Here is a 114,285-nt window from a genome sequence, read left to right on the forward strand (position 1 = left end):
TCCCTTCGGTCTTGCGTTTCCGACTATATCAGATCCTTTCGGCGTCTGTTTACCAGTCAGAGGGGGTTGTCTTCCCGGCCGTTGGGCCGTTCCGACGTCTCAAACCTTAGCGGATCCTTCCCGGTGAGCGCTAATCGGGCTTCCCGGCTCCCATTCGAATTCAATTCGGGCACGCCGAATTCAATCCCGCTGGGAGAGATCTTGCTGGTGGTGTGAGGTTCTGCCGCTGCTGCGGCTGAGGTGCTGCCCGAGAACCGTTACGGCTCCGTGGCAACCCGAAGAACCTTACGGATACACCAGGGGCGTGTCAAGCACCCCCTGTCAAGATCTTTTACTCCAGGTCGGCGAGGCGTCCGCCCGCGTCCGGCTGGGCGTGCTCCACCCGGCGCAGGAGCCGGGTGAGGACCTCGCCCAGAGCCGTGCGCTCGTCCGCCGAGAGGTCCTGGAGCAGGTCCTCCTCGAAGACCGTCGCCAGGCGCATGGCCTCCAGCCACTTCTCGCGGCCGTCGGTCGTCAGCTCGACGATGACCCGGACCCGGTTCGCCTCGTCCCGTTCCCGGGTCACCAGTCCCTCGGTGACCATGCGGTCGATCCGGTGGGTCATCGCGGCCGGCGTCAGGCCGAGGCGCTTGGCGAGGTCGCTGGGGCCCATCCGGTAGGGGGCGCCGGACAGGACGAGTGCCTTGAGGACCTCCCAGTCGGCATTGCTGATGCCGAGGGCGGCGGTCTGGCGGCCGTACGCGACGTTCATGCGGCGGTTGAGCCGGGACAGGGCCGACACGATCTTCTCGACCTGGGGGTCGAGGTCCTGGAACTCGCGCTGGTAGGCGGCGATCTGCTCTTCGAGGGTCGGCTCCGTGACCCCGGGGGTGTCGGCCATGCGCGCAGTATCCCACGGGGCCTCTTTGCTTTGAAGTCCTTCGGTATGTAGTCTTTAGCTTCGAACTTTAGCTTTGAAGTCTTCACACCTAATTAGTGGAAGAGGTGAACGTGACCAGGGACATGGGCGCAGCGATGCGCCGGATCCACGTGGGCAACGCACTCAGCGCGTTCGGGCTCGGCTTCACCGTCCCCTACCTGTACGTCTACGTGGCGCAGGTGCGGGGGCTCGGTGCCATGACGGCGGGGCTCGTGCTCGCCGTCTTCGCCGTGGCCGCGTTGATCGTGCTGCCGTTCGCCGGTCGGGCGATCGTGCGGCGCGGCCCGCTTCCGGTGCTCGTCGCCTCCCTGGTCACCGCCGCGCTGGGCGCGCTGAGCCTGGGGCTGGCCGGCAGCGCCGTCACCGTGCTGGCGGCCGCGGGCGCGCTCGGGGCGGGACAGGCCGTCATGCAGCCGGCGCTGGCGACGATGATCGTGGACTGCTCGCCGTCGGAGACGCGGTCGCGGGCGTTCGCCACGCAGTTCTTCCTGCAGAACCTCGGGCTCGGCGTCGGCGGGCTCATCGGCGGGCACCTCGTCGACACCACGCGCGTGTCCTCCTTCACGCTGCTGTTCGCGATCGAGGCGGCGATGTTCCTGCTGCTTGTCGTGGTGATGGCGACGGTGCGGATGCCGCACGTGCCGCGGGTCGAGGACGCGCCGCGTTCCGCGCGGGGCGGCTGGAGGCAGCTCCTGGGCAACCGGGCCATGGTGCAGCTCTCCGTGCTGGGCTTCGTGCTGTTCTTCGCCTGCTACGGCCAGTTCGAGTCGGGGCTGAGCGCGTACGGCGTGGAGGCCGCGGGGATCTCGACGTCCGCGCTGGGCACGGCGCTGGCGGCGAACACGCTGATGATCGTCGTGGCGCAGTTCGCCGTGCTGCGGTTCGTGGAGCGCCGGCGGCGGTCACGGGTGATCGCCGCGGTGGGGCTGATCTGGGCCGTGGCCTGGGTCGCCGCCGGGTACGCCGGTCTGGGGCACGGCAGCCAGGAGATGGCGACGGCCGCCTTCGTGTCGACGTACGCGCTGTTCGGGCTGGGTGAGGCGATGCTGTCGCCGACCGTCGCGCCGCTGGTCGCGGATCTCGCGCCCACGGGGCTCGCCGGGCAGTACAACTCGGCGTTCGCGCTGGTCAAGCAGCTGGCGCTGGCGATCGGTCCGGCGGTCGGCGGGCCCATGGGGGCGTCGCTGCACGCGCCGTACGTGGTGACGTTCCTGCTGTTCTCGCTGGGCATCACGGCGCTGGCGCTGCGGCTCGGGGCGCACCTGACGCCCGCGCAGGACCAGCCGTGGGTGCGCAACCGGGTGGTGGCCCGCGGCGGTACGGCGGCGACGTCGGTGTCCGCCGAGGCCTGACCCCGCGCGCGTGCCCCGGCGCTCACCCCTGGGGCAGGGCGAACTCGCACCACACGGCCTTGCCGCCGCCCGGGGTGCGTCTGCTCCCCCAGTTCGAGGCGATCGTGGCGACGATCGCGATGCCGCGGCCGGACTCGTCACCGGGTTCGGCGCGGCGGCGCCTGGGCAGGTGGTCGTCCCCGTCCGTGACCTCGACGATCAGGCGGCGGTCGGTGCGGCGCAGGCGCAGCCGCATGGGCGGGGTGCCGTGCTGGAGGGAGTTGGCGACGAGCTCGCTGGCCGCGAGGACGCCCAGGTCGTGCAGGTCGGCCGGGAAGCGCCAACTGGTGAGGACGCCGGAGGCGAAGGCACGCGCGCGGGGGGCCGCCTCGATGCCGCCGAGGAGCTCCAGCGCGGCGTTGCGGAACAGCTCGCCGTCGCTGCCCGTGCGGTGCGGGTGCTGGAGGACCAGGACGGCGACGTCGTCGTCGTGGTCGGCGGTCACGCCCGCCGAGCGGACCAGGCGGTCGCAGACCACCTGGGGGGTGCCGGTGGCTCCGGACAGGGCGCGTTCCAGGGCGGCGATGCCCTCGTCCAGGTCTTCGTTCCTGCGTTCGACGAGGCCGTCGGTGTAGAGGACGGCCGTGGCGCCCGGGCCGAGGGCGATCGAGCCGGAGGCGTGCATCCAGCCGCCGGTGCCGAGGGGCGGTCCGGTGGGTTCGTCGGCGCGCTGGACGGTGCCGTTCTCGTCGCGCACCAGGATCGGCAGGTGGCCCGCGGAGGCGTACACCAGCCGGCCCTCGTTCGGGTCGTGGATGGCGTACACGCACGTGGCGATCTGGTTGGCGTCGATCTCGGTGGCGAGGCCGTCGAGGAGCTGGAGCACCTCGTGCGGGGGCAGGTCGAGGCGGGCGTAGGCGCGCACGGCGGTGCGGAGCTGGCCCATGACGGCGGCGGCGCGCACGCCGCGGCCCATGACGTCGCCGATGACGAGGGCGGTGCGGCCGCCGCCGAGGGTGATCACGTCGTACCAGTCGCCGCCGACCGCGGCCTCGGTGCCGCCGGGCTGGTAGGTGGCGGCGATGCGCAGGTCGTCCGGCTGTTCGAGCTCCTGGGGGAGCAGGGAGCGCTGGAGGGTGACGGCCGTCTCGCGCTGGCGGCGCTCGCTCGCGCGCAGGCGCTCGGCGGCCTCGGCGTGGTCGGTGACATCGGTGGCGAACACCAGAACGGCGCTGTCGCCGCCGTCGGCGACGGGCGTGCAGGTGAACGTGTAGGAGCGGCCGTCGGGGGCCTTGCGGGACTTCAGGGTGCGGGGCTTGCCGCTGCGCAGGGCCTGGTCGAGCAGGGGCAGCAGGCCGAGGTCGCGCAGTTCGGGCAGGGCCTCGGCGGCGGGGGCGCCGGGCGGGCGCGGGCCGAAGGCGGCCGCGTAGGCGTCGTTGACGTAGGCGAGGCGGTGGTCGGCGCCGTGCGTCAGGGCGACGAGGGCCGGGACGCGGTCGAGGACCTCACGGACCGGCAGGTCGTCGACGGCCGGGGCGGGGGGCGTGTCGTCGGCGAGGTGCTCGGCGCGGGCCGCCGGTACCGAGGTGTCGCTCCGCCGGTCCGTCGGGAGGGTGACCGCGTGCTCGGCCCGCGCGGCGGCGCGGCGCTGCGTTCCGGGGAGCCGGGCGCTCCAGCGCGTGAAGTTCACGAATCCTTGCCTCGTGTAGTCGTCGTCGGCCGGCTCCTGGCCCGGCCTGGGCTCCGGGCCGCGCGGCGGGGGCCGCACATTGTCGCAGCACCTGTCGCAGCACCCGGGAAATGCAGCACTTGGAACAGCCTCGTGGGTCGCGGGGCGGGCGGTGGCCCGCCGGGCTCGGGGAGCAGTCTGGCAGGGTGGCCGTCCGGGCCGACAATCGTCGGACGCCGGAGCGGCCGGTGGAGTTCCTGGATCCGGACAGGACTACCCCAACGGGTCGTCGTCGCCTTCCTGGTGGCGCGGGTCCTGGGCCCGGTTCCCGTCGGCGGGGTCCGTCCGGTCGCCGGAAGGCTTTCCACCGGCAGCCAGTTCGAACTCCGCGCGCGGATGTTCGAGCGAGCCGAGGGAGACGATCTCCCGCTTGAAGAGTCCGGAGAGGGTCCACTCGGCGAGCACGCGCGCCTTGCGGTTGAAGGTGGGCACGCGGCTGAGGTGGTAGGCGCGGTGCATGAACCACGCCGGGTAGCCCTTGAGCCTGCGGCCGTACACGTGTGCGACGCCCTTGTGCAGGCCGAGGGAGGCGACCGAGCCGACGTACGCGTGCGCGTACGTCTCCAGGGGCTCGCCGCGCAGGGAGTGCGCGATGTTGTCGGCGAGCAGGCCGGCCTGGCGGACGGCGTGCTGGGCGTTGGGCGCCGTCTCCTGCCCGGGCCCGGCGGTGACGTCCGGGACGGCGGCGGCGTCACCGGCCGCCCACGCGTGCGTGACGCCCTCGACGGCCAGTTGCGGCGTGCACTTCAGGCGGCCGCGGGCGGTCAGCGGCAGGTCGGTCGCGGCGAGCAGGGGGTGCGGTTTGACGCCCGCGGTCCACACGACCGTACGGGTCGGGAAGCGGGAGCCGTCGCTGAGGACGGCGACGCGGTCGGCGCAGGACTCCAGCCGGGTCTCCAGGCGGACGTCGATGTTGCGGCGGCGCAGCTCGCTGACCGTGTAGCGGCCCATGTCCTCGCCGACCTCCGGCAGGATCCGGCCGGACGCCTCCACGAGGATCCACTTCATGTCCTCGGGCTTGACGTTGTGGTAGTAGCGCGTGGTGTAGCGGGCCATGTCCTCCAGCTCGCCGAGCGCTTCCACGCCCGCGAAGCCGCCGCCGACGAAGACGAAGGTGAGGGCCGCGTCGCGGATCGCCGGGTCGCGGGTGGAGGAGGCGATGTCCATCTGCTCGATGACGTGGTTGCGCAGGCCGATGGCCTCCTCGACGGTCCGGAAGCCGATGGCGTACTCGGCGAGGCCGGGGACGGGCAGCGTGCGCGAGACCGAACCGGGCGCGAGGACGAGCTCGTCGTACGGCAGCTCCCGCGGGCCGGTGCCCTCCTCCTCGGTCGCCGGGGTGGCGAGGGTGGCGGTGCGCTTGGCGTGGTCGACGGCGGTGATCTCGCCGATGAGCACCCGGCAGTGCGGCAGGACGCGGCGCAGCGGCACGACCACGTGCCGCGGGGAGATGGCGCCGGCGGCCGCCTCGGGCAGGAACGGCTGGTAGGTCATGTACGGGTCGGGCGTGACGACCGTGATCTCGGCCTCGCCGCGCCCCAGCTCGTGTTTCAGCTTCCGCTGGAGCCGCAGGGCCGTGTACATCCCGACGTAGCCGCCGCCGACAACGAGAATGCGCGCACGTTCCTTCACCATCCCATGACGCACCCGTCTCCGGAGTTTGTCCACAGCCCCGGCAAATTGTGTGACCGCGGGCCGGCTCCGGCGCGGGCCGGCCGGATCGCCGGCCCGCCCGATCGGTGCGCAGGTCAGGCGGTGCGCACCGGAGTGCGGCAAGGGATGCATTCGGGGCGTATACGACGCGTGCTCCGATCGGGGGGCGCTCCGTGCGGAACCTCCCCCTTCTGAATTGACGCCCTCTCAACTATGTTCGTCTCCACGGGGTGTAGGGGGCGTACCACGATCCGCGACGGGCGGGCCACGGCACGAGCCCGGTCCACGCGCCCCCAGCTTTCAGGCGGGGAGTCTCCGGGGGGAGACGTCATCACCGGGGGATACGCATGCACATTCAGGACTCTCATTGGTCAACGGCGTCGTCGGCGTCCGCCCTCGCACCCGGCGGGACGCTGAGCGCGGCCGTGGGCGGCGGACGGGAGGTGTCGCGGACGACACCGCTGCGCGTGGACGCGCAGCGGAATCTGGAGCACGTGCTGCGCGCGGCGCGTGAGGTGTTCGGCGAACTGGGTTACGGCGCGCCGATGGAGGACGTGGCGCGCCGCGCGCGGGTGGGTGTCGGCACGGTGTACCGGCGCTTCCCGAGCAAGGACGTGCTGGTGCGGCGGATAGCCGAGGAGGAGACCTCGCGGCTGACCGACCAGGCCCGCGCGGCGCTCGGCCAGGAGGACGAGCCGTGGTCGGCCCTGTCACGCTTCCTGCGCACGTCGGTGGCGTCCGGCGCCGGGCGGCTGCTGCCGCCGCAGGTGCTGCGCGTCGGCGTCGCGGAGGAGGACACGGCGGCCGACGAGGCGCGCGTGCCGCACCAGCGGACCCAGCCCGGCGGCGGCGAACTGCGCCTGCTCGCCGAGCCGGGCGTGCCGGTCGTGGCGAGCACGTCGGCCGTGGCGGACGACGACGCGGGAGCGGCCGCGCTGCTCGAGGTCGTGGGCCAGCTCGTGGATCGGGCGCGCGCGGCGGGCGAGCTGAGGCCGGACGTGTCGGTGTCGGACGTCCTGCTGGTGATCGCGACGGCAGCGCCCTCGCTGCCGGACGCGGCGCAGCAGGCGGCGGCCTCGGCGCGGCTGCTGGACATCCTGCTGGAGGGGCTGCGCTCACGGCCGTCCGCGTGAGCGAGACGGACACGGTGTCGCCGTGGCCGGGCGGCGGACGCGGGTGCCTGTGCGGCGCCCCGGCCGCCGCCCGGCCCGTGCGGGACACTCGCCGCATCTCGGATTGACGGGGGCAACTGCTGCCCGGCAGACGGCAGTTGAACCTTCCCCGTTCGGGTGAGGAGCAGTACAGGGATGTGACAAGTCCGCCCGGACGAGTGGATGGACCGGACGACGGGGCTCTGCCCGAAGGGGCGTATGGCACTCTGACCCGGTGGTCAGGACCGGCAGGGCAGGCGGCGGGGGCGTTGCGCGATGAGCGGTGACGGGCGGGACGAGTCCCTCGGTGACGGCGACGCGGACACCGGCCACCGACCGCCCCAGGTGCCGGGCCGGGGCGGCCGTCCGACCGCGTCCCACGAAGGTGTCCCCGCGCAGGGAGGCACCCCGGTCGCCGGAGCCCCCGACCACAGCGTGCCGGCGCAGCGGGAGTGGCGCGGGCGGCACGGGGACGACGTCCCGCCCTCGCCGTACGGCGGACCACAGCACGAGGGACCACAGCACGACGGACCACGGCACGGGGGGCCACCGCACGACGCGCCGCCGTCCGACGCCGAGCTGATCGACCGCATGCGCTCCGGCGACGACACCGCCTACGAGGAGCTGTACCGCCGCCACGCCCACGCCGTGCGCCGCTACGCCCGCACCTGCTGCCGGGACGGCCACACCGCCGACGACCTCACCGCCGAGGTGTTCGCCCGCATGCTCCAGGCCGTGCGCGGCGGCTCCGGGCCCGAACACGCCGTCCGCGCCTACCTGCTCACGTCCGTCCGGCGCGTCGCCGCCCACTGGACCCGGACCGCCAAGCGGGAACACCTGGTCGACGACTTCGCGGTGTTCGCCGCGCAAGCCTCTTGCTCCTCGGAGGTCGCCGACGACGACACCCTGGAACTGGGCGCCGACGTGCGCGCGATGCACGAGGCCGAGCAGTCGATGGCCATGCGGGCCTTTCGGTCGCTGCCCGAGCGCTGGCAGGCCGTGCTGTGGCACACCGAGGTCGAGGACGAGTCGCCGAGCGAGGTCGCCGTGCTGTTCGGCCTCGACGCCAATGGCACGCGCGTGCTGGCCAGCCGCGCCCGCGAGGGCCTGAAGCAGGCCTACCTCCAGGCCCACGTCAGCACCACCCTCACCAGCGACGAGGAGTGCGCCCGCTACGCCGACCAGCTCGGGACCTACGCCCGCCGCCGGCTCCGCGTCCGCGCCGAACGGGGCCTGCGCAAGCACCTGGAGGAGTGCGCCCGGTGCCGGCTGGCGGCCGCGCAGATCGAGGAGGTCGCCGGCAGCATCCCCGCGGTGGTGCCGGTCGCGGTCATCGGCTGGTTCGGTGCCGCCGGGTACGCCAAGGCCCTGGGGCTCGTCGCGGGCGGCGCCGGTGCCGGAGCGGCGGGTGCCGCGGGGGCCGCCGCGGCGGGCGGTGGTTCCTCCGGTGGGGGCGCGGGCGGCGCGGCTTCCGAGGGGCTGGGCGCGCCGGTGAAGGCCGGGATCGCCGCCGGTGTGGTCGCCGTGGCGGCCGCGGTGGTGGCCCTCGCCCTGGTCGGCCACGACACGTCACCGCCGCAGCGGCCCGAGGCCGAGCCGCGCGCCTCCGCCCCCGCGGTGGCCCCGGCCCCGACCGCGCCGGCCCCCACGCCACCCGGCGAGCAGACGGGGCCGGTGACCGCCCCCACGCCCGGGCGCACCCCGACGCCCGCCCCGGCCGTCACACCGGACGGGAGGACCAGCCCGCGCCCGGCTCCCCCGCCCGCGCGGACGCCCGGCTCCACGCCGACACCGACCCCGACCCCGAGTCCTACGGCCACCCCCACGCCCACCCCCACGCCGCCTCCCCCGCCGCCCCCGGTCCCGGCCCGCTACCGGCTCGACGAGCTGGCCTTCGACGTGGTCGGCGACGGCACCGGCCCCGAGATCCGGCTCGCCGGCAGCAGCTGGGTGTGGCAGCGCTCCGGCCTATCCATCGCCGAGCGGCACTACGCGCGCGGGGCGACCGTCCACGGCGACTCCTCCGTCACCGTCGACCTCAACCGGTCCTGCTCCTCCTACGACGCGATGGTCGGTGTGGACGACCTGACGCTGAAGCTCGGCCACGTCTACTTCTCCGTCTACGCCGACGGCGTACGGCTGTGGCGCTCCGGCCGGATCAAGGGCGGTGACCCGGCGGTGCCCGTCCACGTGGACCTCACCGGCCGCCGGACGGTACGCCTCGTCGTCGAACCGCACACCCCCTTCGACACCGTCGCGCTCGCGGACTGGGCCGACTCGGCGTTCAGCTGCTCCTGACCCGGTGGTCGCAGGTGTGGTGCCCGGCCGCCTCCTCCAGCAGGCGCAGGGTGTCCGGCGGGGTGAGGGTCGCGCCGCGGGCGCGCTCGGCCGCGTAGCTCCGCTCGCCCAGGCCCTCGCGGGCGGTCCGGGCCGTACGCTCGGCGCGGGCGCCCTCCGGCCGGGGGCGCGGGTGGGCGCCGCGCAGCCGGTCGGCGGCCGCCGACAGCCGGGCCGCGCGTGCCAGGTCGCCCACGTCGGCCAGGAGCTCCGCCGCGGTGTCCACGACCGCCGCGGTGACCGCCTCCGAGCAGTGGTCGGCCACCGCGCGGCGCAGGGTCCCGGCGAGGATCGGCAGGCCCCGGGCGGGTCCCGACTCGGCGGCGGTGACCTGCGCGTCGACCAGGTTCAGCGCCACCAGGAACTGCGGGGGCGGCGTGCCCTCGCCGCACACCCGGCGGACCTCGGTGCACAGCTCCCGCGCGCGGGCGGTGTCCTCCTCGTCGAGCGCGATGGAGGCCCGCAGCAGCAGGACGAACGCCCGGGCGTCGGCCACGCCGTAGCGGTCGGCGGACTCGCTCGCCTCGTCGAGCGCTGTGCGCGCGGCTGCCAGGTCGCCCGCGCGGTAGGCGATCTCTGCGAGCCGGGCGAGCAGGAACGGCGTCTCGGTGTAGGCGCCGACCTCGTACGCGAGCCGCAGGGCTTCGCGGTACTCGCTCTCCGCCTCGGCGGACCGGCCGCGTGCCATGGCCGCCTCGCCGACGGCGCTGGACACCTGGGCGCGCACCCAGCGGTCGCCGACCCGGCGGGCGAGGTCGCGCAGCTCGGCCAGGTCCTCGTCCACGCCGAGCAGGCCGCCCGGTGAGTCGACCACCATGTGCGTGCGGAACATCAGGGCGCAGGCCAGCTCCCACTCCCCGCCGTGCGCGCGGCAGTTGGCGACCGCCCGGTCGAGAATTCCCAGCACTTCCACGCGGGCGACGTCGGTGGTGCCGCCGTGCTCGAAGAGCGTGATGGGCCAGACCAGTCCGGGCATGCGGGCCGCGTCGGGGCCGCCCCGCTCGAAGCGGGCGCGCAGCAGGCCGGCGAAGAGCTGCCGGCGCGGCTCGCGCGTCATGCGCTCGTCCCCCGCCTCGGAGAGCAGGAACACGTGCAGCATCCGCAGGTTCATCCGCTGGGCGTGGCGCGGGTGGCCCTCCTCGTCGTCCGCGTGGGCGAGATAGGCGTCCACGGGGTCGACCCGGGCCATGAGCGCGGGCAGCTCGGCCGGCACGCGGGACCCGGGCGCCGGTCCGGACGACGGATCCCCACCCGGGCCCTCGTGGGCGCCGAGAACGTCGAGGGCGGCGCCCAGGCGCAGGGTGCGGTCGACCCAGTCGGCGCCCTCGTGGCGGTAGTTGCGCAGCCACCAGAACCAGCCCATCGCCAGGCAGAGCGCGCCGGCCTCCTCCTCGGCGCCCGCCGCCAGGGCGCGGTCGATCGCCACCCGGATGTTGTCGAGTTCCGCCTCCAGGCGGGCGATCCACGGGAGTTGCTCGGCGGAGCGCAGCAGGGGGTCGGCCCGCTCGGCGAGCGACCGTGCCCAGGCCCGGTGGCGGCGCTCGGCCTCCGTGCGCAGTGCGGGGACCTCGGCGGCGCGCTCGTCGGCGTACTCGTGGATGGTCTCCAGCATCCGGTAGCGCATGCCGCCGTCGCGCGCGTCGGGGGCGGCGACGACGAGGGACTTGTCGACGAGCGCCCCGACCAGCTCGGCGACCGGGCCCGAGCAGACCGCCTCGGCGGCCTCCAGGTCCCAGCCGCCGGCGAACACCGACAGCTCGCGCAGCACGGTCCGCTCGGCCTCGTCGAGCAGGTCCCAGGACCAGTCGACGACCGCGCGCAGGGTCTGCTGGCGGGGCAGGACCGTGCGGCTGCCGGAGGTGAGCAGGCGGAAGCGGTCGTCGAGGCGGTCGGCGATCTGGCGGGGGGTGAGCAGCCGCAGGCGGGCCGCCGCCAGCTCGATGGCGAGCGGCAGCCCGTCCAGGCGGCGGCAGATCTCGGCCACCGCGCCCTCGTCCCGGAGCACGTCGGCCGCGTCGGGACGGACGGCGGCCGCGCGCTCCCGGAAGAGGCGGTGCGCCGGGCCGGGGAGGAGGGGCTCGACCGGGCGGACCGACTCGCCTGGGACACCCAGGGGTTCACGGCTGGTGGCGAGGATCGTCAGGCCCGGGCAGCGGGTCAGCAGGGTCTCGGCGAGGGTGGCGGCCGCGCCGATGACGTGTTCGCAGTTGTCAAGGATCAGCAGTTCGCTGCGCGGGGCGCAATACTCGACGAGCAGGGCGACCGGGTCGTCCTGCGGGGTCGCCAGCTCGGAGGCCAGCAGCACGGTCTCGCGCAGACCGAGGGCACTGACCACCGCGCCCGGCACCGCCTCCGGCCGGTCGAGCGGCGCCAGCTCGACCAGCCACGCCTGCGGGAGCCCGGCGGCGGCTTCCTCGGCGAGACGGGTCTTCCCCGAACCGCCCGGTCCGGTGAGCGTGACCAGGCGGGCCCTGTGCAGTTCGGAACGAATCGCCGCGATCTCCGGTTCCCGGCCCACGAAAGAGGTAAGGCGCGGACGGAGGTTGCCGGTGCGGACCGGGTGCCGGGGGGCGGGCGCCGGGCCGGGGGCGGGGTCGAGGGGGGCAGCGGGGTCCAGGAAGGGAGCAGGCGCTGGTGCGGGGGCGGGCGCCCGCTCGCCGGTGCCCGCCCTGGGGCCGGTGGCCGCGCCCCCGTCGGCACGGGCCGCCTGCTGGAGCAGCTCCGCGTGCAGCGCCCGGAGCTCGCGTCCCGGGTCGGCGCCCAGTCCGTCGGCCAGGGCCCGGCGGGCGGTCTCGTAGGCGGCGAGGGCGTCGGCGCCCCGGCCCGTGTCGCGCAGGGCGCGGATGAGCAGGGCGTGCAGCGGCTCGTCGTACGGGTGGGCGGCGGTCAGCTCCGTCAGGCGCGGTACGGCCTCCTGGGCGCGGCCGAGGAGGAGGTCGGCCTCGGCGCGGGCCCGGGTCGCCTCCAGCCGCAGGGCGTCCGGGCGGGCGGCCGGGGTGCGGTCGGGGAGGTCGGCGAGGGCGGGGCCCCGCCACAGGGCGAGGGCGTCGTCGAGGGCGCGGGCGGCGGTGCGGGGGTCGCCGTGCCGCAGGGCGCGCGTGCCGTCGTGGACGAGGCGCTCGAAGACGAACAGGTCGACGTCGTCCTCGGTCGCGGTGAGGCGGTAGCCGCCGGGCTCGGAGGTGACGCCGTCCTTGCCGACGGTACGGCGCAGTCGGCCGACGAGGGCCTGGAGGGCGGCGTGGGCGTCCTGCGGCGGGGCGTCGGTCCAGATGTCGTCGATCAGGTCCTCGGGCGGGACGGTACGGCCGGGGCGCAGGGCGAGGGCCGCGAGCAGGGCGCGGAGGCGGGCGCCGGGGATGGACAGGGCTGTGCCCTGGTCGTCCGCTGTCTGGGTGACGCCCAGGATCCTGTACCGCACGGCCCCATTCTCCCCGCGCCCGCCACTCGCAGCACGGCATTTCGAACTCACGTTCAGTCACGCCGACCGGCAGCACCGGGGCACCGTGCAAGAAAGCCCCGCGCTCACCTGCCTGAGGGCCGCGGGGAACTGCGCAACACCCCCCACACACCCGCACCCGCACCCGCACCCGCACCCGCACCCGGCGACGAACGAGCCACCCCCACCCCGCGCCCCGCCCCCGCTCACCCCCCGGAGGACAACGCACTGCGCAGGGGCGCGATCCCCGCCGGGACCGCCCGCGCCCGGGCCGGTGTGCCCGTCCAGCAGGTGCCCCGGCGGGAGAGCAGCCGGCGGAGCCACAGTTCGAGGGAGACGAGGTCGGCCAGGCCGTCGAGCGGCAGGGGCTCGCCCGCCGCCGCGCTGCGCACCGCCGTGCGGACGACGCGCGCCTCGACCAGGCCCGCCTCCGCGAGCAGCGGCGTGTCGAAGAGCCCGAGGAGGGAGTCGGCCGCCACGCGCAGCCCCGCGCGCGCGGCCGCGGTGGCCGTGCTCTGCGAGGGCGCGCCCCAGCCGGGCGGGAGGTCGGCCACCCCGGCACCCTTGAGGACGGTGCGCAGGATGGCGGCCCGGGCGCCGGGCTGGACGCGCAGGGTCTCCGGCAGGGCCCGGCACGCGCGCACGACCTGGTTGTCGAGGAACGGCGTGTGCAGGCGCTGGAAGCGGATCTCGGCGGCCTGTTCCAGCACGCGCAGGTCGCCCGCGGCACGGGCGAGGGCCGCACGCGCGCGGTGGTCACCGGGCCGCTCGCCGGGGCCGCCCCCGGAGCGGGTCGCCGCGCTCTCCAGGCGAACCGATACTTCGGCCAGGGCCTCGCCCGTCAGCCAGCGTGCGGCCGGCCCGGGACTGCCCCAGGCCAGCGCCGCGAGCGAGGCGCCGACGGCGCTGCCGAAGTCGTCGAAGCGCCGGTCGCGCAGCCGCTCGGCGAGGCTCTCCACGCCCGTGCGGTACGGCGTGCGGGCCAGGCGGCGGGCGGCGCCGTACACGCGCGCGGGGACGAACACCGAGCCGTCCGCCTTGGTCAGCGCGGCGACCGGACGCACCAGGTGGCGGCGCTTGCGGTCCATCAGCAGGTCGGCGAGGCGGGCCGGGTGGGCGTCGAGGACCTGGCGGGCGCCGTAGCCGGTGAAGTGGTCGGCGCTGCCGGCGGCGAGCCGCGCACGGTGGCGGGCGGTGGTCACCAGGCTGGGGCCGGGTTCGTCGGTGAGCGGGCCGTCGAGGTCGGCGTAGGGGAGGGTGTCCTCGGCGCCGGCCACGACGACGTGGTGCAGCCGCGGGTTGGCCGCGAGGGCGCCGGCGCGTTCGAGCTCTGCTTCCTGGCCGCCCACGGCGAGGTCGTTGAAGGTGACCGCCAGGAGGCGCTCGCCGGCGCCCGTGCCGTGGCCGAGGACCGTGCCGGGCATGCCGGGCAGGCCCGCCGCGAGCAGGGCCAGGGTGCCGGAGGCCGGGCCGCCGGACAGGTCGGCGCCGATGCCCGGCACGGGCATGCCCCGCGCGGCCCTGCGCTCGGCCGGTCCCATGCCGGGCACCGGGCCGGGGTCGATGTCGGCGCCGGGGACGTGGCGCGGCGCGGACAGACGCGCGCGTACCGCCTCCACGAGCGCGTCGCGCACGCCGTCGACCGCGCGGTCGGGGTCGACGGGGGCCGCCGCCACGGCGATGGAGGCGACCGGCTCGTACCCGGCGATCTCGCGCGCCCCGGCGCGCAGGATCAGCGCGTGCCCCGGCGGGATGCGCCGCACGCCGTCGTAGGGGGTGGAGTCCAGCAGGGCGGCCGGCACGTCGGGGGCGGCCAGCAGCGCGGCGAGGTGGCCGTAGTCGAGGTTGGCCTCGACGAGGTCGGCCAGCGGCAGGGCGGCCGTGGCGTAGGCCGTGCCGCCCGCCCAGGGGGTGTGGAAGACCGGCCGGGCGCCGGCCAGGTCGCCGCAGACGGTGATCCGGCGGCCGACCTGCACGACGGCGGTGTAACTGCCGGGCCAGGCCGTCAGGTGGCGCAGGGCGCCCCCGCGCGCGGCGAGCAGGCCCACGCGCAGTTGTTCGTCGGAGGCGCCGCACATGCCGAGGACGGCGATCCGGGTGCGCTCGTCGGCGCGCACCACGCGCACCTCGTCGGGGCGCCAGTCGCCGACCGCCCACAGCGGATCGGGGTCGCCCCACAGGAGGTGGGAGCCGACGGGGTGCATGGTCTCGCCGTCGGGGCCGACCGCGCCGCCGCGTTCACCGTGTCCGGCGTACGCGTCGGGGCCGCCGTAGGTGTCGTACCCGCCGAAAGTGCCGTGTTTGCCGCGGCCGTCGGCGGTACTGCTCCACCCCACCAACCACCGCATCGACGCCTCCACGGACTGTGGACAACCAGTGCACCGTACGAACGGTTCACCATGCTGCCACGAAGAACGCGCCGCAGAGCGAAGGCGGGACGGCTTGTGATCCGGGGAACGCACGGGCGCACGGGCGCTCGCTCCGGCTCGGGCGCCCGCGTGCGATCCCGTCACTGCGATGCGAATGCGCCCCCGCTGCGCTCCCCCAAAACGCCCCGTGCGCCCTCGATTTCCGTGGTGGGAGCCGTGATGCACCGGCGGACACGGGGGCGATTTTCGGCCAAATCCCTTGCGCGCAAAGGATGTTGGAACAGCTTCGCACACGCTCCGTGCACACCGGCGCCGTGTCCTCGGCGCGTCGGCCCGGGAGACGGGCAGCGCCTCCCGGACCGCTCCGCCGCCCGCGGGGATGAAGGCGGCGGTGTCCCCCAGCCCACTGGATCCAGTACAGCGGGCCGACCCACGCACGGCCATGGAACCGCTCCCGGGATGGCCGGAGAAGAGCGCACGCACGGGCGCACGGCCACACGCCAGGAGCACGCCGCAACGGTGCGTACGGAACGCCGCCCTCACGTACGGGCCACAATCCCGCCATCCGGAAGAATGCCCCTTAACGCTTGGGATGCGGCGAACTACGCTGGGTTTACGAATGCCGCGTGGTTATGCCATCGCGGCAGCCGTCTGTGTCGAGGGGTGGCGCAATGTCCAGGGAGCAACGCGGGCCGAACGAAAAGCTCGGCGCCGTTCTCGCCCTCGCGGGAATCAGCAACGCCGGACTGGCGCGACGCGTCAACGACTTAGGGGCGCAACGTGGGTTGACGCTCCGCTACGACAAGACGTCGGTGGCGCGCTGGGTGTCGAAGGGCATGGTGCCGCAGGGAGCGGCGCCGCACCTCATCGCGGCCGCGATCGGCCAGAAGCTCGGCCGCCCGGTGCCGCTGCACGAGATCGGGCTCGCGGACGCCGATCCCGCGCCCGAGGTGGGCCTCGCCTTCCCCCGGGACGTCGGCCAGGCCGTGCGGTCGGCGACCGAGCTGTACCGGCTGGACCTCGCCGGCCGCCGCGCCGGCACCGGAGGCATCTGGCAGTCGCTGGCGGGCTCGTTCGCGGTCAGCGCCTACGCCACGCCCGCCTCGCGCTGGCTGATAACCCCGGCCGACAGCTCGGTCGCGCGCGAGGCGTACTCCTCGGAGAGCTCCGGCGCACCGCTCAAAGTCGGCCACAGCGACGTGCGGAAGCTGCGGGAGGCAGCCGAGGACGCCAGGCGCTGGGACTCCAAGTACGGGGGCGGCGACTGGCGTTCGTCCATGGTGCCGGAGTGCCTGCGGGTGGAGGCGGCGCCCCTGCTGCTCGGCTCCTACTCCGACGAGGTCGGCCGCGCCCTGTTCGGGGCGAGCGCCGAACTGACCCGGCTGGCCGGGTGGATGGCCTTCGACACCGGCCAGCAGGAGGCCGCGCAGCGGTACTACATCCAGGCGCTGCGGCTCGCCCGCGCCGCGGCCGACGTCCCCCTCGGGGGGTACGTCCTGGCGTCCATGTCCCTCCAGGCGACCTACCGCGGCTTCGGGGACGAGGGCGTCGACCTGGCGCAGGCCGCCCTGGAGCGCAACCGGGGCCTGGCCACGGCGCGCACGATGAGCTTCTTCCGGCTCGTCGAGGCGCGCGCCCACGCGCGTGCGGGGGACGCCCATGCGGCGGGCGCCGCGCTCAAGGCCGCCGAGGGATGGCTGGAACGCGCCCGGGAGGGCGACAACGACCCGTCCTGGCTCGGCTTCTACTCCTACGACCGCTTCGCCGCCGACGCCGCCGAGTGCTACCGCGACCTGAAGGCACCGCGCCAGGTCCGGCGGTTCACCGAGCAGGCCCTGTCGCAGCCGACGGAGGAGTTCGTCCGCTCGCACGGGCTGCGGCTGGTCGTCTCGGCGGTGGCCGAACTGGAGTCCGGCAACCTCGACGCGGCCTGCGAGCAGGGCGTGCGGGCCGTGGAGGTGGCCGGGCGGATCTCCTCCGCGCGCACCACCGAGTACGTCAAGGACCTCCTGCACCGGCTGGAGCCCTACGGCGACGAGCCGCGGGTCGTGGAGCTGCGGGAGCGCGCCCGGCCGCTGCTGGCCCCGGCGTAGGCCCGCCGGCGGAAGCACCACCGGCGGCCCCCGCCTCAGCACCGCCGCCCGCGCCCCGCCAGGAACACCGCTCCCCCCGCGTTTGAAGCCGCTGTCAGTGGCGCAGTGCACTATCGGGAGCGGGAGGTGGTGCCTGGTGGGAGCCGGGACGGCATACGACGGTGACGTGCTGGTCGTGGGCGGGGGGATCGTCGGGCTGTCGACGGCGTACGCGATCACGCGGGCCGCGCCGGGGACACGCGTGACCGTGCTGGAGAAGGAGCCCGCGCCGGCCCGTCACCAGACGGGGCGCAACAGCGGGGTCATCCACAGCGGGATCTACTACCGTCCGGGATCGCTGAAGGCGCGGTACGCGGTGCGGGGCGCCGCCGAGATGATCAAGTTCTGCGCGGAGTACGACCTCCCGCACGCCGTCACCGGCAAGCTGATCGTCGCCACCGAGCGCGACGAGCTGCCCCGGCTGCACGCGCTCGTGCAGCGAGGCCGGGAGAACGGCATCCCGGTGCAGGAGCTGAGCGGCGCGCAGATCGCGGAGCACGAGCCCGAGGTGCGCGGCCTCGCCGCGATCCACGTGCGGACGACCGGCATCTGCGACTACGGGGCCGTCGCGCGGCAGCTCGCGGAGGCGTCCGGGGCGGAGATCCGCTACGGCGCGGAGGTCGTCCAGGTCGACCGGCGGGCCGGGCTCGGCGTGGCCGTGCGCACCGCGCGCGGGGACGTGGTGCGCGCGCGGGTGCTGGTGAACTGCGCCGGGCTCTACTGCGACCGGATCGCCGAGCTGACCGGGGACGAGCCCGAGGTGCGCATCGTGCCGTTCCGCGGGGAGTACTACGAGCTGGCGCGGACCGAGCTGGTGCGGGGCCTGGTGTACCCGGTGCCCGACCCGGCGTTCCCGTTCCTCGGCGTGCACCTCACGCGCGGGATCGACGGGGGCGTGCACGTCGGTCCGAACGCGGTGCCGGCGCTCGCCCGCGAGGGGTACGGGTGGGGGGTCGTCCGGCCGGGGGAGGTCGCCCGGACGGTGGCGTGGCCCGGGGCCTGGCGGATGGGCCGACGGCACTGGCGGTACGGGCTCGGGGAGCTGCGCAGGTCGGTGTCCAAGGGGGCGTTCGTGGCGGCGGTGCGCAGGATGCTGCCCGCGGTGGAGGAGGAGGACCTGGTGCGGGCCGGCGCGGGCGTGCGGGCGCAGGCGGTGCTGCGGGACGGCGGGCTGGTGGACGACTTCCTGATCCGGGAGGGCGACCGGGCGGTGCACGTGCTGAACGCGCCGTCCCCCGCCGCGACGGCGTCCCTGCCGATCGGCCGCGAGGTGGCCCGGCGGGCCCTGGCCGTGCTGGAGTCCGCGTGACGCAGGCTTGCGCGTGACGCAGGCTTGGGCGGGGCCGGTGACGGTGGGCCGCGTCCCCGGTCCGCCGCCCCGTAAAATCGGTTCCACTGTGTCTGACTCGCTGAACTCCCCCGAAGCCCCCCGGACCGCCGCCGACGAGCGGTGGCACCGCCCCGGTGTGTCCGTGCGGCACACGCGGCCCAAGGGGGAGCCGCGCTTCCCCGACGGGCCGCAGGCGGACCCCGCCGGGTCGCACTTCGAGCGGCGCATCCGGAGCTTCCAGCCGCGGCGCAGCCGGGTCACGGCCGGGCAGGCCGACGCCCTGCAGCGGCTGTGGCCCAAGTGGGGGCTGGACATCGACGGGCAGCGGGTGCTCGACCTGGCCGAGCTGTTCGGCGACGAGCGCCCGGTCGTGCTGGAGATCGGGTTCGGCATGGGCGAGGCCACCGCGCAGATGGCCGCCGCCGACCCGGACACCAACATCCTCGCCGTCGACGTGCACACCCCGGGCCAGGGCAACCTGCTGGCACTCGCCGAGCGCGGCGGCCTGACCAACGTCCGGGTCGCCAACGGCGACGCGATCATCCTGCTGCGCGAGATGCTCGTCCCCGATGCGCTCGACGGGCTGCGCGTCTACTTCCCGGACCCCTGGCCGAAGAAGCGCCACCACAAGCGCAGACTCATCCAGCCCGAGTTCCTCTCGCTCGCCGCGACGCGCCTGCGGCCCGGGGCGGTCCTGCACTGCGCGACCGACTGGGAGCCGTACGCCGAGCAGATGCTCGAGGTGCTCGACGCCCACCCGGACTTCGAGAACACCCAGCCCGACGGCGGGTTCGCGCCCCGGCCCGGCTTCCGTCCGCTGACCCGCTTCGAGGGCCAGGGGCTGGACAAGGGCCACGTGGTGAACGATCTGCTGTTCCGCCGCGTACAGCACCGCTGACCGCCCACCCCGCCGCCGTACCACCCCGCACCCGTCAAGGCACCGCCCGTTCCGCGCCCGTGGAGGCACCGTCGCGGGCGGCGCCGTCCCTCGTTAGGGTCGATGCCGTGGCCATCAGTCCCCCGTACCCGCCGTACCCGACCCCGCCCGACGGCCCCGCCGGGGGCGGGGCGCTGCGGCACGCGCACTGGTGGCAGCGCACCTGGGTGCGGTACGGCGCGCTCATCACCCTGCTGACCCTGTCCGGGCTGGTGATCCTCGCGCTGGTGCGCCAACAGACCGGCACCGAGGGCTTCCTGGTGGGCCTGGGGCTGGCCGTCCTGCCCGTGCCGCTGCTCATCGCCGCGTTCCGGTGGCTGGACCGGGTGGAGCCGGGCCCCTGGCGGAACCTGGTGTTCGCGTTCGCCTGGGGCGCCTGCGCGGCCGCGCTCATCGCCATCGTCGCCAACAGCTTCGCCACGAAGTGGATCGCGACGGCGACCGCCGACCCCTCCGGTGCGGACACCCTGGGCGCGACCGTCATAGCGCCGGTGGTCGAGGAGTCCGCCAAGGCCGCCGCCGTCCTGCTCGTCTTCCTCTTCCGCAGACGGGACTTCACCGGGATCGTCGACGGCGTCGTCATAGCCGGGGTGACCGCGACCGGGTTCGCGTTCACCGAGAACATCCTCTACCTCGGCACGGCCTTCGGGACCGACCAGCTCACCGGCGACCGCGGCATCCCCTCCGTCACCGCCGCGACCTTCTTCGTGCGCGTCGTCATGTCCCCGTTCGCGCACCCCCTGTTCACCGTCCTCACCGGCATCGGCTTCGGCATCGCCGCGCTCTCCGGCGAACGCCAGCACGTGCGGCGCGTCCTGCTGCCGCTCGCCGGGCTGCTGCTCGCCATGGGCATGCACTCCTTCTGGAACGGCTCCTCCACCTTCGGGGAGTTCGGCTTCTTCGCGGTCTACGGCGCCTTCATGGTGCCCACGTTCGCCGTGCTGACCTGGCTCGTCGTGTGGACGCGCCAGCGCGAGCTGCACACCGTGCGCGAGGAACTGCCCGCCTACGCCGTCGCCGGGTGGCTGTCCCCGGCCGAGCCGTACGCGCTCGGCTCGATGCGGGCACGGCGGCTCGCGCGCACCGTCGCCAAGAACCACGGGGGCAGGCCCGCCGCCCGGGCCGTCGCCGAGTACGAGGCCTATGCCACCTCCCTGGCGTTCCTGCGGCACCGGGGGCGGCTGGGCCGGGCCGGCAGCGACTTCGTCGTACGCGAGGGCGAGCTGCTGAACGAGCTGTGGCGCCGGCGCGAGACCGCGCGTCCGGCGCTGGAGCACGCGGGCCGGGTGGCCGCCCCCATGCCGGTCCCCGTGGCGGCCTGGCCCGGACCCGGCTTCGGGTACGCACAGGGCCCGGGACAGGGCTACGGATACGCGCAGCCGCCGGGACACCACCACGCCCCGGCGCAGGGGTACGGGTACCCGGCGGCCCCGCACCCCGCGTACAACCCGTACCGGACGTGACGCCGGCACCGGCGCACGCCCCTACGCCGACGCCTCCGTCAGCGCGTCCAGTTCCTCGCCCGTGAGGTCCAGCTCCGCCAGCGCCAGCAGGTCCGGGAGCTGGTCGGTCGTCCGGGCCGAGGCGAGGGGGGCGGCGACCGTGGGCTGGGCGGCGAGCCAGGCCAGGGCGACCGTGGCGACCGGCACCCCGTGGGCGGCGGCGGTCTCGTCGAGCGCCGTGAGGACGCGGCGGCCCCGCTCGGTGTCCAGGTGCTTGCCGGCCCCCGCGGCCCGGGCGCTGTCCACCGTGGTGCCCGGGCGGTACTTGCCGGTCAGGAAGCCGGAGGCCAAGGCGTAGTAGGGGACGGCGGCCAGGCCCTCGCGCTCGGCCAGGTCGCGCAGCGCGCCCTCGTAGGTGTCGCGGGAGACCAGGTTGTAGTGCGGCTGGAGGGCGACGTACCGGGCCAGGCCCTCCCGGTCGGAGAAGGCCAGGGAGGCGCTCAGCCGCTCGGGGGAGATGTTGGACGCGGCGATCTGGCGGACCTTGCCCGCCTTCACCAGCTCGTCGAGCGCGCCGATGATCTCCTCCACCGGCACCTCGGGCTTGTCGAAGTGGGTGTAGTACAGGTCGATGCGGTCGGTGCCCAGGCGGCGCAGGGAGGCGTCGGCGGCGGCCTTGATGTTCGCCGCGGTCAGGCCCTGGTAGTCGGGGTGCTGGCTGACCTTGGTGGCGATGACGACGTCGTCGCGGTTGCCGCGCGACGCGAGCCACTTGCCGATGATCGTCTCGGACTCGCCGCCGCTGTTGCCGTCGACCCAGGCCGAGTAGGAGTCGGCGGTGTCGAGGAAGTTGCCGCCGGCCGCGGTGTAGGCGTCGAGGACGGCGAAGGAGGCGGCCTCGTCGGCCGTCCAGCCGAAGACGTTGCCCCCGAGGGCGAGCGGGAAGACCTCGAGGTCGGAGGAACCGAGCTTGCGCAGAGCAGTCATGCCCTGTTCCAACGACCGGCCCCGGGACGGTCATCCCGCCCGCCCGCAAACTTCACGTAAACCGGAGCGGCCGCCGCCGGTTCGCGCGGTGCCGTGCATGGGGCGGCCGGTCCCGGGAACCCGTTCCTCGGCCGGCCGCCCGGTCAGGGACGGATCAGGGGGGTCGGGTCAGGGAGTCAGGCCCTTGTCGCGCAGCCACGCCATCGGGTCGATCCCGGTGGCCGCGCCGCCGGGGTGGACCTCGAGGTGCAGGTGCGGCCCGGTGACGTTGCCGGTGGCGCCGACGCGCCCGATGACGTCGCCGGTGCCGACCTTCTGGCCGACGCTGACGCTGATCGAGGACTGGTGGCAGAACCAGAGCTCGGTGCCGTCGTCGAGGGTGAGGATCGTGCGGTAGCCGTAGGAGCCGGCCCAGCCCGCCTCGGTGATCGTGCCGCCGTGCACGGCCTTGATGAGGGTGCCGGTGGGCGCGGCGAAGTCGAGGCCGGTGTGGTAGCCGGAGGACCACATCGAGCCGGCCTGGCCGAACGTCGAGGTGATCGTGTACGAGGAGGTCGGCAGCGTGTACTGCTTGGCCAGTGCGGCCAGGCGCGCGGCCTCGGCCACCTCGGCCGCCTGCTCCTCGGCCTTCTTCTTCGCGGCGGCGGCCTTCGCCTGGGCCTCCTGTTCGGCCTGGGCGGCGGCGTCGGCCTCCGCCTTGGCCGCGGCGGCCTCGACGGCGGCGAGCGCCTTGGTGTCGACCTGGGTCTGCTGTGACTCGGCCTGCGCCATGATCCGGTTGCGCAGGGCCTCACCGGCGTCGGCGGTGCCCCGGGCGGTGTCGTCCGCGGTGGTGCCGAAGGTGCTCAGCGCCGCGGGGGCGGCTTCCTGCGGGGCGTCGTGGTCGGAGATCAGCGAGCCGACGGAGGGCAGGTCGGGCAGCGAGATGGAGACCGGCGGCTTGCCGGTGTTGGCGCTGGCCATGCCGCCCGCGCCGACGGCGGCGATGACGCCGACGCCGAGGACGGTGGAGCTGCGGGCGAGTCCGCCGCGCTGCTTGGCGACGCGGTGCCGGCCGCGTACCGGACGGAGGGAGTCCGCGGTGGGGTTCCACTCCTCCCAGGGGCCCTCGTCGATGTGCTGGCCGCCGTAGGCGAACGTCTCGGAGGGACGCTGGCCCGGCAGGGAGGGGGCTTCTGGGGCAGGCCGGTTGGACGCCACGCGGGCGCGCTCCTTTCCTTCCGTCGCCTACCGGGTTAGCTGACGGGTTCGGAGCGGGAAGGTCTCCTACGCGCGTATACCGGCCGCTGGTCGGCGGCGGCTTCCGCGTGATTCACCCCAAGGTGGTGGTTCCCCGGTTCCCTCGCGGGATTCGGCGCGTGCGCACGGAGCCGCCTCTGGTGACGGCTGGGACGACCGCGCTGCGTTATCGAACGTTAATAGACATGGAGCCGGCTTTCCAAGCTGTTCCGCTTGATCGACAACATTTTTGACCAGGACTTTCCTGCCACGACCGGGGAAAAACGGGCGAGTTGGCGGGACGTCAGGGAAGCCAGGGGAATGAATCAGCAGTCACCGGGCGTTTGATGGTGACTCAGTTGTTATGCACAGGGCGGTCGCCCGCTCACGCAGAGTGAACGGGCGGGAAGGCGCGAAAACACCGAGGGCCGGAACCCTTTCGGATTCCGGCCCTCGGCCTTCAGTAGCGGGGACAGGATTTGAACCTGCGACCTCTGGGTTATGAGCCCAGCGAGCTACCGAGCTGCTCCACCCCGCGTCGGTGACTCCACTGTACGCCATGTGCGGGACCAAAAGCGAAACGGTTGTCCAGGGCGCCCCGGGCGGGCAGCGCGCTCAGCCCAGGAGGTGCCGGTTCGGCGCCTTGGCCCGCTCCTCGTACCCGGGCAGCACGACGACGTCGGCGCCGTGCGCCGCCAGCAGCCCGTTGCCGTCCGCCGCCTCCACGAACGTGTCCGGCTCGCGCCAGGCCGTGACCACCCGGCGCACCCCCGCGTCGAGGATCAGGCGTGCGCAGGGTGCCGGGCGGGAGGCGCGGCGGGCGCACGGCTCCAGGCTGCTGTAGACGGTCGCGCCGGCCAGGCGCGGGTCGGCGGGGTCGACCTTGGCCAGGGCGGCCTCCTCGGCGTGCACCACGGGGTCGCCGGCCTCGCGGGAGTGGCCGCGGGCCAGTTCGGTGCCGTCAGCGGCGACGACCACCGCGCCGACGCTGAACGCGGTGCCCGAGGGCGGGCACCGGTCGGCCAGGTCGCAGGCGAGGGCCAGCCAGCGGCGGTCGGCGGCGGAGGGGAGCGGGCCGGCGCCGGGGGCGGTGGGCTCGTAGCGCATGAGGACGACGTCCTCGATCCGCCGCGTCTCCAGCAGCCGCAGCCGTCCGCCCTGGTAGGCGCCGGGGCCGAAGAGGCGGGGGGCGTCCGGGTCGCCGACGAACAGGGGCGCGAGGACGAGCTGGAGTTCGTCGGCGAGGCCCTGCTGGAGGAGCTGGGTGTGGATCGTGCCGCCGCCCTCGACCATGAGCCGGCGCACGCCCCGTACGTCGTGCAGGTGTTCCAGCGCGCGGCGCCAGTCGAGGCCGGGCCCGAGGGCGGCGACGTCGGCGGCGATCCCGGCGGCGCGGGCGCGCTCGGCGCCCCGGTCGGTGGTCAGCAGGAGCTTGTCGCCGCCCGTGTGCCAGAACTGCGCGGCGGGGTCGAGGTCGCCGGAGGCGCTGACCGTGACCTTGAGCGGGTAGGCGGGCCGGCCGGCGGCGACCCGGGCGGCGCGGCGCCCGGCGGAGTTGACCAGCAGGCGCGGGTTGTCGGCGCGCAGGGTGCCGGCGCCGATGAGGATGGCGTCGACGGACGCGCGCACCTCGTCGACGCGGTCGAAGTCGGCCGGGCTGGACAGCAGCAGCCGCTCCGGGCCGGTGTCGTCGAGGAAGCCGTCGAGGGAGACGGCGGCCGACAGCAGGACGTACGGGTACGGCATGGGGGCGCGCTCTCTCGTGGGACCGGCGGGACGGGCGGGGCGGTGAGACGGGCGGGGCGGCTGGGGCCGGGACACTTTCCGGACGGGACGACGACGATCTTGGTTCAAGTTTGAAGCAAACCTACACTGGCGGCATGACGACCCGCTGGCTGACCTCCGACGAGCAGCGCGCCTGGCGTGCCTACATGGCCGCCACCCTCCTGCTGGAGGACACGCTCGACCGCCAGCTCCAGCAGGACGCCGGCATGCCGCACCTGTACTACTCCATCCTCGCCAATCTCTCCGAGGCGCCTCAACGGCGGCTGCGGATGACCGACCTCGCCGAGCGGTCGAAGATCACCCGCAGCCGGCTCACCTACGCGGTGGCCCGGCTGGAGAAGGACGGCCTGGTGCGGCGCGAGCAGTGCCCGTCGGACCGGCGCGGCAGCGTGGCCGCCCTCACGGACGAGGGCGTGGCGGTGCTGGAGCGCACGGCGCCGGGCCACGTCGAGACGGTCCGCGCGTCCCTGTTCGACCGGCTCAGCCCCGAGCAGGTGGGGCAGCTCGAGGAGATCTGCGCGCGGATCGCGGGCGGGCTGGTGGGCGGCGCGCAGGACGGCGGCGGCCCGGAGGACGTGCCCTGGAAGCGGCGCTCGACGCCGTGCCCGTGAGGTCGGCGGGACGATGTCCGTGAGGCCGGCGGGGCGGACCGGAACCCCGTTGCTTCAAACTTCAAGCACAGGTAGGGTCGGCTCCGAGAATCTGCTTCAAATCTGAAGCAGCAGGAGGGCGGTGCGCCGCCCAGGACCCGGAGAACCGCATGCCCGCTGACCTCACCGCCGCCACGCCGCGCGCCCGCGTCCGGGTCCCGCTGCGCTTCCACGACGGGTACGCCGTCGACGCCGACCTCGTCACCTTCGACGGCCTCGTCGACGGCCGGGAGCACATCGCCGTCGTCCTCGGCGACCCGGCTCCCGGCACCACGCCCCTGGTCCGGCTGCACTCCGAGTGCCTGACCGGGGACGTCTTCGGCTCGGCCCGCTGCGACTGCGGCCCGCAACTGCGCGAGGCCGTCGAGCGCATCGCCGAGCGCGGCGGCGTACTGCTCTACCTCCGCCAGGAGGGCCGGGGCATCGGCCTCTACAACAAACTCGACGCCTACGCCCTCCAGGACCAGGGCCTGGACACCTACGAGGCGAACGCCGCCCTCGGCCTGCCCGAGGACGCCCGCGACTACACGGCCGCCGCCCAGATGCTGCGCGCCCTCGACGTCACCCGCGTGGACCTGCTCTCCCACAACCCCGACAAGGCGGAGCAACTGCGCGCGCTGGGCATCGACGTCCACGACCGCGTCCCGACCGGCGTCTTCACCACCCCGCACAACGTCCGCTACCTGCGCGCCAAGGTCCTGCAGACCAGCCACACGCTGCCGCTCGGCGACCTGACGGAACTGCACGCGGGCTGACCCGCCGGGCGTAGGGACCCCGGCAGCCGGGGAGACACCCGGGCGTGACGAACCCGCCTCCCCCGGAGCAGAACCCGGCCGCGCCGGCGACCCGCCGCAGCTACGACGCCGTCGCCGAGCCCTACGCCGCCGACATCGGCAGCGAACTCCCCGGCAAGCCCCTCGACCGCGCCCTGCTGGACGCCTTCGCGGAAGTCACCCGGCACGGCCCGGTGGCCGACGTCGGCTGCGGCCCGGGACAGGCGACGGCCCACCTCGCCGGCCGGGGCGTGGCGGTCACGGGCCTGGACCTCTCCCCCGGGATGTGCGCCGTGGCCCGCCGCGGCACCGGGCTGCCCTTCGCCGTGGCCGACATGACCGCCCTGCCGCTGCGCTCCGGCAGCCTCACGGGCCTGCTGTGCTGGTACGCGCTCATCCACCTCGACGCACCCGGACGGGCCGCCGCCTACGCCGAGTTCGCCCGCGTCCTGCGCCCCGGCGGGCACGCCCTGCTGGCCTTCCACACCAGCACCGCCGACACCCGCCCCGGCGAGTCGGCCCACTTCACCGACTGGTGGGGCCGGCCGGTGGACCTCACCTTCCACTTCCTGGACCCGGCCACGGAGACGACGTCCCTCACCGCCGCGGACCTCACGGTCACGGCCCACCTCGACCGGGCCCCGTACCCCGGGGTCGAACACCCGAGCAGACGCTCGTACCTGCTGGTGCGGCGGGGTGGGGAGGCGTAGCGGGGACGGGTCCGTCCGGACCCCGGGGAACAACGAGCCCCGGCCCAGGAAGACCTGGGCCGGGGCTGTGTCGTAGGCCGTGTGGGACTCGAACCCACAACCAATGGATTAAAAGTCCACTGCTCTGCCAATTGAGCTAACGGCCCGGGCGATGTTGCCTCCCCGAGCATAGCCGGAGCGGGCCCGGTGTCCGATCGGGTATCGGGACACGGGCGGGGCGGACGTGTCGTGGCGCCGGCCGCGGTCGGGGAGGCGGCGGGCGTCAGGGGTCGGCGGGTTCCGGGGCCGCGGCGGCGCGGCGGGACGCCTCGCGGGCGCGGGTGCGTTCGTGGTCGGGGTCCAGGAACCAGTGGCGGGCCGAGGCCAGCCACCAGGCCGCCGCGAAGCCGAGGACGACCAGGACGGCCACCGGGGCGTAGTTGAACGTCTCCCAGGTGACCGGGGAGACCTGCGGCAGCATGAACAGCACGGTGATGACGCCGACCCAGACCACCGCGACCACGCCGATCACCTGCGACCAGCGGCCCAGGTGCCACGGGCCGCGCGCGAAGGCCGCGCCCTTGCGCACGCGCAGCAGGGTGGGGATGACGTAGGCGACGTACAGGCCGATGACCGCGATCGAGGTCACCGCGGCGTAGGCGGTGTAGTTGATCAGGTACGGCAGGCCCAGCGCGAGGGCGGCGATCGCGGCCAGCCAGACCGCGGCGACCGGGGTGCGGGTGCGCGGGCTGACGGTGTGCCACACATGGGAGAAGGGCAGCGCGCCGTCCCGCGAGAAGGCGTAGATCATACGGCTGTTGGCCGTCACCGACGCCATGCCGCAGAAGAGCTGGGCGCCGATCACCACGAGCAGGAGGAGCTTGCCCGCGGTGGCGCCGAGCGCGTCGAGCAGGATCTGGGCCGGGGGCGCGCCGGTCGGGGAGTCCAGGGCGCCGTCGTAGGACTGGATGGCGAAGGTGAAGCCGAGCAGCAGGACGAAGCCGGCGATCCAGGAGGTCCAGATGGACCGCACGATGCCCTTCGGGCCGGCCGTGGCCGCGTCGTGGGTCTCCTCCGTCATGTGGGCGGAGGCGTCGTAGCCGGTGAAGGTGTACTGGGCCATCAGCAGGCCCAGCAGGACGACGTAGAAGCCGCTGCCCCAGCCGGTGTTGTTGACGAACTCGCCGAACACGAACGACGCCGGGCGGTGGTGGTCCGGCGAGAAGGTGAGCGCGCCGACGATCACCGCCACGCCGAGGACGTGCCACCAGACGCTGATGCTGTTGAGCAGGGCGACGATGCGCACGCCGAAGGTGTTCAGCAGGCCGTGCAGGACGAGGATCGCCGCGAACAGCAGGACCGTGCGGCCGGGGGTGACCTCGAAGCCGAACTGGAGGTTCAGGTAGGCGCCCAGGAAGGAGGCGGCGCCGAAGTCGATGCCCGCGGTCACCGCGACCTGGCCCAGCACGTTGAACCAGCCCGTGAACCAGGCCCAGGCCGCCGCCGAGCGGGGCGGCGCCAGCCGGTGGGCCCAGAAGTACAGGCCGGCCGACGTCGGGTACGCCGAGCAGATCTCGGCCATGGACAGCCCGACGAAGAGGGTCATCAGCCCGACGGCCACCCAGCCCCAGGTGATCACGGCGGGGCCGCCGGTGTTCAGGCCGAACGCGTACAGCGTCAGGCAGCCCGACAGCACGGAGATGATCGTGAAGGACACCGCGTAGTTGGAGAACGCCGACATGCGTCGGGCGAGCGTCTGCGTGTAACCGAGCTGGGCCAGCCGTTCTTCGTCCGACAGCCCACTCCCTCTGGCGTCATCTGTCATGCCCCCAGCGATTCCCTCGCCGGGGGCATGACATGCGTCACAGGGGAAGCAGAAAGGCTCCCGTGGTGACTAGAAGAGGCCCTTGTACTTCTGCCATCCGGTGCCGACCTTCACGCGCGGTCCGAAGGTCCCGGTCCCGGTGCCGTTCTGCCGGTACAGGGTGCCCGCCGTGTCGCGGGCGACGAGGTCCGCCTTGCCGTCCCCCGTGATGTCACCGGGTCCGACGACGGCGTTGTAGCTGCCGCCCCAGCCGGCGAAGAGCCTCACCCGCGCGGAGAACGTGCCGTTGCCCCGGCCCAGGTACCGGTACAGGTTGTCGGCGGTGTCCTGCGCGAGCAGGTCGCCGACGCCGTCGCCGTTGAGATCACCGGCACCGATGATCTTCTTGTAGGACTTCCAGGTGTCGTAGAGCTTCACGGGCGCCGCGAAGCCCGGCCGGCCCGTGCCCTGGTAGAGGTAGACCCGGCCCGTGGAGGGGTTGCGGGCGATCAGGTCGGGGCGGCCGTCCTTCGTCACGTCCCCCGGCGAGGTCAGCACGTCGAACTGGTTGAACCCCTTGGACGCGACGGTCCAGTGCGGCGACCTCGGCGTCACGGCAGCGCCGCAGCCGGGCGCGTACAGCCGCAGTTCCCCGCTGGTCAGCCGCACCAGCACGTCGGCGCAGCGGTCACCGTTCAGGTCGCCGAAGGGCACCGCCCTGATGCCGCTCGGCCAGCCGCTGCCGCTGACCTGGCCGGAGAAGGTGCCCCGGCCGGTGCCCTGCTGGAAGGTCAGGGTGCCCGTGCTCGGCATGGTCAGCAGGTCGCCCACGCCGTCCGGCTCGGCGCCCGGGCCGACGTGGTCGCGGAACACGGCGCTGCCGTCGACCATGCGGACGGTGCCCCGCACCTGCAGGGGGGCGCCGACGCCGTCCGCGGGCGTGACGGTCAGCGTCCAGTCGTAGGTGCCGTTGGGCAGGGGGGAGACCGTGCTGCCGGGGCCCAGGGGGTTCCAGCCCACGTTCAGCACCCCGCTCACGGCGCCGCCGTCCGTGCCTCCGACGTGCTTGCCGGTGGCCCCGCTGCGCACGTCCAGCGTCCACCCCGAGGCCGGCTTCGACAGCAGCACCGAGGTGAGGGTGTGCGTGCCGGGGGCCGTCCGGGTCACGCTCTGCGCGGGCCCCAACTGGCGCAGCGGCTGCTGCGCGACGCCCGAGGGCACCAGGTGGACCTGCTCGCGGTCGTCGACGTAGGCGAGGTTCGCCCCGGACTCGTCCACCGTCCAGCGCACGCCGCGCTGCGAGACGCCGGTGTCGGGCAGGTCCCCGACGACCCGGCCGGCGGGGGCGCCGTCGGCCACGGTGGTGAGGACCAGCTTCCCGGCCTGCTTGTCGTGCGTGACGACGTACCCGTCGCCCAGCTCGGCCTCGCCCGCGGGGACGGGGACGGACGTGCGCGCCGTCCGGTCGTAGACGCCGGCCTGTCCGTCGCAGGTCCAGTAGATCCAACGGCCCAGCGCCTGCAGGTCGGTGGGCGTGCAGCCGGCGCCGGTGCCGACGGTCTCGGTGGTCTTCCCGGCCGTCAGGTCGTACGCGGTGACCTGGCCCGGCGTCGGGCCCGGCGTCCAGAGGGTGTCGCCGGACAGCGCGGCCGGGCCCGGGGCGCGGGTGAGCGCCGCGGTGCCGGTGCCGCCGATGCGGAAGACGTCCTGCTCGGAGGCGGCCGTGTAGATCAGGTACTGACCCGAGACGTCGGTGAGGCGGCCGCCCCGCGGGAGGTCCCCGCGCACCCAGGTGTCGCTGTCCCCCGGCCCGTCGACCACGATCGAGTCCGCGCTCGCCCCGTGGTCCACCCGGGCGACCCGCCCGTCGCCGGTGCCGTGGAACACGGCGCAGCCCGGGTCGGAGTCCGGGCAGGCGTTCGCGGTGAACGAGTAGCGGGTGGAGGGGCCGAAGGCCGGCGTGCCGGTGGGCGCGACGGTCCGCTGGGACAGGCGCCGCACGTCGGAGCGCAGGTAGTCCCCGACCACCAGTTTCCCGCCGGTGAGGGACAGGCCCTGGATCTTCAGGGGCGGCTTGGGCAGGGCCTTCACCCGGGTGACGACCGGAGTGCCGTCCGGGCCGGCCTGGATGCGCTGGACGCCCCAGCCGTCGGGGTTCGCGGAGGTGCGGCCCACGGCGACGGCGGTGCCGTCGGAGAGGCCGTCGAAACCGACGTACGAACCGGTCAGGAGGGTCCGCTCGGGCCCCCCGGAGAGGGGCTTGGCCACGATCTTCAGATCGCCCGACTGGCGCACGATCCAGTCGCCGACCGTGGTGAGGTACCCGGGCGAGCCGCCGGCCCCGTCCGGGACGACCTCGGTGGGAGCGGCCGACAGGTCGGTGCGGTCGTAGACCAGCGCGGTCGGCTCGCCGGAGCCGTACAGGAGCACGTGGCGGTCGGTGATCTTCGCCCGGCCGTACAGCTTCGAGGTCGCCGTCCAGGTGCGCACCCGGCCCGTCCGGCGGTCGACCAGGACCCACGGGTAGTCGCCGCCGCCACCCGGCCGGCCCGCGTTGAAGAGGAGGTCGTCGGTGTCGCCGCCGAAGACCTGGCCGAGGAGGTACCCGTCCGGCACCCCGGTCACCGGCACGTCCCGGGTGGTTCCGTCGGGGTCCGGGAAGAGCAGGTGCATGTCGCGCAGGACGCGGGTCCCGTTCGGGTCCGTCACCTCGCGGTAGGAGACCACCAGGTCGTCGTAGGCGCCGAGCAGGGTCTGGCCCGCGGGGACGCGGACCGTGCGCGTGGTGCCGTCGACGGCGTTCCACAGGTCGACCCGGCCGTCCGGGTAGCGGTACGCCACGGCGTCCCCGCCCGTCATGAGGGCGGGGTTGGCCCCGGCCGGACGGGTCGGCTTCGTCGTCGCGGCGTCCGCGTACCGCATCCAGACGAGTCCGTCGTCCGTGCGCAGGAACACGCCCTGCCTCCCCGCGCCCTCCCGCCCGAGGAGCGATCCCGTGTCCCACAGGGAGACGGCGGGGTGGGTGCTGCTCAGTGCCGCCGGCACCACCGTCTCCTGAGGTGTGTCCGCCGCGGCCGGCGCGGCCGGGAGCAGCGGGATCAGCGCGGCGGTGAGCAGAGCGCAGGCCGCGGTCGCGCGCAGGCGTGCGGACGTGTGACGAGCCAAGAAGGACCCTCCCCGGGAAGCCGAGACGGGACGTGCACCGCGTCCGGGTGCCCGGCCCCCCGGCCGTCGCATCCGTCTCAGAAGTGGGCCGATCTTACCCGGATACGGCTGAGCGCCGTGCCCCCGGTCGGGGGCACGGCGCTCAGCCGGTGGTCGGATCAGCCGTTGCGCTTCCAGCGCGGCTTGTCCTCGCGGCGGCCGAAGGAGCCGCCGCCGCGGTGGTCGTCACGGCGGCCGTAGGGGCGGTCGTGACCCGGACGGTCGTGGCCGCCGGCGCGATAGCCCGGGCGGTCGTCGCGGCGGTCGCGGTTGAACGGGCGGTCGCTGCCCCGGTGACCGGTGCGCTCGTCGCGGCGGAAGCCGCCCCGGTCGTCACGGCGCTCGAAGGAACGGCCGCCGCGGTCGCGGTCGAAGGAGCGGGCGCCCCGGTCGTCACGACGCTCGTCCCGGCGGAAACCGCCACGGTCGTCCCGGCGGTCGTCGCGGCGCTCGAAGGAACGGCCGCCGCGGTCGCCGCCGTCCCGGCGGTCGTAGCCGCGCTCACCGCGGTCGCGGTCGAAGGAGCGGGCGCCCCGGTCGTCACGACGGTCGTCCCGGCGGAAGCCGCCACGGTCGTCCCGGCGGTCGTCCCGGCGGTCGTCGCGGCGCTCGAACGAACGGCCGCCGCGGTCACGGTCGAAGGACCGGCCGCCCCGGTCGTCACGACGCTCGTCCCGGCGGAAGCCGCCACGGTCGTCACGACGGTCGTCGCGGCGGAAGCCGCCCCGGTCGTCACGGCGCTCGTACGACGTCGTCGGCGCCGGACGCTCCTCGCGCTCGGGCCGGTCGGACCGCTCGGCGTCCCGCGCGGTCGGCTGCTCCGGGAGGGAGACCTCCGGCGCGGCGCTCTCGACGGCCGCCGCGGCCTGGGCCTCGGCCACCGCCGCCTCGGGGTCCTCGCCCCGCTCGCGGGCGACCCGGGCCACCAGCCGGTCGGCCTCCTCGCGCAGCTCGGCGGCACGCCGCTGGGCGCGCTCGAGCTGCTTGGTGAGGTGGGCGACCTCGCGCTCGGCCTGCTGCGCGGCGTTGCCCGCCGACTCGGCCTGGACCTCGGTCATGGAACGGGCGCCGGTGATCTCGGCGACCTCCGGGTCGAAGGCGGCGCCGCCCTGGATGATGTGGCGGCCCGCGTCGACGCCGGCGTCCTCCATCAGGCGGAAGATCTGGCGCCGCTGGTGCGGCAGCGAGAGGGAGACGACCGTGCCGGTGCGGCCGGCGCGGGCGGTGCGGCCGGCGCGGTGCAGGTAGTCCTTGTGGTCGCCGGCCGGGTCGACGTTCAGCACCAGGTCGATGCCGTCGACGTGGATGCCGCGGGCGGCGACGTCGGTGGCGACCAGGACGTTGACGTAGCCGTCCTTGAAGTCGGCCAGGGTCCGGGTGCGGGCGCCCTGGGTCATGCCGCCGTGCAGCGCGTCGGCCTTCACGCCCGACTCGCGGAGCTGCTCGGCGACGCGGTCGGCGCCGAGCTGGGTGCGGACGAAGATGATCGTGCGGCCCTTGCGGGAGGCGATCGCGGAGGTGACCGGCGCCTTGTCCTTGGGCTTCACGATGAGGATGTGGTGGGACATCGTCGTGACGGCGCCCTGGGCCGCGTCCACCTCGTGGTGGACCGGGTCCTTCAGGTAGCGGTCGACGAGGGTCTTGATCTCGTTCTCCATGGTCGCGGAGAACAGCATCCGCTGGCCGCCCGCCGGGACCTGGTCGAGCAGCTCCGTCACCTCGGGCAGGAAGCCCAGGTCGGACATCTGGTCGGCCTCGTCGAGGACGGCGATCCGCACGTCCTCCAGGGAGCAGGCGCCGCGGTTGATGATGTCGCGCAGCCGGCCCGGGGTGGCGACGAGGATGTCGACGCCGCGCTCGAGGGCGTAGATCTGGTTGCCCATCGACGTACCGCCGCAGACGACCTTCATCTTCAGGCCGAGGACGTCGCCGTAGGGCTGGAGCGCGTCGGCCACCTGCATGGCCAGCTCGCGGGTCGGGGTGAGGATGACCGCGCGCGGGCGGTGCTTCTCGGTGCGGCCGCCGGCGAGCTGGGCCAGCGTCGGCAGGCCGAAGGAGAGGGTCTTGCCGGAGCCGGTGCGGCCACGGCCGAGGATGTCCTTGCCGGCCAGGGCGTCCGGGATGGTCGCGGCCTGGATCGGGAAGGGGACCGTCACACCGTTCTGCGCGAGCTTGCGCACGACGCCCTCGGGGAGACCGAGGTCGGCGAAGGTGACCTCGGGGGTCTCCTCGGCGCCGGTCTCCTCGACCTCGACCTCGACGGCCTCGACGGCCTCGGGCACGACGGAGTGATCAGTGCTGGAAATGGACATGCGAATGCGAAACCTTCCGGAGTCTCGTCGGCACGCGCCCGTCAACTCCGTGTTCGCATCACGACCGCCTCAATGCGGTCCGCCACGGCAAGGGAGAGTACGCGCCACACGGCGCGCTCTGCGGTGGCGCCGGGCAAATGGGATCAAACGATCTACCACCATACGCACCCTGCCCCCCGGAACGCAAACCGCCTCCGTCACGCCCGTTCTGCACGGGACACCCCCCACCTGCGCCGGAACGCCGGCCGCCCGTTCCGGCGTGAGCAGCGACACAGCGGCGACAGAGCGGTGACAGAGCGAGGGCCCCGGTTCCGCACGCCCCGGCTCACACCGGCGCCCCCGCCTCCGGTGCCGGCAGCCGCTCGGCCAGTTGGGGGCGCGGGTCCTCGTGGGCCGACGAGGACGGTTCGGCGACCGTCGGTTCGGGCGAGGGCGACGCGGGCGGCTCCGGGGGCGGCGGGTCGGAGGGGCTGGGGCGCGGCGGGGCCGGCTGGTCGCCGCTCGGGCTGGGCGCCCCGGGCCCGGCGGGCCCCTTGCCGCCCCCGCCCCGGCCGGGCTCCTCCCGCGCCGTGGGCGGGGCGCTCGCACCGGAGGTCGGGGAGGCGGTGGGCGAACCGGACGCGTCGTCCTCGCCCTCGCCCTTCCCGTGGCCGCCCTTGCCGTCGCCGTGCCCGCCGGCGTGCCCGAGCCGGCCGCCGCCGCCCCCGCGCGCACCGCCCGGCGCCCCGTCGCCCGGCTGTCCGGCCGACTGCGACGGCTTGGCCTGGCTGCCCTCCCCGTCACCCACGCTCATGCAGCCGGCGGCCGCGGCGACGGCCAGGACCGTGGCGGCCAGGCGGACGGGTACGTACAAGGGGCGCACGGGAGCCACCTCCGATGGGGGACGGGAGTCAACCTGCCCAACTCCCGCCGCCCATAAGAGGACACGCTCCCCGCGGGCGACTACCCGTAGCCGAGGGCGTGCAGCCGCGCGTCGTCGATGCCGAAGTGGTGGGCGATCTCGTGCACCACGGTGACCTCGGTCTCCTCGACGACCTCCTCCCGGGTCGCGCACATCCGCAGGGTGGGACCCCGGTAGACGGTGATCCGGTCGGGCAGCACGCCCGCGTACCACTCCCCGCGGTCGGTGAGCGGAGTCCCCTCGTACAGCCCGAGCAGCTCCGGGTCGTCGGCCGGTGGCTCGTCCTCGACGAACACCGCGACGTTGTCCATCAGCCGCGTCAGCTCCGGCGGGATACGGTCCAGCGCCTCGGCGACCAGTTCCTCGAACTCCTCGCGCGTCATCTCCAGCACAGGGCCATTGTCGGGCACGCGGGCGCGTGGGCGCCGGGCAAGGACGCGACCGGCGGCCCGGGCCGACGTCCGCATGCCCGCCCGCGCACTTGGGCATACGGGACCAATGGTCAGCGTCCGCACCCCCGGAAGGCGAAAGCCGAAGCCGCCCGTCCTCGCACTCGCCCCGCGCCCGCACCCCTGGCGCCGCGCCCTCGGCCTCGTCACCGTCGTCCTCGCCGGGGCCTGGCTCGGGCTGCTGGTCGTGGGGAACGTCCGGGCGCAGGTCGGCCCGATGAACACCACGATGACCCTGCGCCCCTCGCTGAGCGGCGGGACGAAGATCAACGTCTCGCCGCTGGGCGCGCTGCACCTGGACAGTCATGTCGCGCCGGTCCGCCTGGACGTGAACGTCGACCAGCTCGACCCGGCCCGCGCGCAGGCCCTGGTGGACCACCCGGAACGGCTGTCCGGCCTCCAGGACGAGGTGGCGCGGGACGTCGAGCACGGCACGCTCGACCTGGCGGTGCGCTCCTGCGTGGCAGTGGTGGCGGGCGCCACGGCCCTCGGCCTCGCCGTCTACCGCCGCCCGGGCCGCGCCGCGGCGGCCGGCGGACTGGCCCTGGCGCTGCTGGCGGCCTCGGGCGGCACGGCGTACGCCACGTGGAACCCGAAGTCGGTGCTGGAGCCGCGCTTCTCGGGCCTGCTCTCGTCCGCCCCGTCGCTCGTGGGCAACGCCCGCAGCATCGTCACGGAGTTCGACGTCTACCAGAAGGAACTGGCCCGCCTGGTGACGAACGTGACCAAGCTCTACGACGTCACCTCCACGCTGCCCGCCTACCAGCCGGACCCGACGACCGTCCGCGTCCTGCACGTGTCCGACATCCACCTCAACCCGGCGAGCTGGAAGATCATCGCCTCGCTGGTGGAGCAGTACAAGGTGGACGTGATCGTCGACTCCGGCGACACGATGGACCACGGAACGGCGGCGGAGAACGGCTTCCTCGACCCGGTCGCCAACCTGGGGGCGCCGTACGTGTGGGTCCGGGGCAACCACGACTCGGTGCTCACCCAGCGCTACCTGGAGGGCGTGCGCGGCGTGCACGTCCTGGACCGGGGGCGGGCCGTGACCGTCGCCGGGCTGCGCTTCGCGGGCATCGGCGACCCCCAGTACACGCCGGACCGCTCCACGGTGCCGGGCGGCGGGGACGCCGAGGAGCGGGCCGGCGCGGAGCTCGCGGCGGCGCTGCGGGCGCAGCGGGCGGCGGGGACGCCGGTGGACGTGGCGATCGCGCACGAGCCCAGCGCGGCGCGGGGCGTGGACGGCGAGGTGCCGCTGGTGCTGGCCGGCCATCTGCACCACGAGCAGACCGAGGTCCTGGAGAAGGGCACGCGGCTGCGGGTCGAGGGGTCCACCGGCGGCAGCGGGCTGCGGGCCGTCGAGGGCAAGTACCCCGACCCGATCGAGGCGTCGATCCTCTATCTCGACCGGGACACCCGGCGGCTGCAGGCGTGGGACGAGATCAAGCTGGGCGGCCTGGGCCTGACGACGGCCGAGGTCAGCCGCCACCTGCCGAAGGAGAACCAGCCGGGGGCCGCCCCGACGCCGACGGACCCGGCGACCGCGAGCCCCACGACCACGACCGCGACCCCCACGACCACGACGCCGACCGGCCCGGCGACCGCCCCGTAAACCGTTTTGGCGATACCTCCCGCCATCCCATATGCTTCTCACGTCCCCGACGCGCTGAGAAGCGCCCAGGCGGGCCGATAGCCCTCATCGTCTAGCGGCCTAGGACGCCGCCCTTTCAAGGCGGTAGCACGGGTTCGAATCCCGTTGGGGGCACGCAGTACGGTGTGCGACACTTGAGCGCGTTCGTCGCACACAACAGCTTGGTCCTGTGGAGCAGTTTGGAGTGCTCGCCACCCTGTCAAGGTGGAGGCCGCGGGTTCAAATCCCGTCAGGACCGCTGAGATCTCGCAAGAGGTCTCGTGGCTGGGTAGCTCAGTTGGTACGAGCGATCGCCTGAAAAGCGATAGGTCGCCGGTTCGACCCCGGCCCCAGCCACAGTGGAGAGGCCCCCGCCGGGATTCCGGCGGGGGTCTCTCGCCGTCCCGGAGCAAAAGCGTTCGCGCGAAATTTCCGCGGGATGAGATCCTGGATCGCGTATGTCTACGCACCCCGCCCCCGCCCTCGGCGCCCTCGCCCCCCGTCTGGCCGAGCTGTCCCTGCGTGACGCGCACCGGCTCGGGCGCAGGCTCGAGGGCGCGCGCAAGATCCGCAAGCCGGAGGCCCGCGCGGCCGTACTGGCCGAGATCGAGGCCGAGGTGGGCAAGGCCGAGGAGCGGATGGCCGGCCGGCGCGCGCGCGTGCCCGCGGTCACCTATCCCGAGCAGTTGCCCGTCTCCCAGAAGAAGGACGACATCGCGGCGGCGATCCGCGACCACCAGGTCGTCATCGTCGCCGGTGAGACCGGCTCCGGCAAGACCACGCAGATCCCGAAGATCTGCCTGGAGCTGGGCCGGGGCGTGCGCGGCATGATCGGGCACACCCAGCCCCGCCGCATCGCCGCCCGCACCGTCGCCGAGCGCGTGGCCGAGGAGCTGCGCACCCCCCTCGGCCAGGCCGTCGGCTGGAAGGTGCGGTTCACCGACCAGGTCGACCCGGACGCCACGTTCGTCAAGCTGATGACCGACGGCATCCTGCTCGCCGAGATCCAGACCGACCGCGAGCTGCGCGCCTACGACACGATCATCATCGACGAGGCCCACGAGCGGTCCCTCAACATCGACTTCCTGCTCGGGTACCTGGCGCAGCTCCTGCCGAAGCGGCCGGACCTGAAGGTCGTCATCACCTCGGCGACGATCGACCCCGAGCGCTTCTCGCGGCACTTCGGCGACGCCCCGATCATCGAGGTCAGCGGACGGACGTACCCGGTCGAGGTGCGCTACCGGCCGCTCCTGGAGGAGGTCGGCGACGACGCGGACGAGGCCGCGGACGCCGACCGCGACCAGATCACCGCGATCATCGACGCGGTCGAGGAGCTGCGCGGCGAGGGCCAGGGCGACATCCTGGTGTTCCTCTCCGGCGAGCGGGAGATCCGCGACACGGCGGACGCGCTGGAGAAACGGAAGTTCCCGTTCACCGAGGTGCTCCCGCTCTACGCCCGCCTCTCGCACGCCGAGCAGCACCGGGTCTTCCAGCCCCACACCGGCCGCAGGATCGTTCTGGCGACCAACGTGGCGGAGACCTCGCTGACCGTCCCGGGCATCAAGTACGTCATCGACCCCGGCTTCGCCCGCATCTCCCGCTACAGCCACCGCACCAAGGTCCAGCGGCTGCCCATCGAGCCGGTCTCGCAGGCCAGCGCCAACCAGCGCAAGGGCCGCTGCGGCCGTACGTCCGACGGCATCTGCATCCGGCTGTACAGCGAGGAGGACTTCCTCGCCCGGCCGGAGTTCACCGACGCCGAGATCCTGCGCACCAACCTCGCCTCCGTCATCCTGCAGATGACCGCCGCCGGCCTCGGCGACATCGAGAAGTTCCCCTTCATCGACCCGCCGGACCACCGCAACATCCGCGACGGCGTGCAGCTCCTGCAGGAGCTGGGCGCGCTGGAACCCGACCAGAAGGACCCCCGCAAGCGGCTCACGCAGACCGGCCGCAAGCTCGCCCAGCTTCCCGTCGACCCGCGGCTGGCCCGGATGGTCCTGGAGGCCGACCGCAACGGCTGTGCCCGCGAGGTCATGGTGATAGCCGCCGCGCTGTCCATCCAGGACCCGCGCGAGCGCCCGGCCGACAAGCAGGCCCAGGCCGACCAGCAGCACGCCCGCTTCAAGGACGAGACCAGCGACTTCCTCGCCTACCTCAACCTCTGGCGGTACGTCAGGGAGCAGCAGCGCGAGCGGGGCTCCAGCTCCTTCCGCCGGATGTGCAAGCAGGAGTACCTGAACTTCCTGCGCATCCGCGAATGGCAGGACATCTACACCCAGCTCCGCACGGTCGCCAAGCAGATGGGCATCCACCTCAACGACCAGGACGCCGAACCGGACCGCGTCCACGTCTCGCTGCTGGCCGGCCTGCTGTCCCACATCGGGATGAAGGACGTCAAGGACGGCAACAAGAACGAGTACCTGGGCGCCCGCAACGCCAAGTTCGCGATCTTCCCGGGCTCGGCGCTGTTCCGGAAGCAGCCGCGCTTCGTGATGTCGGCCGAACTGGTGGAGACCTCCCGCCTGTGGGCCCGCGTCAACGCGAGGATCGAGCCGGACTGGGTCGAGCCGCTCGCGGAACACCTGCTGAAGCGGACGTACAGCGAACCGCACTGGGAGAAGGACCAGGCGGCCGTGATGGCGTACGAGAAGGTCACGCTGTACGGCGTGCCGATCGTCGCCCAGCGGAAGGTGAACTACGGCCGGATCGACCCGGAGGCCAGCCGGGAGCTGTTCATCCGCAACGCGCTCGTGGAGGGCGACTGGCGCACGCACCACAAGTTCTTCGCCGACAACCGCCGGCTCCTCAGCGAGGTCGAGGAGCTGGAGCACCGGGCGCGGCGCCGGGACATCGTGGTCGACGACGAGACGCTGTTCGACTTCTACGACCAGCGGGTGCCCGACCACGTGGTCTCCGGCGCCCACTTCGACTCCTGGTGGAAGCGCAAGCGGCAGGAGCAGCCCGACTTCCTCGACTTCGAGCGGGAGATGCTCATCCGGGAGTCGGCGGAGGCGGTCACCAAGGCCGACTACCCGGACACCTGGCGCCAGGGCGAGCTGAAGTTCCGGGTGACGTACCAGTTCGAGCCGGGTGCGGACGCGGACGGCGTGACCGTCCACATCCCGCTCCAGGTGCTCAACCAGGTCACCGACGAGGGCTTCGACTGGCAGATCCCGGGCCTGCGCGAGGAGGTGGTGACGGAGCTGATCCGTTCCCTGCCCAAGCCGGTCCGGCGCCACTACGTGCCCGCGCCCAACTACGCCAAGGCGTTCCTGGAGCGGGCGACGCCGCTGCAGGAGCCGCTGACGGTGACCATGGCGCGCGAGCTGAAGCGCATGGTCGGGGTGCCGTTCGAGGCCGAGGACTTCGACTGGTCGAAGGTCCCCGACCACCTGAAGATCACGTTCCGGATCGTCGACGAGCGGCGCCGCAAGCTCGCCGAGGACAAGGACCTGGAGGCGCTGAGGCTCCAGCTCAAGCCCCGGGCGCGCAAGGCCCTGTCGCAGGCCGCGGCGGCCACCGCGGAGCGCCGGGGCGGTGAGTCGCTGGAGCGTACGGGCCTGACCGACTGGACGATCGGCACGCTCACCCGGGTCTTCGAGACCCGCCGGGCCGGCCAGCCGGTCAAGGCGTACCCGGCGCTGGTCGACGACGGCGACACCGTCTCCGTACGGCTCTTCGACACCGAGGCCGAGCAGGCCGAGGCGATGTGGCAGGGCACCCGCCGGCTGATCGTGCGCAACATCCCGGTCAACCCGGCGAAGTTCGCGTCCGAGAAGCTGACGAACGCCCAGAAGCTCGCGCTGTCGTCGAATCCGCATGGTTCGATCCAGGCGCTGTTCGACGACTGCGCCCTGGCCGCGGCGGACAAGCTGATCGCCGACTTCGGCGGGCCGGCGTGGGACGAGGAGTCCTACCGCAAGCTGTACGACAAGGTGCGCGCGGAGATCGTCGACACGACGGTCCGCACGGTGGGCCAGGTGCAGCAGGTGCTGGCCGCCTGGCAGGCGTGCGAGCGGCGGCTGAAGGCGGTTCGCAGCCCCGCGCTGCTGGCGAACCTCCAGGACGTGCGCAAGCAGTTGGACGCCCTGGTGAAGCCCGGCTTCGTGACCTGGGCGGGGCTGCGGCGGCTGCCGGACCTGATGCGCTACCTGGTGGCCGCGGACCGGCGGCTGCAGCAGATGCCGACCAGCGTGCAGCGGGACACCACGCGCATGGAGAAGGTCCACGAGATGCAGGACGAGTTCGCCTGGCTGCTGGAGCAGATGCCGGCCGGACGGCCCGTCCCGCAGCAGGTCCTGGAGATCCGCTGGATGATCGAGGAGCTGCGGGTCAGCTACTTCGCCCACGCGCTGGGCACGGCGTACCCCATCTCCGACAAGCGGATCGTGAAGGCGATCGACGCCGCCGCTCCGTGATCACGCCCGTACGGGGGGTGAGTTCGACCAGCGGGCTCACCCTCCTGTACAGTCCTTCTCGCAGCGCAACGCACGAACAGCGCAGCGAAACCAGGTCCTGTGGAGCAGTTTGGAGTGCTCGCCACCCTGTCAAGGTGGAGGCCGCGGGTTCAAATCCCGTCAGGACCGCAGCAGTGAAGGCCCGGACCACCACGGTCCGGGCCTTTCGCGTGTCCCGGCGCCACCTCGCCACCCTGCGGGGCGGAGGCCGCGCCCGCGGCGGTAGCCGCCGTGGACGCAGCACATCTGTCAGGACCGCAGTGTGAAAGAGAGCCCGGATCTTCGGATCCGGGCTCTTTGCGTTGCCCGTCGCCCTCTTGACGGTCCGTCGTTCGCTCGGTACCCCGGAAGCAGGGGAGGTGGCGCGCATGGCGGCATCGGGTAGGCACGAGACGCGGGCGTTGCTCCGGGCGCACCTGTCGGCCGCGTCCTCCTACGGGCACGCGACCCGGCACTGTCCCGTCTGCCTCCGTCTGCTGCGGCTGGCCCTGGAGGGCGCCCCAGCGGCCGTACAGGCGCCCGGGGAGCCGGCCGAGGAGGAGACGCCCTCGCCCGCCTGATCCGGGACGGCGTCAACTCCCGTGCGGCCGTGGGGGACTGGGGCAGGTATTCCCCTTAACCCACCCGAACCAGCGGCAACAAGGCCCCTGGCATGTGACGGGAGTCACCGCATGAATTTCCGGAGCGGTGGTTCTTACCCCGCTCCTACAACGGGTCGATTTAATATGTGCAATTGCACTCTCCCCGGAGGCGGCGCACAGCCGACCCGACAGGGCTCCCCAGAGTCCCACAAGGGCACTCACAGATCCCCCGCCCCTCCGGTTCGGCGCACAAAAAAGATCGCGCTGGACCCGGCGGAGTCCAGCGCGATCTACGACGCACCCTGTCTTGCGTGCCTCACCGATGTGTTCGGCGTGGGCGAGGGGCCTGTTGGGGCAGGCACCCGCGTCGCTCGGAGCCAGGGTTCGGGCGCGACGGCCGATTGGGGGACCAGCCGTTCTGCCCGGTATTCAGTTGTTCAGGCCTCGCTGCGCTGCTGCGGGATGCCCGCCAGCAGAGCGCGGACCTCAGCCTCGCGGTAACGGCGGTGTCCGCCGAGCGTACGGATCGACGTGAGCTTGCCGGCCTTCGCCCACCGCGTGACCGTCTTCGGGTCGACGCGGAACATCGTGGCGACCTCAGCCGGGGTCAGCAGCGGCTCGGCATCAGGGGTGCGAGCGGTCATGAGCGGCCTCCTCGGGAGAACCGAACCTTCTCGGTTCTTTCCTCTAAATTCTGCACCTTGACCCGCGTTGCCCGAAATGGCGGACGCGAGTCGAGTCGGTTATAGGACGAACGGCTTGTCCTCGGCACTACAACTACACCATCTGTCCAGCCGCGTCGGCCAAACCGATGGAATTGCCCCCCCAGGCGTTCATCACCGACGGAAGCCGATGGACCATGCCATAGCGGACAGTCACGCCACTGTGACGATCAGTCACAGGGCGATCAGGAGGCACCAGACCCCCCAAAGCGTGCAATGCTGAGACAGAGCCCTCCCCGGACTCCTTGTCCTATTTTGGCATGAGGAGTGGCAAGGGACGCAAGGGCCTTGTACGTGCGTTCTGTCACCCTTGACGCTTACGTCCGGATCGGGACCTACGTCCCGTCAACTTCCGGAAGTGCGATGACCGTACGCGCTGGAGGACCGTTCAAGCCGTGACGCAGGTCACCTGAACCCGGGTCAGTTCGCGGACCGCCGCTCCCGCACCGCCCGCCAGCGCTCCACCAGCCGCGCGTACGCCTCCCCGGCCCGCTCCCCGTCGCCCCGGCGCAGCGCCTCGATGCCCTCGGCGACGTCGGCGGCCGAGTGGTCGGCCTCCAGGTGGCGTGCGGGGAGCGTGTGCACCAGGCCGCCGTAGTCGAGTTCGACCACCGAGCGCGGGTGGAACTCCTCCAGCCAGCGCCCCACGTCCAGCAGGCCGTCGACGAGCGGCCCCTCGTCCATCGTGTCCCGCAGGGTGCGCAGCCCCCGGGCCACCCGGCGGCGCGCCTGCACCATCGGGGTGCGGTAGCGCAGCAGCGGGGGCACGTCCGCCGTCCCCCGGTCGTAGCGCCGCTCCTCGTCGGAGACGAGCACGAACCAGTTGATCGGCACCTGCCAAGTCGCCGTACGGATCCACGGCCGGGCGTCCGGGTTGCGGGCCAGCCAGCGCTCGTAGTCCTGCGCGGCCTGCCGGCGCACCACCGGCGGCAGGACGGCGTCCCGGACCGTCGGCGGCAGTTCCTCGTCCAGGTCGTCCAGCGCCTGCCAGCCGCGCAGCCGGGTGCGCCACGGGCACACGCACAGCACGCCGTCGGCCTCCATCACGAACGCGTCGCCGCTCTCGTGCACCGGCACCGCCACCGGCGGGGTGGGCACCAGGTCGGCCAGCGAGCGGCGCAGCTCGTCCTGGTACGAGGGCCGGTCCGGGCGCCGGGCGTAGCGCTCCCAGTGGGCGCGCTCGGGCTCGGGGAAGGCGGCCAGCGGCTCGTACACGCGCAGGTACGCGGCGTACGGGACGATCACCGAGGACACCTTGGGCACGCCTGCTCCCTCCCCCTCCGGCCGACCGGGAAACCTGGCGGACCCGCCCTCGGACGGGCCGCAAAACCATGCGAATCGTCGCACGGCCGTACCACCCGGGGACGTGATCCACGGCACTGCGCGTCCGCCGGCCCCTCCAGGCTCTACGCTCGTCCCACAGGCCCCGGCGCCCTGCCGCACGCGCCACAAGCGCGCGGGGAGGGTCCGCGCGGAGCCCCGACCCCAACCGTCGCTAGTTACCCAGGAGTCACCACCGTGACCGACGTATCCGACGGCGTCCTGCACACCCTGTTCCACTCGGACCAGGGCGGTCATGAGCAAGTCGTGCTCTGCCAGGACCGCGCCAGCGGCCTCAAGGCCGTCATCGCCCTCCACTCCACCGCGCTGGGCCCCGCCCTGGGCGGGACGCGCTTCTACCCGTACGCCACCGAGGAGGAGGCCGTCGCCGACGCCCTCAACCTCGCGCGCGGGATGTCGTACAAGAACGCCATGGCCGGACTGGACCACGGCGGCGGCAAGGCCGTGATCATCGGTGACCCCGAGCGGGACAAGACGGAGGAGCTGCTGCTCGCCTACGGGCGGTTCGTGGCCTCCCTCGGCGGCCGCTACGTGACCGCCTGCGACGTCGGCACCTACGTCGCCGACATGGACGTCGTGGCGCGCGAGTGCCGGTGGACGACGGGCCGCTCCCCCGAGAACGGCGGCGCCGGCGACTCCTCGGTGCTCACCGCGTTCGGCGTCTACCAGGGCATGCGGGCCTCCGCACAGCACCTGTGGGGCGACCCCACGCTGCGCGGCCGGCGGGTCGGCATCGCGGGCGTGGGCAAGGTCGGTCACCACCTGGTGGAGCACCTGCGGGCCGAGGGCGCCGAGGTCCTGATCACCGACGTGCGCGAGGAGGCCGTGGGCCGCATCCTCGCCGCGCACCCCGAGGGCGTCACGGCCGTCGCCGACACCGCGACCCTGATCCGCGCCGAGGGCCTGGACTTCTACGCCCCGTGCGCGCTCGGCGGTGCCCTGAACGACGACACCGTGCCGGCGCTGACCGCCAAGGCGGTGTGCGGCGCCGCGAACAACCAGCTCGCCCACCCGGGCGTGGAGAAGGACCTCGCCGACCGCGGGATCCTCTACGCGCCGGACTACGTGGTGAACGCCGGCGGTGTCATCCAGGTCGCCGACGAGCTGCACAGCTTCGACTTCGAGCGGTGCAAGGCCAAGGCGGCGAAGATCTTCGACACCACGCTGGCGATCTTCGCACGTGCGAAGGAGGACGGCATTCCGCCGGCCGCGGCGGCCGACCGGATCGCCGAGCAGCGCATCCACGAGGCCGCCCAGCGGCGCGGATGGTGAGGGTCCTGTAACTATTCGGGCACGTCTTCAGGGGCCCCGGACGGGACTTCGGGCGGTACCGCCGGGCGGGATGTTGGAGAGAACTCTCACTCTTCCCGGCGGGTCGCCCGCCGATAAGTGGTTAAAATCGCCACTGACCAGCGAGGACGGGGCACCTCGAGGGTCCTGCGCACACGCCCTTCCTACGGGCGACGTACCGTATGGGTGCGGGCTCAGGTACCGTGGAAGCCCTACAGACGGTCCCTCCGCGGAGAGACCGTTCTAGATCATGAACGCGTGTCAAGACTCTGGGGCCGTCGAGCCCCGTCGTTGAGGGGGTCGAGCCATGGGGCGCGGCCGGGCCAAGGCCAAGCAAGCGAAGGTCGCCCGCCAGCTGAAGTACAACAGCGGCGGGACGGACCTCTCACGCCTGGCCGAAGAGCTGGGCGCATCGACGTCGAACACGTCGCCGAACGGCGACCGGTTCGAGGACGATGAGCACGACGACGACCTGTACGCCCGGTACGCCGAGCTGTACGAGGACGGCGAGGACGACGACGAGGACTCCTCCCAGCACCGTCGCGGCGCGTAGTGCCGACAACGGCCTAGCCGTTGCGTCACCCGGTCCGGAGCCGAGGGCCCCGGGCCGGGTTTCGTGCTGCCCCGGGGGGCCTACGCGTAGTCGCCGACCAGTTCCGCGCCGGTCGTCCTCTCGCCCCGCTCGGTGATCTCGCCGGCCACCCACGCCTCGACCCCGCGGTCGGCCAGCGTGGCCAGGGCCACGTCCGTCGACTCCTCGGGCACGATCGCGATCATGCCGACGCCCATGTTGAGCGTCTTCTCCAGCTCCAGCCGCTCGACCCGGCCCGTCCGGCCGACCAGGTCGAAGACCGGCGCCGGTGTCCACGTGGAGCGGTCGACCACCGCGTGCAGCCCGTCCGGGATCACCCGGGCCAGGTTCGCCGCGAGACCGCCGCCCGTGACGTGGCTGTAGGCGTGCACGTCCGCGGTGCGGGTCAGCGCCAGGCAGTCCAGCGAGTAGATCCTGGTCGGCTCCAGCAGCTCCTCGCCGAGGGTGCGGCCGAGCTCGTCGATCCGCGCGTCCAGGGACAGGCCGCCCTCGTTCAGCAGCACGTGCCGCACCAGGGAGTACCCGTTCGAGTGAAGCCCGGAGGACGCCATGGCGATCACCGTGTCGCCCGTACGGATGCGATCCGCGCCGAGCAGCCGGTCGGCCTCCACGACGCCCGTACCGGCCCCGGCGACGTCGAAGTCGTCCTCGCCCAGCAGACCGGGGTGCTCGGCCGTCTCACCGCCGACCAGGGCGCACCCGGCCAGCACGCAGCCCTCGGCGATGCCCTTGACGATGGCGGCCACCCGCTCGGGGTGGACCTTGCCGACGCAGATGTAGTCGGTCATGAACAGCGGCTCGGCGCCGCACACCACGATGTCGTCCATGACCATGGCGACCAGGTCGTGGCCGATGGTGTCGTAGACGCCGAGCTGCCGGGCGATGTCCACCTTGGTGCCCACGCCGTCGGTGGCGGAGGCCAGCAGGGGGCGCTCGTAGTGCTTGAGGGCGGAGGCGTCGAAGAGGCCGGCGAACCCGCCGAGGCCGCCGAGGACCTCGGGGCGCTGGGTCTTCTTCACCCACTCCTTCATCAGTTCCACGGCGCGGTCGCCCGCTTCGATGTCGACGCCCGCCGCTGCGTAGCTGGCACCAGTTGTCTCAGACATGACTGTGAGAGCTTTCGTGTCGTACTGCAGGGTGTTACGGGCGGCGGATCGCGTCGGCCGCGGCCGTGGCCGCGGGGCCGGCCGCCAGCTCGGTCTCCAGGAGCTGCTTGCCGAGCAGCTCGGGGTCCGGGAGCTCCATCGGGTACTCGCCGTCGAAGCAGGCGCGGCAGAGGTTCGGCTTGGCGATGGTGGTCGCCTCGATCATGCCGTCGATGGAGATGTACGCCAGCGAGTCGGCGCCCAGCGAGGTGCCGATCTCCTCGATCGTCATGCCGTTGGCGATGAGCTCGGCGCGGGTGGCGAAGTCGATGCCGAAGAAGCAGGGCCACTTCACGGGCGGCGAGGAGATCCGGATGTGGACCTCGGCGGCGCCCGCCTCGCGGAGCATGCGCACCAGGGCCCGCTGGGTGTTGCCGCGCACGATCGAGTCGTCCACGACCACCAGGCGCTTGCCCTTGATGACTTCCTTCAGCGGGTTCAGCTTCAGACGGATGCCGAGCTGGCGGATCGTCTGGGAGGGCTGGATGAAGGTGCGGCCGACGTAGGCGTTCTTCACCAGGCCCGCGCCGAAGGGGATGCCGGAGGCCTCCGCGTAGCCGATGGCGGCCGGGGTGCCGGATTCCGGGGTCGCTATGACCAGGTCGGCCTCGACCGGGGCCTCGGCGGCCAGCTTGCGGCCCATCTCCACGCGGGAGAGGTACACGTTGCGGCCGGCGATGTCGGTGTCCGGGCGGGCCAGGTACACGTACTCGAAGACACAGCCCTTGGGCTTCGCGTCCGCGAACCGGGAGGTGCGCAGGCCGTTCTCGTCGATGGCGACGAACTCGCCCGGCTCGATCTCCCGGACGTAGGAGGCGCCGCAGATGTCCAGGGCGGCGGACTCGGAGGCCACCACCCAGCCGCGCTCCAGCCGGCCGAGGACCAGCGGGCGGATGCCCTGCGGGTCGCGGGCGGCGTACAGGGTGTGCTCGTCCATGAAGACGAGGGAGAACGCGCCCCGGACCTTCGGCAGGACCGTGTGGGCGGCCTCCTCGATGGTCAGCGGCTTGCCGTCCTCGTCCGTCTGGGCCGCGAGGAGCGCGGTGAGCAGATCGGTGTCGTTGGTGGCCGCCACCCGGGTGGAGCGGCCGTTGGTGTCCTTCGGCAGGTCCGCGACCATCTCGGCGAGCTGCGCCGTGTTGACGAGGTTGCCGTTGTGGCCGAGCGCGATCGAACCGTGCGCGGTGGCGCGGAACGTCGGCTGGGCGTTCTCCCACACGGAGGCACCGGTGGTCGAGTAGCGGGCGTGACCGACCGCGATGTGACCCTGGAGCGAACCGAGCGAGGTCTCGTCGAAGACCTGGGAGACGAGGCCCATGTCCTTGAAGACGAGGATCTGGGAGCCGTTGCTGACCGCGATTCCCGCGGATTCCTGGCCCCGATGCTGGAGGGCGTAGAGCCCGAAGTACGTGAGCTTGGCGACCTCTTCGCCGGGAGCCCAGACACCGAAGACGCCGCAGGCGTCCTGGGGGCCCTTCTCACCGGGGAGCAGATCGTGATTGAGGAGACCGTCACCACGTGGCACGTTGTCGAGTGTAGGCGAGGTCCCGCGCTGGGCCGAATCGGTGATGACCGGCAGCAAAGGATCTTCGCGGGGTTTCCCCAGGTCACCGCGGTGGTGTCGGTGCCGGGGGCCCGTTCCGGCCCGTTTCGCGAGTGAGGCGTCGCACACCGCACGGCCTGCGGGGCTCAGGACAGCAGCGGCAGCAGCGCGCTGAGGTCGGCCCGCTCGCCGCTCGCCGCGACCTTGGCCTCGGACACGGCGTCCGCCCAGGTCAGACGGCCGGTGGCGAGGCGGATCCAGGTCAGCGGATCGGTCTCGACGACGTTCGGCGGGGTGCCCCGGGTGTGCCGGGGACCCGCCACGCACTGCACCACGGCGTACGGCGGCACGCGCACCTCCGTCGCCCCGCCGGGCGCCTTCGCGGCGAGCGCGTCCGCCAGCAGCCGGGTGCAGGCGGCCAGCGCCTGGCGGTCGTGGGGCACGTCCAGACCCGGGACGGCGGCGTTCAGGTCGTCGGTGTGCACGACCAGCTCGACGGTGCGGGTGACGAGGTAGTCGTCCAGCGCCATCGCGCCGGTGCGGGCCGCCAGCAGCCGGGTGCCCGGGGTGTCCGCGAGCGTGGTGCGGAAGCGGTCCTCGGTACGGGCGTAGAGGGCGTCGAGGTCGGGGTTCTCCGCGGCGAGGCGCCGGGTGCCGTCGGAGATGTCGGCGGCGCGGCCGGCGGTGGCGGAGGGCCACTGCACGAGGGTCAGCTCGGCCCTGGCCGGCTCCGCCCGCTCGGCATTGCGGCTGACGGTCTCCACGGCCATCGTCACGTGCGCCGCGAGGTCCCGCACGGTCCAGTCCCCGAGCCGGGTGGGCAGCGCCAGTTGCTCGGGCGTGAGCCCCCGGACGGCCTGCCGCAGGTGCCCGAACTGCGCGAGCACGGCGGCACGGGTCTTGGCGGGGTCGTAGGCGCGGGGGCGCTTCTTGGCGGGGGGCATGGGGTGAGCTTAGGACGCGCCCGCGGAGCCGCCGGGCCGTCCCCGGTCACCGGGGCGGGCGGCACGCGCGGGGGCCCCGCCCGTGGATCACGGACGGGGCCCCTCGCCGGCTACGGAACGCCGGTCACGCCAGCAGCGACGGGATCGTGCTCTCGTGGGCCTCGCGGAGTTCGTCCAGGGTGAGGGTGAACTCGCCCTGGATCTCCACCGTGTCGCCGTCGACCACGCCGATGCGGGTGGCCGGGAGGCCGCGGGCGCCGCACATGTCGTTGAAGCGGACCTCCTCCGAGCGCGGGACCGCGACGATCGCGCGGCCGGCCGACTCCGAGAAGAGGAAGGTGAACGCGTCCAGACCGTCCGGGACGATCAGGCGCGCGCCCTTGCCGCCCAGCAGCGCCGACTCCACGACCGCCTGCACCAGGCCGCCGTCGGACAGGTCGTGCGCCGAGTCGATCATGCCGTCGCGGGAGGCGGAGATCAGGATCTCCGCCAGCAGGCGCTCGCGCTCCAGGTCGACCCGCGGAGGCAGACCGCCGAGGTGGTCGTGGACCACCTGGGACCAGGCCGAGCCGCCGAACTCCTCTCGGGTGTCCCCGAGGAGGTAGATGAGCTGGCCCTCCTCCTGGAAGGCGACCGGGGTGCGGCGGGCCACGTCGTCGATCACGCCGAGCACGGCGACGACCGGGGTCGGGTGGATGGCCGCCTCGCCCGTCTGGTTGTAGAGCGAGACGTTGCCGCCGGTCACCGGGGTGCCGAGCTGCAGGCAGCCGTCCGCCAGACCGCGCACGGCCTCCGCGAACTGCCACATGACGGCCGGGTCCTCGGGCGAGCCGAAGTTCAGGCAGTCGGACACCGCGAGGGGCTTGGCACCGGTCGTGGCGACGTTGCGGTAGGCCTCGGCCAGCGCCAACTGGGCGCCCGTGTACGGGTCCAGCTTGGCGTAGCGGCCGTTGCCGTCGGTGGCGATGGCGACGCCCAGGCCGGACTCCTCGTCGACGCGGATCATGCCGGAGTCCTCCGGCTGCGCCAGCACCGTGTTGCCCTGCACGAAGTGGTCGTACTGCGAGGTGATCCACTTCTTCGACGCCTGGTTCGGCGACGCCACCAGCTTCAGGACCTGGTCCTTCAGCTCCTCGGACGTGGCCGGGCGGGGCAGCTTGCCGGCGTCGTCGGCCTGGAGGGCGTCCTGCCAGTCCGGGCGGGCGTAGGGACGCTCGTAGACCGGGCCGTCGTGCGCGACCGTGCGCGGGTCGACATCGACGATCTTCCCGCCGTGCCAGAAGATCTCCAGACGGTCACCGTCGGTGACCTCACCGATCACGGTGGCGATGACGTCCCACTTGTCGCAGATCTCCAGGAACCGCTCGACCTTGTCGGGCTCCACGACCGCGCACATGCGTTCCTGCGACTCGCTCATGAGGATCTCCTCGGGCGAGAGCGTGGAGTCGCGCAGCGGTACGTCGTCCAGGGTCACGCGCATGCCGCCGGAGCCGTTGGACGCCAACTCGCTGGTGGCGCAGGACAGTCCGGCCGCGCCGAGGTCCTGGATGCCGACCACGAGCTTCTCGGCGAACGCCTCCAGGGTGCACTCGATGAGCAGCTTCTCCTGGAACGGGTCGCCGACCTGGACCGCCGGCCGCTTGGAGGGCTTGGCGTCGTCGAAGGTCTCGGAGGCCAGGATCGACGCACCGCCGATGCCGTCGCCGCCGGTGCGGGCGCCGTACAGGATGACCTTGTTGCCCGCGCCGGACGCCTTGGCGAGGTGGATGTCCTCGTGCCGCATCACGCCGATGGCACCGGCGTTGACCAGCGGGTTGCCCTGGTAGCAGGCGTCGAAGACGACCTCGCCGCCGATGTTGGGCAGGCCCAGGCAGTTGCCGTAGCCGCCGATGCCGGCGACCACGCCGGGCAGGACGCGCTTGGTGTCGGGGTGGTCGGCCGCGCCGAAGCGCAGCGGGTCCACGACCGCGACCGGGCGGGCGCCCATCGCGATGATGTCGCGCACGATGCCGCCGACACCCGTGGCCGCGCCCTGGTAGGGCTCCACGTACGACGGGTGGTTGTGCGACTCGACCTTGAAGGTGACGGCGTAGCCCTGGCCGACGTCGACGACGCCGGCGTTCTCGCCGATGCCCACGAGCAGCGCGTCGCTCTGCGGCGCCTTCTCGCCGAACTGGCGGAGGTGGACCTTGGAGGACTTGTACGAGCAGTGCTCGGACCACATCACCGAGTACATGGCGAGTTCGGCGCCGGTCGGGCGGCGGCCGAGGATCTCCACCACCCGCTCGTACTCGTCCTTCTTCAGGCCGAGTTCGGCCCAGGGCAGCTCGACGTCGGGGGTCGCGGCCGCGTGCTCGACCGTGTCCAGAGGCGTCCTGCTCATGCGGTGACCAGCTTCTTGAGGATCGAGGTGAAGAAGGGCAGGCCGTCGGTACGGCCCGTACCGATCAGCGACTCGACGGCGTGCTCGGGGTGCGGCATCAGGCCGACGACGTTCCCGGCCTCGTTGGTGATGCCGGCGATGTCCCGCAGCGAGCCGTTCGGGTTGTAGTGCTCATCAGCGACTCCGTCGCGGGCGACGTAGCGGAAGGCCACTCGGCCCTCGGCCTCCAGCTGGTCCAGCGTGTAGTCGTCGGCGACGTACCGGCCGTCCATGTTCTTCAGCGGGATGTGGATCTCCTGGCCGGCGCTGTAGTCCGTGGTCCAGGCGGTCTCCGCGTTCTCCACCCGCAGCTTCTGGTCGCGGCAGATGAAGTGGAGGTGGTCGTTGCCGAGCATCGCGCCCGGGAGGAGGTGGGCCTCGGTGAGGATCTGGAAGCCGTTGCAGATGCCGAGCACCGGCAGGCCGGCCTTCGCCTGGTCGATCAGGGGTTCCATCACCGGCGAGAAGCGGGCGATGGCGCCGGCCCGCAGGTAGTCGCCGTAGGAGAAACCGCCGCACAGGACGACGGCGTCGACCTGCTTGAGGTCCTTGTCCTTGTGCCAGAGGGCGACGGGCTCGGCCCCGGCGATACGGATCGCACGCTGCGTGTCCCGGTCGTCCAGACTGCCCGGGAAAGTGACGACGCCAATACGAGCGGTCACTTCGCCGCCTCCGCGACTTCCGCGGCCTCTTCCACCTTGACGGTGAAGTCCTCGATCACGGTGTTGGCGAGGAAGGATTCCGCAAGATCGTGGATGCGGGCGAGCGCGGCCTCGTCGACCGGCCCGTCAACTTCCAGTTCGAAACGCTTTCCCTGACGTACGTCCGAGATCCCCTCGAAACCCAGGCGCGGCAGCGCACGCTGGACCGCCTGGCCCTGGGGGTCGAGGATCTCCGGCTTGAGCATGACGTCGACTACGACGCGTGCCACTGGCACTCCCGGTGTGTGGTGCTGAGCAGGTTCCTTCAGACTACCCGCACAAAATTTCTACGCGGGTAGAGTTGTAGGAAGCTACGTGAGGGGCGTCACGACGCCCCCGGGTCCAGGTGTGCCGGGGAAAAGTTACGGGAAAGATCCCCGATCGCCTCGCGACAGGTATTGCGCTCGGACACGCCAAGAGATTTAGTCGGGCTTCACAATGCATTGCCGGGCACTGTACAAATGAATTGGCAATAGCCGATACTCGGCACGTCATCGCCGGATGAGCTGTATCGACGTGCCGTACGAAGGGACCGATATTCGTGGCGCAGAAGGTCGTGGTCACTCTCTTTGACGACATCGACGGCTCGGAAGCGGCGGAAACGATCGCCTTCGGACTCGACGGCAAGTCGTACGAGATCGACCTGAATGAAGCCAATGCCGGGAAGCTGCGCAAGGCGCTCGCCCCCTACGTGGAGGCCGGCCGCAAGCGGGCCAGGTCCGGCAAGGCGTACCAGCAGACGGAGGTCGCCCCCGACCCCGCAGCCGTCCGGGCCTGGGCGCAGGCCAACAAGATGGACGTCCCGGCCCGCGGCCGGATCCCCAAGAAGGTGTACGAGGCCTTCGCCGCGGCCCAGTAGGGGCGCGGGGCACACCCGTTCGGGAACGGCGGCCGCGCCGCCCACCGGACGGTGCCGCGCGCCGCCCCGGGACCCGCCCGACGGGCCCCGGGGGCAACCGACTTGCGCTACCCCCCACACGATCGGCTAATGTCTGGAGCACGCCGCCGGGCAGGGCCGAAAAGCCCAGCTCACACAGGCCGCGCGGGTGTAGTTCAGTAGCAGAACATCCCCCTTCCAGGGGGAAGGCGCAGTGTGCAATTCCTGTCACCCGCTCCGCACCGCCGTCCGGACCACTGCCGTGGATCGGGTAGGCTGGTGCCGCACCGATCGGTGAGAGCCGGTCGGGGGCAATGCGGACGTAGCTCAGTTGGTAGAGCGCAACCTTGCCAAGGTTGAGGTCGCGAGTTCGAGCCTCGTCGTCCGCTCGGGAACGAGACCCCGGTCCATCGGACCGGGGTCTTTTTCGTGCGCCCGCTTCCTGCGTCCGCCCGCCGTGTCTGACATTTGTCACGCGGACTCGTGACACCGCGCACTGCTCCCCTCCCGGAACCGCCCGGAGGCTGGTCCCATGAACACCGACGAACACGAACACGTGATTGAGGTCACCGGCCTCCGGCGTGTGTACGGGGGCGGGTTCGAGGCGGTCCGCGGCATCGACTTCCACGTCGGCCGGGGCGAGGTCTTCGCGCTGCTCGGCACCAACGGCGCGGGGAAGACCTCCACGGTCGAAGTGCTGGAGGGCCTCGCCCCGCCCAGCGGCGGCCGGGTCCGGGTCCTCGGCCACGACCCGCACGCCGAGCGGGCGCTGGTACGGCCGCGGACCGGGGTGATGCTTCAGGAGGGCGGCTTCCCCTCCGAACTGACCGTCGCCGAGACCGCGCGGATGTGGGCCGGCTGCGTCAGCGGCGCCCGGCCCGTGCCCGAGGCCCTCGGGCTGGTCGGCCTCGACGCCAAGGCCGGGGTGCGCGTGAAGCAGCTCTCCGGGGGTGAACGGCGCCGGCTCGACCTGGCGCTCGCCCTGCTCGGCGACCCCGAGGTGCTGTTCCTCGACGAGCCCACGACCGGGCTCGACGCCGAGGGCCGCCGGGCCACCTGGGACCTGGTCCGGGCCCTGCGCGACGCCGGTACGACCGTGCTGCTCACCACGCACTACCTGGAGGAGGCGGAGGGCCTGGCCGACCGGCTGGCCATCCTGCACCAGGGGCGCGTCGCGGCCGCCGGGACACCGGCCGAGGTCACCGCGGCCCAGCCGTCCCGTATCTCCTTCGAGCTGCCCGAGGGGTACTTCGTCGGCGACCTGCCCCCGCTCTCCGCACTCGGCGTGAGCGGACACGAGGTCCGCGGGCGGCTCGTACGGCTGCGCACCCATGAGCTGCAGCGGACGGCCACCGCGGTGCTGGTGTGGGCCGAACGGGCCAGGGTGGAGCTGCGCGCGCTGGACGTGCGGCCGGCCTCGCTGGAGGAGGCGTTCCTGGGGATCGCGCGGGAGGCGTCGGGGGCGGGGGGTTCCGGGGCGGCCGGCCTGGGATCGGAGTCGGCTCCGGGGTCGGGGTCGGAGAGGGCTGAGGAGCGGGTCGTATGAGCAACGGTGTGGATGTGGGTGTGGGGGCGCGAGGCGTGGGGCGCGGGCCGGTGGCCACGCCCGCGCGGCGGATGGCCGCCCTCGCGCGGGCCGAACTGACGTTGCTCGGGCGCAGCAGGAGCACGCTCCTCTCCGCCGTGCTCGTGCCGCTGGCGCTGCCGCTCGCGTTGCGCTCGGCCGTCTCGCAGATGGACCTCGACGACGTCGGACTCAGCGTCGGGCTGGTGATGCTGCCCGCCTCGATCGGCTTCTCGCTGCTGTTCGGGGTCTACGGCGCGCTGGTCGGCATCTGCACCGCACGGCGCGAGGAACTGGTGCTGAAGCGGCTGCGCACCGGGGAGCCGCGGGACGCCGAGATCCTCGCCGGGGCGTCGCTGCCGGTCGTGGTCACCGCTCTGGTGCAGTCGCTGGTGCTGGCGGCGGCCTGCACGGTCGTGCTGGACGTGCCCGCGCCGGAGGCACCGCACCTGGCCGTCCTCGGGCTGCTGCTGGGCCTGGTGCTGTGCGCGGCACTCGGGGCGGTGACCGCCGCGGTGACCCGGACCGTGGAGAGCGCGCAGGTCACGACGCTGCCGCTGGTGCTCCTGTCGATGACGCTGTCCGGGGTGACCGTCCCGCTGGAGCTGCTCCCCGACCGGCTCGCCTCGGTCTGCGCGCTGCTGCCGCTGTCCCCGGTGATCACCCTGGTCCGCGGCGGCTGGACCGGCGACCTGTCCGCGTACGAGGCGCTGGGGGCCGTCGCGACGGCGCTGGCCTGGATCGTCCTCGCGGTGTTTGCTGTACGGCGGTGGTTCCGCTGGGAGCCCCGGCGCTGACCACGGGGGAGGGCGAGGGACGTATGCGCGGGCCGCGGGGCTGGTGGCGGGGCAAGACCACGCCGCAGAAGGTGGAGACGTACACCCGGCTGTCGTTCCACACGTTCGGGGTGGTCGAGGTGCTGGCGGTCGGGCTGCCGCTGCTCGGCGAGCTGGGCCACGCGCTGGGCGGCTGGCTGCTGACGCTGGTCGCCGCGCACGCCGCGCTCTGCATGGTGACCGCGTCACGGGCGCTGGACTGGACCCGGGGCCGGCGTCCGCGGCCGGTGCGGCTGCTGTGGGTGATGGCCTGCGTCACCCTGGCCGTCGCCGTGATCGCCCTGGTCGTGTCCGAACGCGGGCCGGACCGGGAGAGCGCCGACACCGCCGCCGGCAGTGTCTTCGGCGTGGTGCTGGTCTTCGGCGCCGGGGTCGTCGCGCTGGGGATGCGCAACCGCCGCCGGGTGCTCGCGGTCGTGGGCGGCTTCGCGGCGGGCTCCGGCGCCGTGGCGCTCCCGCTGGGCATGTCGGCGCCGGCCGCGCTGGTGACCTCGCTGATCGTGCTGGTGGCCGCCGGGTTCCTCGCGTTCACGTCCGTGTTCTCGGTGTGGCTCCTCGACGCCGTCTACGCGCTCGACGAGGCCCGCGAGACCCGGGCGCGGCTGGCGGTCGCCGAGGAACGGCTGCGGTTCGGGCGGGACCTGCACGACGTGATGGGACGCAACCTCGCGGTGATCGCCCTGAAGAGCGAGCTGGCCGTCCAACTGGCCCGGCGGGGGCGGCCGGAGGCGGTGGAGCAGATGGTCGAGGTCCAGCGGATCGCGCGGGAGTCGCAGCGGGAGGTGCGGGACGTGGTGCGCGGGTACCGGGAGGCGGACCTCGCCGTCGAACTGACCGGCGCCCGCGGGGTGTTGGCGGCCGCCGGGATCGCCTGCGCGGTCGACGGCGACCCCGAGGGGCTGCCCGCCGAGGTGCAGTCGGCACTGGCGTGGGTGGTCCGGGAGGCGACCACGAACGTGCTGCGGCACGGTGACGCCGGGCGGTGCTCGGTCCGGCTGACGACGACACGGGAGCGCGTGGTGCTGGCGGTGGAGAACGACGGGGCCCGACCCGCCGCGGACGGGGGCGGCTCGGGGCTCGCCGGGCTGCGGGAGCGGCTGCGGGCGGTGGACGGGACGCTGGAGGCCGGGCCCGTGGGGGAGGGCGTGTTCCGCGTGGTGGCCGAGGTGCCGTTGGGGGCGCCGGGACCGCTTCCCGGCACCGCGTCGGGGGCGGGGCGCCCCGGGATGCCGGCGGAGGCCGAGGACGCCGGGGTGCGCCCGGGGCGTGATGCCTTCGTGCGGTTCGTGAAGGGGGAGGCGTCGTGACCGTGCGGGTGCTGCTCGCCGACGACGAGCACCTCATCCGGGGCGCGCTGGCCGCGCTGCTCGCGCTGGAGGACGACCTCGCCGTCGTCGCCGAGGCCGCCGACGGGCCCGAGGCGCTGGCGATGGCCCGCGCCCACGCACCGGACGTCGCCGTACTGGACCTGCAGATGCCCGGCGCCGACGGTGTGAAGGTCGCCACATCGCTGCGCACCGAACTGCCCGGCTGCCGGGTCCTGATCGTCACCAGCCACGGCCGCCCCGGCCACCTGAAGCGGGCGCTCGCGGCCGGAGTGCGGGGGTTCGTCCCGAAGACGGTGAGCGCCCGGCGGCTCGCGGAGATCATCCGCACGGTGCACGCCGGGAACCGTTACGTCGACCCCGAGTTGGCCGCCGATGCCATCGCCGCAGGCGACTCCCCGCTGACCTCGCGCGAGGCCGAGGTGCTCGAACTGGCCGCGGACGGCGCGCCCGTCACGGAGATCGCCGAGCGGGCGGCGCTGTCCCCGGGGACGGTGCGCAACTACCTCTCGTCGGCCGTCTCCAAGCTCGGGGCGGACAACCGTCACGCGGCGGTGCGTCTCGCCCGTGAGCGGGGTTGGGTATAGTTACCTCCGCGCCACGGCGCATGCGGACGTAGCTCAGTTGGTAGAGCGCAACCTTGCCAAGGTTGAGGTCGCGAGTTCGAGCCTCGTCGTCCGCTCGTCACCGAAGGCCCCGGTTCACCGAACCGGGGCCTTCGTCGTACGGCCGCGCGTCGCGCCGTGGTGCCGTCAGCTCCAGCTCGTGCCGGTCAGCCGCTCGTACGCCTCGACGTACTTGGCGCGGGTCGCGTCCACGACGTGCTGCGGCAGCGCGGGCGGCGGCTGCTCGCTCGCACGGTCCCAGCCGGACTCCGGCGAGGTCAGCCAGTCGCGCACGAACTGCTTGTCGAACGACGGCTGCGCGCGGCCCGGCTCCCACTGGTCGGCCGGCCAGAAGCGGGAGGAGTCGGGGGTGAGCACCTCGTCGGCGATGACCAGCGTGTCCCCGTCGAAGCCGAACTCGAACTTGGTGTCGGCCAGGATGATCCCCCGGTCCCGGGCGATGTCCCGGGCGCGGCCGTAGACGGCGAGGGTCGCCTGGCGGAGCTGGGCGGCGGTCTCGGCGCCGACCTGGCGGGCGACCTCCTCGTAGGAGACGTTCTCGTCGTGGTCGCCGACCGCGGCCTTGGTCGCCGGGGTGAAGATCGGGCCGGGCAGCTCGCTGCCGTCGACCAGGCCCTCGGGGAGCGCCAGACCGCAGACGGTGCGGCTCTCGTCGTACTCGGCGAGCCCCGAGCCGGTGAGGTAGCCGCGGGCCACGCACTCCACGGGGACCATCGTCAGGGACTTGCAGACCAGCGTGCGGCCGGCCCAGTCGGCGGGGGCGCCGGCCGGGACGTCGGTGCTGATCACGTGGTGCGGGACCAGGTCGGCTAGCCGGTCGAACCACCACAGGGAGAGCTGCGTGAGGATCCGGCCCTTGTCCGGGATCTCGGTGGGCAGCACCCAGTCGTACGCGGACGTACGGTCGCTGGCGACCATCACGAGGTCGCCCGCCTCGTTCTGGTACAGCTCGCGCACCTTGCCGGTGTGGAGGTGCACCAGGCCCGGAACCTCGATCGGCTCGGGCTTTTCTACGAATCCGGACACGGTTCCTCCCCGTGGTTCTGGCCAATGGCTCGATTGTCCCGTATCGGGGAGGGGCGGCGGACGGCGGGGCGAGCGAGGGGCCCGGTGCGGCCCGGCCCGCGGGTGCGGCCGGGCGCCGGGTCGGTCGGGTCAGTCGCGTTTGCAGATGCGGTCCAGGAGGTTGGCCGTGGCGCGCTGGATGCGGGTGTCGGTGTGGCCGGGGCGGTCCAGGGCCGGGGACCAGGCGAAGGTGCCGGACGCGAACACCAGGGCGCCGGAGGGGGCCCGGTACAGCGACGTCTCCTGGTGGCGCAGGACACCCTCGGTGTCGGTGTACGGGGAGTGCGCGAGCAGGATGCGCTCCTCGTGCTCCGGCAGCGGGGTGCGCGGGAAGTACCGGTCGGCCTCGCCCGCGACCAGGCCCGGGATCTCGTCGCCCTCGTGCGCACCGGTGGCCTCCCACAGCCAGTGGCCGGCGTTGCGGACGATCATCGGGTGCGGCTCGGGCACCCGGCCCGCGTACTGGATGCCGAGGAGCTGCTGCTCCGGGCGGTCCACCTCGCGCCACAGCACCGGCCTGCCGGGGCCCTTGCGCTTGCGGCAGGTCAGCAGCCGGCTCGGCACGCCGGACGGGGACGGCCCCAGCTCGACCTGCCAGTACAGGGTGTTGGCGGAGAGGAACACCAGCGAGGTGCCGCTGTCGCGGGCCCGCTCGACCGTGCGGCGCATCGGGACGGACCAGTACTCGTCGTGGCCGGGGAACACCAGGCCCCGGTAGCGGGTCGGGTCCACCAGGCCGGCGTGCAGGTCGCGGGCGTCGGCGTAGGCGAGGTCGTAGCCGTACCGTTCCGCCCAGCGGATCACGTCGTAGGCGTGGCCGACGTGCAGGGGCAGGCCGGCGCCCGCGTACGGGCGGTCGAAGGAGACCGTGGTCGCGGCGTCGGCCTCACCGAGGAGCCGGCCGTCCTCGTCCCAGGCGTGGTAGAGGCTGGCGCCCGTGCGGCCGTCCTCCGGGTAGAGGTTGTACGCCTGCCAGGTGATGTCCGGCAGCAGCAGGAGCAGGTCCGCGCGGCGGTCGTCGCGGACGGTGAACGGCACGTGCGAGCGGTAGCCGTCCGCGGTGGTGAGGACGGCGACGTACGCGCCGACGTTCCAGTACGACGGGATCTGCAGCCGCCACGACAGCCACCAGTGGTGGCAGGACACCGTCCGGTCGGCGGTGAGCGGCGGCGGCTGGACGATGCCGGACAGCCGGGGGCTGGTGGTGATCTTGGCCGCTCCGACGCCGTCGTAGTGGCCGATGCGGTAGACGTCGACGCTGAACTCCTGCGGCGGGTCGACCGTCACGTGGAAGTCCACGGCCTCGCCCGGGGCGACCGCGCCGGTGGAGGTGAAGCCCTTGATCTGGCGGTGCACGTCGTCGGCGGAGCGGGGGCCGGCCGTGCGGGGCGCCGGGATCCTCGGGACGCCGGCGGCCGGCAGGTGGGCCTGCCCGTCCACGTACCAGGGGACGACCTGGCCGGTGTCGTCGAAGTACGTCACGTTGCCGCGCAGCCAGGGGACGGGGCCCTGGCCGAAGGGGTCCGTCACGGCGTGGGCCAGCGCTCCCGACTCCCATCGGCGGATCTGCTCCGGTCCCATGTCCTTCCCCTCCCTCTTGCCCCCGGGTCGTGGACGCGTGCGGTCGCTCGGTCGTGCGGTCGCGCTGTTCGTGCGTGTCGCTGCGTGGTGCGGTCGCTGTGTCGTGCGGTCGCTGCCTCTGCGCTCGCCCTGGTGTGCGGTCGCCCTGTCGTGCGTCGTTCGCTCGGTCGTCGTCGCTTCGTCCCGCGTCGGTGTGTCTTATGTCAGCCGCCCATGCCAAGGGCGGGATCGGTCCCAGCACATCACATAACGCACGCGCACTGTCACTGGTCGTCGCGAATTGACCGAAAGTGGAATCCGGCCTTCCGATCGTTCAGGGGTGATCCACGCCTGGTCAGACGAGGCGTACGGGCTTCTCGGGGCGTATACCGAGGTCGCTGAGCCAGGCCCGCAGGGGGCCCGGGTCACCGTCCTCCACGAGACTGAGGACCCTGGGCGCCAGGTCGGTGGCCCGCTCCCCGCCGACCAGCAGGGTCGGGCCGTCCAGCCAGTCCAGGCCCGGCTGGGCCCCGGCGGTGTCCATCGCGGCGCAGCACACCATCGCGGTGACGTGGTCGGCGAGCAGCTCGCGCTCGGTGCGCGGCGGCTGGAGCGGGAAGAGGGGCAGCGCGCCGACGTCCCAGAGCGCGTCGGGGCCCGCCTGGCCGGAGGATGCCGTGCCGGGCGCGGGGGCGGAGGGCGCGGCGGCCTCCTCGCGGGCGAGTTCGGCGCTCAGGCGGGCGGCGAGGGCGGCGGTGCGGGGGGTGTCGGCGCCTGCCTCCGGGTCCGCGTCGATGTCGGCGTCGGCGTCGGCGTCGGCGTCCCAGTCGGTGCCGATCTCGGGGGCGGGGGCGCGCAGGTCGCCGGGGTGCTGCGGCACGCCCGGGTGCTGCGGCGCGTCCGAGTGCTCGGTCGGGCCCGGGTGCTCGGTCGGGCCGGGGTCTTCGTGACCGGAGTGCGGCCTGTGCGGGGCGTGGGTCGGTTGCGCCGCGTGCGGCCCGGGTGGGGATCCGTGGTCGGCGCGGTCGGGTGTCGCCAGGTGGTCCAGGACGCGGGAGAGCGTCGGGCCGTTCGGGTCGTGGGCCGTGGGGTCCGGTGTCCGGCGTACGCCCAGGGCGTCCAGGACGCGGTGGAGGCGGGCGGCGTCGGTGCGCCACTTGCGGTCGACGACCTCCTCAGGGTACTCCGACCAGTCCACCGGCGCCCAGTCGGGCCCGCACTCGGCCGGGCCGCCGTGGAACAGCCGGGCGGCGAGCAGGGAGGCGGCCTCGTCGACGGTGCCGGGTTCCTCCAGCAGGTCGCAGGCCGGCCGCTCGCCCAGCCGGGTGGCGAACCCCTCGGCCAGCCGGTCGCGCCGGGACAGCTCGGTCAGGGCCGCGACGACGCCCGCGTCCAGCCGGGAGGGCCAGCGGCCCATCCGCCAGGCGGGCAGCGCCACGCGCGTGAGGAGCCGGTCCCAGCCGGCGTACGCCAGGCCCACCTGCTCCTGGGCGACGATCCGCACCCCGTAGTCCACGGCCTGGGCCCGCTCGGCGGCCGCGGCGGCCACACCCCGCTCCATCTCCGCCGCGTGCTGGCGGCAACTGCGCAGGAGCAGCCGCGCCACCCAGCCGATCCCCGCGCAGGCCAGCCGGAACGCCGGACATCGGCCGCGGTCCGCCGCGGTGGCCACCGCGGCGTCCAGACCGCGCACGAAGCGCCGGGCCGCCGCTATGTCGGGGTGCGCCGACGGGCCCGTACCGGCGACGACCGGGGCGAGGACCGCGCGCAGCTCGCCGACGCGCATCCACCACAGGAACGGGGAGCCGATGACCAGCACGGGCGCGGCCGTACGGCGGTGCGGGCGGCGTGCGCCGGACGGGTCCGCCAGCTCGTCGCGCTCCTCGCGCGCGGGCGGGCCGTGGGCCGGGTGGGTGCGGTCCTCCAGCCAGCTGTCGCAGTCCGGGGTGAGCGCTATGGCGGAGGGCGCCGGGACGTCCAGGCGGTCGGCCAGGTCGCGCACCAGCCGGTACAGGTCCGGGGCGGCGTCCTCGGCGATCGGGACGGTCGGGCTGACGGCCGGGCGGGCGCGGGCGACGACCAGGGCGATGACCCCGGCGGCGATCAGGACGACCAGCGCGACGGCGCTCACCACCGCGCGGGCGGCGTCCCAGCCGGGGCCCGGCAGGTGGCCGCTGGTGCCGCCGGCGACGAGGATCACGGCCGCCGCGGCGGGCAGCAGCGCCACCGCGAGCGCGCGGCCGCGGATGCGCAGCACGGCGACCGCCCGGGCGCGCGCGGCCTGCGCGCCCATCTCCGAGCCCATCCCGATCCCGGTCACGACCGGCGTCACCCCCTCCCCGCGGTCCTGGCCCCACCGGCCGTGCCGGTGGCGGCTCTGCTGGTCTTGCTCACTCCCCCACTGTGGCACCCGCCACTGACATCGCAATGCCGGTGGGCCAAGTGCCGGAACGCTTGCGCGGCACCCTAGTTGGCGCCCCGGCCCCCGTCAGCCGGATAGGACACCGCTCACTCGATGGAATGGCTTTGGGGAAAGGTGGATGACGCAGGGCAAGGATCAGGCCCCGGATCGTGAGACGGATCCGGGGCCCGAGGGGTTCAGCTGAGTTCTCCTGCAATCGCGGTCTACTCCCCCGCCGCCGCCTTCGCCGCGATGTCCGTGCGGTGCTGGGAGCCGTCCAGGCCGATGCGGCCGACGGCCCGGTACGCGCGCTCGCGGGCCTGGGTGAGGTCCGCGCCGGTCGCCGTGACCGACAGGACGCGGCCGCCGGCGCTGACGACCGCGTCACCGTCGTGCTCGGTGCCGGCGTGCAGGACGTACGCGTGCGGGGCGTCCTGCGCGGCCACCTCGGCGAGGCCGGTGATCGGGTCGCCGGTGCGCGGGGTGCCGGGGTAGTTGTGCGAGGCGACGACGACCGTGACGGCCGCGTCCTCGCTCCAGCGCAGCGGCTCCAGGTGGGCGAGGGTGCCCGTGGCGGCGGCCGTCAGCAGGCCGGCCAGCGGCGTCTTCAGCCGGGCCAGGACCACCTGGGTCTCGGGGTCGCCGAAGCGGGCGTTGAACTCGATGACCCGCACCCCGCGCGAGGTGATCGCGAGACCGGCGTACAGCAGGCCCGAGAAGGGCGTGCCCCGGCGGCGCATCTCGTCCACGGTCGGCTGGAGCACGGTCTCCATGACCTCGTCGACCAGCTTGGGGTCGGCCCAGGGCAGCGGGGAGTACGCGCCCATGCCGCCCGTGTTCGGGCCCTCGTCGCCGTCGAGGGCGCGCTTGAAGTCCTGGGCGGGCTGGAGGGGGACGACCGTCTCGCCGTCGGTGACCGCGAAGAGGGAGACCTCGGGGCCGTCCAGGTACTCCTCGATCACCACGCGCTCGCAGGCCGCCGCGTGCGCCCTGGCCGCCTCGACGTCGTCGGTCACCACGACGCCCTTGCCCGCCGCGAGGCCGTCGTCCTTGACGACGTACGGCGCGCCGAAGGCGTCCAGCGCCACGGCGACCTCGTCGGCGGTGGTGCACACGTAGCTGCGGGCCGTGGGGACGCCGGCCGCGGCCATCACGTCCTTGGCGAACGCCTTGGAGCCCTCCAGCCGCGCGGCCTCCTTCGACGGGCCGAACACCGGGATGCCCGCCTCGCGCACCGCGTCGGCGACGCCCGCGACCAGCGGGGCCTCCGGACCCACGACCACCAGCCCGGCGCCGAGGTCCCGGGCCAGTGCGGTGACGGCGGCACCGTCGAGGGCGTCGACCGGGTGCAGCTCGGCGACCTCGGCGATGCCGGCGTTGCCGGGCGCGCAGTGGAGCGCGGTGACGGCGGGGTCGAGGGACAGGGAGCGGCACAGGGCGTGTTCGCGGGCGCCGCTGCCGATGACGAGGACGTTCACGCGCCCAGCGTAACCGGGATGGCGGCGGGGGTTGTGCGGGTGTCCGAGGGGCGGGCTGTAGGGGGCCTGGAGGTTCCTCCAAGGCGCCTGGTGCGGGGCCGGGCCTGAAGGGCGGGGGCCGCGCGGCGCGGTGCCCCCGCCGGCTACTCGTTGGTGTACTCCTCCACCACCGTGGCGCCGAGCTCGCGGACGATCAGTTCGTGGCCGGAGAGGGCCGACTCGTTGAGGTCGGGGTCGTCGTCCTCCGGGGTGTCGTCCTCGGGGGCGACCGGCTCCGGGGCGGAGGGGCGGGACGCGGGGCCGGGCTGCGTCGGCGCCGGGGCTGCCGTGGGGCGGGCGGTGGCGGCTGGGGACGACGCGGTGGGGCCGGAGGCATGGGTGGCCGAGGGGGCGGGTGCGCCGCCGTAGCCCCCCGGGCCGCCGGGACCACCATGGCCACCGGGACCGCCGGGAGTGCCGTGGCCGCCGGGGGCGGTCGCCGGGGCGCCGTAGCCCGCCGAGGGGCCGCCGAAGCCGCCCGGGACGGGGGCCGGGCCCCCGCCGCCGGAGCCGCCCGAGGGGTCGACGATCGCGTCGATCTTCCAGTGGACGTTGAACTGCTCGACCAGCGCCTGGCGCAGCACGTCCTCGCTGCCGCTGCCGGAGAAGTTGTCGCGGGCGCCGGAGTTGACGAAGCCGATCTGCAGGGTGGTGCCGTCGAAGCCGGCCACGTGGGCGTTCTGGCTGAGCAGGATCCAGGTGAAGCGGCGGCGGTTCTTGACGGCTTCGAGGATGTTCGGCCAGAGGGTACGCGGGTCCAGGCCGCCGGCGGGGGGTGCGTAGGCGGCGGGCGGGGCCGGTGCGGGAGCCGGCGGGGCGGAGGGCTGCGCGGCGGTGGCCGGGGAGGGCGTCGCAGTCGTAGGAGCCGAAGGGGTGGCACGGGTGCCGGTCCCCGGCTGGGCGGCGCCGGGCGTGCCCGCTGCCGCGGGCGTGGGCCAGCCACCGGGGCGGCGGCCGCTGCCCGCGGCGGTGGCGGTGGGCCAGGCGCCCGGGGCGGCCGGGGGCGCGGGCTGCTGGGCCGCCGGGGCGGGGGTGGGGTCGGCGGCCGGCTGGGGGGTGGGCGCGGGTGCCGGGGCGGGGGCGGGGCTCGTAGGGCCTGCGGGAGCCGGAGCGGGGGGCGCCTGGGCGGGGGCCGGGGCGGAGGTGGCCGCAGGCGCAGGAGTGCCGGGTGCGCCTCCCCGTACGGCGGCGCGGGCCGCGGCGGGACCGCCACCGGGTGCCGCGGGCGCGGCGGGTGCGGCCGGTGCGGCGGCGCCGGGGGCGTGGGCCTCGGGGCCGGGGGCGTAGCCCAGGGCGGGCAGGCCGGCGGCCGGGGCGGCGGCGGAGAAGTTCACGCCGCGCTCGATGCGGTCGAGGCGGGCCATGAGGGAGCGCTCGTCGCCGTAGGCGGCGGGCAGGAGGACGCGGGCGCAGATGAGCTCGAGCTGGAGGCGCGGGGAGGTGGCGCCGCGCATCTCGGTGAGGCCCTCGTTGACGAGGTCGGCGGCGCGGCTGAGCTCGGCGGCGCCGAAGACGTCGGCCTGCGCCTGCATGCGCTCCAGGACGTCGGCGGGGGCGTCGATGAGGCCCTTCTCGGCGGCGTCGGGGACGGCGGCGAGGATGACGAGGTCGCGCAGGCGCTCCAGCAGGTCGGCGACGAAGCGGCGGGGGTCGTTGCCGCCCTCGATCACGCGGTCGACGACCTCGAAGGCGGCGGCGCCGTCGCCGGTGGCGAACGCCTCGACGACGGAGTCGAGGAGCGAGCCCTCGGTGTAGCCGAGGAGGGAGGTGGCCATGGCGTAGGTCACACCCTCGGAGCCGGCTCCGGCCAGGAGCTGGTCCATGACGGACATGGAGTCACGCACGGACCCGGCGCCGGCGCGCACCACGAGCGGCAGGACGCCTTCCTCGACGGGGATGGCCTCCTTCTGGCAGACCTCGCCGAGGTACTCGCGGAGGGTGCCGGGCGGGACGAGCCGGAAGGGGTAGTGGTGGGTCCGGGACCGGATGGTGCCGATGACCTTCTCGGGCTCGGTGGTGGCGAAGATGAACTTCAGGTGCTCGGGCGGCTCCTCGACGACCTTGAGCAGGGCGTTGAAGCCGGCCGACGTGACCATGTGGGCCTCGTCGATGATGTAGATCTTGTAACGGCTGCGGGCCGGCCCGAAGAACGCCTTCTCGCGCAGGTCACGGGCGTCGTCCACGCCACCGTGGGAGGCCGCGTCGATCTCGATGACGTCGATGGAACCGGGTCCGTTGCGCGCGAGGTCGCGGCAGGAGTCGCACTCGCCGCAGGGGGTCGGGGTGGGGCCCTTCTCGCAGTTCAGGCAGCGGGCGAGGATGCGGGCACTGGTCGTCTTGCCGCAACCGCGCGGACCGCTGAACAGGTACGCGTGATTGACCCGGTTGTTCCGCAGCGCCTGCTGCAACGGGTCGGTGACATGCTCCTGCCCGATGACCTCGGCGAACGACTCCGGGCGATAGCGGCGGTACAGCGCGAGAGACGACACGCATACGAGGTTAATGGCGCCCACTGACAAAGCGGACCGCCCGGGACGGGCCTCGTACCCGGCTGTGAGCTGGAGCGGGGGGTGGTGGCGAGGGTGGATCGGCGCCGGGCCCTGGGACGACCGGAGGCCCGGCGGCGGAAGTGCCGGAGCGACCGCCCCCAGCAACGCAAGCGCCCCCCACGCACCCGCCAGAGCCGACCTACCCTTGCTGCCTTCCGGCCCTGGGGGAGTTCAGTCAGATAGCGCCGCGTGAGGGGCTTCGCACAGGCTACCCGATGCCAGGGCCCCTGAACGAGTTCGCGAGCACTCCTCTCGGTCATGTAATGTTTCCGGCGGAGGATTCGCCTAGAGGCCTAGGGCGCACGCTTGGAAAGCGTGTTGGGGGCAACCCCTCACGAGTTCGAATCTCGTATCCTCCGCCAGTGCCTCACCGGGCACGATGTCGAAGGGCCCCACCGTTCGCGGTGGGGCCCTTCGGCGTTGTCCGTCTCAGTTTCCGTCTCAGTCGAGTTTTTCCGAGCTGGACGGCGACCAGAGCGCGTCACCGACCTGCTGGGCGACCTTGCGGAGCATGACTCCCGTCACATGCATGTACCGGGCGCGCATCCGGGCTGCTCCTCCGGGCTCCCAGCCCATGATCGAGTTGATCACGACGTCCGGGACCCCGAGGATCAGGAGGACGGTCTCCGCGGTGTGACGAGCGTCGTGCCAACGACCGTCCCGACACCGGCGTCCCGCAGCAGCCGCTTCCAGACGTGGAAGTCGGTGTTCGGGCTCAGCGGCCCGCCGGTCGGTGAGGCGAAGACGTACCCCTTGCCTTCCCAGTCCGCGCCGGCCGCGTTCCGTTCGCGCTCTTGGGCCTCCTGGTGCTGGCGCAGGATCTTGATCAGCGGATCAGGCAGGCCGATGGTGCGCCGTCCGGCGCGGGACTTGGTGGACTTGTGCTCACGACGGATCTGCTCCCGCTCGGGGCAGTAGCCAGCCTTCCGACCGCACGATTCGGCACCGCAGCCGTGCGCGTACTTGGGGCGTAGCCGGTTCTTCCGGATGCGGACGTATCCCGCGTCGAGGTCGACGTCCTCCCAGTGCAGCCCGAGCGCTTCCCCCTGCCGCAGGCCGAGCGCCAGGGCGACGACCCAGCGGGCACTGTTGCGCAGCTTGGCCGCTTCGACGAGGAGGCTCTGAACCTCTTCGATCGTGAACGGCTCGATGTCCGCCTCTTCGAGCCGCGGAGCCTTGGCGATCTCCGCCGCGTTGGTCGGCACATGTCCTCGTCGCACTGCCTCACCGAGGGCGACCCGGATCGTCCGGTGGACGTGGTGAGCGGTGCCGGCGGAGCTCCCGGACTCCTGCATCCTCCGGTAAAAGCGTTCCAGGTGCTCCGGCTCCAGGCGGTCGAGCTTGTGGGCACCGAGGCCGGGCACCAGGTGCACGCGTACGTCGACCTCATAGCCGTCGTACGTGTTCTCGGAGACATACGGCTTGGCGATGTTCTCCACCCAGTGCTCAAGCCAGGCTTGCAGCGTCCAGCTCTGCCCCGGCTTCCTGAGCTTCTTGTCGTCGCGAGCCCGCTCCATCTCACGGACGGCCTTGGTGACCTCGGCCTTGGTCTTCCGCTCGATGTGGCGGCGGTCGGGCTTGCCGTCATCCCGGAGGCCGACGGTCACACGGCCGTGCCACTTGCCGTCCTTGCCGAGGTAGATCGAGGAGGCGCCGTTGGGCTGCCGGGTGCGCTTCTTGTCTGCCATGTCGTCCCCTCAGGCCGCGTGGGCGGGTCGGTGGCGCAACTTGGCCACGTACGCGGGCAGGGCGTCGGCGGGGACTCGGCGGAGCCGCCCCACGGTGACCGACTCGATCTCTCCGGCGAGGACGAGCCGGAAGCACGTCGTGCGGCCGATACGGAGCCGCCGGGCGGCTTCCTCAACGGTCAGGAGGACCACGGACGGGTCGAGGGAGTCCAGCGGGGTGACAGTGGCTTGCGGCTCAGCCATGAGTCGGTTCTCCTTCCGTGCCGGGGGCGGGTTCGAGGGATGCGGCGAGCCAAGCTTCGGCATCGGAGAGGCCGGTACCGGCAAAGGCCCAGTGGGCGACGACGAGGGTCGTGCCCACCTCCGGATATCCGTAGGTGCTCAGGCCGTCGGTAGCCGCTGCGACCTGTGCACGTCGCCATTCGGCGCGAGCGTCGCGGAGCGCACCGAGGGTCGTGGAGTAGCGGCGGGACTTGGTGGAGAAGTGGCCGCGGAAGCCGAGCATGTGGGCCCAGGCGCGCAGGCGGAGGTGTTCGAGGTCCTTGCGGGCGCCAAGGGTCCAGGCGGTTCGGACGAGGCGGCGGGCGTGGTCGCTGATGTCGAGCTGGGCGAGTTCGGCGGCGAACTTAAGTGGGCGGTCGAGAGCTCCCGTGGCGGTCTCGGCTCCCTTGGTGGCGTACTTGGCGATGTAGGCCGCTACGGCGCGTTCGGTGAGCTCCTGGCCGTCGTTGAAGTCGGCGGATCGGATGGTACGGACGTCGAGTTGGCGGCCGAAGGCGAAAGTGTGGGCCCGGTCGTCGACGGTCGGGCCGTCGACCCGAACCTTGGACGCGGCAGCGCAGATGGCGTCGGTCAGCAGTTCGGCGGTGGCCCAGGCCGGGGGCGGAGTCTCACCGCCACCGGGGCCGTCGAGGCGGATGACCGCGTGGAAGTGGACGGCGCCGCGCTTCTGGTACTCGGCGACCTTGGCGAACGAGACGCGGGCATGGTCCCGCAGGCGCCGTTGGGTCAGGCCCGCGCGCTTGGCGACCTCCCGGCGGAGGTACGTCGAGAAGCGGCGCCAGAGGGCGCCCGCGTGGGCGTTCCAGAGGACGGCAGCTTCGTAGTCATAGGTGTCGGGGTCGAGGGGCGTGCCGAGCGCCTCGTCGTCCTGGTCGTGGCGGGTGCCGCAGCGGCAGGGGCGTCCGTCAGTGCGACGGTTGTGGACCGGGCCGAAGCCGGGGGCGGTGAAGGTGGCGAAGACGCGGGGGTGGGTGGCGACGTGTTCGGAGGTGCCCTTGCCGCCCCGGAGTCCGGCGGTGATCAGGTGGAAGGTGTCGCGGCGGTAGACCTCTGCGCAGGCCGGGCAGCGGGTGGTGCGGCGGTTGTTGCAGCGGACGAGGAGTTGGCCGGCCGGGAGGTCAGAGGCGTCCAGGTGCTGAAGCACGCGGCCGATCTCGCCGGTCGTGGCGTCGACGTCGTACTCGGTGCGGTGGCCGTCGAGGCGGATGGGATGGGTGCAGCCGCCGAGCCCGGAGAGCTGCCGGAGGATGCCCGGCAGGGTGCCGCCTTGGGCGAGCGTGGTGAGTTCCGGGAGCGGGGGCGGGGTGGTGCGGGTGAAGATGGCTGTCTCCTTCTGGCTGGATCGGTCAGGAGGGATGGGCCCCGAGGGCGGCCGGATGCTTGGCGGTGTCGGGGCCGCCCCCGGGGTCGGCGCGTTCAGCGCCGGTTGTGCTCACGCAGCAGGGAGCGCAGGACCACGGCGGCGATGGCCACCGAGACGGCCGAGACGGCGACGGCGGCCAGGAGCGCGGTGAGGACGACGCCACCCGTGAGCACGGCAACTACGGCGCCGGTGCTGACGGAGACGGCCGGGAGCGTGGGCCGCCGGGTGGGAGCGACCACATCAGCCGAGGTGCGGGTGTGCGCGGGCGGCGGGGTGGGGGTGTCCGGGTACTTGGGCAGGAACACGGCGGAACTCTCCTTATCTACTCGTCTAGTCATCTGAGCCGTTTATGACGTCCACGCCGGACCGCGTTCCGGACTCGATGGCGGGGGCGAGGAAGGTGCGCGAGAGCCAGAATCCGAAGAGGGTGATCAGGACGACGATCCAGACGCGGACGCCGAGGAACTTGATCGCCGCCCAGGCGAAGAAGCCGAGGACGACGACGAGCGGCAGGCTGACGGTCACGGGGAACGGGGTCCTTTCAGCGGACGGGGCAGCGGTGGGTGCGCGCGGCCAGCTCGGCGGCGGCACGGCTGTCGTAGTCGGCGGAGAAGTTGCAGCGCGGGGCAGTGCAGGCGGCGGTGTGCTTCTCGCGGCCGCGGTGGTCGTAGGCCGAACCGACCTGCACCGGGCCGATGCGTGTGACGTTGCGGAAGCGGCGGTTGGCGGTCATCAGGGCTCCCTTCAGAGGTGGGCGGCGATGGCTTCGGCCATAGGCGCCGGGACGCCGAGGCGGGCGCGCAGGGTGGTGACGTCCATGGGGGTGCCGGTTCGGGTGCGGTGTTCGGCCGCGACCTTGCGGGCGTGGTCGATGAGGGCGGCCGGGACCGGGACGGCCGGGCGGTCAGGCGGGACCTCGATGGCGGGTGGTGGCGGGGCTGTCGGCTCGGGGGCCGTTTCGGGCTCGTCCTCCTGGTCGTCGATGTCCTCGACGTCGTCGGCCAGCTCGGGCTCGGTGTGGGCGAGGAGGGTTCCGCCGAGGAAGGCGACGGCGGGCCAGCCCGCGACGAGGATGCGCAGCCAAGCCGGGACGTCGCCCAGGTCGAGCAGGCCGGCCGTGGCGACGTTCGCGCCGAGGGACGCGGCGAGCGCGATGACGAACCAGCACCAGGCGGCACCTCTGGCGGAGCCCGAGCGCAGTCGACGCCAGGCGGCGACAAGCAGCAGGTCGACCGAGACGGGATAGGCCCAGGCTTTCCAGCCGTCCTGTCCGGCCGCCACGGCGACGTCGTGGAGGTGCGCGAAGGACAGCGCGGCGGCGATGAGCGCCTGGACAAGCACCGCGTCGACCCGGGCCAGTTGGGCACGCATAAAGGCGTCTCCTTCCTGGTGCAGGCATGGGAGGGGTAGGGACGTGGCGCGAGACGGTCACGCCGACCGGGGTGGAGTGAGGCTCAGTCGGTGAGGGGGCGCGGCTGGACGGCGGGCCCTGGCCGCTCGACGGGGTGCGAGGGAGCGGGCACGTAGGGCCGGAACGGCTTCAGTGCGGGAAGGTCCGGCACCAGGTGGGCCGTCTCCCGGCAGACGTCTGCGGCGTCGCCGAGGGAGAGACATGGGGTGCGGATGCGGGACCAGCCGCCGGACGTGTCGCCCGCGACGGCGAGGCCGGGGCGTTCGGCAGGGATGGCGCAGGCGGCGACGACCGCTTCCGGCGCGATGTCACCCAGGGCCATCTTGGCCGAGGCTTCGTCGTTGACGCGGTGGCAGACACGGCCCGTGAGCTGGGCTCGGAGCATGGTCGCGCCCTTGCCGAGTTCGGCACCGAAGCGCTGCCCGCAGACTTCGAGGTAGATGCCGGCCGCGCGGCCGAGCTGGGCGAGGCGGATGAGCTGGGTGACCATCTCGTCGCGCCGTTCCTCGTCCTTGCGGGTGGCGGTCAGGAAGAGTTCGGCCACCTCGTCGACGAACAGGACGACGGGCACGGGCCGTTCACTGTCGGGCAAGCCCCAGATGTCGGAGGTGATCTCCTCGTCCGGGGTACCGGGGGCGATGCCCTGCCTGGCCTTGATCAAGTCGTATCGGTCCTCCATTTCCTTGACCAGGACGGGCAGTAGCTCTGCGGCTTCGTCCGGGTCGGTGGCCAGTGCCGAGAGGCGGGAGGCGAACGGGGCCAGCTCGACCCCGCGCTTGCAGTCGACGCCGACGAGGGCGACGTCCTGCGGGGCGAGGCCCGAGACGAGGTGGCGCAGGTACATGGACTTGCCCGACAGCGTCGCGCCGAGCGTGAGTTGGTGGGGAACGGCCCGGTAGTCACGGATGAAGGGCGTGGCGTCCTCCCGCAGTGCGACGGGCACTTGGAGGAACCCGCCCCCGGTCTTGCGCGGCATCCGCACCTTGCGCAGGACGTCGAAGCCGACGAGCCGCAGTTCGACAACACCGGGCTTGACGGTGGAGACGTACACGGCGTGGACGCCCCAGGCGTGCCGCAGCCGTTCGGCCGAGGCGGTGACGTCAGCGGGTTCCTGTCCGGGAGCAAGCCGGAGGCGGAGGCGTAAGCCGGTCGCCGTGGGGCGGATGATGCCCCGCCGGGGCGGGACGGGCCGCACCTCCCGGCGGGTAGTGGCCTTGACGGCGAGGACGCGCAGCCGGGACGGCGCGACGGTCAGGCCGCAGGCTTCCATGACCGAGGCGTACGAGCTGAGCAGCCGGACGGTGGATATCGGCCCGCCGACAGCGGACCAGTACAGGGACGGGTGGTTAGCCCGGGTGTAGGCGGCCCCACCGCCGAGCGCGGCGACGGGACCACCCACCTCCAGAAGCGTCGCGAGTTCGGACATCAGGCCGAGGCCCCCATAGCGGCCGGGAAGACGGCCGGGGTGACGGCAGCGGCCCGGAAGGCGATCCCGTGACGCTGCTGACCGTTGAACACGGACTCCCAGGGCCGGGCGACCAGCCCCGGCAGCGAGACCGGCGCACCGAGGTTCAGCCCCTCGGAGACGCCGCCTTCCGGGACGGTGACCTTGATGAGCGAGGACTCGCCGTCCTCGATGTACACGACGCCGATGGTCATCAGTGCCTCGCCGCTGACAGCGTCTTTGGCGATCTCGCCGGTCTGCCGGTCTGCCGGTCGCGAACCTTCGGCTCGGGCGCCTCGGTGAGGAGGATCGTCGCGGCGGAGGTCTCCACGCGGATGGTGCGCATAGGCGTATTCCTATCTACTCGTCTATACAAGAAGCGACCTGCGAACCTCGATCTATCGGGCTCACGACGATCACCTTGCCACACAACTTACCCACTCGTCTATACGAGTAAGCGTGTTGGGGTGTACGAGTTCGAGGAGGCGTCCCCGCGCACCGCCCGCCCTCACCGGCTCACGTGGCCGGGAGTTGGTACGACAGGACGTAGGCGTCCGCCGCCATGACCGTGTCGCAGACCTCTACGGGCCGCCCCTCCCCGTCGAAGGCAGTTCGGATCAGGTGAATCACAGGTACGCCGGCAGCAAGCCGCAGCGTGCGCACCTCGTCCGGCGAGGGCATCCGGGCGCGGATCTCTTCCTCGAAGTGGTCGAGGCGGTGGCCCAGTTCCTCGAGGCGGGCGTAAATGCCGCCGGGACCGGGGTTGGGCTCGGCGATGGGGGTGCCGCGGGCGATGTCGAGCGGCAGGTAGGAGGTGGCGAACTCGACCGGCCGTCCGTCGAGGAGGTAGCGGCGCCGACGCGCGAGGACCCGCCGCACGGATCCGAGCCGCGTGGAGATGTCCTGACTGGCCTTCTCTTCCTTCACCTCGAGGCTGTCGACCTGGGGGTGACTGCCGGCCGCATCCGCCTCGACGATGAACGCGGACTTCCCCTGTTCCCGGTGACGCCAGGCGAACCGGTCCGAGGCAAGCCGCCGGACGGGTGGACGGGGCCGGACGAACACACCCTTGCCGTGCTCGGCGTGGACGAGGCCCTCCCCCTGGAGGATGGAGAACGAGTTGCGGACGGTCATGCGGGAGACCCCGTAGTGGTCGACCAGCTCGGCCTCGGAGGGCAGCTTCTCGCCCTCCCGGAATCGCCCACGGTCGATGGCCTCACGCAGCTGGTCGGCGATCTGCCGGAAGAGCGCACGATCGCTCGTGGGGTCGAGATCACCGAGCAGGCCCGAAGAAAGAGGGCTCACGTGTGTACTCCTTTAGGTATCTAGACGAGTGGGGGAGTGCTTGTTGCTACGGTGGAGAGCCTAGCCATCCGAGAGGGCCGAGGAACGTGAGCACAGAACGCCCGCACTCCGTGAGCGTGGCCGGGGTCGTCGTCGACGGCCAGGGCCGGGCCCTCTTGATCCAGCGCCGGGACAACGGCCACTGGGAACCTCCGGGCGGCATCCTCGAACGCGAGGAGACGATCCCCGAAGCCCTTCAGCGCGAGGTCCTCGAAGAGACCGGCATCAAGATCGCGCTTCCGGCGACCCTCACCGGCGTGTACAAGAACATGAAGGGCCTGATCGTCTCGCTGGTCTTCCGCTGCGAGGCGGCCGACGGCACTCCGACCACCGGCGACGAGACCCGCGCACTGCGCTGGGTCACCCGTGAAGAAGTGGCCGAACTCGCCGACGAGGCGTACGCGATCCGCGTCCTCGACGCACTCGACGCGGCGTCCCCGCCGGCCGTCCGCGCCCACGACGGCGTGAAACTCGTCTAGTCCGAACCCGCTGCACATGGCGGTCTACCAGCATGAAGGAACTTGTATGCACGAGTATACGAGTAGTGCCCGGGTGTGGGGACTGTCTTGCCCAGGTTTCCCGGAAGAGGTCAGCAGAGCCCGTCGCTGGACCCGAGACATCCTCCGCGGCTCCCCTTTAGCCGAAGACGCAGAGTTGATCGTCAGCGAGCTGAGCGCCAACGCGATCCTTCACACGGCCAGCGGCCGGGAAGCCGGCGGATTTCATCTGGCCGTAGCGGTAACACCGCAGGTGGTTGCGGTGTCTGTAACGGACGACGGAGGGACGAGGACGGCTCCGAAGATCGAGCACCAGGACCAGGAGGCCGAGCACGGCCGGGGCCTCGGCATGGTCAGCGCCCTCGCCCACCGGGTCGTCGTCCACGACAGCGACCAGGGCCACACGGTCACCGCGGAACTGTTCGCGGGCCCCCAGCAGGGAGGCCACCCGTGCTGACGAAGGAGCTTCGCCGTGGCTACTGGTGCGAGTGCTGGACAGAAGGCCTGACCCAACAGCGACGGCCGGCCTTGCTGGCATCCTTCGACGCCTACTCGGCGCCCCAGGCAGACCGATGGGTGGCTGTCACACTCCGCACGATCTCACCGGCTCTCGACCCGGACGCGTCCGACGAGGCGTGGGAGTGGTTGTACGAGGGCCGCATCGAGACACGACGAGCCCTCTTGCGGTCCGAGCCCTGCACCGTGTCAGTCAGCCACGACGACATCCGCATCACGTGGACGATCCGACCGGTGACCTTCCTGCCGATGGCGCACCGCGAGGGAGCTGAACTCCCAGCCTGCACGCACGACTTCACGCCTCGCGCGTCCGACTGAGTTACAACTTTCTCTACTGGTTCAAGGCGGCTCGCTCCGCTCCCCGCGCGCGGCCCGGCCCCCGGCCGGGCCTGCGCTCCTGTCTCCGCCCCGCTCCAGCCCGGCCGGCACCCGTGCCGCGCTCAAAGCAATCAGCACCCGATGCGAGAGAAGGGGTACGTCGTGGCTGGGGCGGTCGGCTCCACGGCTTTAGGCAGCCACTTTGGCGCGAGCCTCGAAGATCATGGCCCCAACGTCGTGCTTCACCGGGCAGGTCCACAGACTGCCCGACGCGCCGAAAGCTTACGGGGCCATGATCACTCGCGCCAAAGCAGCTCCAGCCCAAAGCCGCTCCAGCAACCTGGGTATCTCCAACCGCTACAGTTCGCCATCTCACTCAGGAGATGAGACGTCGCACCAATTCTGCCATTTCTGCGGGAATTTCACTTTTCTCCATTTCCTGTGCGATACGCAGCGCATCTTGACGCTTGCTAAATCGCAAGCCGAATCGCTGAAATACCCCGTCAAGCAAATCATCACCGGGGACCATTTCGGATTTACGCAATCCCCAATCCGCCTGAACTTCCTCCGTGCATTCTTCTCGAATCTTCTCGACCTCGGAAGAAAGTGCGGATATCTTCTCAAGCGCTAGTTTTAGCTGCTCCTCCAGAGCCTCATCGAATCCCCGATCACCTCGGTCGATGACAGGGCGGCGATCAGGAATTACGGGGCGACATACACGCTTCAGGATTCTGCGTTCAATGGCTATCGGAAGTAGTTCGTCACATACCTCACTGATGGCAGCTTCTACCTCCTCTGGAGTAGGAGAACTCAGACCGTTAGACTTGTTCTGGATGAACCTGGAGAGGGCTGACGGGTTCAGGAGATAGTTCTCTAGCTCTCTCCTCTGTAGTAGTTGAACTTCACTAACCCCACCCACCCTGTTCTGTAGATCTTCGAGATCCTTCAGATTTCGCTCATCGCGATCAAGAACAAATACTGTCCTTACGTTTCGCTTCCGCAAGAACGAAAGCGTTGCAGCGGTAGCGTAATGAGTGAAGTTACGAGCACCACCGGTGGTGACGAAGCCGAGAGAAGCCTGCCCGAAATTCACATTCAGGGTGTCCGCAAACGTGCGGAGAAGTTGCTCGTCCGAAGGCCCCTCGACAAACACGAGGCGATCAAACATGAACAGCGAACTAAGGCGCAGACCCAGCTCCTCGGGAATCGCTTCCTCTGCACCTGCAACGTCGAGCCGCTGGACTACTGTCTCAGCTTCTTTTCGAATCAGGTAAACATTCTCAAGAGAGCCGACATCGAGGAAGTTGGTTGAATGCGTTGTCAGGAATACCTGAGAATGCAAACTCACATTCTTGAGATACTGCATCAACGCAGTTTCGAGCGCAGGATGCAGGTGCACTTCAGGTTCCTCGACGAGGAGTATCTCAGGGCGTTCGAATTCGTAATCAAGAATGAGTCGCAGGGCTTCGCGAATTCCCGATCCATTAACCTGTACTAGAAACTCGTCGACATCCAGCTCTGCCGACAAGGCGCCTGCACGCGCAGACGGTGTATCGGAGCTGAAGGCGTCGATCTCAACGCCAAGCAAGCTTGATACGACGTGCTGGATCTCCTGCAAAACGGACCCTTGCCCGCGACTAGTCTTCAGCTTAAGAATCCGGCTTGCTTCCACCTCACCAATCGGTTTTCTCTGTTCCGAGAGATGATGCACACTCGTATGGGCTACTCTTCGCACGAAGTCTGTAACGTAATCTGGGACGGTGGCCGAGTCACCGGAAAAGGTGGTCACAGGGTGGGAGATTTCAGCAGCCATTGCCAATTCGCGTTGCTGCTCAAGTCCATTGATGCGATCCCTGCACTGGTCGGCAAATTCACTATATGAAGTAGCCTCTTGAATCATTCGACCAATGCGTCTAAGTTCCGTAGAATCCCCTGCGCCAGAGCCGAGAACGCTACGCAGAAAGGCCGTACTATTAGCCCTTTCCGAAATCATACGCCATTCTTCTGCGGGAAAGCGAATCAGGACTCGCTCAAGGGCGTTCTTTTCTTGCGCATAGTTCTTCGCCTTTGAGAAGTTATTGGCAATATCCAATGCGCTTTCTGGGCTCACAGCAAAGATTACAGTCTCTTCGACGCCATCATCACCCCCGAAGGAAATGCGCGAAATATAGCCGACTTGCATTTCTGTGCGAAGGAAACTCAAAACTACCGTGACCAAATTTCCGAGCTTGTCTCCGGATAGCGCATTACGCACCTGGGGCATCTCAGCGGAAATCGATTCGACGAGGCTTTGTAGCTCATCATTCGACAGCTCTAGAGTGACTCTAAGTTCGATCGATTCTGTCGAATCCTTGGCGTGCCAATCAGTCTGTCGAGAGATTTCAGGGGAGATAGTTGCAACCGCGCCACTTGTCTGGAAAAAGTCAAAGAATAGTCTAATCGCTGAAAGCAGATTCGACTTTCCGGAGTTATTTTTTCCAATGAGAACGTTAAGGTTTCCGCAATCTTCCAGAGTTGCATCGCGAAGGCTGCGGAAACGAATACCCTGCAAAGTTGCCACGCGCATTATGCACTGCCCCCTGTCGCCCGTCACTCTGACGTCCCTAGCCAGGGAGGATAGTCGCTGGCTCTTGCCCTTGTCCGAGCTTCAGCCAACATTCGCTTTGTGGCGAGTGCCAGGCTCTGGTTTGGTCTGCTGAACGCCGTCGCATGCCGCCATGCGTGCCAGCGTCCTGGTTGAGGGAGAGTCCGCGTCCCAGGACCAAGCACGTTGGAGACCCTTATCCGGCCACCCCTGGTAGCGGGCGTGTTCCCAAGCTGAGAGTGTCCGCGCCGTCGTAACGGACCGGCCGTTGCGCTTGCTCTGGCTGACGGACACACGGACGGCGTGGCTGAGGCCTGTGGGGGTGCAGCGAGACACACGCGCGCCTGATCGCTCGACGTACCCATCGCGGTAGCTGACTGTCGTCGGCTCAGGTCCAGGCACCGGCGATTCCCGGGCTCTCTTCAGTGGGAGGGCGTGAAGCCGGCGGACCGGTCGAGGTGGAACGCGGATCTCGGAGCCGTCGGAGTCCACCCCATGCGCAGGGCGAGCCGAACAGCCGCAGCAACGCTGGAGGCCGTACAGTCTCAGCCTCACGACCGATCCAGTTGCTCAGATGCGGCTGGTCGGTGGTGATCACGAGCGTCATGCCCGGCGTGTCCGCATGCTTGACCGTGAACGTGCACGGCGACCAGGCCAGGCCCTGGAAGTACGTCGACCTGCCACGCAGCCGCCAGCGATAGGCCGTACCGTCGACAACAACCCATCGTGATCCCTTACGGACCAGAGCTATGACATCCACTCCAACAGCGAAGATGCTAGCGAGACCAGGCCCACCGTCCGTCTCAGTTTCCGTCTCATTCAGCGCCGTTCACGGTCGTTCAGACGGGACCGAGGCCGGTAGCCGCTCTCACGACCGCTCGCCGATGAACGCAGGTGAACGACCCCGTCCGAGGTCCCCGGGACGACCAACACAGTTGGAAAGCGTGTTGGGGGCAACCCCTCACGAGTTCGAATCTCGTATCCTCCGCCAGTGCCTCACCGGGCACGATGTCGAAGGGCCCCACCGTTCGCGGTGGGGCCCTTCGGCGTTGTCCGTCTCACTTTCCGTCTTGAGAGATGGCTCCCGTCACATGCAGGTACCGGGCGCGCATGCGAACCGCTTCGCTGGCCGACGACATGGGCATCTCATGGTGCGGTGTCCGGCGGATCCGGCAGGTTGTGCCACGAGTGGTCACATCCGCCGGCGCAGTGCAGCGTCCGTCTGCGAGTGTCGGCGACGGTGAAGAGGGCGACGAGCAGGCGGAAGGACTTGGTCAGCTCGTTGGCCGGAAGTGCTTCCATCCCGAAGCGCCCCTTCGTGAGCATTACCGCCGGGGTGTGGGTGGGACGGATGCCGGAGCGCGCGATGCTTTCCGGCACGTCCTCCTCGCAGGTGCCGGCCTGTCCGCAGAACAGCACCAGTGCGCGCAGGACTTCGCGTCGGTCCCCCTCTGAGAGCTCTTCGAACCACTCGACGCCCTGTTCCACAGGTCTGCGTCCTTGTGCGAGTTCGTTCAGGACCACCTCGTGCGCGTACAACAGAGCCTTCCACCCCCATGGTGCAGACCGGCCGATCATGCACGGCCGCCCCCGCCAGTACCCCGGACCGATCCCGCCGCCTACCGCCGTCCGTGACGGCACCGAACCGCCGAGGGCCCGCCCATCGTGGTCGGGCCCCCGGCGTGGTGCTCACGGGGTCAGGACGACCTTCTCGCAGTGGTCCTTCTTGTTCTTGAACAGGTCGAAACCCTTCGGGGCCTCGGTCAGGGGCAGGCGGTGGGTGATGATCCGGGTCGGGTCGAGCTTGCCCTGTTCGATCAGGCCCAGCAGCGGCTTCATGTACTTGTGCACGTGGCACTGGCCGGTGCGCAGGGTCAGGGACCTGTTCATCCAGGCGCCCGCCGGGAACTTGTCGATCATGCCGCCGTAGACGCCGATGACCGACACCACGCCGCCGCTGCGGCAGGACGTGATGGCCTGGCGCAGGGCGTGCGGGCGGTCGGTCTCGGAGCGGACCGCCTGCTTGGCGCGGTCGTAGAGGTGCACGTGGGCGGCGCCGTGCGTGGCCTCCAGGCCGACCGCGTCGATGCACTTGTCCGGGCCGCGGCCGCCGGTGAGTTCGAGCAGGGCCGACCGTACGTCGGTGTCCTCGAAGTTGATGGTGTCGTAGCCCTGGGACGCGGCCATGTCGAGCCGGTAGGGCTCCTTGTCGATCGCGATGACCTTCTCCGCGCCGAGGACCCGGGCGCTGTCCATGGCGAACTGGCCGACCGGGCCCGCGCCCCAGACGGCGACGACGTCGCCGCCCTGGATGTCGCACATCTCGGCGCCCATGTACCCGGTCGGCAGGATGTCCGACAGGAACAGCACCTGCTCGTCGGTGAGGTCCGAGTCGACCTTCAGCACGTTGGCGTCGGCGAGCACCACGCGGGCGTACTCGGCCTGGCCTCCGGCGAAGCCGCCGGTGAGGTGGGAGTAGCCGTAGATGCCGGCGGTGGGGTGGCCGAAGAGCTTCTCCGAGATGCCGGCGTTGGGGTTGGTGTTCTCGCAGCACGAGTACAGCTGGGCCCGGCAGGGCGCGCAGACGCCGCACGCGATGGGGAACGGCACGACGACCCGGTCGCCGACGCGCAGTTTGGGGTTGACGCCGGGGCCGACCTCCACGACCTCGCCCATGAACTCGTGGCCCAGGATGTCGCCCTTCTGCATGGTCGGCACGTAGCCGTCGACCAGGTGGAGGTCAGAGCCGCAGATGGCCGTGGAGGTGACCTTCACGATGGCGTCGCGGCTGCTCAGGATCGACGGGTCGGGGACGTCGAGCACCTCGACCGAGTTGCGTCCGGTCCAGCAGTTCGCCTTCATGCCAGGGCCTCCTTCAGTTCGTCCTCGGTCAGCGGCTGGGCCGGGTGCTGCGGGAACTCCCCGCGGGCCCGCTTGCCGCTGGGTGCGCCCTCGGAGCGGGTGATCTCGCCGATCTCCGCGATCTGCTTGAAGCGGCGCAGGTCGTCGTCGAGCTGCTGGTGCGGTTCCTCGCCGAAGTAGCGCGCCGCGGCCTTGCCCACGGCCCCGCCGGGCAGGTCGTAACGCAACGTCACCCTGATCTCCGTGCCCCGGTCGCCGGGGGCGGGCGTGAAGCGGACCTCGCCGGAGTTGTCGATGTCGGCGCCCTCCACCGACCGCCAGGCGATCCGCTGGCCCGGTACGTCCTCGGTGGTCTCGGCGTCCCATTCGACCGTCTTGCCGAACGGCGCCTCGGCCCGCCAGTGGCTGGTGCGGGGGCCGGTCACCCGCACCTCGTCCAGGTGCGCCATGAAGTCGGGCAGTCGCTCCAGGTCCTTCCAGAGGGCGTAGACCTTGTCCGGGGGCTGGGCGACGGTGGTGGTCGCGGTCAGTTCCATCGGTGTGCTCCTACGGGTGCGGGTCACGGCCGCGTAGACGTCCGTGGCCGTGAGGGCGGTGACCGCGGCGGTCGCGGCCACGGTGCGGCCGAGGCCCCGGCCGTCGTGGTTCTTCAGGGCCCGGGCCAGCATCGTCAGGTCCATGAGGTCGCCGCCGACGCGGCTCCAGAGCCAGGCGGGGTGCGGCCGTCCCAGCAGCCCGGCCGCCGCCGTCAGCTCGCGCACGCCGACGGCGGTCGTGGCCGAGCGCTGCCGGGCGGCGTCGCCCACGCCCAGGGCCCGGGCGAAGCCCGCCGGGGCGACGACCTGGGGCACGCCCAGGAGCGCGCTGGCCCAGCCGAGGCCGCGGACGAGCGGATCGTGCCGGAGGCGGGGGGTGGAGCGGGTGTCTGTCGTCATGGTGCTCCCCACGTGCGGTGCGGTGGACGGACGGCGTGCCGCTCGGCTCCGTAGGTGCGGAAAGGTGCGTCGCGGACAACGGCGGAGTTTCCGCCTGGGCCGGATGCAATCCTCGACAGCTCGCTCAGGGCTTCGGTCGGTCGGAGGGAGCGCGAGCGTGGGGGCGGCACGCCGCCGCGGTGTTCCGGGGGCGGCTCACGCCGCTGCCGCGGTGATCGCCCTCACCGGGCCACCCGCACCGGCCTCTCCACCGTCACCTGGTCCACCTCCGACACCCGTACCGTCACCTTCATCGTCCACGTGCCGGCGAGCGGGAGGTTGACCGCGTTCGTGGCCCAGTAGCCGCCCCGGTCCGTGACGTCGGCGTTCAGGGGGCCGATGTCCTGGGCGGGGAAGGCGAAGGCGATGCGGAGTTCGGGGACCGCGGCCAGGCCGCCGTCGGCGCCGTAGACCACCGCCTCCACGGCGTTGTCTCCGGTACGGGCCGGGTCGAGGGTGACCTGGACCGTGCCGCGGTGGCCGGCCACGCTGAACGGGGCCATCACCACCGAGGTCGCCGGCAGGGCCGCGGCCTGCCGGGTGGCCTCCGCCTCGGCCTCCGCCCGGCCGGGCAGCGTGCCCGTCAGGACCGTCGTCAGGGCGAGGACGACCGCCGCCACCAGCACCTCCACCAGCACCGACCGGCGCAGGGCCCGGCGGTGCGCGGCGCCGTCGTGCGGCGGCTCGGGGCGGGCCGTGCCGCCCGCGGGGAGGCGCTCCGTGCGGCCGTCGGGAGCGTCGTCGCCCAGCGTCGGCCGCCCGGCCGGGCCGCCCGCGGCCGGGGTCGCGGTCGGCGACGCCCCGACCCGTTCCGGCACGCGCAGTTCCGTCGTCCGCTCCGCGGGCGCCGCGGCGCCGGCCCGTTCCGCCACCCAGCGCCGCGACCAGTCGGCCGCCGTCAGCAGGGCCGTCACCGCGGCCAGCTTGGCCAGCAGGAGGCGGCCGTAGGACGTGTCCGTGAGGGCGGCGAGGGTGCCCAGGCCGCGCCAGGACTGGTAGACGCCGGTGACGACCAGGGCGGTGACGCTGAGTTTCGCCAGGCGGGAGAAGCGGGTGACCGTGGTGAGCGGGGGTGTGGCGTGGCGCAGCAGCACCAGCAGGGCGGTGAGGCCGCCCAGCCAGGCCGCCATCGCCAGCAGGTGCACGACCGCGGACGTCATCGCCAGCGGTACCTGGATGCCCGCCGAGGCGTGTTCCGCCGCCGCCCAGGTCAGCGCGAGGCCGACGGCGAGGACGGTGCCGAGGGCCAGGTGGGTGCGGGAGGGGCGGTCGCGCCGGGCCGCGCGGGTCAGCAGGAGGGCGGACGCGGCCAGGAGGACGAGGCGGGCGAGCAGCGCCCAGCCCGGCCGGCCGGTGAGGGTGCGGCCGAGCGCGTCCGGGTCGAGGGCGGCGGACGGGGCGTCGCCGGTCTCGTAGGGGGCCCGCAGGACGAGGAGCAGGACCGTCGCGCCGGCCAGGCCCCAGCCGCCCGTGCGGAGCAGGCCCCGCAACGGCCGTGCCCGCGTCGGACGGCACACGGCGACGAAGGCGGCGGTGCCGATGAGCAGCGCGGCGGCGAGGTAGGCCGCACCGCGGGCGGTGCCGTACAGGAATCCGGTGAGCGGGTCCTCGGTCGGGCCCGTCGGCACCGGGGCCGCCGTCGCCGAGGGGGCGCCCACCGAGAAGGTGAACGCGCCCGACACGGGGTGGCTGTCCGCCGACACCACCCGCCAGGCCACGGTGAACGTCCCCCTGTCCAGGCCGGCCGGCAGGCTGATGCGCGCGGTGTCCGCGTGTCCCCCGGCGTGCTCGGCGTCGCCCGTGGCGACCCGGTGGCCGCTGGGGTCCAGCACGCGGAAGGAGTCGTCGAGGAGGCCGACCGACTCGGTGAAGGTGAGGGTGACGCTGCGCGGGGCGGTCGGGACGACGCTGCCGTCGGCGGGGCCGGTGGCGCGCAGCGCGGCGTGGGCCGACGCCGGGTTCGCGCCCGGCAGGAGCAGCAGGAGCAGGAACGTGCCCAGGAGCAGCGTCAGCGCCCGGAGCCGTCTGCGGAGCACGCCGGTCGGTGCGTCCCGGTGTGCTGCCGCGTGGCCCTCTCCCACGTTCGCCTCGCGTTCTGCGCCCACGTCGTCTCCCCGCCCTCGGGTCCGGCCTCCCGCTTACGTACGGACCCAGGCTCCGCTGTGCTCATCCCGCCCGGCACACCGCCCTCGGGGCAGGGCCGGTGCGGCGGGGGTGCGTGCACGGCGGCGCGCGGCGGACGCGAAGGGTCGGACAGGCCCTCGGGCCACCTGGCCCGTGAGCAGGGTCATGGGCGGCAGAGTTCCGCGATCCGGGCCGCCTCGTGCGGGTAACGCGCCGTCAGGTCGGCCCGGTCGCCGTGCTCGTAGTCCGCGTAGGTGAAGCCGGGGGCCATCGTGCAGCCGAACAGGGTCCAGGCGCCCCGGGTGCGTCCGCCCATCCAGGTGTGGGCGGGGACGGTGAGCTGGACCGCCTGGCCGCCCAGCACGTCGGGGCCGAGCACGGCCGTGCGGGAGGTGCCGTCCGGGGCGAGGAGCAGCAGCTCCAGCGGGTCGCCGAGGTAGAAGTGCCAGGTCTCGTCGGTCGGCAGGCGGTGCAGGGCCGAGTGGTCGCCGGGGGTGAGGAGGGCGAGGATCGCCGTTCCCGCCGGGCGGCCGTCGGGTCCCTCGGGGCCCGCCCAGGTACGGCGGAACAGGCCGCCCTCGCGGGGGATCGGCTCCAGGCCGTAGTGCGCGATCAGCTCGTCCGGGGTCACCCCGGGAAGGCTACCTCGCGCCGCAGGAAGGCCAGTTGGGCGCGCTTCTCGGGCAGGTACACGTCGGGCAGGTCGACCTCGGGGAGGGTGACGACCGGTCCGGCCTCGAAGCCGAGCCGCGCGAAGCGGGCGAGGGCCCGGTCGTTGCGCACGTCCGGGTCGACGACCACCCGGCGCCGGTCCAGGCCGAGCAGCACGTACCGGGCGAACGCGCCGAGCAGCGCCCCCGACCAGCCGGGCCGGGCGGGCCCCTCGGAGGCGGGGGCCAGCAGCACGTGGGCGCCGATGTCGCCGGGCTCGACGGGGTAGCACGTGCCGACCCGGTCCTCGGCGGGCTCGTAGGTCTGCAGCAGCGCCACGGGGGCGCCGTCCAGCTCGGCCAGGTAGGCGTGGTGGGTGTCGAGGCCGGCCAGGTGGGCGTAGATCTCCCTGACCTCGTCGACCGTCAGGCCGGTCATGCCCCAGAACACGGCGCGTTCCTCGCTGACCCAGCCGTGCACGACGGGCGCGTCGCGGTCGGCGTCCAGGGGGCGCAGCCGGAGCGTGCCGAGGCCGGGGAGGTGCTGCTCGTGCACGGGAGCGGGGGCCGGTGCGGGGGCTTCGCCGCTGCTGTCGGCGGGGGCGGCCTCATCGGCGGGCAGGTGCATCGCTCTCCTTCTCCAGGTGGGCCCAGTCGGTGACGACCGGGACGAGCTCGCCCTGCAGCCACAGGGGGAGCTGGTCGTGGTGGTGGGGGTGGCCGGGGGTGCCGTGTGCGCCGTGCGGGACGACCCAGCGGCTGTCCTCGCGCCGGGCGAGGTCCCAGACGTAGCGGGCGGCGGGGCCGCGGGCGGCCAGGTCGGTCAGCCCGGGCACGGCCGAGGTGCACAGCACGCAGTCGTGGTCGCCGGAGAGGGCGGGCGCCCCCGTCCTCTCCTCCGGCCCGGGCAGGGCGCGCCAGGCGGCGAGGCGGTGGGTGTCGCCCCAGCGGGCCGGGGGGCGGCCCGCGCGCGCGTGCGCCGTCTCCTCCAGCGCCGCGCGTACCAGCGCCGGACGGTCGACGCCGTACAGCTCCTCGGCGCGCAGCAGGTGTTCCAGCGCGTACCCGATCCGCGGCACCAGCGCCAGCCAGGGCAGCAGCACCTCGGGGTAGGCGGGCGGGGTCGTCAGCGCGGCGAAGGCGGGGTGGGCGGCCAGGTGGCGTACGACCGCGCCGCGCACCTGCGCGTAGGCCGCCGCGTCCTCGCTGTCGGCGTCCATACGGCGGTCCCAGCGCAGCAGGCGCTCGCGCAGCGCGGCGGCCGGGCCGGTCAGGCCGTCCAGGGCGGCGAGGCGGTCCAGCAGGGCCGCGGCGGAGGCGAGGTGGGTGTCCGTGTGGATGGCCGGCATGTCCGCGGCGGACCAGGTGCGGCGCTCGTCGAGGAGGGCGCGGATGCGGTCGGCGCGGTGCGGCGGGGCGAACTCGACGCCCAGGGGGGCGGCCACGCCCCGCTGGTTGGCCATCACGGCGACGCCGTCGGTCAGGCCGGCCCGCGGCGCGGTGTGCCAGCCGGTCCACTCGTGGCCGGGCTCCCAGGCGGGCACGACCCGCAGCCGGTCGGCCGCGGCGCGGACCGGGACACGGCCGGCGACCCGGTGCAGGACACCGCCCTCGGTGTCGGCGGCCTGGACGACGTTGACGGGCTCGGCCCAGGCGTCCACGGCGCGGTCCACGTCGGCGACCCGGCGGGCCCGCAGCAGCGGCAGCAGGGCGCCGAAGCCGAGGTCGCCGGTGACGCGCGGCGGGTACCGCAGGCTGACGGCCAGCGGGGTGCCGTCGTCGAGTCCTTCCGGGCCGCCCGCGATCACCGGGCCCCGGCCGGTCTCCAGGACCTCCACCTCGACGGTGTCCTCCCCGGCCACGTGGACCGGTTCGGTGTGCCGGGCGGCCCGGTGCCAGAGTCCGTCCGGGCCGAGGGCCTCGACGCCGGCGCCGGTGCGGCGCAGGCGTTCGCGGTAGAGGTCCTGGTAGTCGGCCATGGCGTTGGTGATGGCCCAGGCGACCGTGCCGGTGTGGCCGAAGTGGGCGATGCCGGGGACGCCGGGCACGGCGAGGCCGACCACGTCGAACTCGTCGCAGGCCAGGCGGATCTGCTGGTAGACGCCGGGGTCCTCGACGAAGCGGTGCGGGTCGCCCGCCAGGAGCGCGTGCCCGGTGACCGTGCGCTCGCCGGCGATCAGCCAGCCGTTGCTGCCGGCGGTGCCGGGGCCGTCGGTGGCGAACAGGCCGACCGCCTCGGGGCCGAGGTGGCGCACCGCCTCCTCGCGCCAGAGCTTGGCGGGGAAACCGGCGAACAGGATGTGGGTGGACAGCCACACGGCGAGCGGGGTCCAGGGTTCCCAGCGGCCGGGGGCGAGGCCGACGCGGGCGAACTCGGGGGCGGCGCCCGGGAAGGAACCCTCCCCGGCGCCGGCGAGGCCCTCGTTGACGCCGTCGACGTACGCCCCCACCCACGCGGCCGTCTCGGGGTCGCGCTCGGCGAGCGCGGCGTGGCAGCGGCGGGCGGTGTCCTCCAGGCGGGCGCGGCGCGCGAACACGTCCCAGGCGAGGGCGCCGGGGCCGAGGAACGACGCCGAGGTGCCCTGCGCGCGGTGCCGCTCGACCTCGAGCTGCCAGGCCCGGTCGCGGGCGGTGACCAGGCCCTGGGCCCGGGCGAGGGCGAACGGGTCGCAGGCGCGCAGGTGCGGGACGCCCCAGGCGTCCCGGTAGATCTCGGTCGTCACCGTGCAGCCTCTCTGTGCCGGTCAGGAGCTTTAGGTTAGCCTCACCTAAGTAAGAGCGGAGAGATCGTACGTGAGGGGTGGAGAGGTCATGGCGCAGGGGCGGGGCTGGGAGGGCGCGGTCCTCCGGCTGATGCGGGCGAAGGACTTCACGCTGACCGTCACCGGGGCGCGGGACGTCACCCCGTCGTACCGGCGGGTGCACCTGACCGACGGCGGGCTGCTCGCCGCGACCGGGGTCCACCCGACGATGTGGGTACGGCTGTGGTTCGACAACGCGGGCAAGCCCCACCAGCGGGCCTACACCCTGGTGGAGCCCGACCCCGTGCGGGGCACGTTCGCCCTGGAGTTCGCGCTGCACGAGGGCGCGGCGAGCGACTGGGCACGGACCGCGCGCCCCGGCGACACCATCGAGGCGACCGTCCAGGGCACCGGCTTCACCCGGCCCGAGCCCGCGCCGACGCACGTCCTCGCGATCGGCGACCCGGCGTCGCTGCCCGCCATCAACTCCCTGCTCGGCGCGCTGGACGGCGCTCCGGCCACGGTGTGGTTCGAGGGCGGCGACGACGGCCTGCCCTTCCCCGCCTCCCCCGCGCCGGGCCGGTACCAGCTGCGCCGCGTGCCGCGCGGGGAACTGGCCGGCCGGGTCCGCGCCGAACTCCCCGGCCTGCTCGCGGCCACCGAGCACCCGTACGTCTGGATCGCCTGCGACACCCGTACGACCCGCGCCCTGGCCGCGTACGTGCGCAGGGACCTCGGCGTGCCCAAGGACCGGCTGCACGCGCTGGGGTACTGGCGGGAGGACTGAGCCGCCGCGGAACCCGGCGTGCGGGTCCCTCGGGGAGGCGGCGGGGTGACCGGCGGGCGATCATCGGTGCATGGACGTCACCGTGCACCTCGCCCAGGACCCCGAGGCCGACGCGCTCCTCGGGCGCTCCCCGCTCGCCGCGCTGGTCGGGATGCTGCTCGACCAGCAGATCCCGATGGAGTGGGCGTTCAAGGGACCCCGCACCATCGCCGACCGGCTGGGCGCCGACGACCTCGACGCCCACGAGATCGCCGCGCGCGACCCCGAGTCCTTCGCCGCGCTGCTCTCCGAGAAGCCGGCCGTGCACCGCTACCCCGGCTCCATGGCCAAGCGCGTCCAGCAGCTCTGCCAGTACCTCGTCGAGCACTACGACGGTGACGCCGAGGGCGTCTGGCGGGGCGTCGACGACGGGCGCGAGCTGCTCCGGCGGCTGGAGCACCTGCCCGGGTTCGGCAAGCAGAAGGCCCAGATCTTCCTCGCCCTGCTCGGCAAGCAGCTCGGGGTGACGCCGCAGGGCTGGCGGGAGGCCGCGGGCTCCTACGGCGAACCCCGCTCCCACCGCTCGGTCGCCGACATCACCGGCCCGGAGTCGCTGGCGAAGGTCCGTGCGTACAAACAGGAGATGAAGGCGGCGGCCAAGACCGCGAAGGCGACGACGACCGCGAAGGCCGCGAAGGCCGCGAAGGCCGCGAAGGCCGCGAAGGCCGCGAAGGCCGCGAAGGCCGCGAAGAAGCCGTAGGACGACCTGGGCCTGCGCCGTGCGGGTGAACTCGGCGGGCGGGCGGACGGGTGCCGGGCGTGTCCCGGGCAGGCCCCCTGTGTGAGCACCGCACGACACCGTCCGCGCAGCCGCGTCTGGCTGCGGGTGCTCGTCCTGCTGCTCGCGCTCCTCGTCTCCGGCGGCGAGGCGGCCTGTGCGGCACCGCACGGGACGGTCGCCGCCGAGCACGACGTGACCGCCCCCGCGCCCCGGCTCACCGCGTACCGTCCCGCCGCACCCCTGCGGCCGACGCCCGTGCCGGGCCCGCGGCCGCGGCCCCGGGCCGCCGTGCCCGCCGGACGCCCCGCCGCCGAACCGCCGTACACCGCGCCCCGCGTGCTGCGTTCCGTGGTCCTGCGCTGCTGACGGACCCCCGCCTCCCCCGCCACCGAGGTCAGTCCGCGACGCAGTCGGAGGAACCGTCATGCCCACCGATCCCTACGCGGTCCTGCGCGCCCTGCTGCGCGCCGAGGCCGCCCGCAGCGCCCCCAGACCGCAGCCGGAGCAGCGGCCCCGGCCCGAGCGGCCCCGCGAGCAAGGGCGACGCTGAACGAGGTCCGGCGGGGGCGGGCGACCGCCTCCGCCGGACCAGGACGGCACCGACAGGACAGCCGGGACGGGCGGGACAGACAGGACGGGCTGGACGGGCGGGACGGGGCTCAGCGTCTCCTGCGGGCCGTGCCGAACAGGGAACGGGTGATCTCCCGGCCGAGCTGGGTGCCGACCGAGCGGGCCAGGGACTTGAACACGCCGCTGCTCACGACCTGCTCCACGACCGACCGCTCCTCGTGCGCCGCGCGCCCCGGCCGCGCCTCCGGCTCCGCCGCCGGCTTCTCGGCTGCCGGATTCTCGGGTGCGGGGGCCTGTGCCGAGCGGGCCGCCGCGGCCGTCAGCTTCTCGTACGCCGACTCCCTGTCCACAGCCTGTGCATACCGTTCGTACAGCGGCGAGCCCTTCACCGCGCCGTCCAGGGCCGCCGGGTCGACCGGGCCCATCAGCGACTCGGGTGCGCGCAGGCGGGTCGCGGCGACGGGAGTCGGGGCGCCGTTCTCGCTGAGGACCGTCACCACGGCCTCGCCGGTGCCCAGGCCGGTGAGCAGTTCCTCCAGGTCGTACGGCGAGTGCGGGAAGGTCTGCACCGTCGCCCGCAGGGCCTTCTGGTCGTCCGGGGTGAAGGCGCGCAGGGCGTGCTGGACACGGTTGCCGAGCTGGGCGAGGACGTCGGAGGGGACGTCCTTCGGGGTCTGGGTCACGAAGAAGACACCGACCCCTTTGGAGCGAATCAGCCGCACGGTCTGCGTCACCGAGTCCAGGAACGCCTTGGAGGCGTCGTGGAACAGCAGGTGCGCCTCGTCGAAGAAGAACACCAGCTTCGGCTTCTCGGCGTCGCCCACCTCGGGCAGGTCGTGGAAGAGGTCGGCCAGCAGCCACATCAGGAACGTCGAGAAGAGCTGCGGGCGGTCCTGGACGGCGGCCAGCTCCAGCACCGACACCACGCCCCGGCCGTCGGACGCCGTGCGCAGCAGCTCGGCCGTGCGGAACTCCGGCTCCCCGAAGAAGCCGGACGCGCCCTGCGCCTCGAAGGCGGTCAGTGAGCGCAGGATCACCCCGGCCGTGGCCGGGGACAGCCCGCCCAGGGCCTTCAGCTCGGGCCGGCCCTCGTCGGAGGCGAGGAAGGCGACGACCGCGCGCAGGTCCTTCAGGTCGTACAGCTCCAGGCCCTTCTGGTCGGCGTAGTGGAAGACCAGGCCGAGGGACTGCTCCTGGGTCTGGTTCAGGCCGAGCACCTTGGAGAGCAGGACCGGGCCGAAGCTGGTGACGGTCGCGCGGACCGGGACGCCGTGGCCGAGGCCGCCGAGGGCGTAGAACTCCGCCGGGAAGGCGCTCGCCGTCCAGTCCTGGCCGACCTCCGAGGACCGGGTGCGCACCCGGTCGCCGGGGACTCCCGGGACCGAGATCCCCGACAGGTCGCCCTTGATGTCCGCCAGGAACACCGGCACGCCCTGCGCCGACAACTGCTCGGCGACGAGCTGCAGCGTCTTGGTCTTGCCGGTGCCGGTGGCGCCCGCGACCAGTCCGTGGCGGTTGAGCATCGGCAGCGGGACGCGGATCTGCGCGTCGGGCAGGCACTTCCCCTCCCACAGCAGGGCGCCCAGGTCGAGCGAGGGCCCGGAGAACGCGTATCCGGCGGCGATCTTCGCGACCGGGTCGGGGCGCGGGGCGGTGGGGGCGTCCGCGGGGGGTCCGGGGCTGGGCTCGCTGGCGTTCATCGGCAGACCCCTCGTTTCCGGATCGTTCGCGTTCCGCAATTCCGGGTTCACTCCCGGGGAGCTTCCGGTATGACCGGGTTGCTGCGGTATTTCCAGCGTCGCACTCGCTCGCCATGGCTGCGCCCGGAAGGTCTGGGCCGGTAGGCTTTCCGTGTGATCTTCAAGCGCATCGGAAACGGCCGGCCGTACCCCGACCACGGCCGGGAAAGCACCCGGCAGTGGGCGGACGTCGCGCCGCGCCCGGTCCGCCTCGATCAGCTGGTGACGACCAAGCAGCAGCTCGACCTGGAAACGCTCCTCGCCGAGGACTCCACGTTCTACGGCGACCTCTTCGCGCACGTCGTGAAGTGGCAGGGCGACCTGTACCTGGAGGACGGCCTGCACCGCGCGGTGCGGGCCGCGCTCCAGCAGCGCCAGGTGCTGCACGCGCGCGTGCTCGAACTGGACTGACGGGCCGGCCGACGACCCCTTCCCCCGTGCACACGGCGGCCGCCGTGTGGCCCTTTCGGGTTCACCTGAGCGGTGTCGAATGATCATCTAGTAGGCACGGCCGCCCCGTCGCACTACGCTGCGCTCATGAGCATGCTGACTCCCCCCGGGATGGGCGGCCAGTACCGCATCACGGGGGACAAGTACCCGCGGATGCGCCCGCCCCGGCGGCGCGCCAGGATGGCCGGCCTCGTCCTCGTCTGCGGAGCCGTGCTCGGAGTCGCCGGCTGGGGAACGCTGCAGCTCGTCGACGTCTTCACGGGCGGCGGCGGTACGGCGTCCGCGGCCGCCGCGAAGGCCTGTGCGACCACGAAGTCCGGTGCCGTCGCCGACGCCTCGCCGGTGGTGCTGCCCGAGCCGGCGCAGATCACCGTGAACGTCTACAACGCCACGACCCGCAGCGGGCTCGCCAAGACCACGGCCGACGAGCTGAGGAAGCGGGGCTTCAAGGTCGGCAAGGTGGGGAACGCGAGCGCCGCGTTCGACAAGAAGGTCCCGGGGGCCGGAGTGCTGGTGGGGACCGCGGCCTCGGTGAAGACCTCGGTGCCGGTGGTGGGCGTGCAATTGCCCGCGGCGGAGCGGCGGGTCGACGCGAAGCGGGTGGACCCGTCGGTGGATCTCGTGATCGGCGACGCGTTCAAGGGGCTGGCGGTCCGGACGGACGCGGACCGCGCCCTGGCGGCACTGGCCGCGCCGAAGCCGGTGGCCGCGGTGAAGAAGGGGTGCTGAGGTCCCGGGGCCGGCGGGTCCGGCCGGTGCGGCGCCGTCGCGGGTTCTCCCGCAGGTCGCCGCGCCCCTGACCCAGCGGGTGGTTCGGTGCGTGGGCGGCCGACGCGCTCGTCCTGGCTGTTCACGCAGGTCCCCGCGCCCCTGAAGGGCACGGGGACCTGTCGTCGTCGGCCGGGGTGCTGCCTACTCGGCGGCTCCGTACAGGCGGTCGCCCGCGTCTCCCAGGCCCGGGATGATGTAGCCGTGTTCGTTCAGGTGGTCGTCCACGGCCGCCGTGACGACCGTGACCGGGGTGCCGGCCAGTTCGCGTTCCATGATCTCCACGCCCTCGGGGGCCGCGAGGAGCACGACCGCCGTGACGTCGTCGGCTCCGCGCCGGATCAGTTCGCGGATCGCGGCGACCAGGGTGCCGCCCGTGGCGAGCATCGGGTCCAGGACGTACACCTGGCGCCCCGAGAGGTCCTCGGGCATCCGGGTGGCGTACGTGGAGGCCTGCAGCGTCTCCTCGTTGCGGATCATGCCGAGGAAGCCCACCTCGGCCGTCGGCAGCAGCCGGACCATGCCGTCCAGCATGCCGAGGCCCGCCCGCAGGATCGGCACCACCAGGGGGCGCGGGTAGGAGAGCTTGACGCCGGTGGTCCGGGCGACCGGCGTGGTGATGTCGACCTGCTCGGTGCGCACGTCGCGCGTGGCCTCGTAGGCGAGCAGGGTGACCAGCTCGTCGGCGAGACGACGGAAGGTGGCCGAGTCCGTGCGCTGGTCGCGCAGCGTGGTGAGCTTGTGGGCGACCAGGGGGTGGTCGACGACGTGGAGACGCATGGGCACCACAGTAACCGGGCCGACCGGGCCGGTCGTCCGCACGGAGCGCACAACACAGGCCAGAGCTTCACCGGCCTTCACGCGGCCGTGGCATGCATCCCGCCGACCGGGGGAAGGTGGAGGGGACGACGGACCGGGGTGGTCGACCCGGACCGATGCGGGGTGGTGCACCTATGGCAGAACGAACGGACCGAGCAGGTCGGACGGAACAGACGGGTCGGACGGAACGGACGGTCCGGACGTCCGCGGTGGACGCGTCCGCGCGGGAGACCGACACCGAGCGCCGTCGCCGCCGCGCCCAGTTCCTCAGAGAACTCGCCGAGGCCCGCGCCCTGCGCGACCGGGTCCAGCCCCGCCGCGCCAAGGCCGCCCGGCTGCGCCACGCGATGCGGATGCGCACCTTCCGCTGGTAGCCGTACGCCCCCCGACGGGAGCCACGACACGAGGTGCCGGCAGGGGGAAGATCACCGACGTCCCGCGCGTTGCGAGGGGTGGGCGTGCGTGGCCGCGCGGGAAAGCCGCGTACGATCCGCAAGTGGCGGCAACGAGTGTGCTGGTGAGGTCGCTTGCGCACGTGTCACCCCGGCGCCACCGGGGCGGGCACCGGGCTGCGATCAAAATGCCGGACACAGGGAGCCGAAGACGTCCCCTGAACGCCTTGTTTCTGCCACGATTCCGAGTGGGTGGGGCTCGGAGCCCGAGCTCTCTCCCCGCCCGCAACCTCCGCCGGGGGGATCCCCAACCGGCACGCCTATGACCAGTGGGAGAGTCACGGTGTACTTCGCCGCACTGCTCGCGCGCACCGAAGACGGGTGGGAAGCGAGCGACACAGAGCTGGACGATGTGGAGACCCTGTCGGATCTGGCCGACCTGGCCCGGGAAGCCTCTCCCGACGAGGACACGGTGCTCGTGCTGATCGAGCAGGAGGACGCCTGGTTCGGCGTCGTCCGGGTCGACGGCGAGGAGGACCCTCGTATCTACGTCTCCGACGCGGCCGCGGCCGCCCGCAGTTCGTACGGCGAGATCCTGCTCACCGACGAGCTGCTCGGCCGGGAGCCGGGTGAGGACGTCCCCGACCTGGACGCCCTCGATCTCGACGGCACCGAGGACGGCGAGGACGACGCCGAGGAGGACGACGACCCGGACACCGCCGCGGCCGCCGCCTCCACCGACGGGACCGTGCCGCACGGCCCCGTCGGCGACGCCGGCATCCTCGACGACCTCGGCGTCAGCCAGAAGGAGCTGCGGTCGCTGTCGCAGGACGCCGTCAACGAGATCGCCGAGGCCCTCGGCGCCTCGGAGGTGCTGGAGACCGTCCGCTGACCGCACCCGAACAGTGGGGCCGGCCCCCCGGGACCCCCGGGGCCGCCGACCCGGTACGCGACCGCTGGCGGGCCGCAATGCGACTCGCCCTGGACGAGGCCGAACTGGCCGTCCGGGGCGGGGACGTCCCCGTCGGCGCCGTCGTGCTGTCCGCCGACGGGGAGAGCGTCCTTGCCGTCGGCCACAACGAACGTGAGGCCGCGGGTGACCCCACGGCCCACGCCGAGGTGCTCGCCGTGCGGCGGGCCGCCGCACGCCTCGGCGAGTGGCGGCTGACCGGCTGCACGCTCGTCGTGACCCTGGAGCCGTGCACGATGTGCGCGGGGGCGATCGTGCAGTCCCGGGTGGACCGGGTGGTGTACGGCGCCCGCGACGAAAAGGCGGGCGCGGCCGGCTCCCTGTGGGACGTCGTCCGCGACCGGCGCCTCAACCACCGCCCGGAGGTGATCGAGGGCGTCCTCGCGGACGAGTGCGCCCGGCTGCTCACCGACTTCTTCCGGGACCGCTGAGCGACCGACGTATCGATTTCCGACCCGGTCCCGGCGTGCTGTAAGGTCTCCCTCGGTAGCGTGTCCGAGCGGCCGAAGGAGCTCGCCTCGAAAGCGAGTGTGGCGCAAGTCACCGAGGGTTCAAATCCCTCCGCTACCGCGCATGGGCGAGGGGCCCGGTCCGATGGACCGGGCCCCTCGTGGCATTCCTAGGCCTCGGTCAGTTCGAAGGTGAACAGGTTGCGGCCGTCTCGCGAGTAGGCCAGGTTCTCGGGGACGTTCGAGGCGTCGGCGACGTCGATCGACCTGGCCGCGGAGTTCCAGGTGAAGTAGAGGGCGCCCACGGCGACGTAGGCGCCGGAGTGCTCGTCGCGGACGTAGATGGCGGTGGTGACCGGGGGGCCGTCCTCGGGCATGACGCCGACGAGCCCGTACTCCTGGTCGCCGGAGCGGACGACGGTGTCCCCGACGTCGAAGGAGCTGACCTTCAGGCTGTACCGCCCGGCCGGCGCGCCGGTGAGGTCCTGGAGCCGGACCGCGATGGGTAACGTGGTGCTCTCGACGACCTTGAACCGGGTCAGCCCGCCGATGTCGGAGATGTCCCGCTGATCGACCTCCCACTCCCGGTACTTGCCGGTCTGGTTGGCGTGCTGCCAGGCCAGGACCTTGGCCTTGCGGCCGACCCTGAGGGACCTGAACCGGTCGTTGAGCTCGCCCGGGTGCAGGTTCTCGTTGGCGCCCACCGCGTAGGTGTGGGCGTCGCCGGTGTAGTCGGGCCGGGTGTAGAAGGTGACTTCTTGCTCGTTCATGTGCCCCCCTGGGGTCAGTACGGCCGGGTGTACGACAGGTAGTTACCCGCCCGCTACTTTGGGTCACCGATCCCTGCCGTGGTGAAGGGGCAGCCCGCCGGGCGTTCCACGCGCCCTCGGCGCCCGCACCGCCGCGCCTGTAGTCATACGAAACGATCTGCGCGTTACACTCGCGCCCGGCAGGAGGGCCCGAGGGGCACATCAGTGGCAGGGGAGGCCGCGGTGGCGGTGAACGCCAAGAAGATCGCCGTCTACGTACTCGTGGTCTTCGTGCTGTACGTGATCATCACGGACCCGGCCAAGGCCGCGGACTACGTCCAGATAGGGTTCGAGGGCATATCGGACGCCGCCAAGGCCGTCGGGGACTTCTTCACCTGGCTCGCCGACGGGGCCAAGTAGCGCGCGTCCCCGAGCACCGCACGGGAACCACGCTGGGAGCGCCCATGATCCGCCACCTGGTCCTCTTCAAGCTCGACGAGGGCGTCCACCGCGACGACCCCCGGGTCGCGGCCGGCGAGGCCGCCTTCCGGGCGCTGGGCGAGCAGATCGAGGAGCTGCGCCACTGGGAGCTCGGCTGGAACATCAGCGAGCGGCCCATCGCCTACGACTTCGCCATCAACTCGGCCGTGGAGGACGAGGCGGCGCTCAAGCGGTACCTGGAGCACCCGGCCCACCAGGCCGGCGTCGCCCTGTGGCGGGAGTTCGCCACCTGGGTGGTCGCCGACTACCCCTTCTGAGAGCAGCGGCCCCACGAGCCCCCCACCGGCCGGCGGGGGGCTTTTCCGTACCCGGAAGGCTCAACTTCTCCATCAACACGGTGTTATGGGGTGCTTGCACACAGTGCACATGTCTTGTGATGCTATGACCGCTTTTGACGGATGATTGACCGATGAAGAGGTGGCGTTGACCATGTCGGCCAGTACTGCGCCGCCCCAGGAGAGGGCGGGGGAAGAGGCACCCGCCCCCGCCACGGACGTCCCGGAGAAGCGGCGCGGGGCCGACACCAGGGCCCTCACCCAGGTGCTCTTCGCCCAGCTCAAGGACCTCACCCCCGGCACGCCGGAGCACAACCGGGTGCGCGGGGCGCTCATCGAGGCGAACCTGCCGCTCGTGCGCTACGCCGCCGCCCGCTTCCGCTCCCGCAACGAGCCGATGGAGGACGTCGTCCAGGTCGGCACCATCGGTCTGATCAACGCCATCGACCGCTTCGACCCCGACCGGGGCGTGCAGTTCCCGACCTTCGCCATGCCGACCGTCGTCGGCGAGATCAAGCGCTACTTCCGCGACAACGTGCGCACCGTCCACGTACCGCGCCGGCTCCACGAGCTGTGGGTGCAGGTCAACAGCGCCACCGAGGACCTCACCACCGCCCACGGGCGCACCCCGACCACCGCCGAGATCGCCGAGCGGCTGCGCATCAGCGAGGAGGAGGTGCTGTCCTGCATCGAGGCCGGGCGGTCGTACCACGCGACCTCGCTGGAGGCCGCCCAGGAGGGCGACGGGCTGCCCGGCCTGCTGGACCGCCTCGGCTACGAGGACCCGGCGCTCGACGGCGTGGAACACCGCGACCTGGTCCGTCACCTGCTGGTCCAGCTTCCGGAACGCGAACAGCGAATCCTGCTGCTGCGCTACTACAGCAACCTGACCCAGTCACAGATCAGCGCCGAGCTCGGCGTCTCCCAGATGCACGTCTCGCGCCTGCTGGCGCGCAGCTTCCAGCGACTGCGCTCGGCCAACCGGATCGACGCGTAGGCGTACGGGAGTTCGAGGTGTAGACCGGGAGGATTTCCGTACGCCTGAGCGAGGCATCCCCGGGGAGAGGGAATCGCTCCACCGGCCCGAACACCGGGACTTGGGCCTGAAAAACCGTCACACCCCCGCTCTGCAGGGCTGATTCGTGACTACGATGTCGACATGTCACTACAGCGTGTTGCCGACATGTGACATTCTGCCGGAAGAGCGTTTGCCGGAGCTCGGGCTCCGGTATTCAGGTGAAGGCCGCGTTCCTCCCCGGGAGCGTCCGCCACGACCGTCCCGCGACCCAAAGGGGGTGGCATGTCCGCAGATCAGGGCAGCTCGAAGGTGCTCACGCTCGACAAGAGCGAGACCGCGCCCGCCGTGCCCGTCGAGACCGACGTGCTCGACGACGTCACGGCCCTCGAGGCCGCGCCGGCCCCGGCCCTCCCGGCCTCGGAGGCCATCGACACCCGCACCCTGTCCCGCTCCCTGTTCCTGCGGCTGGCCGCGCTCGACGAGGACAGCCCCGAGCGCGCGTACGTCCGGGACACGCTCATCGAGCTCAACCTCCCCCTCGTCCGCTACGCCGCCGCGCGCTTCCGCTCGCGCAACGAGCCGATGGAGGACATCGTCCAGGTCGGCACGATCGGCCTGATCAAGGCGATCGACCGTTTCGACTGCGAACGCGGCGTGGAGTTCCCGACCTTCGCGATGCCGACGGTCGTGGGCGAGATCAAGCGGTTCTTCCGCGACACGTCCTGGTCGGTGCGCGTGCCGCGCCGCCTGCAGGAGCTGCGCCTGGCCCTCACCAAGGCCAGCGACGAGCTGTCGCAGAAGCTGGACCGCTCCCCGACGGTGACGGAGCTGGCGGCCGTCCTCGGCGTCTCCGAGGAGGACGTGGTCGACGGGCTGGCCGTGGGCAACGCCTACACCGCCTCCTCCCTCGACTCCCCCGCCCCCGAGGACGACGGCGGCGAGGGCTCGCTGGCCGACCGCCTGGGCTACGAGGACACCGCGCTGGAGGGCGTGGAGTACCGCGAGTCCCTCAAGCCCCTGCTGGCCAAGCTGCCGCCCCGCGAGCGCCGCATCATCATGCTGCGCTTCTTCGCCAACATGACGCAGTCGCAGATCGGCGAGGAGGTCGGCATCTCGCAGATGCACGTCTCCCGCCTGCTGACCCGCACGCTGGCGCAGCTGCGGGACGGGCTGATCTCCGACTGAGCGGTCCGGTCCCACCACCCGGCGGCCGCCGCCCCCTGCTCCGGAGGAGCCACAGGGGTGCGGCGGTCGCCGTCGGTGCGTCCGTCGGCGGTGACCCGCCTCAGCGGTTCCCTACTTGAGCGCCAGCCAGGCGACCGCGGCCACGACGACCACCGCGGCCACGATGCCGATGATCAGTCCGAGGCGCGGGCCGGAGCCGGACGGCGCCGCGGCCTGGCGGGACGGCTGCGGGGTGCCCTCGTCGACGAACGCACGGAACATCTGGGTGCTGCCGGCGGGGTCGTAATTGCCCTGGGGGCCCTGGGTGTTAGCCATGGCCCGAGACCCTAGCGAAAACGGGCGCGGCAGCCCAAGCGGGGGTCGGCCCCCGGCCGCCGTCGGCGGACGGCACCAGCGTGCTTACTTCCGTGATACTTGCCTTTGCCAACTTTTTGCGGCGGAGGAGCCCCCTTTATTTGCCTGTAGCAACCAAGCGCCCTTATGGTTGCCCTAAGCAACGAATCGGGAGGGTGAGATGGCCGGCGAGGCGCGGTACGAGGAGCTGATGCGTCAGTTCAGCGCCTTCGGAGCCGTGAAGCGGGAGCTGGGACGGATCCTGCCGTCCGACTGCCCGAGCGGCTCCACCGCCGTACTGACGCTGCTCAGCCGCCACGGCGACATGCGCATGAGCAAGCTGGCCGAGCTGCTGGTCGTCGACATGTCGGTGACCAGCCGCCACGTGGCCCACCTCGCCGAGCGCGGCTGGATCGAGCGCTCCCCGGACCCGGCGGACAAGCGCTCGCGCATCGTGCGCCTGACCCCGGCCGGCTGGAGCCAGATCGACGAGCTGTCCCGGCGCACCACCCGGCTCCTGGAGGAGCGGCTGGGCGACTGGACCGACGACGAGGTCGACCAGCTCACCCGGCTGATGCAGCGGCTGCGGTCCAGTTTCGACGACTGCCGTACGACCGCGCACCGGCCGCCGCAGCCGCCCGCCGGGTCACCGGCAGCGCCGCCGGCCCCTCCCGCACTCGACCAGACCACCCGTACACCCGCGAACACGTAAGAAAAGGAAGCCCATGGCAACGACCACACCAGCCGGTGTGCGGGCCCATGCCAAGCACGGGGGAGGCTCCTCCGGCGGCCACGCTCCGATGAGCCACCGGCAGATCATGGAGGCGCTCTCCGGGCTGCTGCTCGGAATGTTCGTGGCGATCCTGTCGTCCACGATCGTCTCCAACGCGCTGCCCGAGATCATCGGCGACCTGGGCGGCGGCCAGTCCGCCTACACCTGGGTCGTCACCGCCGCCCTGCTGTCGATGACCGCGGCCACTCCCCTGTGGGGCAAGCTCGCCGACCTGTACAGCAAGAAGGCGCTCGTCCAGATAGCGCTCGTCATCTACGTCGTCGCCTCGATGGCGGCCGGCCTCTCGCAGAACCCCGGCATGCTGATCGTCTGCCGCGTGGTGCAGGGCATCGGCGTCGGCGGTCTGTCCGCGCTCGCCCAGATCGTGATGGCCGCGATGATCTCCCCGCGCGAGCGGGGCCGTTACTCCGGCTACCTGGGTGCCACGTTCGCCGTCGCGACCGTCGGTGGACCGCTGCTCGGCGGCGTCATCACCGACACCTCGTGGCTGGGCTGGCGCTGGTGCTTCTACGTCGGCGTCCCGTTCGCCGTCATCGCGCTGATCGTGCTGCAGAAGACCCTGCACCTGCCGGTCGTCAAGCGTGAGGTGAAGGTCGACTGGGGCGGCGCGACGCTGATCTCCGCCGCGGTCTCGCTGCTGCTGATCTGGGTCACCTTCGCCGGTGACAAGTACGACTGGCTGTCGTGGCAGACGTACACGATGGTCGCCGGGTCCCTGGTGCTGGGCGCGCTGTTCGTGCTCGTCGAGGCCAAGGCCAGCGAGCCGATCATCCCGCTGCGCCTGTTCCGCAACCGCACCATCACGCTCGCCTCGCTCGCCTCGCTGTTCGTCGGCATCGCGATGTTCAGCGGCACGGTGTTCTTCAGCCAGTACTTCCAGCTCGCCCGCGACAAGTCCCCGACGATGTCGGGCGTCATGACCATCCCGATGATCGGCGGCCTGTTCGTCTCCTCCACGGTCTCGGGTCAGTTCATCACCCGCACCGGCCGCTGGAAGGCCTGGCTGGTCAGCGGTGGTGTGCTGGTGACGGCCGGTCTGCTGCTGCTCGGCGGCATCCGGTACGACACCGACTACTGGAAGATGGCGCTGTTCATGGCGCTGCTGGGTCTCGGCATCGGCATGATGATGCAGAACCTGGTGCTGTGCACGCAGAACCAGGTGGAGCCCAGCGACCTCGGCTCGGCCAGCTCCACGGTCACCTTCTTCCGCTCCCTCGGTGGCGCGATGGGCGTGTCCGCCCTGGGCGCGGTGATGTCCCACAAGATCACCGACTACGTCAAGGACGGCCTGGCCACGATCGACCCGAAGTACGCGGCCGCCATGGCGCAGTCCGGGTCGACCGACACCATCCCGGACATGGACAAGCTGCCCGCGCCGCTGCGCACGGTCATGGAGAGCGCCTACGGTCACGGCATCGCCGACGTCTTCCTGATCGCCGGCTTCCTCGCCGCGCTCGCCTTCCTGATCACGCTGTTCATCAAGGAGGTGCCGCTGCGCACCAAGGGCGCCCTGGCGCAGGCCGCCGAGGGTGAGGCCCCGGCCGTCGACCCGGCCGCCGCGCCCACCGTGGCCGAGGCCCAGCAGGTGCCGGCCGCCGTCGGTGCCCCCGCGGCCTCCGACAGCGCCGCCACCGCCGCCGGTGCGGCCACCGCGCCGCAGCCCGTGGCCGCCGTCGCCTCGGTGGCCGGGGCCACGGACACCCCCGCCGGGGGCGTCCCGGTCCGGGGCTTCGTCCGCGGCGCCGAGAGCGCGCCCGTGCCGCACGCCGCGGTCACGCTGATCTCGCTGGCCGGCCGCCAGCTCGGCCGGGCCGTCGCCCAGGCCGACGGCGCCTACGCGCTGGACGCGCCGGGCTCGGGGTCGTACGTCCTGATCGCCTCCGCCGACGGCTTCCAGCCGCAGGCCTCGACGATCGTGGTCAACGGAGAACCGCTCGCCTACGACATCCTGCTCAGCGGCACCAGCGGGCTGACCGGTGTCGTGCGGGCCGCCGTGTCCGGCGAGGGCGTCAAGGACGCCATGGTCATCGTCACCGATGTGCGCGGCGATCTGCTGGCCACCGGAACCACCGGCGAGCACGGCGAGTTCTCCTTCACGGAGCTGGTGCCGGGTGCCGTGACCGTCGCGGTCAACGCCGCCGGGTTCCGGCCGCGGGCACTGCCCGTGGAGATCGGCGCGACCGGCGTGACCCGCACGGAGCTCCTCCTCGACGCGGGGTCCCGGGTGCAGGGTGTCGTGCGCGCGCCGCACGGTCCGCTGGCCGACGCGCGGGTGACGCTCGTGGACGCGGCGGGCAACGTGGTCGGCTCGGCCACGACCGGCGCCGACGGGGCGTACGCCTTCACGGACCTCGACGGCGGCGAGTACACGGTCATCGCGACCGGTTACCCGCCGGTGGCCACGGCCCTGACCCTGTCGGGCACCGGTGTCGACGACCACGACATCGCGCTCGCCCACCCCGGCGAGTAGTCCGGTTCCGGCCCGTGACGGGAGGCGCACCCGGGCTTCCGGTGCGCCCCCGCCACGGGCCGTTCCACGTTCTGACCAGTTGTGACGCTTCGTCATGAAGCTCTGTTGTGAAGCAGTGTCGTGAAGCTCTGTAGGGGAGAGAAAACGGGATGGGACTGACCGCGAGGATCCGCACCCGGGACGGATGGGCCGTGTCGCACGCGGTCGTCACGGTGACCGACATGACCGGCACGCAGGTGGTGCGCGCCGAGGCCGACGACGAGGGCGTCGTCCGGGACGCCACGGCGCTGGCGCCCGGGGCGTACACGGTGATCGTCACGGCCGTCGGGTACGCGCCCGTGGCCTCCAGCGCGATCGTCACCGCGAGCGGGCGGGCCGAGATCGGCACGGTGACCCTGGCCCGGCAGGGCGGCACCGAACTGCCCCCGCCCGGCCCCTGGACGGTCGACCCGGCGCACTCCACGGTCGGCGCGGTCGCCCAGCACCTGGGGATCTCCAGCGTGCGGGGCCGGTTCACGGACTTCTCCGCGGCGGTGGAGATCGCCCCGGACGACGTGACCAAGTCGCGGGTGGAGGCGGTGATCCGGTCGGCGTCGATCGACACCGGCAACGGGATGCGCGACCAGCACCTGCGGTCGGCCGACTTCCTCGACGTCGAGCGGTTCCCGGAGATCGTCTACCGCTCGACCGGCGTGACCGAGGCGGGCCCGGACCGCTGGACCGTGCACGGCGAGCTGACCATGCGCGGCATCGTCCGGCCCGTCGACCTCGACCTCGCCTACCTCGGCACCGGCGCCGACCCCTGGGGCGGCACCCGCGCCGCCTTCCGGGCGACGGCCGAACTGCACCGCGACGACTTCGCGATGAACTACAACCAGGTCGTCCAGGCCGGCATCGCCGCCATCGGCACCACGCTCAAGGTCGAGCTGGACGTCCAGGCGGTGCAGGGCGAGTCCCTGCCCCAGGCGTAGGCACCCGGGCGTAGGCACGCCAGGGTCAGCCACACGGTGGGGGATCGCGCCTAGGCTGCCGGTATGGCACCGAACATCGCGACGAACACGACCGTCTCCCGGGACGAGCTGCTGGACTTCGTACGGCCCCGGCACCGTGCCCTGCTGCTCACCCGCCGGGCCGACGGCAGTCCGCAGGCCTCGCCGCTGACCTGCGGGGTGGACGACTCCGGCCGGATCGTGGTCTCGACCTACCCGGAGCGCGCCAAGACCCGCAACGCCCGGCGGGACCCGCGGGTCAGCCTCGTCGTCCTCAGCGACGAGTGGAACGGCCCGTGGGTCCAGGTCGACGGCACCGCCGAGGTGATCGACTCCCCCGACTCCGTCGAGCCGCTCGTGGAGTACTACCGCAACATCGCCGGGGAGCACCCCGACTGGGACGAGTACCGCGCGGCGATGGTCGAGCAGGGCAAGTCGATCATCCGCGTCACCCCGGAGCGCTGGGGCCCGGTGGCGACGGGCGGCTTCCCGGCGCGGCTGGCGCAGGAGGACTGAGCGGCGGACGCCCCGGAAGCGGGCCCGTCCGTTCTCACGCGTCCGGCGCGGGCCCCGAGCGCTCCACCATCGCCTCGATGCCGGCGACCAGCAGGTCCAGGGCGAAGGTGAAGTCGCGGTCGAGCATCTCGTCGACCGTGGCACCGCCCCGCGCGTCCATGATGTCGCGGGTCTCCTCGATGACGGCGGCCGTGTCCGGGGTCCCGCCCACCGAGGCCATCATCTGCGCGTGGTACTCGTCGGGGGTCACCCCCGCGTCGGCGACCCGGGACATGAAGTGGCCCTGGATCGTGCCGTAGCCGTACACGAACTGGAAGACCGCCGAGATGGCGCCGGTGATGCCGTGCACGGGCAGGCCGGTGCGGCGCACGACCTGGTGGATCGCGCGGGAGAAGGCGAGCGAGTTCGGGCCGATGTTGAGGTAGCGCCCGATCAGCGGGGGCACCCAGGGGTGGCGGACCAGCAGCGCGCGGTACTCGCGGGCGAGCGTGCGCAGCAGGACGCGCCAGTCGGCACCCTCGTCGTCCGGGTCGGGCACGGCCGGCTCCCCGAACACCTCGTCGAGGGCCAGCTCCAGCAGCTCGTCCTTGGTGTCGACGTACCAGTACACGGACATCGCGGTGACGTTCAGCTCGGCGGCGAGCCGCCGCATGGAGAACCGGTCCAGTCCCTCGGCGTCGAGCAGCCGCACGGTCGCCGCGGTGATCCGGTCCCGGTCGAGCCCCGAGGGCTGCCCGCCCCGGCCGCGACGCGTCCTGCCGCCCAGCCAGACACTGCTGCGCGTGGCCTGTTCGCCTGCCCTGGCGGCCATGCGGCACCTCCTGATCTCCACCGACCGGCCCCCGACGGGCCCACCCTACGGCGCGGGAGGGGCCGCACGACCAGCGGCGACGCGCTCGCTACGACGGGACGGCCGTCGTCTCCTCCCGCGCTGATGCTGCTCTTCCCGCCCTGCGCAGCAAGACCGCCGCGAGCACGCCGCCCGCGAACACCGCCACCGCGCCGACCGCCTGCCCGGTGCCCAGGGCCGAGGAGAGCCGCGCCCCGGACGCCAGCCGCGCGCTGAGCACCGCGCCGAGGACCGCCACGCCGAGCCCGTTGCCGAACTCGGCGAGCATGCCGTTGACGCCGGCGCCCACCCCGGCCCTGGCCGGCGGGATGGTGCTCATGATCGCGTGGGCCATCGCCGGTCCGGCCAGCGCGGTGCCGGTGCCGATGAGCAGCAGCCCGAGCAGGGTGACGGCGTACCCGTCGGAGGCCACGGCGATGGAGACGAGGCCCGCCGCCATCGCCGTCATGCCGGTCAGGATCGCCGTGGGCCCGCCGAGCTTCACGGTGGCCTTCGCCGCCAGTCCCGTGAAGTTCAGGGCGACGACGGTCAGCGCGAGCGGCGCGGTGCGCAGGCCGGCCTCCAGGGGGCCGTAGCCCAGGACGAGTTGGAGGTGCTGGGTGAGGAGGAACAGGGCGCCGCCCATGCCGAAGGTGACCAGCACCGCGCCGGCGACGGCCCCCGTGAAGCGGCGGTCGCGGAAGAGGGCGAGGTCCAGCATGGGGTACGGCACCCTGCTCTCCCACCCGGCGAACAGCGCGAGGACGCCCACCGCGACGGCCCCGGAGACCAGCACCCGCGCGGACGTCCAGCCGTGCGTGGGGCCGGAGATGACGGTGAAGACCAGCGAGGCCATGCCGACCGTCGACAGCAGCGCGCCGGGCAGGTCGGGGCGGTCGCCCTGCGGGTTCCTAGACTCGGGCACCAGCGCGACCACCGCGACCAGGGCCACGGCCGCGACCGGCAGGTTGACCAGGAAGACCGAGCCCCACCAGAAGTGGTTCAGCAGGAAGCCGCCGATGAGCGGCCCCGTGGCGAAGCCGAGCGAGTTCACCGCGGCCCACACGCCGATGGCCTTCGGCTGCTCCTCCGGCGCGAAGATCTGCATGACCACGGCCAGGGTGGTGGTCAGCAGCAGCGCCCCGCCGACGCCCATCCCGGCGCGCGCGGCGACGAGTTGCCCGGTGGTGCCCGCGCAGCCGGCGACCGCCGAGCCGACGCCGAACAGGGCGAGCCCCGCGATCAGCATCTTCTTGCGGCCGTACCGGTCGGCGGCGCTGCCGGCGGTGAGCAGCAGGCCCGACTGGACCAGCGAGTAGGCGTTGATCATCCACTGGATGTCGGAGGTGGAGGCGTCCAGTTCCCGGGTGAGGGAGGGGATCGCGACGTTCAGGACGGTGTTGTCGAGCAGCACGGTGAGCTGCGCGAGGCAGATGACGCCGAGGATCAGCCAGCGCTGGGGATGGCTCGCGACGGAAGGCATGCTCTACACCGTAGAAGAGATCTCGTACGGTGTACAAGCGAGATGCGGGAAGAGGCGGTGCCCGTGCGGGACACCGCCTCTTGCCGGGGAAGCGCTCGGCCGACTGTCAGCCGCTCGCCTCCTGCGTCAGGTCGTAGAAGGTGGCCGAGCCGGCCGTGACCTTCTTGAACGTGGCCTCGACCCAGGTGGTGATCCGCGACGACGTGCCGTTCGCACCGCCGCCCGGACCACCGCCCATGGACCCGCTCGCGATGAAGTAGTGGATCCTCCCGTCCGCGACGTACTGCTTGAACTGCGCCAGCGTCGGGGACGGGTCGGTGCCGTTGAAGCCGCCGATCGCCATGACCGGTTCGCCGGTGGCGAGTTGGTAGCTCGCGGCGTTCTGGGAGCCGATGGCCGCGGCGGCCCAGGTGTAGCGGCCGGAGTCCGTCTCCAGCAGCTTCTTCGCCCGGGAGTTCACGGACGCGCCGTTCAGCAGGCCGCCGACGCCACCGCCGCCGCCCGCGCCCTCGCCGGTCGGGCCGCCGCCCTGCTGGGTCTGCCCGCCGCCCTGGCCGGGCAGGGCGCCGAAGCCGCCCGTGCCCCCGCCGGGGAAGCCCTGGCCCTGCTGGTTCTGGCCCGGCCGGCCGCCTTGCTGCCCCTGCCGGCCCTGTTGCCCTTGCTGCCCCTGCTGGTTCTGGCCCGGCATGCCGTCGCCGCCGAAGCCGCCGCGCATGCCGCCGCCCGGGCGGCCCCCGCCCATCATGGCGGCGCCCGCCGGGCCGGCCGTGACGATCGACCCGGTGTGGCCCTGCTGGACGGTGCTCAGGGTGTACGCCGTCGGACCGGCCAGCGCGGCCAGCAGGCCGACCGCAGCCGCGGCGAGGGCGAGCCGCCGGGTCAGCCGGCCCGCGAAGACCAGGCCGAGCGCGGCGGTGAGGCCGCCGACCAGGACGAGCCACCGCAGCCAGGGCAGGTAGTCGGGGGTGCGGTGGAGCAGGACGTAGCCCCAGGTGGCCGCCGCGACGGCCGCGGCCGCCAGCGCGAGCGACGCCCAGAGCGCCCGGCGCCTCTCCCACAGGGTCCCGGCGCCCATGCCGGTCACGGCCGCCAGGTAGGGGGCGAGGGCGACGGTGTAGTACTGGTGGAAGATGCCCGCCATGTAGCTGAAGACCACCGCGGTCGTCAGCAGCGAGCCGCCCCAGACCAGGAACGAGCCGCGGGTGACGGACGTGCGGCCGGCCCGGCGCGTGGCCACCAGGCCGGCGGCCAGCAGGACCAGCGCGGCCGGCAGCAGCCAGGAGATCTGGCCGCCGACCTCGGAGCCGAACATCCGGTCCCAGCCGGTCTCGCCCCACTGCCCGGTGCCGCCCCCGCCCCCACCGCCCCCGACGCTGCCGGTCTCGTCGCCGCTGAGCCGGCCGAGGCCGTTGTAGCCGAAGGTCAGCTCCAGGAAGGAGTTGTTCTGCGAGCCGCCGACGTACGGGCGCGAGGACGCCGGCCACAGCTCGACGACCGCCACCCACCAGCCCCCGGAGACGACCAACGCCGCCGTCGCGGCGGCCAGTTGACCGAGGCGCTTCGTCAACGTGACCGGCGCGCACACCGCGTACACGAGTGCCAGCGGCGGCAGGACGAGGAACGCCTGGAGGGTCTTGGTGAGGAACGCGAAGCCGATCGCCACGCCGGCCCACACCAGCCAGCGGGTCCGGCCGTCCTCCAGTGCGCGGACGACGAGGTAGCAGGCCACGGCCATCAGCAGGGCCAGCATCGCGTCCGGGTTGTTGAACCGGAACATCAGCGCCGCCACGGGCGTCAGCGCGAGCACCGCGCCGGCGATCAGAGCGGAGGCGGGGCTGAACCGGCGCCGTACGGCCGCGTGGACGACGGCGACCGTGCCGACGCCCATCAGCGCCTCGGGGACGAGGATCGCCCAGGAGTTCAGGCCGAAGACCCTGACCGACAGCTCCATCGGCCACAGCGAGGCCGGCGGCTTGTCGACGGTGATGGCGTTGCCCGCGTCCAGCGAGCCGAAGAAGAACGCCTTCCAGCTCTTCGAGCCGGCCTGGACGGCGGCGGAGTAGAAGGAGTTGGCGTAGCCGGAGGCGCTGAGGTCGTAGAGGTAGAGCAGCAGGGTCGCCAGGAGCAGGGCGAGGAAGGCCGGGCGGGCCCAGCGGGGGTCCTCGGGGTGGCCCCGCCCCAGCCTCCGCAGGAACGGCTGCCGTGGCTCACCGGCCCCGGGACGGGCGGGGGGAGCTGGGGCGGACGGTGTCTGCGTCTCCGGAGCGGCCGGTGCGGGCGGGCCCCAGGCCGAGCGGTCGTAGCCGGTGGTCATCGGGTCTCCCCCGGGTCGGTGTCGTGGCGGCGGGCCGGGTCGAGGCGCGGGGTGGCGTCCCGCCAGGTGCCGTCCGCGGCGTCACCGACGCGGAACGGGGAGGCCGGGGGCATCGCGGGGTCCGAGGTGTGGGTGCCGTGGGAGGGGGCCGGGGCGTGAGTGCCGGCGGAGGGGGCCGGGACGCCCGGTGCCGTGGGCGCGGGGCGGTCGGCTTCGCGGTCGGAGAAGACCCAGATGCGCAGACGCAGGAAGCGCAGGACGGTCGCGGCGAGGTTGGCGGCGACCAGGACGGCCAGTTCGGTCGAGTGCGCGGGGTGGGCGTTGGCGGTGTCGAGGGCGACCAGCGAGCCGCTGGTCAGGGCGAGGCCGATGCCGAAGACCACCAGGCCCTGCGCCTGGTGCCGGACGGCCCCGCCCCGGCCGCGCACGCCGAAGGTGAGCCGGCGGTTGGCGGCGGTGTTGGCGACCGCGGAGATCAGCAGCGCGAGCGCGTTGGCGGCCTGGGAGCCGGTGAAGAGCCGGAAGCCGCTGTAGAGCAGCAGGTAGAAGAGGGTCGACAGACCCCCGACGACGCAGAAGCCGACGAGCTGACGGGCCAGTCCCTTGGGTACGTCCATGATCTCGCGGTCGCGGGGATCGTCCCCGAACGGCCTGGTCAGCCGGTCCAGTGGCAGTGAACCGGTGGCCAGCGCCCTGCCGACGCGCCACACCCCCTTCAGGTCCTCGGTCGCCGTCCTCACGATGTGCACCGTGGAGTCCGGGTCGTCGACCCAGTCGACCGGCACCTCGTGGATACGGAGTCCGGCACGTTCGGCGAGCACCAGCATCTCAGTGTCGAAGAACCAGCCCGTGTCTTCCACCAGGGGGAGCAGGATCTGTGCGACGTCCCGGCGGATCGCCTTGAACCCGCACTGCGCGTCGGAGAAGCGCGCCTGCAGCGAGCCGCGCAGGATCAGGTTGTAGGAGCGGGAGACGAACTCCCGCTTGGGGCCGCGCACCACCCGCGCGCTGCGGGCGAGCCTCGAGCCGATCGCCAGGTCGGAGTGGCCGGAGATCAGCGGCGCCACCAGCGGCAGCAGCGCGTTGAGGTCGGTGGACAGGTCCACGTCCATGTAGGCGAGGACCGGGGCGTCGGAGGCCGACCAGACGGCGTGCAGCGCCCGGCCGCGGCCCTTCTGCTCCAGCCGGAACGACCGGACCGAGGCGATCCGTGCCTCCAGCCGGCGGGCCACCTCGGGGGTGGCGTCCGTCGACGCGTTGTCCGCGATGGTGATGCGGAACGGGTACGGGAACGTGCGCTCGAGGTGCTCGTGCAGGCGGAGCACGCACGGCTGGAGGTCCCTCTCCTCGTTGTAGACGGGGACCACTACGTCCAGGACAGGGGTACCGGCCGGCGCGGCCGGGAGGTGCTCCCGCGCCGGCAGGGTGCCGGGAGAAGAGTCGGTTCTCATGCCGACGACTCTCGTCAGGAGCCCTGTCGCACCCATGTGGTGGCACTGTGCTGTGCCTGTGAGTCCCGTTGCCGGCCGGTGCCGGCCGCCGGGCGGGGCACGGCGGGCACGGACAGGTCCGCGAGGGCGGGCAGGCGGAGGGTGAACACGGTCCGGCCGGGTGCGCTGTCGACGGTCACGGCACCGTCGTGCGCGGTCGCCACGGCCTGCACGATGGCGAGGCCCAGGCCGGTCGAGCCGGTGGCGCGCGAGCGGGCCGAGTCGCCGCGCGCGAACCGTTCGAAGACGCGCGGGAGCAACTGCGGCGGGATTCCCTGGCCGTTGTCCTCGACGTCCACGCACAGCCACGGCCCGCTGCGCCGCACGCGCGCGGTGACGGTCGTCCCGGGCGGCGTGTGGGTGCGGGCGTTGGCGAGGAGGTTGACCAGCACCTGCTGCAGGCGGGCCGCGTCGGCGGAGACGAGCGCCGGTTCCTCGGGCAGCTCCAGGCGCCAGACGTGGGCGGGGCCGGCCGCGCGGGCGTCGCTGACGGTGTCGACGACCAGGGGGACGAGGTCGGTCTGCGCGAACCGCAGGGGGCGGCCCGCGTCCAGCCGGGCGAGCAGCAGCAGGTCCTCCACGAGCAGCGTCATCCGGCCCGCCTCGGACTCGATGCGGGCCAGGGCGTGCCGGGTGTCGGGGCCGACCTGCTCGCGGCCGCGCCGGGTCAGCTCGGCGTAGCCGCGGATGGAGGCGAGGGGGGTGCGCAGCTCGTGGCTGGCGTCGGCGACGAACTGGCGCACCCGGGTCTCGCTCTGCTGGCGGGCGTGCAGGGCGCCGTGGACGTGGTCGAGCATGCGGTTGAGCGCGGCGCCGACCTGGCCGACCTCGGTGTGCGGGTCGCACTCGGCCTCGGGGACGCGCTCGCTGAGGTTCACCTCGCCGGTGTGCAGGGGGAGTTCGGAGACGCGGGTGGCGGTGTGGGCGACCCTGCGCAGGGGGCGGGTGGCGACGCTGACGATCACCGTGCCGGCGAGGGAGGCGGCGATCAGCCCGGCCGCGGTGACGCTGACCTCGACGAGGATCAGCGTCCTGATGGTGCTGTCGGCGTCGGACGTCGGGATGGCGACGTAGTAGGCGTAGGCGCCGTTGGTCGTGTACTTGACGCGGTGGTCACCGAGGCCGGGCAGGCTCACGGTGTGCTCGGCGCCGTCCCGGGAGACGGATGCGAGCACCTTGACCTGCGCCTCGTCGAGCGCCTTGGAGGTCATCGCGAAGTTGCCGCTGGCCGTGGACTTCACGCCGCGCCGGGAGTCGGTGACGGTGCCGTCCTCGACCTTCGCGGCGATCGTGCCGATGGGCACCGGGCCGTGGGTGACGAAGATGGCGAGGTCGGTCGGCTCGGGGAGGTCGCTCAGCGGGCTCTGCCGGCGGCCGGGCACGGTGTCGGCGTCCGTGCCGGTGCCGCTGTCGGTGCCGGTGCCGCTGTCGGTGCCGTTCTCCGTTCCGGTGCCGGGCTGGCTCGGAGGACGGAAGTCGCGGGGTGCCACGCGGGCGGCCACCTCACGCAGCCGGACGTCGAGCTGCTGGTAGAGGTGCGAGCGCAGGGCGAGGGTGGTGACGGTGCCGATGACCGTGCAGACGACGGCGATCAGCACGACGGACGCGACGACGAGCCGGGTCAGCAGGGTGCGCGGCTGCCCGGGGCGGCGCCTCCGTGCCCGCTGCGCCCGCGGCCGCCGTCGCCCGCTCACGGGACGGCGGGAACGGCGGGCTTGATCAGGTAGCCGGCGCCGCGCCGGGTGTGGATCATCGGCTCCCGTCCGGCGTCGATCTTCCGGCGCAGGTACGAGATGTAGAGCTCGACCACGTTGGCCTGGCCGCCGAAGTCGTAGGACCACACCCGGTCGAGGATCTGCGCCTTGCTGAGCACGCGCCGCGGGTTGCGCATCAGGAAGCGCAGCAGCTCGAACTCGGTGGCGGTCAGGTGGATCGAGTCGCCGCCCCGGTACACCTCGTGGCTGTCCTCGTCGAGGGTGAGGTCGCCGACGACGAGCACCGAGTCCGAGCGGCGGTCGGCGGCACCCGAACGCCGGATCAGGCCGCGCAGCCGGGCGACGACCTCCTCCAGGCTGAAGGGCTTGGTGACGTAGTCGTCGCCGCCCGCGGTGAGACCGGCGATCCGGTCCTCGACGGCGTCCTTGGCCGTCAGGAACAGCACGGGCACGTCGGGCAGCTCCCGGCGGAGCCGGCCGAGGACGGTCAGGCCGTCCATGTCGGGCAGCATCATGTCCAGCACGACGGCGTCCGGCCGGAACTCCCGCGCCGTCTGGAGGGCGCCCTGCCCGTCCCCGGCGCTGCGGATCTGCCAGCCCTCGTAGCGCAGGGCCATGGACAGCAGTTCGGTGATCGACAGCTCGTCGTCCACCACCAGCACTCGGACGGGGCTCCCGTCCGGCCTCAGCAGTTCGGTGCGCCCCTGGGGCGAGGTCGTGGTCATGGTGACACCCTGTCGGGGCCCTCTGAGAACACGCTTTCGCTTGTCTGTGATTTCCCTGAGAAACACACAGGGGCCTCTCAGGAACCGGGCCGGCAGCGGGAGTTCTTCCGGGTCCTGTCAGGAAGGGCGGCCGCCGGTCAGAAGAGCCCGTCCTGCCGGGCGGCGTCGGCGGGGGCCTCGAACCGCCGTACGGGAAACGCGGGCGGGGCGTCCTCGCCCGCGGTCGGCGGCAGCAGGTCCCAGCCCGTCATCAGCCGGGTGTCCAGGATGACGACGGTGTCCCGCGCGGTGCGCAGGTGCAGGTCCGGTCCGGCGGCCGCGACGAGTGCGCCGCGCACCCCGCCCCCGGCGGTCAGCTCGGCCACCTCCCCCACGGCGGCCGGGGCGTCCCGGTCGAGCCCGAACGCCCGTACGTGGTCCACCGGGCGGAACGGCGCGGGCGCCAGCGACTCCGGCCAGCCGGCGAGGCCGACGGCACGCGCGTGCAGCCCGGCCAGCTCCGCCGCCCGCTCGGCCTCGCCCGCGGGCAGCCGGGAGCGTAGGGCGCGCTTGTCGGCGTACGGGATGCGGTCGGGCACGCGCAGGGCGGCCCGCAGCAGCTCCTCGGTGCGCCGGGCGGCCATGAGCGGGCCCGCGCCGAGCCAGGTGAAGCAGACGGCGCCCTGCTCCAGCAGCCGGGCGGTGCCGCGCTCGACGGCGGTGATGCCGACCTTGGCCGTCCCGGGGCCGAACCAGGCCAGGTACACGTGGTACGGCCGCGGGTCGTCGGCGAGCGTGTCCGCCGCGACCGAGTGCGCCCGGTCCAGCCGCGCACACTCCTCGCACCGCCCGCCCGTGCTCCGCGCCGGCACCGGCGTCCGGCGCGGACAGGGGTGCCCCCGCGCCCCCACGCACCTCCTGACCTCCCCCGGCGCGACCGCGAAGGCCACGTCCTTCCCCCAGGACAGCGGGCTACGACGCCCCCCGTCCCACGTCAGCTCCGGGCTGCCCGCCGACCAGCGCAGCGCCGCGCACCTCCATGCCTGTGCCATCACCCGCGAGCGTAGACGGAGGCACTGACAGCGGGGTCGAGGCCACCGGGGACGTGGTCACGGGTGACGAGGCCACCGGGGACGAGACGACCGCCGGAGGGACCACCGGGGCTGACACCGCCTGGGGCGAGG

At 72.8% G+C, this 114,285-nt stretch carries 93 protein-coding genes, 11 tRNA genes, 1 other RNA gene, 3 pseudogenes and 1 riboswitch (1 of these 109 only partly in view); of the genes and pseudogenes, 49 read left to right on the forward strand and 59 right to left on the reverse strand.

Translation table 11 applies throughout. The features are described from left to right. Positions 1-331: 331 nt before the first annotated feature. Positions 332-880 carry a MarR family winged helix-turn-helix transcriptional regulator gene (locus E4U92_RS29465; protein ID WP_137303490.1) on the reverse strand — a complete coding sequence of 183 codons (549 nt, stop codon included), beginning with the start codon at positions 878-880 and terminating at the stop codon, positions 332-334. Between the two features lie 134 nt (positions 881-1,014). Between E4U92_RS29465 and E4U92_RS29470 the strand changes: the two genes are divergently transcribed. Beyond that, entirely contained in the window at positions 1,015-2,271 is a 1,257-nt protein-coding gene (locus E4U92_RS29470) for an MFS transporter (RefSeq protein WP_174864058.1), read from the forward strand. Positions 2,272-2,293: 22 nt separating this feature from the next. On the opposite strand, the gene E4U92_RS29475 is transcribed toward E4U92_RS29470, so the two are convergent. Together E4U92_RS29475 and E4U92_RS29480 are read right to left on the reverse strand one after the other, a co-directional pair. Next, positions 2,294-3,940: an ATP-binding SpoIIE family protein phosphatase gene (locus tag E4U92_RS29475; protein ID WP_137303492.1), complete on the reverse strand. Its 1,647-nt coding sequence runs from the start codon at positions 3,938-3,940 to the stop codon at positions 2,294-2,296. 252 nt (positions 3,941-4,192) lie between these two features. Next, positions 4,193-5,614 carry an NAD(P)/FAD-dependent oxidoreductase gene (locus tag E4U92_RS29480; RefSeq protein WP_137303493.1) on the reverse strand — a complete coding sequence of 474 codons (1,422 nt, stop codon included), beginning with the start codon at positions 5,612-5,614 and terminating at the stop codon, positions 4,193-4,195. A gap of 365 nt (positions 5,615-5,979) precedes the next feature. Here E4U92_RS29480 and E4U92_RS29485 point away from each other — a divergent pair, with 365 nt between their 5' ends. Together E4U92_RS29485 and E4U92_RS29490 are read left to right on the forward strand one after the other, a co-directional pair. Further along, positions 5,980-6,765: a TetR/AcrR family transcriptional regulator gene (locus E4U92_RS29485; RefSeq protein WP_137303494.1), complete on the forward strand. Its 786-nt coding sequence runs from the start codon at positions 5,980-5,982 to the stop codon at positions 6,763-6,765. A 294-nt stretch (positions 6,766-7,059) separates the two neighbouring features. Further along, entirely contained in the window at positions 7,060-9,081 is a 2,022-nt protein-coding gene (locus tag E4U92_RS29490; RefSeq protein ID WP_137303495.1) for a sigma-70 family RNA polymerase sigma factor, read from the forward strand. Here E4U92_RS29490 and E4U92_RS29495 read toward each other — a convergent pair. After that, positions 9,068-12,541 carry an AfsR/SARP family transcriptional regulator gene (locus E4U92_RS29495; RefSeq protein ID WP_137303496.1) on the reverse strand — a complete coding sequence of 1,158 codons (3,474 nt, stop codon included), beginning with the start codon at positions 12,539-12,541 and terminating at the stop codon, positions 9,068-9,070. The genes E4U92_RS29490 and E4U92_RS29495 overlap by 14 nt on opposite strands. A 224-nt stretch (positions 12,542-12,765) precedes the next feature. Continuing rightward, positions 12,766-14,907, reverse strand: a complete 2,142-nt coding sequence (locus E4U92_RS29500) for an asparagine synthase-related protein (RefSeq protein ID WP_137303497.1) — start codon at positions 14,905-14,907, stop codon at positions 12,766-12,768. A 692-nt stretch (positions 14,908-15,599) separates the two neighbouring features. Between E4U92_RS29500 and E4U92_RS29505 the strand changes: the two genes are divergently transcribed. The 4 genes from E4U92_RS29505 (at position 15,600) to E4U92_RS29520 (ending at position 20,790) form a co-directional block, all read left to right on the forward strand. Further along, entirely contained in the window at positions 15,600-17,021 is a 1,422-nt protein-coding gene (locus tag E4U92_RS29505; RefSeq protein ID WP_137303498.1) for an NsdA family TPR-like regulatory protein, read from the forward strand. A gap of 136 nt (positions 17,022-17,157) precedes the next feature. After that, on the forward strand, positions 17,158-18,369 hold the full coding sequence (gene lhgO, locus E4U92_RS29510) for an L-2-hydroxyglutarate oxidase (protein WP_229862732.1): 1,212 nt from the start codon (positions 17,158-17,160) through the stop codon (positions 18,367-18,369). Between the two features lie 88 nt (positions 18,370-18,457). Then, a complete protein-coding gene (trmB, locus tag E4U92_RS29515; RefSeq protein WP_137303499.1) occupies positions 18,458-19,288 on the forward strand; it encodes a tRNA (guanosine(46)-N7)-methyltransferase TrmB in 831 nt (276 codons plus the stop codon). Positions 19,289-19,395: 107 nt separating this feature from the next. Beyond that, positions 19,396-20,790: a PrsW family intramembrane metalloprotease gene (locus tag E4U92_RS29520; RefSeq protein ID WP_137303500.1), complete on the forward strand. Its 1,395-nt coding sequence runs from the start codon at positions 19,396-19,398 to the stop codon at positions 20,788-20,790. Positions 20,791-20,811: 21 nt separating this feature from the next. Here the strand turns inward: E4U92_RS29520 and E4U92_RS29525 are convergent, their stop codons facing one another. The 4 genes from E4U92_RS29525 to E4U92_RS29540 form a co-directional block, all read right to left on the reverse strand. Further along, entirely contained in the window at positions 20,812-21,756 is a 945-nt protein-coding gene (locus tag E4U92_RS29525) for an aldo/keto reductase (RefSeq protein ID WP_137303501.1), read from the reverse strand. A 168-nt stretch (positions 21,757-21,924) separates the two neighbouring features. Next, complete coding sequence (locus E4U92_RS29530; RefSeq protein WP_137303502.1) at positions 21,925-22,956, reverse strand: M23 family metallopeptidase; 1,032 nt, start codon at positions 22,954-22,956, stop codon at positions 21,925-21,927. Positions 22,957-22,965: 9 nt separating this feature from the next. Next, positions 22,966-23,123, reverse strand: a riboswitch (cyclic di-AMP (ydaO/yuaA leader). A gap of 315 nt (positions 23,124-23,438) precedes the next feature. After that, positions 23,439-23,512: transfer RNA gene (locus E4U92_RS29535), tRNA-Met, on the reverse strand. A 77-nt stretch (positions 23,513-23,589) separates the two neighbouring features. Continuing rightward, complete coding sequence (locus E4U92_RS29540) at positions 23,590-24,720, reverse strand: dihydrofolate reductase family protein (RefSeq protein ID WP_137303503.1); 1,131 nt, start codon at positions 24,718-24,720, stop codon at positions 23,590-23,592. A gap of 134 nt (positions 24,721-24,854) precedes the next feature. Here E4U92_RS29540 and E4U92_RS29545 point away from each other — a divergent pair, with 134 nt between their 5' ends. The 3 genes from E4U92_RS29545 (at position 24,855) to E4U92_RS29555 (ending at position 26,892) form a co-directional block, all read left to right on the forward strand. After that, positions 24,855-25,370: a MarR family winged helix-turn-helix transcriptional regulator gene (locus E4U92_RS29545; protein ID WP_137303504.1), complete on the forward strand. Its 516-nt coding sequence runs from the start codon at positions 24,855-24,857 to the stop codon at positions 25,368-25,370. A gap of 149 nt (positions 25,371-25,519) precedes the next feature. Beyond that, on the forward strand, positions 25,520-26,164 hold the full coding sequence (locus E4U92_RS29550) for a GTP cyclohydrolase II (RefSeq protein ID WP_137303505.1): 645 nt from the start codon (positions 25,520-25,522) through the stop codon (positions 26,162-26,164). A 44-nt stretch (positions 26,165-26,208) separates the two neighbouring features. Beyond that, positions 26,209-26,892 carry a class I SAM-dependent methyltransferase gene (locus E4U92_RS29555; protein WP_137303506.1) on the forward strand — a complete coding sequence of 228 codons (684 nt, stop codon included), beginning with the start codon at positions 26,209-26,211 and terminating at the stop codon, positions 26,890-26,892. A gap of 73 nt (positions 26,893-26,965) precedes the next feature. Here E4U92_RS29555 and E4U92_RS29560 read toward each other — a convergent pair. From E4U92_RS29560 to E4U92_RS29585, 6 genes are all read right to left on the reverse strand, one after another. After that, positions 26,966-27,038: transfer RNA gene (locus E4U92_RS29560), tRNA-Lys, on the reverse strand. A 116-nt stretch (positions 27,039-27,154) separates the two neighbouring features. Next, on the reverse strand, positions 27,155-28,696 hold the full coding sequence (locus E4U92_RS29565) for an amino acid permease (RefSeq protein WP_137303507.1): 1,542 nt from the start codon (positions 28,694-28,696) through the stop codon (positions 27,155-27,157). Between the two features lie 69 nt (positions 28,697-28,765). Continuing rightward, the gene (locus tag E4U92_RS29570) at positions 28,766-31,840 is read right to left on the reverse strand and encodes an FG-GAP repeat domain-containing protein (protein ID WP_137303508.1); all 3,075 of its coding nucleotides are present in this window, start codon (positions 31,838-31,840) and stop codon (positions 28,766-28,768) included. Positions 31,841-31,998: 158 nt separating this feature from the next. Beyond that, positions 31,999-34,191, reverse strand: coding sequence for a DEAD/DEAH box helicase (locus E4U92_RS29575; RefSeq protein WP_137303509.1), 2,193 nt, complete (start codon positions 34,189-34,191; stop codon positions 31,999-32,001). A gap of 325 nt (positions 34,192-34,516) precedes the next feature. Then, positions 34,517-35,053, reverse strand: coding sequence for a hypothetical protein (locus E4U92_RS29580; RefSeq protein WP_137303510.1), 537 nt, complete (start codon positions 35,051-35,053; stop codon positions 34,517-34,519). Between the two features lie 80 nt (positions 35,054-35,133). Further along, complete coding sequence (locus E4U92_RS29585) at positions 35,134-35,484, reverse strand: metallopeptidase family protein (protein WP_067239422.1); 351 nt, start codon at positions 35,482-35,484, stop codon at positions 35,134-35,136. Between the two features lie 106 nt (positions 35,485-35,590). Between E4U92_RS29585 and E4U92_RS29590 the strand changes: the two genes are divergently transcribed. The 7 genes from E4U92_RS29590 (at position 35,591) to E4U92_RS29620 (ending at position 42,194) form a co-directional block, all read left to right on the forward strand. Further along, positions 35,591-37,156, forward strand: coding sequence for a metallophosphoesterase family protein (locus tag E4U92_RS29590; protein ID WP_229862735.1), 1,566 nt, complete (start codon positions 35,591-35,593; stop codon positions 37,154-37,156). A gap of 80 nt (positions 37,157-37,236) precedes the next feature. After that, a tRNA-Glu gene (locus E4U92_RS29595) sits at positions 37,237-37,309 on the forward strand. Between the two features lie 49 nt (positions 37,310-37,358). Next, a tRNA-Asp gene (locus E4U92_RS29600) sits at positions 37,359-37,433 on the forward strand. 24 nt (positions 37,434-37,457) lie between these two features. Next, positions 37,458-37,531: transfer RNA gene (locus E4U92_RS29605), tRNA-Phe, on the forward strand. Between the two features lie 101 nt (positions 37,532-37,632). Further along, positions 37,633-41,595, forward strand: coding sequence for an ATP-dependent RNA helicase HrpA (hrpA, locus tag E4U92_RS29610; RefSeq protein WP_137303513.1), 3,963 nt, complete (start codon positions 37,633-37,635; stop codon positions 41,593-41,595). A 93-nt stretch (positions 41,596-41,688) separates the two neighbouring features. Beyond that, positions 41,689-41,763, forward strand: a tRNA-Asp gene (locus E4U92_RS29615). A 239-nt stretch (positions 41,764-42,002) separates the two neighbouring features. Next, positions 42,003-42,194 carry a DUF6274 family protein gene (locus tag E4U92_RS29620; protein WP_137303514.1) on the forward strand — a complete coding sequence of 64 codons (192 nt, stop codon included), beginning with the start codon at positions 42,003-42,005 and terminating at the stop codon, positions 42,192-42,194. Between the two features lie 458 nt (positions 42,195-42,652). On the opposite strand, the gene bldC is transcribed toward E4U92_RS29620, so the two are convergent. Then, positions 42,653-42,859 carry a developmental transcriptional regulator BldC gene (bldC, locus tag E4U92_RS29625; protein ID WP_003949541.1) on the reverse strand — a complete coding sequence of 69 codons (207 nt, stop codon included), beginning with the start codon at positions 42,857-42,859 and terminating at the stop codon, positions 42,653-42,655. Positions 42,860-43,357: 498 nt separating this feature from the next. Further along, on the reverse strand, positions 43,358-44,200 hold the full coding sequence (locus E4U92_RS29630; RefSeq protein WP_137303515.1) for a DUF8083 family protein: 843 nt from the start codon (positions 44,198-44,200) through the stop codon (positions 43,358-43,360). Between the two features lie 255 nt (positions 44,201-44,455). Between E4U92_RS29630 and E4U92_RS29635 the strand changes: the two genes are divergently transcribed. Both E4U92_RS29635 and E4U92_RS29640 read left to right on the forward strand, forming a co-directional pair. Further along, entirely contained in the window at positions 44,456-45,550 is a 1,095-nt protein-coding gene (locus tag E4U92_RS29635) for a Leu/Phe/Val dehydrogenase (RefSeq protein WP_137303516.1), read from the forward strand. Positions 45,551-45,875: 325 nt separating this feature from the next. After that, positions 45,876-46,121 carry a DUF3073 domain-containing protein gene (locus E4U92_RS29640; RefSeq protein WP_137303517.1) on the forward strand — a complete coding sequence of 82 codons (246 nt, stop codon included), beginning with the start codon at positions 45,876-45,878 and terminating at the stop codon, positions 46,119-46,121. 80 nt (positions 46,122-46,201) lie between these two features. Here the strand turns inward: E4U92_RS29640 and purM are convergent, their stop codons facing one another. The 6 genes from purM to purS all read right to left on the reverse strand — a co-directional run bounded on the left by purM (position 46,202) and on the right by purS (position 53,145). After that, positions 46,202-47,266 carry a phosphoribosylformylglycinamidine cyclo-ligase gene (purM, locus tag E4U92_RS29645; RefSeq protein ID WP_137303518.1) on the reverse strand — a complete coding sequence of 355 codons (1,065 nt, stop codon included), beginning with the start codon at positions 47,264-47,266 and terminating at the stop codon, positions 46,202-46,204. Positions 47,267-47,300: 34 nt separating this feature from the next. Beyond that, positions 47,301-48,830, reverse strand: coding sequence for an amidophosphoribosyltransferase (gene purF, locus E4U92_RS29650; RefSeq protein WP_137303519.1), 1,530 nt, complete (start codon positions 48,828-48,830; stop codon positions 47,301-47,303). 164 nt (positions 48,831-48,994) lie between these two features. Continuing rightward, positions 48,995-49,792: a maleylpyruvate isomerase family mycothiol-dependent enzyme gene (locus E4U92_RS29655; RefSeq protein WP_137303520.1), complete on the reverse strand. Its 798-nt coding sequence runs from the start codon at positions 49,790-49,792 to the stop codon at positions 48,995-48,997. A 124-nt stretch (positions 49,793-49,916) separates the two neighbouring features. Beyond that, a complete protein-coding gene (purL, locus tag E4U92_RS29660) occupies positions 49,917-52,175 on the reverse strand; it encodes a phosphoribosylformylglycinamidine synthase subunit PurL (RefSeq protein ID WP_137303521.1) in 2,259 nt (752 codons plus the stop codon). Further along, on the reverse strand, positions 52,172-52,876 hold the full coding sequence (gene purQ / locus E4U92_RS29665) for a phosphoribosylformylglycinamidine synthase subunit PurQ (protein WP_137303522.1): 705 nt from the start codon (positions 52,874-52,876) through the stop codon (positions 52,172-52,174). Before purQ ends, purL begins: the two co-directional genes overlap by 4 nt. Then, positions 52,873-53,145 (reverse strand): phosphoribosylformylglycinamidine synthase subunit PurS, encoded by a 273-nt coding sequence (gene purS / locus E4U92_RS29670; protein WP_067056252.1) that lies wholly within the window; start codon positions 53,143-53,145, stop codon positions 52,873-52,875. The genes purQ and purS overlap by 4 nt, the downstream gene beginning before the upstream one ends. A gap of 311 nt (positions 53,146-53,456) precedes the next feature. Between purS and E4U92_RS29675 the strand changes: the two genes are divergently transcribed. The 8 genes from E4U92_RS29675 to E4U92_RS29710 all read left to right on the forward strand — a co-directional run bounded on the left by E4U92_RS29675 (position 53,457) and on the right by E4U92_RS29710 (position 58,199). Further along, on the forward strand, positions 53,457-53,774 hold the full coding sequence (locus E4U92_RS29675; RefSeq protein ID WP_137303523.1) for a histone-like nucleoid-structuring protein Lsr2: 318 nt from the start codon (positions 53,457-53,459) through the stop codon (positions 53,772-53,774). Between the two features lie 183 nt (positions 53,775-53,957). Next, positions 53,958-54,029, forward strand: a tRNA-Gly gene (locus tag E4U92_RS29680). A gap of 79 nt (positions 54,030-54,108) precedes the next feature. Next, positions 54,109-54,181, forward strand: a tRNA-Gly gene (locus E4U92_RS29685). 143 nt (positions 54,182-54,324) lie between these two features. Continuing rightward, entirely contained in the window at positions 54,325-55,338 is a 1,014-nt protein-coding gene (locus E4U92_RS29690) for an ABC transporter ATP-binding protein (protein WP_137303524.1), read from the forward strand. Continuing rightward, positions 55,335-56,153 (forward strand): ABC transporter permease, encoded by an 819-nt coding sequence (locus tag E4U92_RS29695; protein ID WP_137303525.1) that lies wholly within the window; start codon positions 55,335-55,337, stop codon positions 56,151-56,153. The genes E4U92_RS29690 and E4U92_RS29695 overlap by 4 nt, the downstream gene beginning before the upstream one ends. A gap of 23 nt (positions 56,154-56,176) precedes the next feature. Then, positions 56,177-57,499 carry a sensor histidine kinase gene (locus E4U92_RS29700; protein ID WP_137303526.1) on the forward strand — a complete coding sequence of 441 codons (1,323 nt, stop codon included), beginning with the start codon at positions 56,177-56,179 and terminating at the stop codon, positions 57,497-57,499. Further along, a complete protein-coding gene (locus E4U92_RS29705) occupies positions 57,496-58,104 on the forward strand; it encodes a response regulator transcription factor (protein ID WP_137303527.1) in 609 nt (202 codons plus the stop codon). The genes E4U92_RS29700 and E4U92_RS29705 overlap by 4 nt, the downstream gene beginning before the upstream one ends. 22 nt (positions 58,105-58,126) lie before the next feature. Next, a tRNA-Gly gene (locus tag E4U92_RS29710) sits at positions 58,127-58,199 on the forward strand. Between the two features lie 70 nt (positions 58,200-58,269). Here E4U92_RS29710 and E4U92_RS29715 read toward each other — a convergent pair. The 6 genes from E4U92_RS29715 to ffs form a co-directional block, all read right to left on the reverse strand. Further along, positions 58,270-59,169 carry a phosphoribosylaminoimidazolesuccinocarboxamide synthase gene (locus E4U92_RS29715; RefSeq protein WP_137303528.1) on the reverse strand — a complete coding sequence of 300 codons (900 nt, stop codon included), beginning with the start codon at positions 59,167-59,169 and terminating at the stop codon, positions 58,270-58,272. Between the two features lie 129 nt (positions 59,170-59,298). Further along, positions 59,299-60,789 carry a N,N-dimethylformamidase beta subunit family domain-containing protein gene (locus tag E4U92_RS29720; protein ID WP_137303529.1) on the reverse strand — a complete coding sequence of 497 codons (1,491 nt, stop codon included), beginning with the start codon at positions 60,787-60,789 and terminating at the stop codon, positions 59,299-59,301. 334 nt (positions 60,790-61,123) lie between these two features. After that, positions 61,124-63,073, reverse strand: a complete 1,950-nt coding sequence (locus E4U92_RS29725; protein ID WP_137303600.1) for a hypothetical protein — start codon at positions 63,071-63,073, stop codon at positions 61,124-61,126. 320 nt (positions 63,074-63,393) lie between these two features. Further along, on the reverse strand, positions 63,394-64,647 hold the full coding sequence (gene purD / locus E4U92_RS29730) for a phosphoribosylamine--glycine ligase (protein WP_137303530.1): 1,254 nt from the start codon (positions 64,645-64,647) through the stop codon (positions 63,394-63,396). A 143-nt stretch (positions 64,648-64,790) separates the two neighbouring features. Further along, positions 64,791-67,175: a DNA polymerase III subunit gamma and tau gene (locus tag E4U92_RS29735; RefSeq protein WP_137303531.1), complete on the reverse strand. Its 2,385-nt coding sequence runs from the start codon at positions 67,173-67,175 to the stop codon at positions 64,791-64,793. Between the two features lie 163 nt (positions 67,176-67,338). Continuing rightward, an RNA gene (gene ffs, locus E4U92_RS29740) (signal recognition particle sRNA small type) lies at positions 67,339-67,437 on the reverse strand. Between the two features lie 72 nt (positions 67,438-67,509). On the opposite strand from ffs, the gene E4U92_RS29745 reads away from it, so the two are divergent. Then, a tRNA-Ser gene (locus E4U92_RS29745) sits at positions 67,510-67,597 on the forward strand. Between the two features lie 79 nt (positions 67,598-67,676). Here E4U92_RS29745 and E4U92_RS29750 read toward each other — a convergent pair. From E4U92_RS29750 to E4U92_RS29795, 10 genes and pseudogenes are all read right to left on the reverse strand, one after another. Next, a pseudogene (locus tag E4U92_RS29750) lies at positions 67,677-68,923 on the reverse strand (tyrosine-type recombinase/integrase). A 9-nt stretch (positions 68,924-68,932) separates the two neighbouring features. Beyond that, on the reverse strand, positions 68,933-69,166 hold the full coding sequence (locus tag E4U92_RS29755) for an excisionase family DNA-binding protein (protein ID WP_137303532.1): 234 nt from the start codon (positions 69,164-69,166) through the stop codon (positions 68,933-68,935). Then, a complete protein-coding gene (locus E4U92_RS29760; protein WP_137303533.1) occupies positions 69,159-70,463 on the reverse strand; it encodes a replication initiator in 1,305 nt (434 codons plus the stop codon). The genes E4U92_RS29755 and E4U92_RS29760 overlap by 8 nt, the downstream gene beginning before the upstream one ends. A 158-nt stretch (positions 70,464-70,621) precedes the next feature. After that, a complete protein-coding gene (locus E4U92_RS29765) occupies positions 70,622-70,873 on the reverse strand; it encodes a SpdD protein (protein WP_137303534.1) in 252 nt (83 codons plus the stop codon). Between the two features lie 25 nt (positions 70,874-70,898). Beyond that, the gene (locus E4U92_RS29770; RefSeq protein ID WP_137303535.1) at positions 70,899-71,093 is read right to left on the reverse strand and encodes a hypothetical protein; all 195 of its coding nucleotides are present in this window, start codon (positions 71,091-71,093) and stop codon (positions 70,899-70,901) included. A gap of 16 nt (positions 71,094-71,109) precedes the next feature. Next, the gene (locus E4U92_RS29775) at positions 71,110-71,301 is read right to left on the reverse strand and encodes a mobile element transfer protein (RefSeq protein WP_137303536.1); all 192 of its coding nucleotides are present in this window, start codon (positions 71,299-71,301) and stop codon (positions 71,110-71,112) included. Between the two features lie 11 nt (positions 71,302-71,312). Next, positions 71,313-71,939 (reverse strand): DUF2637 domain-containing protein, encoded by a 627-nt coding sequence (locus E4U92_RS29780; RefSeq protein ID WP_137303537.1) that lies wholly within the window; start codon positions 71,937-71,939, stop codon positions 71,313-71,315. Between the two features lie 83 nt (positions 71,940-72,022). Then, positions 72,023-73,405: an FtsK/SpoIIIE domain-containing protein gene (locus E4U92_RS29785; RefSeq protein WP_137303538.1), complete on the reverse strand. Its 1,383-nt coding sequence runs from the start codon at positions 73,403-73,405 to the stop codon at positions 72,023-72,025. Next, a pseudogene (locus tag E4U92_RS29790) lies at positions 73,405-73,769 on the reverse strand (SCO3933 family regulatory protein). Before E4U92_RS29790 ends, E4U92_RS29785 begins: the two are co-directional and overlap by 1 nt. A gap of 170 nt (positions 73,770-73,939) precedes the next feature. Beyond that, entirely contained in the window at positions 73,940-74,728 is a 789-nt protein-coding gene (locus E4U92_RS29795; protein ID WP_137303539.1) for a GntR family transcriptional regulator, read from the reverse strand. Positions 74,729-74,838: 110 nt separating this feature from the next. On the opposite strand from E4U92_RS29795, the gene E4U92_RS29800 reads away from it, so the two are divergent. The 3 genes from E4U92_RS29800 to E4U92_RS29810 are packed head-to-tail and all read left to right on the forward strand — an operon-like array spanning position 74,839 to position 76,098. Then, complete coding sequence (locus E4U92_RS29800; protein WP_137303601.1) at positions 74,839-75,246, forward strand: NUDIX hydrolase; 408 nt, start codon at positions 74,839-74,841, stop codon at positions 75,244-75,246. Between the two features lie 46 nt (positions 75,247-75,292). Next, a complete protein-coding gene (locus E4U92_RS29805; RefSeq protein ID WP_137303540.1) occupies positions 75,293-75,721 on the forward strand; it encodes an ATP-binding protein in 429 nt (142 codons plus the stop codon). Further along, a complete protein-coding gene (locus E4U92_RS29810) occupies positions 75,715-76,098 on the forward strand; it encodes a hypothetical protein (RefSeq protein ID WP_137303541.1) in 384 nt (127 codons plus the stop codon). The genes E4U92_RS29805 and E4U92_RS29810 overlap by 7 nt, the downstream gene beginning before the upstream one ends. A gap of 376 nt (positions 76,099-76,474) precedes the next feature. Here E4U92_RS29810 and E4U92_RS29815 read toward each other — a convergent pair whose 3' ends face one another. From E4U92_RS29815 to E4U92_RS29855, 8 genes are all read right to left on the reverse strand, one after another. Continuing rightward, on the reverse strand, positions 76,475-78,658 hold the full coding sequence (locus E4U92_RS29815; protein WP_168725220.1) for an AAA family ATPase: 2,184 nt from the start codon (positions 78,656-78,658) through the stop codon (positions 76,475-76,477). 1,170 nt (positions 78,659-79,828) lie between these two features. Continuing rightward, on the reverse strand, positions 79,829-80,260 hold the full coding sequence (locus E4U92_RS29825; RefSeq protein ID WP_268253528.1) for a DUF5958 family protein: 432 nt from the start codon (positions 80,258-80,260) through the stop codon (positions 79,829-79,831). 111 nt (positions 80,261-80,371) lie between these two features. After that, a complete protein-coding gene (locus E4U92_RS29830) occupies positions 80,372-81,544 on the reverse strand; it encodes a zinc-dependent alcohol dehydrogenase (RefSeq protein WP_137303543.1) in 1,173 nt (390 codons plus the stop codon). Then, complete coding sequence (locus tag E4U92_RS29835; protein WP_137303544.1) at positions 81,541-82,479, reverse strand: SRPBCC family protein; 939 nt, start codon at positions 82,477-82,479, stop codon at positions 81,541-81,543. The genes E4U92_RS29830 and E4U92_RS29835 overlap by 4 nt, the downstream gene beginning before the upstream one ends. Positions 82,480-82,700: 221 nt before the next feature. Then, positions 82,701-84,524, reverse strand: a complete 1,824-nt coding sequence (locus tag E4U92_RS29840; protein WP_137303603.1) for a copper resistance CopC/CopD family protein — start codon at positions 84,522-84,524, stop codon at positions 82,701-82,703. A gap of 281 nt (positions 84,525-84,805) precedes the next feature. Beyond that, complete coding sequence (locus tag E4U92_RS29845; protein ID WP_137303545.1) at positions 84,806-85,273, reverse strand: cupin domain-containing protein; 468 nt, start codon at positions 85,271-85,273, stop codon at positions 84,806-84,808. Further along, on the reverse strand, positions 85,270-85,920 hold the full coding sequence (locus tag E4U92_RS29850; RefSeq protein ID WP_137303546.1) for a GNAT family N-acetyltransferase: 651 nt from the start codon (positions 85,918-85,920) through the stop codon (positions 85,270-85,272). Before E4U92_RS29850 ends, E4U92_RS29845 begins: the two co-directional genes overlap by 4 nt. Continuing rightward, positions 85,901-88,015 (reverse strand): penicillin acylase family protein, encoded by a 2,115-nt coding sequence (locus tag E4U92_RS29855; protein ID WP_137303547.1) that lies wholly within the window; start codon positions 88,013-88,015, stop codon positions 85,901-85,903. Before E4U92_RS29855 ends, E4U92_RS29850 begins: the two co-directional genes overlap by 20 nt. Before the next feature lie 88 nt (positions 88,016-88,103). On the opposite strand from E4U92_RS29855, the gene E4U92_RS29860 reads away from it, so the two are divergent. From E4U92_RS29860 to E4U92_RS37095, 4 genes are all read left to right on the forward strand, one after another. Continuing rightward, positions 88,104-88,820 carry a siderophore-interacting protein gene (locus E4U92_RS29860; protein ID WP_137303548.1) on the forward strand — a complete coding sequence of 239 codons (717 nt, stop codon included), beginning with the start codon at positions 88,104-88,106 and terminating at the stop codon, positions 88,818-88,820. Between the two features lie 70 nt (positions 88,821-88,890). Next, positions 88,891-89,559, forward strand: coding sequence for an HhH-GPD-type base excision DNA repair protein (locus E4U92_RS29865; protein ID WP_137303549.1), 669 nt, complete (start codon positions 88,891-88,893; stop codon positions 89,557-89,559). Between the two features lie 81 nt (positions 89,560-89,640). Continuing rightward, positions 89,641-89,946, forward strand: a complete 306-nt coding sequence (locus E4U92_RS29870; RefSeq protein ID WP_137303550.1) for a hypothetical protein — start codon at positions 89,641-89,643, stop codon at positions 89,944-89,946. A gap of 58 nt (positions 89,947-90,004) precedes the next feature. Beyond that, positions 90,005-90,130, forward strand: coding sequence for a hypothetical protein (locus E4U92_RS37095; RefSeq protein WP_268253529.1), 126 nt, complete (start codon positions 90,005-90,007; stop codon positions 90,128-90,130). A 109-nt stretch (positions 90,131-90,239) separates the two neighbouring features. On the opposite strand, the gene E4U92_RS29875 is transcribed toward E4U92_RS37095, so the two are convergent. Then, entirely contained in the window at positions 90,240-91,850 is a 1,611-nt protein-coding gene (locus E4U92_RS29875; protein ID WP_137303551.1) for a helicase HerA-like domain-containing protein, read from the reverse strand. Between the two features lie 153 nt (positions 91,851-92,003). On the opposite strand from E4U92_RS29875, the gene E4U92_RS29880 reads away from it, so the two are divergent. Continuing rightward, the gene (locus E4U92_RS29880; RefSeq protein WP_004943146.1) at positions 92,004-92,300 is read left to right on the forward strand and encodes a type II toxin-antitoxin system VapB family antitoxin; all 297 of its coding nucleotides are present in this window, start codon (positions 92,004-92,006) and stop codon (positions 92,298-92,300) included. Positions 92,301-92,450: 150 nt separating this feature from the next. Further along, complete coding sequence (locus tag E4U92_RS29885; protein ID WP_137303604.1) at positions 92,451-93,068, forward strand: LytR C-terminal domain-containing protein; 618 nt, start codon at positions 92,451-92,453, stop codon at positions 93,066-93,068. Between the two features lie 183 nt (positions 93,069-93,251). On the opposite strand, the gene upp is transcribed toward E4U92_RS29885, so the two are convergent. Next, positions 93,252-93,887 (reverse strand): uracil phosphoribosyltransferase, encoded by a 636-nt coding sequence (upp, locus tag E4U92_RS29890; RefSeq protein WP_137303552.1) that lies wholly within the window; start codon positions 93,885-93,887, stop codon positions 93,252-93,254. Positions 93,888-94,060: 173 nt separating this feature from the next. Here upp and E4U92_RS37180 point away from each other — a divergent pair, with 173 nt between their 5' ends. The 4 genes from E4U92_RS37180 (at position 94,061) to E4U92_RS29905 (ending at position 95,858) form a co-directional block, all read left to right on the forward strand. Further along, on the forward strand, positions 94,061-94,300 hold the full coding sequence (locus tag E4U92_RS37180; protein WP_373311538.1) for a hypothetical protein: 240 nt from the start codon (positions 94,061-94,063) through the stop codon (positions 94,298-94,300). A gap of 361 nt (positions 94,301-94,661) precedes the next feature. Then, positions 94,662-95,210, forward strand: coding sequence for a tRNA adenosine deaminase-associated protein (locus E4U92_RS29895; protein ID WP_137303605.1), 549 nt, complete (start codon positions 94,662-94,664; stop codon positions 95,208-95,210). Positions 95,211-95,287: 77 nt separating this feature from the next. Beyond that, the gene (tadA, locus tag E4U92_RS29900) at positions 95,288-95,719 is read left to right on the forward strand and encodes a tRNA adenosine(34) deaminase TadA (protein WP_229862744.1); all 432 of its coding nucleotides are present in this window, start codon (positions 95,288-95,290) and stop codon (positions 95,717-95,719) included. Positions 95,720-95,773: 54 nt separating this feature from the next. Continuing rightward, positions 95,774-95,858: transfer RNA gene (locus E4U92_RS29905), tRNA-Ser, on the forward strand. Positions 95,859-95,907: 49 nt separating this feature from the next. Here E4U92_RS29905 and E4U92_RS29910 read toward each other — a convergent pair. Then, positions 95,908-96,507, reverse strand: a complete 600-nt coding sequence (locus E4U92_RS29910) for a beta/gamma crystallin domain-containing protein (protein ID WP_137303554.1) — start codon at positions 96,505-96,507, stop codon at positions 95,908-95,910. 204 nt (positions 96,508-96,711) lie between these two features. Between E4U92_RS29910 and E4U92_RS29915 the strand changes: the two genes are divergently transcribed. The 4 genes from E4U92_RS29915 (at position 96,712) to E4U92_RS29930 (ending at position 99,465) form a co-directional block, all read left to right on the forward strand. Beyond that, the gene (locus tag E4U92_RS29915; protein ID WP_137303555.1) at positions 96,712-96,906 is read left to right on the forward strand and encodes a hypothetical protein; all 195 of its coding nucleotides are present in this window, start codon (positions 96,712-96,714) and stop codon (positions 96,904-96,906) included. Positions 96,907-96,950: 44 nt separating this feature from the next. Next, on the forward strand, positions 96,951-97,244 hold the full coding sequence (locus E4U92_RS29920) for a Dabb family protein (protein ID WP_137303556.1): 294 nt from the start codon (positions 96,951-96,953) through the stop codon (positions 97,242-97,244). A 172-nt stretch (positions 97,245-97,416) separates the two neighbouring features. After that, positions 97,417-98,259 carry an RNA polymerase sigma factor SigF gene (locus tag E4U92_RS29925; RefSeq protein WP_137303557.1) on the forward strand — a complete coding sequence of 281 codons (843 nt, stop codon included), beginning with the start codon at positions 97,417-97,419 and terminating at the stop codon, positions 98,257-98,259. A gap of 303 nt (positions 98,260-98,562) precedes the next feature. Next, complete coding sequence (locus E4U92_RS29930; RefSeq protein ID WP_137303558.1) at positions 98,563-99,465, forward strand: RNA polymerase sigma factor SigF; 903 nt, start codon at positions 98,563-98,565, stop codon at positions 99,463-99,465. Positions 99,466-99,576: 111 nt separating this feature from the next. Here the strand turns inward: E4U92_RS29930 and E4U92_RS29935 are convergent, their stop codons facing one another. Then, on the reverse strand, positions 99,577-99,780 hold the full coding sequence (locus tag E4U92_RS29935; protein WP_137303559.1) for a hypothetical protein: 204 nt from the start codon (positions 99,778-99,780) through the stop codon (positions 99,577-99,579). 199 nt (positions 99,781-99,979) lie between these two features. On the opposite strand from E4U92_RS29935, the gene E4U92_RS29940 reads away from it, so the two are divergent. The 4 genes from E4U92_RS29940 (at position 99,980) to E4U92_RS29955 (ending at position 104,566) form a co-directional block, all read left to right on the forward strand. Next, positions 99,980-100,510, forward strand: coding sequence for a MarR family winged helix-turn-helix transcriptional regulator (locus tag E4U92_RS29940; RefSeq protein WP_137303560.1), 531 nt, complete (start codon positions 99,980-99,982; stop codon positions 100,508-100,510). Positions 100,511-100,598: 88 nt separating this feature from the next. Continuing rightward, positions 100,599-103,061: an MFS transporter gene (locus tag E4U92_RS29945; protein ID WP_137303606.1), complete on the forward strand. Its 2,463-nt coding sequence runs from the start codon at positions 100,599-100,601 to the stop codon at positions 103,059-103,061. Between the two features lie 149 nt (positions 103,062-103,210). After that, entirely contained in the window at positions 103,211-104,032 is an 822-nt protein-coding gene (locus E4U92_RS29950) for a YceI family protein (protein ID WP_137303561.1), read from the forward strand. Between the two features lie 63 nt (positions 104,033-104,095). Then, positions 104,096-104,566, forward strand: coding sequence for a PPOX class F420-dependent oxidoreductase (locus E4U92_RS29955; protein WP_137303562.1), 471 nt, complete (start codon positions 104,096-104,098; stop codon positions 104,564-104,566). A 34-nt stretch (positions 104,567-104,600) separates the two neighbouring features. On the opposite strand, the gene E4U92_RS29960 is transcribed toward E4U92_RS29955, so the two are convergent. From E4U92_RS29960 to E4U92_RS36865, 8 genes and pseudogenes are all read right to left on the reverse strand, one after another. Next, complete coding sequence (locus E4U92_RS29960) at positions 104,601-105,377, reverse strand: TetR/AcrR family transcriptional regulator (protein ID WP_137303563.1); 777 nt, start codon at positions 105,375-105,377, stop codon at positions 104,601-104,603. Positions 105,378-105,465: 88 nt separating this feature from the next. Beyond that, on the reverse strand, positions 105,466-106,878 hold the full coding sequence (locus E4U92_RS29965) for an MFS transporter (RefSeq protein WP_137303564.1): 1,413 nt from the start codon (positions 106,876-106,878) through the stop codon (positions 105,466-105,468). A 106-nt stretch (positions 106,879-106,984) separates the two neighbouring features. Further along, the gene (locus E4U92_RS29970) at positions 106,985-109,192 is read right to left on the reverse strand and encodes an ArnT family glycosyltransferase (protein WP_137303565.1); all 2,208 of its coding nucleotides are present in this window, start codon (positions 109,190-109,192) and stop codon (positions 106,985-106,987) included. After that, on the reverse strand, positions 109,189-110,643 hold the full coding sequence (locus E4U92_RS29975; RefSeq protein WP_137303566.1) for a bifunctional glycosyltransferase family 2/GtrA family protein: 1,455 nt from the start codon (positions 110,641-110,643) through the stop codon (positions 109,189-109,191). The genes E4U92_RS29970 and E4U92_RS29975 overlap by 4 nt, the downstream gene beginning before the upstream one ends. 14 nt (positions 110,644-110,657) lie before the next feature. Next, the gene (locus E4U92_RS29980) at positions 110,658-112,376 is read right to left on the reverse strand and encodes a sensor histidine kinase (protein WP_137303567.1); all 1,719 of its coding nucleotides are present in this window, start codon (positions 112,374-112,376) and stop codon (positions 110,658-110,660) included. Further along, the gene (locus E4U92_RS29985) at positions 112,373-113,122 is read right to left on the reverse strand and encodes a response regulator transcription factor (protein WP_137303568.1); all 750 of its coding nucleotides are present in this window, start codon (positions 113,120-113,122) and stop codon (positions 112,373-112,375) included. Before E4U92_RS29985 ends, E4U92_RS29980 begins: the two co-directional genes overlap by 4 nt. A gap of 137 nt (positions 113,123-113,259) precedes the next feature. Further along, positions 113,260-114,153, reverse strand: coding sequence for a DUF2797 domain-containing protein (locus E4U92_RS29990; RefSeq protein WP_137303569.1), 894 nt, complete (start codon positions 114,151-114,153; stop codon positions 113,260-113,262). A gap of 88 nt (positions 114,154-114,241) precedes the next feature. Further along, positions 114,242-114,285: pseudogene (locus E4U92_RS36865) on the reverse strand (HGxxPAAW family protein); its annotated part runs 307 nt beyond the window's last position; the annotation flags it as partial.

Origin of the sequence: Streptomyces galbus, assembly GCF_005280195.1 — a bacterium.
GTDB classification, from domain to species: domain Bacteria; phylum Actinomycetota; class Actinomycetes; order Streptomycetales; family Streptomycetaceae; genus Streptomyces; species Streptomyces galbus.

Coding starts and splice junctions, on each gene's coding strand:
- E4U92_RS29465 (WP_137303490.1), bottom strand. CDS start 880: ATGGCCGACACCCCCGGGGTCACGGAGCCGACCCTCGAAGAGCAGATC.
- E4U92_RS29470 (WP_174864058.1), top strand. CDS start 1,015: ATGCGCCGGATCCACGTGGGCAACGCACTCAGCGCGTTCGGGCTCGGC.
- E4U92_RS29480 (WP_137303493.1), bottom strand. CDS start 5,614: ATGGTGAAGGAACGTGCGCGCATTCTCGTTGTCGGCGGCGGCTACGTC.
- E4U92_RS29485 (WP_137303494.1), top strand. CDS start 5,980: ATGCACATTCAGGACTCTCATTGGTCAACGGCGTCGTCGGCGTCCGCC.
- E4U92_RS29490 (WP_137303495.1), top strand. CDS start 7,060: ATGAGCGGTGACGGGCGGGACGAGTCCCTCGGTGACGGCGACGCGGAC.
- E4U92_RS29500 (WP_137303497.1), bottom strand. CDS start 14,907: ATGCGGTGGTTGGTGGGGTGGAGCAGTACCGCCGACGGCCGCGGCAAA.
- E4U92_RS29505 (WP_137303498.1), top strand. CDS start 15,600: ATGTCCAGGGAGCAACGCGGGCCGAACGAAAAGCTCGGCGCCGTTCTC.
- E4U92_RS29525 (WP_137303501.1), bottom strand. CDS start 21,756: ATGACTGCTCTGCGCAAGCTCGGTTCCTCCGACCTCGAGGTCTTCCCG.
- E4U92_RS29540 (WP_137303503.1), bottom strand. CDS start 24,720: ATGCCGTACCCGTACGTCCTGCTGTCGGCCGCCGTCTCCCTCGACGGC.
- E4U92_RS29545 (WP_137303504.1), top strand. CDS start 24,855: ATGACGACCCGCTGGCTGACCTCCGACGAGCAGCGCGCCTGGCGTGCC.
- E4U92_RS29550 (WP_137303505.1), top strand. CDS start 25,520: ATGCCCGCTGACCTCACCGCCGCCACGCCGCGCGCCCGCGTCCGGGTC.
- E4U92_RS29565 (WP_137303507.1), bottom strand. CDS start 28,696: ATGACAGATGACGCCAGAGGGAGTGGGCTGTCGGACGAAGAACGGCTG.
- E4U92_RS29575 (WP_137303509.1), bottom strand. CDS start 34,191: ATGTCCATTTCCAGCACTGATCACTCCGTCGTGCCCGAGGCCGTCGAG.
- E4U92_RS29590 (WP_229862735.1), top strand. CDS start 35,591: ATGGTCAGCGTCCGCACCCCCGGAAGGCGAAAGCCGAAGCCGCCCGTC.
- hrpA (WP_137303513.1), top strand. CDS start 37,633: ATGTCTACGCACCCCGCCCCCGCCCTCGGCGCCCTCGCCCCCCGTCTG.
- E4U92_RS29620 (WP_137303514.1), top strand. CDS start 42,003: ATGGCGGCATCGGGTAGGCACGAGACGCGGGCGTTGCTCCGGGCGCAC.
- bldC (WP_003949541.1), bottom strand. CDS start 42,859: ATGACCGCTCGCACCCCTGATGCCGAGCCGCTGCTGACCCCGGCTGAG.
- E4U92_RS29640 (WP_137303517.1), top strand. CDS start 45,876: ATGGGGCGCGGCCGGGCCAAGGCCAAGCAAGCGAAGGTCGCCCGCCAG.
- purM (WP_137303518.1), bottom strand. CDS start 47,266: ATGTCTGAGACAACTGGTGCCAGCTACGCAGCGGCGGGCGTCGACATC.
- E4U92_RS29655 (WP_137303520.1), bottom strand. CDS start 49,792: ATGCCCCCCGCCAAGAAGCGCCCCCGCGCCTACGACCCCGCCAAGACC.
- purL (WP_137303521.1), bottom strand. CDS start 52,175: ATGAGCAGGACGCCTCTGGACACGGTCGAGCACGCGGCCGCGACCCCC.
- E4U92_RS29690 (WP_137303524.1), top strand. CDS start 54,325: ATGAACACCGACGAACACGAACACGTGATTGAGGTCACCGGCCTCCGG.
- E4U92_RS29695 (WP_137303525.1), top strand. CDS start 55,335: ATGAGCAACGGTGTGGATGTGGGTGTGGGGGCGCGAGGCGTGGGGCGC.
- E4U92_RS29700 (WP_137303526.1), top strand. CDS start 56,177: ATGCGCGGGCCGCGGGGCTGGTGGCGGGGCAAGACCACGCCGCAGAAG.
- E4U92_RS29720 (WP_137303529.1), bottom strand. CDS start 60,789: ATGGGACCGGAGCAGATCCGCCGATGGGAGTCGGGAGCGCTGGCCCAC.
- E4U92_RS29725 (WP_137303600.1), bottom strand. CDS start 63,073: ATGGGCTCGGAGATGGGCGCGCAGGCCGCGCGCGCCCGGGCGGTCGCC.
- E4U92_RS29755 (WP_137303532.1), bottom strand. CDS start 69,166: ATGGCTGAGCCGCAAGCCACTGTCACCCCGCTGGACTCCCTCGACCCG.
- E4U92_RS29775 (WP_137303536.1), bottom strand. CDS start 71,301: ATGACCGCCAACCGCCGCTTCCGCAACGTCACACGCATCGGCCCGGTG.
- E4U92_RS29780 (WP_137303537.1), bottom strand. CDS start 71,939: ATGCGTGCCCAACTGGCCCGGGTCGACGCGGTGCTTGTCCAGGCGCTC.
- E4U92_RS29785 (WP_137303538.1), bottom strand. CDS start 73,405: ATGTCCGAACTCGCGACGCTTCTGGAGGTGGGTGGTCCCGTCGCCGCG.
- E4U92_RS29805 (WP_137303540.1), top strand. CDS start 75,293: ATGCACGAGTATACGAGTAGTGCCCGGGTGTGGGGACTGTCTTGCCCA.
- E4U92_RS29825 (WP_268253528.1), bottom strand. CDS start 80,260: ATGATCGGCCGGTCTGCACCATGGGGGTGGAAGGCTCTGTTGTACGCG.
- E4U92_RS29830 (WP_137303543.1), bottom strand. CDS start 81,544: ATGAAGGCGAACTGCTGGACCGGACGCAACTCGGTCGAGGTGCTCGAC.
- E4U92_RS29835 (WP_137303544.1), bottom strand. CDS start 82,479: ATGACGACAGACACCCGCTCCACCCCCCGCCTCCGGCACGATCCGCTC.
- E4U92_RS29850 (WP_137303546.1), bottom strand. CDS start 85,920: ATGCACCTGCCCGCCGATGAGGCCGCCCCCGCCGACAGCAGCGGCGAA.
- E4U92_RS29860 (WP_137303548.1), top strand. CDS start 88,104: ATGGCGCAGGGGCGGGGCTGGGAGGGCGCGGTCCTCCGGCTGATGCGG.
- E4U92_RS29865 (WP_137303549.1), top strand. CDS start 88,891: ATGGACGTCACCGTGCACCTCGCCCAGGACCCCGAGGCCGACGCGCTC.
- E4U92_RS37095 (WP_268253529.1), top strand. CDS start 90,005: ATGCCCACCGATCCCTACGCGGTCCTGCGCGCCCTGCTGCGCGCCGAG.
- E4U92_RS29875 (WP_137303551.1), bottom strand. CDS start 91,850: ATGAACGCCAGCGAGCCCAGCCCCGGACCCCCCGCGGACGCCCCCACC.
- E4U92_RS29885 (WP_137303604.1), top strand. CDS start 92,451: ATGGGCGGCCAGTACCGCATCACGGGGGACAAGTACCCGCGGATGCGC.
- upp (WP_137303552.1), bottom strand. CDS start 93,887: ATGCGTCTCCACGTCGTCGACCACCCCCTGGTCGCCCACAAGCTCACC.
- E4U92_RS37180 (WP_373311538.1), top strand. CDS start 94,061: ATGGCAGAACGAACGGACCGAGCAGGTCGGACGGAACAGACGGGTCGG.
- tadA (WP_229862744.1), top strand. CDS start 95,288: ATGCGACTCGCCCTGGACGAGGCCGAACTGGCCGTCCGGGGCGGGGAC.
- E4U92_RS29910 (WP_137303554.1), bottom strand. CDS start 96,507: ATGAACGAGCAAGAAGTCACCTTCTACACCCGGCCCGACTACACCGGC.
- E4U92_RS29920 (WP_137303556.1), top strand. CDS start 96,951: ATGATCCGCCACCTGGTCCTCTTCAAGCTCGACGAGGGCGTCCACCGC.
- E4U92_RS29925 (WP_137303557.1), top strand. CDS start 97,417: ATGTCGGCCAGTACTGCGCCGCCCCAGGAGAGGGCGGGGGAAGAGGCA.
- E4U92_RS29930 (WP_137303558.1), top strand. CDS start 98,563: ATGTCCGCAGATCAGGGCAGCTCGAAGGTGCTCACGCTCGACAAGAGC.
- E4U92_RS29935 (WP_137303559.1), bottom strand. CDS start 99,780: ATGGCTAACACCCAGGGCCCCCAGGGCAATTACGACCCCGCCGGCAGC.
- E4U92_RS29940 (WP_137303560.1), top strand. CDS start 99,980: ATGGCCGGCGAGGCGCGGTACGAGGAGCTGATGCGTCAGTTCAGCGCC.
- E4U92_RS29945 (WP_137303606.1), top strand. CDS start 100,599: ATGAGCCACCGGCAGATCATGGAGGCGCTCTCCGGGCTGCTGCTCGGA.
- E4U92_RS29950 (WP_137303561.1), top strand. CDS start 103,211: ATGGGACTGACCGCGAGGATCCGCACCCGGGACGGATGGGCCGTGTCG.
- E4U92_RS29955 (WP_137303562.1), top strand. CDS start 104,096: ATGGCACCGAACATCGCGACGAACACGACCGTCTCCCGGGACGAGCTG.
- E4U92_RS29960 (WP_137303563.1), bottom strand. CDS start 105,377: ATGGCCGCCAGGGCAGGCGAACAGGCCACGCGCAGCAGTGTCTGGCTG.
- E4U92_RS29965 (WP_137303564.1), bottom strand. CDS start 106,878: ATGCCTTCCGTCGCGAGCCATCCCCAGCGCTGGCTGATCCTCGGCGTC.
- E4U92_RS29970 (WP_137303565.1), bottom strand. CDS start 109,192: ATGACCACCGGCTACGACCGCTCGGCCTGGGGCCCGCCCGCACCGGCC.
- E4U92_RS29975 (WP_137303566.1), bottom strand. CDS start 110,643: ATGAGAACCGACTCTTCTCCCGGCACCCTGCCGGCGCGGGAGCACCTC.
- E4U92_RS29985 (WP_137303568.1), bottom strand. CDS start 113,122: ATGACCACGACCTCGCCCCAGGGGCGCACCGAACTGCTGAGGCCGGAC.
- E4U92_RS29990 (WP_137303569.1), bottom strand. CDS start 114,153: ATGGCACAGGCATGGAGGTGCGCGGCGCTGCGCTGGTCGGCGGGCAGC.